Genomic DNA, 115,343 nt, shown 5'->3' with positions numbered 1-115,343 from the left:
CCCTGATAAACCTTTCATCATAAAATCTGGAGAGGTGGAGACCACAGTTTTGGGAACATCTTTCAATGTAAATACCTATTCCGAAAGCAATCAAGTGGCCGTAACCGTAGCCACGGGAAAAGTAAAGGTGGCTTCTAAGGAAAAGGAAATCTTCTTGATGCCAAACGAACAAGGTGTGTTCGATAAGCAATCAAAGTCCATTTCAAAGAAGAAAATTGATATCGCAGCCTTACTACATTGGAAAGATGGTATCATTCATTTTGAAGATGCTGAACTTTCCAAAGTACTCGAGACTTTGGAGCGATGGTATGGAGTGACCTTTGAAGTGGATAATGAAAACATAGGGGATTGCCATCTAACCGCATCCTATAATAACGAAAGGTTGAGTGCCGTCCTAGAAAGCATCGTTTATGCGAAAAAGGGAATCAGCTATGAGTTCCTGAGCAGCAAAAAAATTCAATTAATGGGAAAATGTACAGACTAAAACCAACTTAAATCAAACATCAACAAACTATGACATAAAAACAAACTCATTAAAAAAAGAGACAGCCCATTACACTTTGGCGAGCGGAAATAGGCTGTCGATAGTTCAATAATTACAAATAATCATAACCATTTAAACATTATGTGAAATTATGAATTCACTAACTATTAAACAATTAATCAAGTTGACATTCCATACATTTTGCTTTCTGATTGTTTTGTCCCTGCTGAATCCGGTGCTTGCTGCCGATGCCAGAGGTCAGAACTTGGAAAGTTTTAAGGTGGATCTGTCTGTGGACGACGCCACCGTAGTAGATGTGCTGAGACAAATTGAAGATCAAACCGATTTCAAATTTGTATATGACCGCAAAGTGGATAGGTTACAGAATACCTATAACATTGCATACCAAAACGTTTCATTGAAATCTGTTTTGGAATTGATGGCCAAAGACGCCGACCTTACTTTTAGAAGAATAAACAATACCATTTCCATAGATGTAAAGCCAAAAGCCCCTAAAAGAGTGGTTGAAGTGGTTTTTCTGACAGTTACCGGGCAGGTAACCGATGAAAACGGAGTTCCCTTGGCAGGTGCATCCGTAATGGAAAAAGGCAAGGGCAACGGTACCATTACCGATTTTGATGGAAACTATACCATTGAGGTCGAGGATGATGCCGTGCTTCAGGTTTCCTATTTGGGATACAAGTCACAAGAAGTTGCGGTAAACGGACAAAGCACCATTAACATACAATTGGAGCAAGATGCGACCATGTTGGAAGATGTTGTTGTGGTTGGTTACGGTACTCAAAGAAAGACAGATGTGACCGGTTCAATCTCTTCCGTGGATAGCGAGGATTTTAACAAAGGAATTGTAATGAACCCAGGTCAGCTTTTACAAGGTAAGGTTGCCGGTGTAAATATTTCCAACGTAAGCGGAGAACCGGGTGCACAGCAGGATGTAATCATAAGGGGTGTTGGTAGTCTTCGTTCCGGGACAACACCCTTATATGTAATTGACGGATTTGCCCTGGACAACACCAGCACCGGGGTGCCGACCAACCCATTGAACTTCATCAATCCACAGGATATTAAAAGCATAGATGTGCTAAAGGATGCCTCTGCTGCCGCCATTTATGGGGCAAGGGCCGCCAACGGGGTAATCGTGATTACCACAAAAAGAGGCAAGGCCGGAAGGACCCAAATGGATCTGAATGTTTCTACAGGCTTTTCAAGCTTGGCCAATCAGGTAGATGTTTTCTCCGCAAATCAGTTTAGACAAGAGGTTGTTGCCGCAGGTGGTACTTTGGATGATGGCGGGGCCAATACCAATTGGCAAGATGCCCTTAGCAGAACCGGTTTCACCAAAAATGTTAACTTGGCCATGAGCGGAGCATCCGAGCAATTCTCATACCGAGCTTCTTTGGGAGTTAACGACCAAGAAGGAATTCTTAGGGGCAACGACCTAAAGCGTTATTCAGGTCGATTGAACTTAACTCAAAAAGCATTCAATGATCGATTAAAAATCGAGTTCAATATGACCGCTACCAGAACGGAGAACCTTCGTGCCGATTCTGATGCCATAGTAAGGGATATGCTCCAATTGAACCCTACACTGCCATTGTATGTAGATGGAGAGCCAGCTTTGTTGGACAACATGCTAAACCCGTTGACACGAGAGCGAATCTATAGCGATGATGCCGTGAACCATCGTATTCTGGCCAATTTGGCACCATCGGTAGAAATCGTAAAAGGCCTTACCTATAAATTGAACTTGGGTGTGGACTACTCTTCTACCGCTAGGGACATACAGCTAAAACCATACTCGCTGTTGGAAGATTTTGTCAGGGGCGAACTGAACAGCATCTATACGACCAATAAGAACAGTCTTATTGAAAACACTTTGACTTACAATTTGATGACTGACAGGCACAACTTTACCTTCTTGGTCGGACACACCTATCAAGAAACCTTTGTGCACCAGAAAAGTTTTGAAATGGAGGATTTCTCCGATAACGGGATCGATCCAAAATATCAAGATCAGATCAGCTCCGAGGATATGCCCACCTATATGAACACCTATGCAACCGAGAACGAGCTGCAATCCTTTTTTGGAAGGGCCAATTATGTGTTTGACAATAGGTACATGTTAACAGCCACAATGAGAGCGGACGGGTCATCCAAATTTGGAGGCAACAATAAATATGGGTATTTCCCTTCTGTAGCTGCCGGTTGGAACATTATGAACGAGGAATTCTTGAGCTCCAATTCAACCATCAACAACTTGAAGTTAAGAGCGAGTTGGGGTAGAACAGGTAACCAGGAGATACCTTCAAAAATTACCAAAAGAAGTTTTACCGATAGCAGGGACAATAACGACTCTTATCCGATAAATGGTGACGAAAGCACTTTGGCAGACTATCCTTACGGCACCATATTTACGCGTTTGGCAAATCCAGATATTCAGTGGGAAGTGTCGGAACAATTGGATTTTGGTCTCGATTTTGGCCTGTTCAACAACCGTTTGTCCGGTACCTTGGATTACTTTAACAAAGTATCCGAAAACATTTTGTTGGAAGTGACCCCGGCAGACCCTGTTCAACCTACCGATAAATATTGGACCAATATTCCGGATATGGAAATCAAGAACAGCGGTATTGAATTCTCTCTGGATTACCATAGCGACTATAGCAAAGATTTTTCCTATAACATCGGTGGTAACCTGGCCTATACCAAGAACGAGGTGTCCAATTCGCCTTATGAAGTGTTGACCACGGGAGCGGCACAAGGGGCCGGACAGACAGATGCGACCATTAATGGAAACATCAATGGGGAGCCTATCGGTGCCTTCTACATGCAGGAATTCCTGGGAATCGGAGATGACGGACTTAGTATTTTATCAGATGACAGAAAAGTGGTTGGTAGTGCATTGCCAGATTTGATCTATGCCTTTTACCTAAACTTCAACTATAAGAATTTTGACCTAGGGTTGAATTTTAATGGAGTGTCCGGGAACAAGGTGTACAACCATACAGCAATGTCCTTGTTCAGCAAAGGACTCCTGACTTCCAACTTTAACACCACGTCCATTGCCACACAGTTTCCAGAGGAGGATATTACCAACTCCAATGCCGTATCCACAAGATACTTGGAGGACGGTGATTTCTTGAGGTTGAACAATGCCACATTGGGATACAACCTAAACCCGGCGTTGATAGGGCTGGATGGATTGGTGAATGCCATTCGCTTGTCCATAACCGGACAAAACCTATTCGTAATCACCGATTATAGTGGATTTGACCCAGAGATCAATTCAAACTTGACGATTGACGGGATACAGACCTTTGGTATAGATTACTTCAACTATCCCAAAACAAGAACCCTTGTTTTTGGCTTAAACGTATCATTCTAATCAAAAAAACACTTCAAAAAATGAAGAATAAAATAATAATAGCATTATTTGGAATAGGCTTGCTCACCAACATAAGCTGTACAGATCTTGAAGAAGAAGTTATTGATGAATCCCTTGAGGGTAGCGGTCAGGCAGAAGCAATCAGCGGTGCCATTGCCCCTGCCTATGGGCAAATAGCATGGACTTGGAGGCATACCAACTACTATGGATTGCAACTGATTCCCGCAGATGAGGCCATATTGCCGTACCGTGGCGGAACGGATTGGTATGACAACGGGAAGTTTTTGGATGCCCATTCACACGACATCGCGCCCAGCAATGATCTTGTGGGAAGCTCTTGGAACGAAGTGACCCGAAATATTTCCAGAACCATTACGGCAATAGAAGTGTTGCAACCTCTTGCCGAGGCCGGGGATACACAAGCAGAGGGAGCTCTGTACGAAATGATCGCATTGAGGGCCTATTTGAACATGCTGACCTTGGATAGTTGGGGATTGGCCTTTAGGAAAGAAATTTCAGGTGAACTATCGGAGATTTTAAGAGGGCAAGAAGCCATCGATTATATTGAAAGTGAATTACTGTCCGTTGTGGATGTAATCAATACAAGCAGGGGCCCAGGAAGGATTACCCAGGCTGCCGTTTGGGGCTTTTTGGCACGATTGAGCTTGAACGCCGCAGTGTATCGCGACCCATATGGAACTCCGGATTTTACTACCGAAGATATGAACAATGTAATCGAGTATACCGATAACATTATCAATTCAGGAATGTTTTCATTGTCCCCAGAGTATTTTGAACTCTTCAACGATGATAACCACGACAATCCAGAGTTGATTTTTGCACTGGACCAGCGTGGCGTAATGAACAACGAACATAGCCGTTGGGCCTATTGGTCCTTGGCAGGTTCTTGGTATCCTCGACCAGAGCATCCAAGTGCTGATGGAACCGATGGCCCGGCAATTACATCCGATTTTTATCAAACTTGGGTAGATGCCTACGGGAATGTAGATCCGGCAGAGGCAGATGCAAGATTCTATCAGGAAAATCAAATGATTCCAGCAGAGCTTCAGGACTTGACAGGAGTTTCTCCCGAGAATGATGAAGACCACTATTACTGTGTTTCCGCTGACGATTTTGAAATCAATAGAGGTATCATCCGAGGAGTAATTTGGGGACCTCGTAAGGACGAGAACGGTGCTTTTTATACTTGTGATGAAGGTTACCGTATTTATCCAGTGATTCAAAGAAAAGGAAATGGCCCTGACAGGGATGTGGATTATGTGAACCATAATTTGCAGGTGGATTTTACCAACGAGGGCAGATTGCACAAAAATGGTTACCGTGTTTCCAAGTATCAGTTTAGCCGTACATCTCCAAATGGAAACAACTATAGCAGTGTTGATTTGGTATTGATGCGTTTGGCGGAAATTTATTTGATGCGTGCAGAAGCAAAACTGAGATTGGGCGACAATGCAGGTGCCCTTGCCGATGTGAATACCGTAAGAACTTCAAGGACAGCACGTCCGGCTCAAACTCCGGCAGCATTACCAGCGATTGATTTGGAAATTTTGTTCCGTGAAAGGGGATTTGAACTCTACTGGGAAGGTTTCAGAAGAGGAGACCAGATTCGATTTGGGCACTACGAGGACACTTGGACAGAAAAAACGGATGACAACGTATATCACAGATTGTTCCCGATCCCACAAGATGCAATAGATGGAGCATCCAATGTTGCAGGATATTTGAAACAGAACGAAGGTTATTAAAATCAGGTGTATTTTTTAGCTGAGCGGCAAGTTGGTTTTTCCACTTGTCGCTTACATTTTTATAAACAACAAAAAAAGAGCATGAAGATTTTATATCGAATGGTTATTGCGGCAATGGCTGTTTTAGGCCCGGTGGGCTGTAGTACTAAAAAAGAGCAAGAACAGAAACAAGTAGCTTCCAAAGAACCCTTGAGCATCATTTTTATGATTGGTGACGGAATGGGTGTGCCACAAGTCTCATCCGCCTATTATTTTGGCGACAGCTTGCCGAATTTTTCACGGTTCAAACAAATTGGATTTCATCAAACATCGGCAACGGATTACACCATTACCGATTCGGCCGCAGGGGCCACGGCCTTCTCCACTGGTGAGAAAACCTATAAAAGAGCCATAGGAGTGTCTTCGGATTCCCTTCCAAGGGAAACTATTTTGGAGCAACTCCAGGAGCAAGGATACCAAACCGGGTTAATAAGTCTCACCACCATAACACATGCAACACCTGCCAGTTTTTATGCACACGTCACTGACCGTGATATGCACGAGGAAATTGCAGCTCAGTTGATAGATGTCGAAGTCGATTTTTTTGCAGGTGGAGGTAAAAAGTTCTTCAACCAAAGAGAAGATGGCAAAGATCTTTTCGCAGAATTACTATCCAAGAACTATCATTTGGATACCTTGGAGCTTTCAAAACCTGAAACCGGTAAAAAAAATGCCTATGTGCTGGCAGATGAAGGAATCCCTTCAAAAATTGAAGGCAGGGGCGATTATTTGTCCGAAGCCACCAAAATGGCCTTGGATTATTTCAACCGGAAAGAAGCACCATTTTTTATGATGGTGGAAGGATCATACATAGACTGGGGCGGCCATGCCAAAGATGCAGAAATGATGATATCCGAAGTGTTGGATTTTGATAAGACCCTCGGTGTTGTATTGGATTATGTGAAAGCAAATCCCAATACGCTGTTGGTGGTCACCGCAGATCATGAAACAGGCGGAGTGAGCATAGGCAAACACTACCAGATGGATGAAAGTACGGGAGAAAAAAAGGAGGTTCCCGAAAAAGTATCGGTATATTTCAATACCGATCAGCACAGTGGCGAGTTAATTCCGGTTTTTGCCAATGGCCAGGGAGCGGAAAACTTTCAGGGAATTTACGAGAACAACGAGATTTACCATAAAATGTTAAAAACCTTAAATCAAGCAAAATGAGAAAAAGAGCCTGTTTGTTGGTTATTGCCGGATTAGTGCTGTTCATTTCCGGAAAAGTTTTTGCCCAGAACAGTTACAAAATCCACTCGCATAACGACTACGCACAAGAATTGCCATTCTGGTATGCATACAGTAGCGGAGCATCATCCATCGAAGCTGATATTTTTTTGAGGAACAATGAGCTTTATGTTGCCCATGCGGAAGAAGAAATTGTGGAAGGGTATACTTTGGACAAACTATATTTGAATCAACTCAGTAATCTGGAAACATCCGGAAAACTTAGGGAACTTCAATTGCTTATCGATATTAAATCAGAAACATACGCCACCTTGAAAAAGTTGGAGGAAGTATTGAAGGAGTACCCGGCACTTATTGATGGCGACAACGTAAAGTTTGTGATTTCAGGAAATCGACCAAAACCAGAAGAGTACAAAAACTATCCTGATTTTATTTGGTTCGACCATCAAAATTTGGATGACCTTGCTACTATCGATTTGAGCAAGGTCGCATTGGTGAGCACGAGCTATAAAAACTATTCGGTATGGAACGGCTATGGAAGAATGACCGGCCCGGATTTGGCCAAAGTAAAAGATGTGATTTCCATGGCCAAGGCATCCGGAAAACCATTCAGGTTCTGGGCCACACCGGATACAAAGACTGCCTGGGCACGTTTGGCCAAATTGGGAGTAGATTTCATCAATACGGACAAACCGGCACTGGCAAAACAATATTTGGACGATGTGGACAAAAACACTTTTACATTGGAATCGCCAGTTGAGGTTTATACACCCAAATATGAATATGATGCCGATTCCAAACCTGCCAATATCATTTTAATGATAGGAGATGGAAACGGTCTTGCCCAGATTTCATCGGCCATGATTGCCAATAGGGGGCATCTTACCATGACTTCATTAAAAAACATCGGGTTGTCCAAGACGGCTTCTTATGACGACTTGGTTACCGATTCGGCGGCCGGGGCTACCGCTATGGCCACAGGGAAAAAGACCAATAACCGTGCAATTGGTGTGGGACCAAATGGTGAAAGTTTACCCAATTTAACCGATGAGCTGAGCAAGAAAGATTTTAACACCGCCATAGTTTCAACAGATGCTATTTATGGTGCCACGCCATCATCTTTCTATGCCCACAGGGTAGAACGGGATGACACCCCGGGTCTGGTAGACGATTTAAAACGCAGTCAGTTAAATCTTTTTGTTGCCGGTGGTGAAGGAGAGAAGAAAAGTATTGAAGAAAAATTTTCCACCACTGACCTTTCTTCTTTCAGTGGATTGGACGAACCAATAGCAATCTATCTAGGGGACAATAAGGCGCCATCCAAGGCAAATGGTAGAGGAAATGCACTTCCCAAAAGTGTTGCCAAAACGCTTCAGGTTTTGGGGGCAAAGAACAATCCTTTCTTTTTAATGGTGGAAGCGGCCCAAATTGATAACGGTGGACACTCCAACAGTACCAGCGATATTGTTCTTGAAATGTTGGACTTTGACCTTGCCATTGCTGAAGCTATAAAATTTGCGGACTCCAATAAGAATACCCTGATCATCATAACTGCGGACCATGAGACCTCTGGTTTTGGAATTGTGGGAGGTGATTTGGAAAAAGGTACGGTACAGGGGGATTTCTTAACAGTAGACCATACGGGAATCATGGTGCCCGTATTTGCCTATGGACCTGGAGCCATTAATTTTAACGGGGTTTATGAAAATACAGAGATCTTTAAAAAAATCTTGGATTCTTTGAAGTAGCATAAGATCAAGGACATCTTTGTTCAAAGATGTCCTTGATTTTTTCCAAGACACATTATCAAGTCAACACCCTGTGCTCTGAAATAAAATCATGAATCGTAACTATTGGGAGCAGGATTAGATTCCTTAATTTTGTACCATATTTCTTTCAAAGAAAAACTATGGACAAGGATTTAGGTCGTTTGCTTTATAACTATCTGATTGAGTTGGGAATGGCAGAAGGCATTGCAACTTACATCAATTTGATTGTGCTGATGTTGGTGGTCCTAATACTGGTGCTCTTACTCGATGTACTGATTTGGAAGATTCTAAGGGGGGTTTCCGTTCGCTTGGCCAGAAAGTCCAAGAATAATTTCGATAATTTTTTGGTTGCCCATAGGGTTCCGAGGTACGTGGCACATGTAGTTCCGCTCACCATTTTATTGGAGTTTGTGCCCGTAGCGTTCGAAGATTTTGATTACGCCGAAATGATAGCACTCAAGACCATTAAGATTCTTTTTGTTCTTCTGGTCTTGGTCATATTCCGTAAGTTTTTTAAAAGTGTAAATGACTATTTAAAAACCCGCCCCAAGTTTAAGGATAAGCCCATAAACAGTTACGTGCAGGTATTTATGATCTTCGCATGGATCGTGGGGATACTTACCATTTTTGCCATTGTTACCGGTACTACCGTTTGGAAATTTTTTACGGCATTGGGTGCGGCATCAGCAGTGGTACTGCTTATTTTCAAGGACTCCATTTTAGGCCTGGTGGCCAGTATCCAGGTGACCATAAACGATATGGTCCGTATCGGGGACTGGATTACTTTTGAAAAATATGGAGCCGATGGCGATGTGGTAGAGATTAGCTTGGCAACGGTCAAAGTCAGGAATTTTGACATGACCATTACTACCATTCCCACCTATGCATTGATTTCCGATTCTTTCAAGAACTGGAGGAGCATGCAGGTTTCAGGGGGAAGGCGAATCAAAAGGTCCTTGATCATAAGGCAAAAGAGCATTCGTTTCTTGACCGAAGAAGAAGTGGAGAAGCTTAAGAAAATACAATTGGTGGAAGCTTATATTGGTGCCAGAAACGAACAGATCAAAGCCTACAACCAAGATAACAAAATCAATAAAGAATTATTGGTGAACGGAAGGAATCTCACCAATTTCGGTGTTTTCCGGAAGTATGTGACGACTTATTTGGAGGGTCATTCTGCTATCAATAAGAGCATGACCTTGATGGTAAGGCAGTTACAGCCAACCCCACAGGGCATTCCTTTGGAAATTTATGCGTTCAGTTCTGACAAAAGATGGGAAAATTATGAATATGTAATGGCCGATATATTTGATCATCTGCTCGCTGCTCTACCATATTTTTCTTTGGAGCTTTTTGAGCTTCCTGTTACAAAAGATTTTGTTCCTGTCGAGGAAGACGAACCTAAATCCTGATTTTTAGGGCAAAGCGGCGGCCAAAGCAATTTCCACCATATCCTTAAAAGAACTTTCACGGGCCTGGGCCGATAATCTTTCCTTCGTCACCAATGAATCCGAAATGGTAAGAATGCTCAATGCTCTTATGTTGTATTTTGCAGCTATGGTATAAAGTCCAGCTGTTTCCATTTCCACACATAGAACACCGTATTGGGCCCACAGTTTGTATTCCTCGGGGTCATCTACATAAAATTCGTCGGAAGAAAGTACATTGCCCGCTTTTATAGGAATTTTATGCTCTTGCGCATAGTTTACAGCTTTTATAAAAAGCTCAAAATTGGCGGTAGGGGAATAGTCAGAGTTGATAAACTTGGAGTTGTTCATACCCGAGGTAGTTGAGGCGGCCATGGCCAATACCACATCGTTTATTTTTACTTCTTCTTGATAAGACCCTGCAGAACCCACGCGGATAATGTTCTTGACCCCATAATCTTGAATCAGTTCGTGAAAATAGATCATCGCCGAGGGCATACCCATACCACTGCCTTGTACTGATATTCTTTGGCCCTTGTACGTTCCCGTGTAACCGAGCATACCACGTATTTTATTATAGCAAAAGGCATCTTCAAGAAAAGTTTCCGCAATCCATTTGGCACGGAGGGGATCTCCCGGCATTAAGACCGTGTCGGCAATCTCTCCTTGTTTGGCTTCAATATGGGTGCTCATTATATGTTTTTATTGGATTAATGATGGCCCGGATGAGGTTCCAATTCGTGAAACACCGAGTTCTATAAATTTTAAGGCCTGTTCATGAGTTTTAATTCCTCCTGAAGCTTTGATTTTTGCGTTATCGCCCACAATTCTTTTCATGAGTGCGACATCTTCCAAAGTGGCGCCCCCAGTTCCAAATCCTGTAGAGGTTTTTAGAAAATCCGCCTTTGCTTCAACTGCTAAAGTACAGGCTATTTCTTTTTCCTCATTCGTAAGGAGGCATGTTTCGATAATTACTTTTAATACATGGTCGCCTATGGCTTTTTTTATCGCTTCGATTTCAGCTCTAACGGCATCATAATCTTTCGATTTCAACCATCCAATATTGATTACCATATCTATTTCATCCGCTCCATTTTCAATACAGTCGACCGCTTCTAGTACTTTTGCCTTGGAAGACATGGCGCCCAATGGAAAACCAACTACGGCAGCAATTTTTACATGTGTACCCCTCAGTACATTTTTAGCGGAGGATACATAACAGCCGTTAACGCAAACGGCATAAAAATTATACTCAATGGCCTCTTTGCACAATACTTCAATATCCGCAGTGGTGGCTGTGGGCTTTAAATTGGTATGGTCGATGTATTTTTCCAAGGGAATAATAGCGATTAAAAGTTTAAAGATAACCAACATATACCATTTAATGCTAGGAGGCTAATTGGAGATTTTTATACTCATATCCATATGGTCAGCTTCTTTTTTTTGCATATCAAAATAAACCATGGATTTGTTAGAAATTCTTGAATGAATAACAACGGTATTTGCCAAGAATATAGTAGTTTGCTAGGTGTACTAAACTATGTTTAACAAAACAAATAAAATGAAAAAAATAGTAACATTTGGAGAGATTATGCTCCGTTTGGCCCCTAAGGAAAACCTCAGGTTTTCTCAGGCTTCGGAGTTTAATGCCATTTATGGGGGAGGGGAATCCAATGTAGCGGTATCCTTGGCCAATTATGGCCTTCCCGTTGAATTCGTTACGCGTTTGCCCAAAAATGATATAGGTGAATGTGCACTTATGGAAATGAGAAAGCGAAACGTAGGTACCAATCACATTGTTTATGGTGGCGATAGACTTGGAATCTATTTCTTGGAAACGGGGGCCGTCAGTCGAGGAAGCAAAGTAGTTTACGATAGAGCCCATTCTGCCATGGCAGAGATTCAACCAGGAATGATAGATTGGAAAGAAGTTTTCAAAGATGCCCATTGGTTCCATTGGACCGGAATTACTCCGGCAATTTCACAAGGCGCCGCAGATGCGTGTTTAGAAGCAGTTAAAGTAGCCAGTGAAATGGGACTCACCATTTCAACGGATTTGAACTATCGAGCAAAATTATGGAAGTATGGCGTGGAACCAGAAACCATCATGACACCTTTGGTTTCGTATTGTGATGTGATACTCGGTAACGAAGAGGATGCCCACAAACATTTTGGTATTCATCCCAAAGGACTGGATGTCCATAAAGATGGTAAAGATGTTACGGCAGAAGCATTTTTATCTGTCTGTGAGCAAATGATGGAAAAATTTCCAAGGGCCAAAAAAGTCATAACCACTCTAAGAGGTTCCATTAGTGCGTCGCACAACACATGGGCTGGGGTAATGTACGATGGTAAAAAAATGTACAAGTCGCCAACCTACCAAATTACACATATTGTGGATAGAGTAGGAGGCGGCGATAGTTTTATGGGCGGTCTGATATATGGTTTGAACACGTACAACGATGATCAGAAAGCTTTGGAATTTGCTGTAGCGGCATCCTGTTTGAAGCATACCATTTACGGTGATGCGAATCTTGTTACCGTTGCAGAGGTAGAAAAGCTTATGGAAGGCGATGCTTCAGGAAGAGTGGCAAGATAATTTTTTATTTACCTATCTATACAATCGATTGTGTAAATCGATGAAGAAAAATTAACCGAACAGCATGAATAAGAAAAGCCCCGGAATTCCGGGGCTTTTCAACATATAATTTTTCTATTATTATCCAGTAAAGTAAGAAAGGATACCTATTACTATCACCACCAAGAGCACCGAAAGTACAATATCGATGGTACTATAACTACCTTTTGAATTTATACGGTCCTCGGGGGAAAGTGTCCCAAAGGACAGTCCTTTTATGGTTGCATAGTTTGGTGGAGCGGTTGCCAAAGTGACGGCAATGCACAACGCTACGGAAAAAAGAAACATAAAGATAGCCATGTGAGCAAAGTTTACCGTAGCAAACGCAAACAGAAATCCAGATACCTCTGTTCCTGCTGCAATCTCAGGTTGGTAATAAATCTCTGATCCCAAACGCAGGATCAATAAAACCAATCCCGCCAATAAGGTGGTAATCGCCGCTTTGGAGTTTACCCTTTTCCAGATGATTCCCAATAAAAATACCGTTGTCACCGGCGGTGCAATGTAGGATTGTACATTTTGAAGGTATTGGTACATAACCCCGCCTCCAATTTTGTCCATGATCGGAATCCATATGATGCCCAGCACAACAATAATACCAGTGGCAATCTTGCCAATGGTCAAAAGTTCCCGTTCAGATTTTTCCGGACGTAGTTTTTTGTATATATCAATGGTGAAGATTGTGGAGCATGAATTGAACACGGATGCCAAAGAGCTCATCAATGCGGCCATAAGACCACCTGCGACCAAACCTTTTAATCCAACAGGCAGCAGGGTTTTTACCAACATAGGGAAGGCTCTATCAGCTCTATCTACACTAAAAACCTCAGGATTTTGAATGGTGAGTGCAAAGGCAATGATACCGGGAATCAAGAAAATCAAAATAGGCATCAATTTTAGATATGCTCCAAAAATGGCCCCTCGTCTACCAATTTTAATATTATTGGCCGCCAACGTTCGTTGTACAATATATTGATCAGTACACCAATACCAAATTCCAACAATGGTTCCTCCAAATAACAATCCTGTCCATGGGAAATCCGGGTCGTTCATTGGTCTCCACATATTAAAATGGTCCGGGCTTACAGATGTTACCGTTTCATGTAATTGTCCCCAACCACCTACCTCTTTCAGTCCTAGGTAAGTAATCACCAAAGAGCCCAAAATCAGGATAACGGTCTGTAAGGTTTCGGTATAAATTACGGCTTTCATTCCTCCAACCACGGTATAAATACCAGTAAAGATTACCACACCAATGGCGCCGTACCAAAAAGGTATTCCCAAAAGTTCTGAAACAACGATTCCTCCGGCATAGATGGTTACCGAAACCTTGGTCAATACATAGGCGACCAAGGAAAAAATGGACAAAAACCACCGTGAACGGCTATCGAACCTTTTTTCCAAAAACTCCGGCATGGTAAAGGCTCCACTTCTTATGTAGAATGGTAAAAACAACCAGCCAAGCAAAAGTACGATCCAAGCATGCAGTTCATAGTGTGCCATCGGGGTTCCTGTTTCAAATCCGGTACCTGCCAGACCCACAACATGCTCCGACCCAATGTTGGAGGCAAAAATGGAGGCGCCTATCACAAACCAGCCTACATTTCTACCGGCCAAAAAATAGTCTTCGGTATTTTTGTTCTTCTGGGATACCACCCACACGGCCACACCGATCAAGGCCAAAAAATAAATGCCCAGAACTATCCAATCCGGCCTTTCTAAAACTGATTCCATAATTAAGTTTGATTAGTTAACGAAGTGTTTTTATTATATTGGTTTGATGTATATTCTTAATGTTACGACCTTTCTATATTGTCATTTTTCACAACTTGATCCCACTCTGTTTGTATATATTATAGGTGCTGGCAAATGATTATTTGAACACTTGGCAGGCACATATATTAAAAAGTACATGTTTTTTTTATATCTTTTTTCAAATATAGTTAACGGAATCGATTGCGTAAATTAATTTTTAAATTTCTTTGTGTTGACGCAAACATTTCTAGGGAGATAAAGTTTTTGCTCTTGATCGGAATGAGCCTAAATAGCGCGAAATTTAAAAATCGATTTCAAATAATTATACAAAACTGAAACTAAAAGTTAATTTAGCAACATGAAAACTCAGGTCTGTTACAATTCCGCGACTTGAATAACCTAACCGAAGTCTGAACAATGAAGATCAAAAAGGAGGTTACCATCTACGATCTTGCCAAAGAATTGAACTATTCCCCCTCGACGATTTCGAGAGCCCTGAATAATCATAAAAGTATCAGCAAAAAGACCATTAAGCTGATCAAAGAGGCGGCGGAAGAGATGGGGTATCGCCCCAATAACTTGGCAGCGGGACTCAGAAATAATAAGAGCAACACCATCGGTGTCCTCATTTCCAGAATCAACCGTCCATTCATGGCCTCGTTAATCAGTGGAATTGAAGAGACTGCCCGGAAGGCCGGATACAATGTACTTATCAGTCAATCCAATGATAAGTATGAGAATGAAATAAGCAATTGCAATACACTTTACGATAGCAGAATAACCGGGTTGATTGTTTCGCTTTCCATGGAAACTGTGGAAATGGAACATTTCCAAAAGTTTGTGGACAAGGGCATACCAATTGTCTTTGTGGATAGGGTACCGGATAATTTCAATTCCTACAAAGTCGTCATCGATAACTATACTGCAGGTTATTCCGCAACCAAGCATTTGATAGAGCAAGGTTGTAAACGAATTGCACATTTTGCAGGAGCGCAGCATAGAAATGTATACCGGGAACGTAAAAAGGGGTATCTGGATGCCCTTCGAGAGCATGGTCTGCCCATAGAGGATAACCTAATGGTTAATTTTAAGACCCTGAGTTTTGAGGAGGGCAACAAAGCCACCAAAAAACTCCTGAAGTCGGCCAATCCACCGGATGGCATTTTTTCCGCCAACGATACCGCTGCGGTGAGTGCCATTATGTGTGCCAAGAAAATGGGAGTTGAAGTGCCCGAACAATTGGCGGTAATCGGGTTTAATGATGACCCCATTGCATCCATTGTGCAACCATCGCTGTCTACCGTATCCCACCCTGCAAGCAAAATGGGAGCAATTTCGGCAAAAAGAATCTTAGATCATTCCATCAACACTTACGATACAGGAGTTTCTGAAGTCACTGTACTCGGGACAGAGATCATTGCCAGGGATTCCTCTTTAAAGAGAACCAAAGTTTTAGAGTCCGAATAAGCTAGGCAGCCAAAGGCTAAGTTCAGGAAAAATACTTACAAAAACCAAGGCCAGAATCATTGCTAAAAATAAGGGTAACAGTGGACGTACTACTTTTTGAATCGTTGTCTTGGCCACCCCGACCCCTATGAACAATACGGCCCCAACAGGCGGTGTACATAGGCCAATGCAAAGGTTCAGCACCATTATAATTCCAAAATGGACAGGGTCTATACCAAGTTCCATCACCACGGGCAAAAATATGGGAGTGAATATCAATACAGCAGGGGTCATGTCCATAAAAATTCCTACGATAAGAAGAATTATATTGATCAAGATGATGACCATAATCTTGTTGTCGCTCAAACTCAAGAGTGCTTGAGTGACCGCTTGTGGGATATTTTCATACGAAAGCACCCACGACATCGCAATGGAAACCGCAATCAGTAACATGACTATGGCAATGGTAGAGGAGGACTCCACTAAAATAGGGCGAATGTCCTTGATAGAAATTTCCTTGTAGATCATTGCCAGTACCAAACAATAGATTACTGCTACTGAAGATGCTTCGGTCGCGGTGAATATTCCTGCCACAATACCTCCTATAACCACTATCAATAGGAAGAGACTGGGCAATGCATCTAAAAAAGTGCTAAGTATCATTTTAAATGAACTACGGTCCGCGGTGGGATATCCTTTTTTTCTGGCCCAGATATAAGCAACTATCATTAGGAATATTCCTGTGATAATACCGGGAAGATATCCTGCTAAAAATAGGGCGCCAATACTCACCCCACCACTGGCTACGGAATAAATGATAAAAATATTACTGGGTGGAATTACCAGTCCGGTCGTGGCGGATGTTACGTTAACAGCCACTCCAAAACCTTTATCATACCCGGATTCTTCCATTTTTTCCGACATAAAACCTCCAATGGCCGCTGCGGCGGCTCCGGCAGACCCTGCAATGGCACCGAATAACATGGCCGCAACAATGTTCACGTGGGCCAACCCGCCGGGTAACGCACCCACCAAACTTTTGGCGAAAGCAATCAAACGTTCGGCAATGCCCCCCTTGTTCATAATATGACCGGCCAAAATAAAGAATGGTATCGCCAAGATAGAAAAACTGTCCAATCCGGTTACAAGTCTCTGTGCAATGGTAGTAACTGCAGGGAAAGTATCTACACTTACCATTAAAGTAAGTAAGGATGATATCCCTAAAGCCCAGGCCACAGGAACACGAATCGAAATCAAAATGAGAAAACTAAGGATAAGAATGCTAATTTCCATTTTTGATTTTTTTTATGATGGTGAAAAGCTCTGATAATTTGAAATAGAGGATAAAAGCTCCGGATATGGGCAGCACCATATAAACAAATCCAATGGGCAATTGCAGGGCAGGAGATGTTTGGCCCAGTGCAAACGAAATATAGACGTACCTAATACCACCGATCAAAAAAACGGCCACAGCAAATAACAATACAAGTAGATGGATAACAATATCCAAGTAGTTTTGTTGCTTTTGGTTAAGGTGTTGTGGCAGTAAGTCAATGGCAATATGCAACTTTTTGCCTGAAGCGTAGGCCGCGCCCAAAATACTGAGCCATACCAGTAAAAAACGGGCAAGTTCATCTGTCCAAGAGCTCTGACTTTCCAATAGATATCGTGTAATTACCCCCCAAAACACATCCAGCACCATAACTCCCAACAAAAATGCCATGGCCCATTCCAAAAAGCTGTTCACATGGTTTTTCATTATTCGGTGCTCTTAATTTCTTGAACGAGTTTGTACAAATGTCCATTTTTTTCTTTCAGGGATTGGAGCATGGGTTTTGCTTTTTCTTCGAAAAGTGATTTATCTGGGTATATAATCTGAACGCCCGCTTTTTTAATTTCCGTCAAGGCTTCACGTTCCGCGTCTTCCCATAATTTTCGCTGTAAAACAGTAGCTTCTTCCACAGCTTCCATTAACCATCCTTTTTCCTGTTCGCTCAGCTTGTTCCACGTCAATGTGCCAATGACTAAAATATCAGGGATTGAGGTATGTTCGTTTTTGGAAAAATACTTACAGACCTCATAATGTTTCGAGGTATAAAAACTGGGAAGGTTGTTTTCTGCACCATCCACCACGCCTTGTTGAAGTGAAGTGTATAGTTCCGCCCAAGAAATGGGAGTAGGGGACCCACCGAAATCCTTCACCATTTCTATGGCCGTGGGACTCTGCATTACCCGTAATTTAAGACCCTCCAAGTCTTTTGGACTATCAATGGGGGTATCCTTTGTGTAGAATGAACGATTTCCGGCGTCAAAGTAGGTCAAACCCTTTAGCCAAAACTGTTCCGAACCGGAAAGAAGCTTTTTCCCGATTTCACCATCATATATTTTGAAACGATGCGCATCATCTTTAAATATGTAGGGGTACCCCAATACCTTAAGGTCGGGCGAAAAATTTTCCATTACCGCTGCCGATACCTTGGTCATGCCCAAACTACCTATTTGGAGCAGTTCCAAGGACTGTTTCTCGGAACCCAATTGGCTACTGGGATAAATTTCAATTTTGAGTTTCCCCTTTGATTTTTCCGCAATTAGATCTGCCATGTATACCATGGCTTCGTGCACAGGATGGCTTACACCAAGACTATGTGCCAGTTTTATGGAATTTACATTTTCCTCATCTGGCTTACAGCTCAAGAGAAGTATGGCGAAAAGGATGAAAAACCAGGTTTTCATACTGATTTTATCTCTTGGATGATCTTTATAACGTCTTTTACCTTTTGGGTGATCAAATCAAAGTTTCCTTGAACCAGAGCTTGTTTGTCTATGAGTTTGGAGCCCATCCCCACACAGGTGGCGCCAGCTTCAAACCAAGCGGTCAGGTTTTCTTGGGTAGTGTCCACCCCGCCAGTAGGCATTATGTTGGTCCACGGTTGAGGTCCCTTAACGGCCTTGATAAATTGGGGACCGTACACTTCCGCAGGAAATAATTTTACCACTTCACAGCCAAGTTCCTCGGCCCTTGTAATTTCGGTAAGCGTACCGCATCCGGGAGACCAAAAAATCTTTTTACGGTTGCACACAATGGCAATGTCCTCCCGTAGCACAGGAGTAACCACGAAAGAAGCACCCATATTAATAAAGTTGGAAGCAGTAGCGGCATCAGTAACAGAGCCAACGCCCAATATCATATCGGGACATTCTTTATTGCAGAAATCAACTAGTTCAGAAAATACCTTTTCGGCGTTTTCCCCTCTATGGGTAAATTCAAAAAGTCTAGCGCCCCCATTATAGCAGGCTTTTACTACTTGCTGTACCATTTTGGGGTCGGAATTGTAGAACAAGGGAACAAACCCAGTGTCCCCCATAGCTTTAAAAACCTCGAGACGGGTGTATTTTTTCATGTGCGATATGTTTGTTTAGTTCAGGGGTTGTGAGTCCCTTTATGTTTTTACGCTTTCATTTTTCATTACGCTCGGGAATTGAAAAAATGCTTTGGCGTTGTTATATGTTATGTCTTTTACGATTTGTCCTATCCACTCCATGTCATTCGGAAGCAATCCAGCTTTAAGGTCGTTGCCGAGCATATTGCACAATACCCTCCTATAGTATTCGTGCCTTGGAAAAGATAGAAAACTTCTACTGTCCGTAAGCATGCCCACCGAGCAACTGAGCAAGCCCATATTGGAAAGGACATTCAATTGGTCCTCGATACCATCTTTTTGATCTAAAAACCACCAAGCAGCCCCGAATTGTACTTTACTTTTGATTCCCTCTCCCGTAAAATTACCGGCCATAGTGGCGAACACCTCATTGTCCGAAGGATTGGAATTGTATAAAATGGTTTTGGGCAGGCTTTCATTGCTGTTTAGATGGTTCAAAAAGCTGGCCAATTGTTCCGCTTGTTGATAATCGCCAATACTGTCCACTCCCGCATTGATTCCTATTTTGGAAAGAACGGCTTGGTTGGTGTCCCGGATGGGGCCTAAATGCAATTGCATCACCCAATTTTTGTTGGCATAAAACTCGCCCAGCGTATGCATTATCGCCGATTTGTACTTAGTGACTTCAATTTTGGAAATTGATTTCCCATCTAAGCGAAGCCTCAGTATTCCATTAATTTGGTCCGGAGTAAATGATTCTCCAAAAGCATGCGTCAATCCATGGTCTGAAAGTCTACATCCATGTGTATGGAAAAAATCAACCCTAACACCGATGGCTTCCTTTAGGGATTCGAAATCGGTGATTTCAATATCCGTGATTTCGGATAGGCGCTTTAGGTAATCCAGAAAATCATCTTTCTCAATATCAATGAGACCATCCGGTCTAAACGTTGGCAGAACTTCGGTGCTAAAACCTGAATCACCCAATTTGGCATGATCGGAGAGATTGTCCAACGGGTCATCCGTGGTGCACACCACCTTTACATGCATCCGTTCAAGGAGCTGTTGGGTCGAAAAATCTGAAGTGTTCAGTTTTTCATTACATATTCCATAAATTTCCGATGCAGTCTTTGGAGACAGAATTTTATCGACTCCAAAATATCGGCTCAGTTCCATATGCGTCCAATGGTATAAAGGATTCCTTAACGTGTAGGGTACGGTTTCTGCCCATTTAAGGAACTTTTCCTCATCTGTAGCGTCGCCTGTAATGTACTTTTCCTCTATGCCCAAGGCTCGCATAGCCCTCCACTTATAATGATCGCCTTCAATCCAAATCCGGGTCATATTGGCAAAGTTCTTATTATCCGCGATTTCGTTGACCGGAAGATGACAATGAAAATCGATGATAGGCTGACTCTCTGCATAATTGTGATATAGCTCCTTAGCGTAATCAGTTTCCAGCAAAAAGTCATCGTGTATAAATTTTTTCATGTGTTGGTTTCTAAGGAAGGGTTTAGTTTATGACGACAGTTTTATGGCTGGGCGGAAATACCGTGGTCAGTAGGGAACTATCCTCAAAACATACCTCAAACTTTACAGATCCTAAAACCTGTTTACCCTTGGGAATTACAAGTTGTAAAACGTTCGGCTCCAAAGTGAAGGTACTGTTTTTGGAAGTATTTGTGTTGAAATATTTTAAATCGGCTTCAAGGTCCAAGACCATGACTCTTTCTATTTTCTTCTTGTAAAAGGAGAAAAATGTAAAGGCCGGAAAACGAAACAGGGGAACCTTAAAAGATTTCATTACTTATTTATTTAGATTATTTTTTCTTTAAATAGATTCCAAATTTCGTAAAAATTTTCATTTTTGCAATCGATTGCGTTAAACATTTTGTTAATCTATGAATTTTTTACTTATTTTACTGGGCGCAATTGATTGATTAACTAATTAATCGATTTTTTTTGTGAATTTCCAAATGATGAAACATCCCTTTAGACTTAAAAAAACATTTTTTTTCAGCTTTTTTGTACTGCTGTGCAGTATGTCGTTCGCCTTGTCCAATGGATATGAGCTATGGTTAAATTACGATAAAATATCAGATGATACTGTCTTAAAAACGTATCAAAACCAGCTTCAAAGCGTCTTTGTGGAAGAAGGTGGCGCGACAATGCAAGCCATTAGGAAGGAGTTGGAAATGGGTTTGGGAGGCCTATTGGATTTGGAAATTCGGTTCGAATCCCTTCCATCTTCAGGGAATCAATTGGTTGTTTCCAAATATGGTAGTTTGCCGAAGGACTTTAAAGAAGACATCAATATTGATAACCTTAATAGTGAAGGCTATATTATAAAGCATATCGAAAAAAGTGGAAAGGACTATTTAATTATTACAGGTAAGGAAGAAATTGGATTGCTCTATGGAACTTTTCATTTTTTACGTGCTTTAAAAATGCATCAATCACTGGATGCAATGGACGCGGAAGAATCCCCAAAAGTTGATATCCGTATGTTGAATCACTGGGACAATTTGGACAGAACCATTGAAAGAGGATACTCCGGATTCTCCATCTGGAATTGGCAAACACTTCCCGATTATATAGATCAGCGCTATATAGACTACGCCAGGGCGAACGCATCAATCGGAATCAATGGTACAGCATTGACCAATGTGAACGCGAATGCGCTTATTTTAACACCTCAATATTTGGAAAAGGTGAAGGCTCTTGCCGATGTGTTCCGCCCATATGGCCTAAAAGTGTATCTCACCGCCCGGTTTTCCGCACCCTTGGAAATAGGAGGCTTGGAAACAGCAGACCCTTTGGACCCGAAGGTAATCCAATGGTGGAAGGAAAAGACGACGGAAATTTATAAGAGCATTCCTGATTTTGGAGGTTTTTTGGTGAAGGCAAACTCAGAAGGACAGCCCGGCCCGCAAAATTATGGACGAACCCACTTGGATGGCGCAAAGGTACTGGCCAACGCCCTTGCCCCACACAATGGAACCGTAATTTGGCGTGCATTTGTTTATTCCGAACACGATGCCGATGACAGGGCAAAACAAGCATACAGTGAATTTGTTCCCGATGATGGGAAGTATCCGGACAATGTTCTTATCCAGGTAAAGAATGGACCCATTGATTTTCAGCCAAGAGAACCGTTCCATCCTATGTTCGGTGCCATGCCAAATACCCCACTTATGATGGAGTTTCAGATAACCAAGGAATATTTGGGCTTTGCCACACATTTGGTCTATCTCCCCAAGTTATTTGAAGAGGTACTAAAGAGCGATACCTATCAAAAAGGGAAAGGGTCCACGGTGGCCAAAGTGGTGGATGGTTCCCTGTATAATAAAAAGTTGACGGGAATGGCAGGGGTTTCCAATATAGGAACAGATGCCAACTGGACCGGACACCCATTCGGCCAAGCAGATTGGTATGGCTTTGGTCGATTGGCATGGGACCCCTCCATGGAATCCGAAGCAATTGCTGACGAATGGTTGCGATGTACCTTTGGCAACAACGAAAAGTTTATAAAGCCCGTAAAGAAAATGATGCTGGAGTCAAGAGAGGCCGTTGTAAACTATATGAACCCACTCGGATTACATCATTTATTTGATACAAGCCATCATTATGGTCCCGGACCTTGGGTAGGCAATCTATCCCGTCCAGAATGGAACCCTGTATACTATCATAAAGCGGATGAAGACGGAATCGGTTTTGATAGGACCAAAACAGGGAGTAATGCACTATCACAATACGCACCAGAATTCGAGGAAAAATTTGGAAATCCGAAAACCTGTCCAGAGGAATACCTCCTATGGTTTCATCATTTACCGTGGGATTACCAGCTTAAGAGCGGAAGAACACTCTGGGACGGTTTGGGAATCAAATACCAGCAAGGGGTGGACCAAGTAAAGCAAATGATCAATACATGGGAAAACATGGAACCCTACGTGGATGAATATAGACACAATCAAGTGAGTATGTTATTGGGCATACAGCTCAAAGAGGCCAAATGGTGGCGAGATGCTTGTATGCTCTATTTTCAGACATTCTCAAAAATGGATTTTCCAAAGGAAATGGAATCCCCGGAAAATACATTGCAACATTATCAGTCTTTAAAGTTCCCTTATGCGCCAGGTATTCGGCCGCAATGGGATTAAAAATCACCAACACACATATTAATGGATAAAAAAATAGCCATAGTAACCGGGGGAAACTCTGGATTGGGATATGCAACAGCAAAGAAATTCTGCGATAACGGTATCAAAACCTATGTTATTGGGCGAACCAAGGAACGCACGGTCAATGCTTGTGCGGAAATAGGGGACAATGCCGTACCATTGATTTTTGATCTGACGAATTTGGACAAAATCCCCGGAATGATCCAAGATATTTTTGATAAGGAAGGGCAGATTGATATTCTGGTCAACAATGCAGGTATCAATATGAAGAAAGAGTTTATCGAAGTCACGGATGCCGAATTTGAAAACATCCTGCACACCAACCTTTTTAGCGTTTTTTCCATTAGTAGGGAGGTGGTCAAAAAAATGAAGGAAACAGGTGGCGGAAGCATTGTGAACATTAGTTCCATGGCAGCCCAGTACGGTATGCCCAAGGTAGTTGCCTATTCCGCCAGTAAAACCGCCATAGAAGGTATGACACGAGCAATGGCCGTAGACTTGGCCCAATATAATATTAGGACAAATTGCATCGCTCCGGGCTTTATCAAGACCAAAATGACCGCTAAAGCACTGGATTCAGACCCTCCAAGAAAGGAGAAAGTGTTCTCAAGAACACCGATGGGCAAAATGGGACTTCCAGAGGATATTGCCGATGCCGTGTTCTTTATGTGTTCCAAGGAGGCCAAATTTGTTACTGGAACGGTACTTCCCGTTGATGGAGGTAATAGTATAGGTTTTTAATTATAGAGGACAGAGTATGATCACAATGCAGCAGACCATGCGTTGGTATGGCCCTAACGATGGTGTTTCCCTTCGGGATATCAGGGAGTGTGGTGTAACCGGAATTGTTACCGCTTTGCACCAGATTCCGGTAGGGGAAGTATGGCAGGTACAGGATATTCAAGAACGCCAGCAAGTTATTCGTGAAGAAGGTATGGAATGGATGGTAGTAGAAAGTTTGCCGGTACACGAAGATATCAAGAGACGTGGTGGTAATTTCGAGCAATACATTCAAAACTATAAAGAGAGTTTGAAAAACTTGGCCGAGTGCGGCATCAAGGTGGTTGCCTACAATTTTATGCCCATTTTGGACTGGGTGCGTACAGATCATGCCCATATCAATGCTGATGGGACAAAAGCACTGTTGTTCGATGAGGTGGCCTTTATATTTTTTGACGTGTATTTACTGAAAAGACCGGGCGCAGAGAACGATTACTCCAAAGACCAATTGATTGAAGCAAAAAACTATGGAAACTCTTTAGACCAGTCGGAAAAAGAAAAACTCTTTAAAAACGTGCTGTTGGGATTGCCGGGAAGTGATGAAAGGTTTACGCCAGAAAAGATGTTGGAACTTTTGAACGCTTATCAGGGTATCGATGATGATGCTTTGCGCAAGAATCTGGTCCATTTTCTTTCAGAAGTTGCTCCAGTGGCGGAAGAACTGGGAGTAAAATTGGCCATTCACCCAGATGACCCTCCTTTTTCCGTCTTGGGACTTCCACGGGTCGTTTCAACGGAGAAGGATATCGAGTATATTTTGTCCGCAGTTCCGGAAAACGCCAATGGACTTTGTTATTGTACCGGTTCATTGGGTGCCCGGCCGAACAACGACTTGGTTCGGGTTATTGATCAACACGGAGATCGCATTCATTTTTTGCATTTGAGGAATGTAAAACGAGAAGACGGAAAACGGTTTAGAGAGTCTGAACACCTAAAAGGGGATAATCCTATGGAAGAGATTATTGAAAAACTTTTGTTACTCATGAACAAAAACAATATAGCCCTTCCGATGAGGCCCGACCATGGATTTCTACACTCTTTTGAGGGCAAGGAAAAGTATCCTGGGTATTCATTGATTGGAAGGCTAAAAGGACTGGCCGAGATCAGAGGGTTGGAACTTGGAATCTGTTATAAATTGGATCAACAGAAACAAGCTTAAAAAACAAGGATATTAAAGTGCTATAAACCTTTTTGATATAGTAGGAAAATTGTATTATTCTGTCCTGAATGGAGATGCAGGTAGCCCTTCTTTGTTATATAAATTGGGATTGTAGGGATTGTCTGCCCAAGCATAGCGAACATATTTTGGATTTGCGACTTTATCGCTCCAAACAATTACTTTATCTCCTTCAATTTTTGCCTTGGCCCATACAAAATTCTTATCCTCCCCTGCAATCTCAAAACTATCTAGGGTTTCGCCATCATTGGTAATCAACCCACCGCCAATATGTGAAAAGGATATAACAATTTTATCATCTTTTACCTGGGAGGATTCATAAATTGGCCCAGAGTAGACAAGATCTTCCCCGTAGACAATGTTTTGGGCGGCCAACGCCATACGTTCTCCTACGTCTTTTTTGTTATCTGGATGAATATCGTTCCATTCCCCTAAATCAATGTTTACGGTCATTGCAATATTCGCATCATCCCATGCCTTTAATTGCGCTTCCCTGAGTCTGGCCCAATTGCTTTCTGTCGGGGAATAGGTTACATCTCCAAAGTTTGGGAGTTGTGCGTAGATGAAGGGCAATTCCGGATTCTTGTAAACGCCTCTCCACCCGTTGATAAGGGCATGCATTAAATCCAAATATTCTTCAGGTCTACCGGCATTGCTCTCACCCTGATACCATAACACCCCTTTTATAGGGAGCTGTATGTATGGAGCCACCATACCATTGTATAATGCGGTGGGCTCGTTTTGAGGATTGATGGTTCTTTCTTGGGGCTTGTTGCCATTTTTGGAAAAAGAGGAAAAATCTACGGGTGGATAAACCTCTCCTACTTTATATTGCCAGTAGCCCTTTAAATCGACGGTATCCTTATCCGTGAAAACATAATAGGGCTTATCGGGAACAAAACCCCCCTTTCCGTAATTGTTGGTCACACGTATAACAAAGGTATTTTTCCCTGATTTAAGTATGTTGGAAGGCACATCGTACCTTCTTTGAGGATATTGGTAGGTGGTATTCCCCACTTTTTCACCGTTAATATATAATTCGTCTGCATCTACAATTCTTCCTAAAAACACAGTAGCTTCTTTACTATTCATTGATTGTGGCAAGTTGATTTCCTTTCTGTACCAGACCACTCCATTGAGGTCTCTGGCCCCTTGATCTTCCCAATAACCTGGAATATTGATTCTGCGCCAGTTTTTGGGTTCAAAGCTAATATCGTACCAAAGTGTTTCGCCAATAAGACCCTTATCTTTAGGTTTTTGAGATTGTTGGTTATTGGAAAACTTGTTTCTGGAATGGCTGTTTACAAAAGCGGTATCCTTATTTTCTTTAATAATCTTTAATTTATCTTCAAAGTCCTGATAGCCTTCTTCGTTTATCCATGCTTCAATGGGAGTGCCGCCCACACTGGCATTGATCAATCCAATGGGGACCCCATATTTCTTATATAATTTACGGGCGAAGAAGTAAGCAACCGCGGAGAACGGACGAATTTCATCGGATATGGCTACCTCCCACGAACCACCATTTAAATGTTTGCTGGGTCCCCGCAGGTCTGTTTTTTGGGGTACTTTAAAATGTCGTATTTCAGGATAGTTGGCATTGGCAATATCCTCTGCGTAGGTAACATCATGGATGTCCATTTGATGTACCATATTCGATTGGCCAGAGCACAACCAAACATCTCCGATGAGTATATCTTCCAAGATAATCTCATTTTTTCCTGAAATTTTTAAGGTATAAGGACCGCCTGCTTTCATTTTTGGAAATTCCACACGCCAATCTCCTTGGTTGTTGGCAGTGGCTTTTCTTTGCTTGCCATTGAACGTGGCGGTAATTCTTTCACTTGGTGATGCCCATCCCCAGATGGTAATCTTTGCGTTACGCTGTATTACCATGCTGTCCCTAATAATTTCGGGAAGTGTTACTTGGGATATACCAGTGGTGAAGGAGCACATTATTACAATGAGGGCCACCAATACTTTGCTACTTTTCACATTTATTATTTTAGTGTAGAATTCGTTTTAAAAATTACTTTATCAGTTTGCTTTGCGGAGGTCCCAAATAGCTCTCTGTATTGGCACCTTCTTTTTGCAACACCATTTTTTGCAATACCAAGCCTGGGTCGACTACCCAGTATTTTATGGTGTGTGCACCTGCTGAAAGTTCCTTTTCAAGTACGGTTTGGGTCATGATATTGTTCTTTACCGCTTCATTCCACCATGTAGGGTAGGTCCAATCGGGAGCTGAGGCATCTTTGTGCAAGTTCATCATTTTTGGTGTATCCCCATCAATGGACACGGCATAGATCAAACCTTCATCCTTCTGAAAATTAAGTGTAGGTGAAAAATATGTTGTTAGATTATAGGTGCCTGAATCAAGTAGATAGATTTCATATTCCAAATAAGGGCCATCATTGTTAGGGTTTTGCTTGGATGCTGTAACAGGCGAGGTGGTTATTGCCGAGCCCGTGCGGCCCAAGTTGGGTATGGTTTGCCAAGAAACCTCTGCTGATTCTATGGCGTTGTGATAGTTAACGGCATCAATACTAACTATGCCTTGATTCTCAACAAAACCTTTAATATCTTCTGAAAGGTCATTTCGAATAGGTACACTAACCGTGGTTCCTTCTTCTGAATTATCAGCTTTAATCACAATTTCTCCGACATCCTGACCATTGGGAGCTTTTTCCCAATCAATGCTCACAACTATTTTTTCATCATATTGAATGGTTCCACCACCAGAGGATAATTGTATCCAATCGTTTTCTGTGGTTATCGTATAAGTCAACTTTTCCGTGCCCATATTAAAGACTTCTACATAATAATTCTGATCGTTTACAGGGTCAAATGTTGAAAAGCTATGGCTATTCAATCCGCTGTGCATCCATTGAAACCTGCTTACTCCCTGTTCCACCACATATCCTAAATTGGCATTGTTTCCTGATTGTATATAGGATACGGCAGGCATTTTGTTGTAAGCAGGATCGCTCCAAGTGGTGTGCCCCATGTGGGTTTGGGACATCATATGGTTCCATTTGCCGTTGGAGACTGAATTGTGGTAGTATGTAGTGAATTCAGCATCTTTGAAGAACAATTCCTTTGTTTTGTCCGCATAATAGTTGGTAGATGTCCTGTTTTGAAATCTGTACAGTCCGTTTTTTCCGGCTGCCACGTACATCTCATTCAGATTGGCACATGCTTCAACGGGATATTGCACTAACTGATAAAAGGCGTCATGGGTTTCTTTGGGTAACTGTTCCTTCACATTTTTTGCACGCCCTACCAAAGCTTTGTAATCTTCCACCATTTTTTCGGCTTCATTAAAATTTTGAAGACTGTAGGTGGTGGGTTCTATCAATTCGGGTTTTCTTCGAGAGTTGTATTTGGTGTAGAGAGAGATGATATCACCGATTTCTTGGGCATGCTCGTTACCAAATTGCTCTTGTGCCCATGTAGTATAATATGCGGGCAACTGTTCGGCCGGAAAGTCCTCTGGGTTCCATGCATATTCCAAAAAGAAACTGATGGGAAATTCCATGGGCTTGATATCTCCCACGTTCACCAACCAAATCTCATCCACTCCGTAGGAATATGTGAGGTTCATTTGTTCCCAAACACGCTCAATTTGTGTTGTGTTCAACCATTTGTAGCTTCTTGGGCCTCCAACAAAATCAAAATGATAGTACATGCCATAGCCGCCTGAGCGAGGTTCGGTGTCCAAAGCGGGCAAAACGCGAACCTGTCCCCAGTTATCATCACAAAGCAATAAAGTTACATCGTCGGGTACACGCATGCCTTTATCGCAATACTCCTGAACTTCTTTATAAAGCGCCCATACTTGCGGAGTATCTTCAATGGGTTTTCCGGTAACTTCTTTGATGATTTCTCTTTGGTCTTTTACTATTTTTTCTAGGAGACCAATATTTGTTCCTTCGCTCATGGCCTCATCGCCATCACCGCGCATAGCAAGAGTGACCACCTTTTCCTGTCCTTTGGTACGCTCCATGCCTTCTCTCCAAAAATCCTTTAGTTTATTAGGGTTTTTATCATAATCCCAAGGACCTTCCCCATAGCGGTCCCATTCCACATGCGAACGCATCAACGGTTCGTGGTGCGATGTGGCCAAAACCACACCCATCTCATCGGCCAAAGGGGCAGTGGTGGGGTCGTCGTCCCAAAGGGAGCGCCCCCACATGGCGGGCCACAGGTAGTTTCCTTTCATTCGGAGAATCAATTCGAACACCTTTTCGTAAAACTGTTTGTTGAAATCACCGTATTTTTCTGTTACCCAACCCGATAGTGCCGGTGCTTCATCATTGATGAAAATACCCCTGTATTTTACCTTCGGCTCGCCAAGGGTGTAGGTTTCTGGTTTAGCGTAGATGTTTTCTCGGACCTTTATGGGAACATCGGCCCACCAATACCATGGAGAAACGCCCATTTGCTCGGAAAGGTCGAACATTCCAAAAATAGTCCCTCGTTTGTCACTCCCAACGATTACCAAGGCGTTGTCCACACCTTCCATGGGGTTTTTAACGGGAGTAATCAAAAATTGCTCCCACTTTCCTTCAAGTTCAGAAACATCTATTTTACCTTTTTGGGCCAAGCCATCGATTAGAGTACTTTTGCCCATGGTACCAACGATGATCAAGTTATTGGATCGATGAGTCTCCCCAACAATCAATTCAGGTGCTTTACCTGAAACATGTTCCAAGTCTTTTTGAAACATTCCGGCAATCCGTTGAACACCTTTATGGTCCGATTCACTGACCAGAATATCGCTAGCAATACTGTTTTCAACAATGGCGAATCCACTTTCTGCTTTCTGGGTGGTAAGCATTGAGTTTTGTGGAAAGGAGTCTTCAGTGTGTAAAGTGAGAACCCGTGCTAAATTATTCGTTTCAGTACTTGTTTCCGATGGTTCTTGCTTACAGGAGGTAAGGAGTAGAAGCAGGGCCAAGGCTGATAGGCAACCAGGGCTTATGTATTTAAGGTCCGAAGGTATTTTCATGAATGTTTACTAAAGTTAGTCGTTTACTGTATCGATGACAGCATTAAATGCTTTTTTGGGCTCCATTGCCCTATCGAAAAGCAAGGTGTAATCCGTTCTTCCTCGAATGGGGAAATTATTTTTCCAAGATAGGCCATCGTGCAATCCCCAAAAGGTGACCCTTCCGATTTTATCGGCATGTTTGTTGAAAAGCTCAAAAATTGCGGCATACCGTTTTGCTAATTGAGTTTGAACCGAGTCGGGCAAACCATTGGGATATGGATTCATGGTAGGATTATTTTCAAAACTTACGGAAACATCTGCAGTAGGGGAGTTCCATGGACTGGGTAAAACTGAAATGTCAAGTTCAGTGAACATCACTTTTACGCCAGTTTCCGAATACATTTTGATGGCAGTCTCAATCTCCTCAATAGTGGGCTCTTCTAAACTCCAATGGGCTTGGATTCCAACACCGTCTATTTTAATGTTTTTGCTTTTAAGATTATTGATAATTCGAATGGCCCCATCCCTCTTTTCTGCGTTGATGAGATTATAGTCGTTATAGTATAGCTCGGCTTCCGGGTCCGCCGTATGTGCAAACCTAAATGCATTTTCTATAAAGGATTCCCCACCAATGGTATAAAATGGTGACTTCCTATAAGAACCATCCTCAGCCAAGGCTTCATTGACCACATCCCAAGCATCTATTTTGCCCTTATATTTTTCTACAATGGTGGATATGTGTTTTTTTAAGCGGCTGGTCAACTCTGCATTATTAATGGTGTCCCCTTTATCGGTTTTAAACACCCAGGGCGCCAATTGGCTGTGCCATACTAGGGTGTGACCCACCACAAACATGTCGTTTGCTTTTGCCAGTTCCACCAATTTATCGGCCTGTTCAAAATTGAAAGTGTCTTCCTTTGGATGAATGTACATCCATTTCATGTCGTTTTCCGCGGTCAACGCGTTAAATTGAGAAGTGATCAGTTTCGTTTCTTCCTGATTGCTTTGGTTTATTTGCGACCGGTTAACTGCAACGCCAATCAAGAACTTATCCTTGAAAGCTTCCTTGAGCGTTATTTTTTTTTGGGCAAAGGATTGATTTCCTACAAGTATTACTGTAGATAGAATCAAAAAGACAAGTTTGTTCACGATTAATTATTTGTTGAAATAACCACCTTTATTTGGAGGTTATAACGATTTGAACCAAAAATAATTAATAAATTAGCAAAATGCAATCGATTGCGTTAAATTATAATAGCTGTTTTGAAAAGAGTCAACATTGTTGATAGTTATTTGTTTAAATTTTTTGATCTTGAATAAATAATATCCATTGAAATTGAAGAAGAACATACTTTTTAAAATCATAGCCGCAACGCTCCCATTGATTGTCATCTTAATCATGGAACTGGTTTTAAGGATATTTGGATATGGTGAAAATTATCAACTGTTCAATCGGGTAATAGGAGAAAATGGGAAAGAATATCTTGTAGTAAACTCCGATGTGTCCAAAAAGTATTTCAAGGATACCGAATTCCAATCTGATAGTCAATCCGATTTGTTTCTCAGAAAAAAAACCGACAGTACCTTTCGGGTTTTTGTTCAAGGAGCTTCCACAGCGGTGGGCTATCCTTTTTATAAAGGTGGCTCTTTTCCTAGATTGTTAAAGCACAGACTCTCCCGAACTTTTCCTGATAAAAATATAGAAGTGGTCAATACTGCGATTACAGCGGTGAATTCCTATACACTTTGGGATGTAACGGATAAAATAATTGATCAAAAACCCGATGTAGTTATCATTTATGCGGGCCATAACGAATACTACGGAGCTCTCGGATCTGGTTCCTCGGCATCTGTTGGTAGTCATCCTGCCTTGGTCAGGGCCTATCTTAAACTCAAAGACTTTCGCTTTTTTCAATTGATAGAGAATGGGTTCAGAGGGATAATGAAGCCAAGTTCTTCAACTAATTCTTCTATTTCAGAAACTACCTTGATGGAGGTAATGGCGAAGAACCAGGAGATACCCTTCAACTCCGAGGTCTATAAAGCCGGGATTACCCAGTTTGATGAGAATCTGAAAAGAATTCTGGACAAGTATAAAAAACACGATGTTCCTGTCATACTATCTACCTTGGTCTCAAATGAAAAGGATATAGAACCATTCATCAGTGATAGTTTGGATATGGCTGGGTATAAGGAATCCATGCAGCATAAAAGTCTTGATGTTTACCGTTTGGCCCAAAAAAATGCAGATGCAGCTTACACTTTGGGCCGATACTATCTAGACCATGAAGCCGATTCCGCAAAAAAATACCTTCATTTGGCCAAGGAACTTGATTTACTTCGTTTTAGGGCTCCCGATACCATAAATGATATTATTGTTGAGAAGGCCAGTGCTTATGGTCTGCCCCTGGTAGATATGAAGAAAATATTTGAATCCAGAAGCCCTCTTGGAATTCTAGGGAATGAATTGATAACGGAGCATGTACACCCCAACGTCGAGGGCTATTTTATGATGGCGGATGCGTTTTATGAGAAAATCAAAGAACTGAGACTGCTGGAAGGTTGGGGCAACTATGTTACTTATGAAGAGGCATTTGACGATATTCCGATGACCCAAATCGATTCCATAAGAGGAAAAGTAGCGGTGGAAATCCTTAAAAAGTCGTGGCCTTATGACCTGAGTATGTCTGGAACAACGCCCGTTGGATACAGTTATGTAACACAAAACCCAACCTTCGAGGAAAAAACGGCCATTAATCTATACAGGCATCAGGAGCAATGGCAGTATGTAATGGCACAGGCATACCACAAATACAATGAGGACAGAGATTATAAAAAAGCGCTAAAAGTAGCCCAGACCCTGATTTTTGAGTTCCCCGAACAGTATAAAGTATATGAAATGGCAGGGGAGATGTGCCGTATGTTAAAGGATGATGCGTATGCTGAATATTATTTTAAGAAGAGCAACTACCTTAAAAATCTGAAAGCTTCGCAAGAGTGAACATTATAGCTTTTACCAAGGATTGTCGATATCCTTGCCCGTGTACAGGTGCTTCCGTTGAAGAAAATAGGAATTCCCGGTAGTTTTACGTCGAATCTGATTATTTCCAAACAAACGTTGCAACCCTGCTAAGGGAATCAGTATGCAATGGAAAATAATGAACATCAACACAAAATTCATCACCACGCCCAAATAATTGGAAAACCCTAACCATACTTTGGCAATAACTTTCGAAGCCCTTTGGGAAACAATACCTATGACCAAAAAAGTCATGGCTGCATATACCAACCACTCCACATGTAGCCACACTGAAAAAATAAGCGAGGCCAGTGCCAGAACAATTATGGTCTCAAAAGCTTTTTCCCTTTCCATCAAAATAAGGTATAAATAAAAGGCGCCAGAGCCGAGCTACTGGTTAAAAAAATAAGTATGCCAAAAAGCACAAATATGATGATCAAGGGTACCAACCACCATTTTTTTCGCTCCTTTAGAAACCGAAAGAATTCTTTTAAAAACTCCATTTACTTAACAATTAGATAATTTTCCAAAACCAGAACATCCATGCCTGAGTTTATAAAACAATGGTAGGCATCTTCGGGTGTGTTTACAATGGGTTCATCCTTAACATTGAAACTGGTGTTGATGAGCACTCCGGTACCTGTCAATTTTTTAAAGGTCTGCAATAGACCCCAAAATGTGGGATTGACTCCTTGTTTTACTACTTGTACCCTTGCCGAATAGTCTACGTGGGTAATGGCTGGCAAATCGGATTTTGGTATTTTGCGTTTTCCCTCTAGACTAAGCTCGTGAAAATTTTTAGGCAATGCTTTTCTGATGGATGCCTTCACAGGATTTGTGAACAACATATAATTTGATTGTTTGCCGGGCTCAAAATAGGAGTCATAATCTTCTTCACAAACTGCTGGGGCAAAGGGTCTAAAACTTTCCCTGAACTTAATTTTCATATTAAGCTTGGATTGCATTTCTGGATCTGAAGGGTCGGCGAGGATGCTCCGATTTCCCAATGCCCTTGGACCAAATTCTGTCCGTCCCCTGAACCACCCGACTACTTTTTTTTCAGCCAAATGATCCGCTACTGCGCCTAAAAGTTCCTCAGTGGATTCAAAATAATGATATGGGCATTTGTGCCTTCGCAACAGTCTCTCAATTTTTTGATGGGATGTACAGGGGCCTAGATAAGGATTGAACGGTTTCTTGAGTCCCGTAAAGTTCAAATCCTGCTTTAAATACGCCGCGGCCAAGGCAGCCCCGATGGCTCCTCCAGCATCACCTGCTGCAGGCTGCACATAAATATCTTCAAAAATCCCCTCATTATATAAAACAGAATTGGCCACACAATTGAGGGCAACACCCCCGGCCAAACACAAATAGTCCGCATCGGTTTCCTTTTTAATATGATGGGCCAGCTTCACGATAATCTCTTCCAAAACCTTTTGGGCTGCGAAGGCCAAATCTGCATGTATTTGCGTCATGGGCTCATTGGCTCCCCGTTTCTTGAATCCGAAAAGTGATTCCCACTTTTTTGGATTCACCATCCGAAGCCCAACGGGATATTCAAAATACGCTTTGTTCAGTTTGATGGAACCATCTTCCTTGATGTCCACTAATTTTTCTTTGATGATGTCGATGAAACCCTGTACTTTTTTGGATTGATGACTCCTGTAAGGGGCAAGTCCCATCATTTTGTATTCCCCTGAATTCACCTTGAACCCTAAAAAATAAGTGAAGGATGAATACAGCAAGCCTATTGAATCGGGAAAATGTAGTTCCCCAAGTACTTCGATTCCTTTGTTGCCTAAAGCCAAACCATAGGAGGTTGTGGTCCATTCACCAACCCCATCAATGGTCAAAAATGCACTTTTGGCGAAAGGAGAGGTATAAAAGGTACTGGCCGCATGGGACAGATGATGCTCCGGAAATACAATGGGAATTTTTCGGGCATGTGACCCTCCTATTTTTTTTAGACTTTTCCGAATGATTTGTTTTGTAAAAAGTTTCTCCTTCAACCAAATGGCCATGGCCATGGCAAATGATCGGAATCCTTTGGGCGCAAAGGCATAATACGTTTCCAAAAGTCGCTCAAACTTTAGGAATGGTTTGTCGTAAAAGGCGATGTAATCTAAATCCTCGAGTGCAAATCCGGATTCAGATAGACAATAGGTTATGGCTTCTTCAGGAAAGGATGCATCATTTTTTATTCTTGAAAAACGTTCTTCTTGGGCAGCATACCTTACTTCGCCATCCACAATTAGAGCTGCGGCCGAGTCGTGATAATATGCGGATATCCCAAGTACTTTCATTTAAATAAAGGTATTCATTTCAATTGGAAGAGGTTGAACTCATGATCTACCCCTGTTTTTTGTTACCATTACCATTTAAAAGAGGCCGTCCAATGGGGACAGCCTCTTTATGAATGCAACTTAAAACTAACTAACTCAAACTATTTATGAAGATTATAGTTTAATTCTTAATATCCGGGGTTTTGATAGGTGGCTTTTTCAGCATCGGTCATATCCAAATTGTCTATTTGACCTTGCGGTATGGGCCTTAAGTAATGATAAGGCTGGATTTCCCGGGAAATTGTGGCAGTAGGACTATGAACTGTGGCAGTGATGTCATCTACTATTTTGAATGAACCAGCAACTTCAATCCATTTCTGGGTACGTACTAGATCATACCATCTCACACTTTCACCAAAATACTCACGAGAACGCTCATCCAAGATATAATCAATATCAATGGTCATTGGAGTAGCTGCCATCATGGCTGCACTATTGTCTTCAATGCGCTCTTCTTGTTCACCATTATCAAAACGCCATTTGCCTGCACGGGCACGGATCACATTTATCAAATCCCTGGCACTCATTGCTCCAGATGCACCTTTTACTCGAGCTTCGGCAGCAATAAAATAGAACTCTGAAAACTTAGCTATTGGATAAGGGCGCGTATTTGGCACATTGGGCTGGCCCAGGCCTCCAGCATTATCGTCACGGTAGGTTCCTGTCTTCCATAAACCGGGATAAAATCTTCTATTGAATTCGTTCAGATTGATTACGTAATCTGCTCTTCCTGGTAATACCCCGCCACCAATATTGGCACCGTTTATGGGCTCTCCACTCTCTTCATATACCACGGCCGGATTATACTCGTCCAAAAATGAGATGACGGCATCGCCTGGAAAAATTTCTAGACCATTGGCACCGGTCAATGATGGTGTATCATTGCCTCCTTGGTCCCAATTGCCTCGATAACTGGTCGTAAAAGTACCGTCGTAACGGGAATCTATATCCTTATCGGTAAAAGTCTCGGTTAAACTGCTAACTGTAGGCGCCATTCGTGTCCATGGTCTACCAAGGCTCTGAACCGATTGCCGTTGAACGGCAGGAACACCATCAACACTTATGGTGGTATAATTGGATGTTGCCATCCAAACTGCTGTGTTGGAACTGTTGGAAGTAGTCCCCCAGCCTGTTACCGGCGCACCATTGAATTGTTCGTTTTCCGGAGTACGGTCGGCATACAACATCATCTCCATATGTCGATCGTTAGAGCCTTCGTGAACATCATAAAAATACTCCAGCAAACCGTAGGGACCAGGATTTTGTATACCATCCATGGCCAAATCGTATGCCCCTTGAAAATAAAATGAAGGATCATTTCCATCGGGATCGTTTCTTTGAGCTTCAGGATATGTTGGAATCCCTTCTGGATTTTCCAACCACCAACCATAGGTCAAATACGCCTTGGCCAAAATGAGCCTGGCCACATTTTTGGTAACTGTACCTGTCAATCTTGGATTTTCAGGCAAATCGTTGACAGCTGTAACCAAATCAGGAAAAATTGCCTTTGTATATACTTCCGGAACTGTATTACGTGTTGAGGTTCTGACAGCAGATCTATTGAATGCCAATTCCCCAGATCCTAGATCCAATGGCACACCACCATAGGTCTGTACCAATAAAAAGTAATAAAATGCTCTAAAAAACCTTACTTCGGCAACAAGGGCAGGGTCTAATCCTACGGCCTCTGCATTTTCCAAAATACCATTGGCTGTATTGATAGCAGGGAAACTCGAAAACCATACCCCAGCAGTTGCACCTTCATCTGATATGATCTGTCCTTCTCCGGATAAGTCCACGTTCTTAAAATCACCGGTTGCAGACTCTGCAAAGGTATATTCATCCGTACCTGATTCCGTGGAGTTAAAGAATCCGGGGTTCCCATAAATATCCCTCATGGTTTCATATAAGAACACCACACCGCCCTGAACACCAGTCTCGGACTGGAAAAAATCAGGGGTAAATTGTCCTCTTGGGTTCTCTTCTATAATTTCTTTTGTACATGCACTCAGCAAAAAGACAATAGAAAGAACCGTAATCACTTTAGCTTTAAAATTAATTTTCACAGTCATTTTTTTAGAAAGTTATATTTAATCCAAATAAATAATTTCGCGTAGATGGTACGTTGGTACCAATGGTCGGGATATTACCGGAAACAGTTCCATTGGTATTTATGTCTGCATTTTGCCTAACTCCGTTGTTGTCCACACCCGAATTTGTGATTTCTGGATCTAATCCCGATTCATCGTGGAAATCGGAGAATAGTACAAATGGGTTTTGTACTGTACCGTATATGTATAAATTTTTGGCTCCCATTGCCTTGATCACATCTGGGTCAAATCTATAGCCCAAGGTCATGGCTCGTACCTTTAGGTAAGAACCATCAAAATATCCCAAGGTGCTACCATATTCTGGACGGTCCCCGCCTATGCCCCCTGGTGCCGGATATTTGGCATCGGTGTTGGTTGGGGTCCAGTAGTCTACATTAAGGTTGTTTCCCCGACCATTTAGCCTCATGGTGTTACCATTAGTATTGTGTAGGGTACTTACTAATATACCTCCACTTTGAAATGCTCCCACCATACTAAGATCAAAATTCTTATAGGCAAAGCGAGTATTGAACCCTCCTCGGAAATTAGGAGTTGGGTCTATAACTACCCTGTCATCAGCATTAATTTGACGAACAGGTGAACCATCTGGATTATACTCTCCAGTATATCGAACCCGTATCATTCCTAGATTACCCCCAGGTACAAATTGTTCAAGATATTCGGCACCTTCATCATCGGCATTCCACAATCCCAATCGTTCATAATCATAGATAACGCTAAGAGGTTGGCCTACAAACCAAAGGTTACCTACATCTTCTTGTTGACCGGATGCCAATTCGACAATCTCGGTCCTGTTGGTATAGAGGTTAACACCTACATCCCAAGTAAAATCCGAAGTTTGGATTGGAGTAGCATTCAGTGCTATCTCCACCCCATTGCTCTTTGTTTTACCTACATTACTGGTTACGTTGCTTACACCAGAAGTGCTTGGTAGACCGAGGTTAAGCAGAATATTGTTAGTCTCGGTTTCATAATACTCGACCGTTCCAGAAAGGCGATTATTGAAAAGGCCAAAATCAATACCGTAATTATAGGTTTTCGAAAACTCCCATTTTAAGTTTGAGTTGGGCAATTGGGTCACCACATAACCATTTGCAAAAACATCGCCAAAATTATACGCAGGGTTGGTACCCCCACCATTTAGTCGTCCTTGAACTGAAAAAGGATCAATGGCCTGGTTGGAGGTTTCTCCATAGCCCGCTCTTAATTTTAATTGATTAATGGCATCCAAATTGTCCATAAAAGCTTCATTGGCAATGTTCCACCCTACGGATACCGCAGGATAGGTATACCACTTGTTCCCTGGCGCCAATCGTGAGGAACCGTCTGATCGTATGGTAGCGGTAAGCAGGTAACGGTTGTCATATTCATACAACACCCTTCCCATTAAAGATAACAGCCCCCATTCTGTATAACTGGTATCATAATCCAATACATCTTCCAATAGAGCTGAATCCGTATTATACCATAAATCGTTTTCATCGGGTATATTTTGGACCCGTATAAAAGAACTATCAAAATCATTTCCTTGAGCCGAAAAAAGCCCGACGAAGTTCACTTTATGCTTATCGGCAAAGGTCCTGTCGAAAATCAATTGGTTCTCAACTACATAGTCCCGCGTAAGACTAGTTCCGTAACTGGCCGAATTAGGTTGGTCAGGATTAAAACTAAAGACACCCTGACCAGTAAAATCGCCATCTCTGCTCGATCTTAGGTTAAGACCAACGTTAAGGCGGTACTTAAGGCCTTCAGCAATAAAGGGCATTTTAAGTTCAGCGTAAACGTTGTTATAGGTACCGAAGTCCAATTGTTCGTTTGCTCTTCGTTTACCAATTCGGTTGATCTCATTTCGAGTAGGGATGAATACTTGGTCTTGTCCATCCGTAAGTCTAACAGATTCCAAAAAGTTTCCATTTTCATCATAAGGACTTAAAAGAGGAGATGCGGTATACACCCCGGCTGGACCGACTATACTTTTGGTAACACTATAGTTCATTACCGAGTTTACCCCGTAACGAAATAATTTACCCACTTGTTGGTCCAGTGAAAAACGTAGGGAATACCTTTGAAAAGAATCGCCGGGAACAGGAGAGGTCTCTTTAAAATAGCCCAAACCTACATTGTAGGTGCCATTTTCAGTACCTCCTTGTACAGTGATATCGTGGGAGGTTTGCATGGATGAACCAAACAATAAATCTTGCCAATCCGTATCATTATCAACACTTTCATCATTTCCTGTAGGCGTTCCGGTGCCATTGGCAGCGGCAATCTCACGTAATTCCAATAGTTGGGCCGTATTCATTACTGGTAACTTGGCAAACACTTCCTTGGTACCATAATAAGTATTGTAAGAGAATTGTGCTTTTTGTCCCTTTTTACCTGACTTTGTTGTAATAAGGATTACCCCGTTGGCTCCCCTAGATCCATAAATTGCGGTGGCCGAGGCATCCTTTAAGATATCCAAGCTCTCAATGTCGTTTTGGTTGATGTCGCTGAGTCCCCCAGAAAAAGGGATCCCATTTAAAACAATAAGTGGATCATTTGATGCTGTAAGTGAGCGTACGCCACGAATTTGAATCTGTGGTGCAGCTCCCGGCCGTGTACTGGTGGAAGAAATATTTACACCTGCGGCCCGTCCTACAAGGGCTTGAGTGAAGTTGGCGGATTGTACTTCGTTCAATTCCTCGGCTTTAATGGACACTACCGAACCAGTTACGGACTCTTTACTTTGGGTACCATACCCAATTACCACAACTTCTGATAGTTGCTGGGTGTCTTCAGCTAATTGAACGTTAATCGTTGACCTTCCATTAACCTCAATCGTTTGCGTAACAAATCCAAGATAGCGAAACTCAAGGGTGGCATTGGAAGCCGCCTCGAGCACATAGTTCCCGTCAAAGTCTGTCGATGTTCCATTTGTTGTGTTCTGTACAAGTACACTTACCCCGGGAATAGGTGCACCCGATTCATCGGTCACTGTTCCAGATACCGAGATAATGTCCTGTGCTAGTGCAGTAGTACAAAAAATAAATAACAAAAAGCTTGTTAGATACAAATGCAAAGGCGAGGACCATTTACTGTTTGTAAAAACAAATAATGATTTTTCAGTCATGTTACTAAGTTTTGATTTTGTTTAGTTAATTAATCCAGATACGGCAAAAAAACATACCTGTAATTTTGAATGTGTTAAATATACACAATATATCGTTTAACGCAATCGGTTGCGTTAAAATTTTTTAGATTTGACATTGAAATTATTCTGAATACTCAATTAAAACAATATAAAATGCTGATATACAATACAATATATTTTTTTGAAGATATAGGCAAACGATTGTTTATTAAAAAATATGTGTATTTTTAACAATTAAAACCATTTATCATATTATGAAAAACACATTTTTTAGCCGTAAAATTCGCTTAACAAGCATTCTTTCTTCTTATTTTTTACTGATTTCTCTATTTCTTTTCACCTTTGGTTGCAAACGTGAAAAAAAAGAATCCAAAAATGTTCAAGGGAATGTTGATGTTGTTGTAGACACCATTGGAATTGCCCCTGATACGGTATATACTTTAACATCTGAACTTTATACTGCGGACCCTTCTGCACATGTTTTTGAAGGCAAGCTATATGTTTACCCGTCACATGATTTTGAATCAGGAATTCCAGAGGATGATTTGGGAAGTCATTTTAACATGGAAGATTATCATGTGTTTTCGATGGATAGTGTGGGGGGAGAGGTTACAGACCATGGACTGGCGCTACATATTGACGATGTCCCTTGGGCAGGTAGGCAAATGTGGGCTCCGGATGCCGCTAAAAAGGGGGACGAATATTTCTTATACTTTCCAGTTAAGGACAAAGAAGATGTCTTTCATATAGGTGTGGCCAAGAGTAGTGTTCCCGAAGGCCCTTTTAAGGCTATGGAGGAGCCAATAGAAGGAAGTTTTAGTATGGATCCTGCCGTTTTTGAGGATATGGATGGTTCCTATTATATGTACTTCGGGGGTATTTGGGGCGGACAGCTTCAACAATGGGACGAAAACAAGTACCTTGGTGAGGATAAATATCCGGCTGATAATGAACCGGCTTTGACCCCTAAGATTGCTAAGATGTCCGATGATATGACAAGTTTTGCTGAAGAACCTAAAGATGTCTTGGTTTTGGATAAAGATGGAGAATCGATTCTTGCCGGAGACAATGACAGAAGATTTTTCGAAGCGGCTTGGGTACACCGATATAATGATAAGTATTACCTGTCATATTCCACAGGGGATACCCATAAAATTGTTTACGCTATGGGTGACAGTCCGTATGGACCATTTACCTACAAAGGAGTAGTTCTCGATCCTGTATTGGGATGGACGAACCACCATTCTATTGTGGAATACAAAGGAAAGTGGTGGCTATTTTTTCACGACAGTTCCATGTCTGGTGGGAAAACGCACTTAAGAAGCGTAAAAATGACAGAGCTTACTTATAACCCTGATGGCTCTATACAAAGAATTAATGCATTGGTCGCTAATGAAAATTAAAAGGAAAGAAAATCACGGTCCCGTATAATTTTTCAAAAAGAAAACCCCGTTATGCCTTTTGGCTTGCCGGGGTTTATTTTTCTTAAGATGAGGTTTTGATTCCCTGTTTCTTCCATTTGTAAATTTTAGCTTCTTTTACCGTGGGTATACTACAAAACTAACATGGTACATCAAATAATAAAAGATGATTGTGTCATGATGACAGGAATTTGGTCTTATGAATGGGCATTAGATAATTCATTGATTTTTCTGACCTCTATCCATATAACAAAGACCCATTATCAATGTACCGGTCCGGACAAACCCTATTTCCTCAAGTACAGATTGCTTCCCAAGGTTGATATAGGGAAACCAGCAAGCTGTTTATCCTTTCATTCTATCTCGATGAGCCCAAAACCTCCTGAGATATGCTATGCCTTCTTTTTTTCTGGTCAGATAGGGTTTGAGGTGAACGTACCGTTCACTTTTCTCATGATACCCAACGGATTGTCGTTTTGTAATTCGGCTGGTAGCATGGATTGTGGCCAATTTTGGAAACAGACGGGACGTACCCATCGAATTATGGCCGATGTCCCCACCGAAGTGAACCTACTATCTGTGGTCGCCGGGAAGGGGCCACCGTGAAACATGGACGGACATACCTCGACACCAGTGGGAACACTGTTGAAAATGATTCGCCCCACCTTACTTTTTAAGGCATCTACCACCTTTTCATATTTTTTTATCTCCGGTTCATCACCCAATATTGTTCCGGTAAGTTGACCTTCCAAACTATGAAGGATATTGGTGAGCTCCTCCTCATCGGCACATTGTACAACCAGGGACAACGGTCCAAAGACCTCCTGGTGCATTACGGGGTTCTCCAAAAAATCCTTTCCGCTCACCGTAAGTAATTGCTGCCTGCCATAATTTGGTGGCAATTCTTTATCAAATTCCGCCACAACGGATACTTTTTCATTACTGGAGATTTCCTTTCGTCCCTTTTCATAGTTTTCATGGATGTTCGGATGCAACATGCTCGATGGATCCAAAAGCGACAGTTGTTCGCCCAATGTGGAAACAAAATTGTCCAAAGCCTTTCCTTTAAGCCCAATCAACAGGCCGGGATTGGTGCAGAATTGGCCAGACCCCAACGTAATGGAGCCGGCATATTGGGAGGCCCAATGATCCTTTTTGTCTTCCAAGGCAGAGGGAAGCACAATAACAGGGTTCACACTCCCCATTTCTGCGAAAACGGGTATGGGTTCCTCCCGTTGTGTACCCAAATTATAAAGTGCCGTTCCTCCACGGATACTTCCCGTAAAACCTACGCCCTTTACTTTTGGGTGGGTGACCAATCTTTCTCCAACTTCGATCCCACTGCTGTTCAAGTTTGAAAAAACCCCGTCGGGCATTCCTGTTCTTTTTGCGGCCTTTATAATTGCCGACGCAACAAGTTCACCGGTTCCCGCATGCATGGGATGGCTCTTTACGATGACAGGACACCCCGCAGCCAGGGCACTTGCCGTATCACCGCCGGCAGTAGAAAATGCAAAAGGAAAATTACTGGACCCAAAAACCACTATAGGGCCTATCGGGACCAACATTTTTCGTATGTCTTCTTTAGGAATAGGTGTGCGTTCGGGAATTGCGGTATCTATGGTCGCATCGGTCCACGAACCTTCTTCCAGCAATGTGGCAAATGCATTGAGCTGTCCCATGGTACGGCCTCGTTCTCCCAAGGCACGGCCTTCGGGAAGCCCGGATTCCTGCGTATAGGTCTTGATCAACTCATCGCCCAAATTCTCAATTTCTTTGGCTATGGCCCTTAGAAAACCTGCTTTTTTAACACCGGAAAATTGTTTGTACTCCTGAAATGCCTGCTCCGCCAGATGAACTGCTTCGTCAATTTCTGTAGAGGAGGCTTCATAAAAGGTCCAAGCCGTATTTTGGTTGCTTTTTGGATCAAAGGTATGGAAGGTTCTTTCGCCATTCGCCGATACTTTTGAACCGATATAGTTTTTGCCTGATATCATTTTTTTATTTTTTTCTCTTATTGATTAGTAAAGGGTATTTCAACATACGTTGCATTAGTTCTTTTTTTGTAACCGTTTTAAGGAGTAGTCCACAAAAGCATTGATTCCGAAATTCCAATTGGGAATTTTATCTGCCGAGTTGACCCAATTCACCAGCATTCCCAGTTTAGGGGATTCAATAATCACCCTGTCCTGTGGTTTATGGGTGAATCCCATATCTTTTTCATTTCTATCCAACGTTGGAGCGAACATGGTTCCACAAAAAAGAATGAACCCATCGGGATATTGATGGTTTTCATTGATCACTTGTTTTACCAATTCTTCAGGTGACCTGCTTATTTCTCCCATGTCACTCGCATCCTTTAACTCAAAACCATCGGTACCGGTAATCGTTAAGGATACCTTGGCACTTTTTACATCGTCCAACGAAAAAGAATCATCGAACATTCTAAACAAGGGACCAACGGCACAAGATCCATTTTGATCCTTTGCTTCTCCCAATAATAAGGCACTTCTGCCCTCATAATCCCGTAAATTCACATCATTGCCCAAAGTGGCCCCCACGATTTTGCCGGAATTGGTGACCACCAACACTATTTCAGGTTCTGGGTTGTTCCATTTGGAATCGCTGAGTACCCCTACCTCCGCACCAAATCCCACCGATGAAAAAGGTTGGCTTTTAGTGAACACTTCTGCATTGGGCCCAATACCAACTTCCAAGTACTGGGACCAAATCCCCCTTTTCTTTAATTCCTCTTTTAAACTAACGGCCTGCGGCGATCCCGGTACTATGTTGTTCAGGCTTTCGCCGATGATGGAGGTAATCTCGTCCCTTAGTTGTATGGCCAATTGAGGTTCTCCTTTTGCCCGCTCCTCAATTACTCTTTCCAATAAGCTTTTTATAAAAGTTACCCCGCATGCCTTTACGGCTTGGGTGTCGTTAGGGGAGAGGAAAAATGGCTTGGCATCATTTTTTTGATGATAAAATGAATTTTCCAAAATTTCTTCAAGAGTTCCCACTTTTGTAATATTTGGATCTTTTACGTTCAATATTTCTTTGTAGTTGTCCGAATTGATGAGCTCTCCCGTAGATTTGAAATAATATGATAAATCATATACCCATTCTTTATGTACCCAAATTACATGGGGCCCTTCAATATTGTTATAGGCTCTTTCAGGTGGTATGTGGCATCTTCCTACCCAAATGCCTTCACTTGTAATGGTACGGTTCATCAACAGGTCTTTCATGGTAAAATTTTGATTTTAATTACATTCACTTATAAATTTTGCCTCTTCAGTTTGAGCAACTACGATAGTACTCGAGTGCGAAAATGGCAATACGATGTTTTTTATTTGTAATTATCACATTTTTTTTGCACAAATAGCAACAATTTGATAAATTGCTATTGTTTAAAGTGTAAAATATACAATTAATTATAATGTATTCAAATTTCTTTTTTCTACTATAATCAGTAAGCTTTATTAACCAAGTTCATAATAATTACAGAAATGATAAACACTAAAAATTTGGAAGAAATGTTTCTTGAGCATTACCAAGAATGGTGTTTGTTATCTTATAGTTATGTGCAAGATTTGGATGATGCAAAAGATGTGGTACAAACAGTTTTCACCAAGCTATTACAGAAAAATGAGTATACAACCATTGAGAATTTTAAGCCCTACATCAATACTGCTGTACGAAATGAAAGTTTAAAAAAAATTAAAAATTCTCAACGAACTTTCGATATGTCCCATTCCACTACTTATGTACCTTCCTATGAGAATGAGTGGATTCAGTCAGAGGTTTCTGAAACAATTTTTAAAGAGCTGGAATCCTTGCCAGCACAAAATAGAAAGGTATTTGAGCTCTGTGTTATGGAAGGAATCAAGTATGAAGGTGCAGCAGAAATCATGGGCATTACAGTCAATACAGTAAAGTACCACTTGAAAAAGTCTTTTAAGATACTTCGCTTAAATTTGAGAAATATCCATTTTTAGACAGCTTAAAATGGAATATTTATAAAAAATTATATAAAAATATAAGATTTTCACTACCCGTTTTTCAATTTTTTAGGTCTTATAAGTAGATGATATGTTATCATCGCTATAAACAAAGACCAAATTGATCGTAGAAATTATCCTTAAAAAATTAAAAGGGCCCATAAGCGAAGAAGAAGAAATTCTATTTGAAAAATGGTTGTCTGAAGATGATGAAAATTTTTTGACCTTTCAAAGGCTCAAAAAATTGCAGGATAATAAATTGAAAGAACTGCAAAATATACATCATCTTGATTCACAAGAAGCTTGGGGAACAATTCAACATGGACTTCATACAAATAAATCGAACAAGCGTTTAACAACTTCTTATTCAAGGTTTATGCGTTATGCAGCAGTTTTTGTTGGTGTTGTGGCGTTATCTCTTTTCTATAAGTCATTTTATATGGAGAAATTGGTAGAGGTGGAGCATGATCCAACAGCTATTACGTTGGAACTGGGGAATGGGGAAACCCGGATTCTGTCCCAGTCGGGTTCTACCGCGATTGTAACAAGGGATGGCAATGTGCTCGGCACTAAAGCTGAAAATATGGTGGACTATTCACAAAGTGATATTGACGCAGTTGACAACGATTTGGTTTACAATACGCTACATATCCCAAATGGAAAGACATTCAAAATTGTTTTGTCTGATGGAACCACTGTTAATCTTAATGCAGGTTCCACCTTAACATATCCTATAAAGTTTGTTCCGGGACAGCAGAGAAAAGTAACATTGATCGGAGAAGCATTCTTCCATGTGAAGAAAAATGAGAACAGTCCATTTATAGTCACTTCGCAATCATTGGATATACGTGTATTAGGAACCCAGTTCAATGTCACTTCCTACCCCGAGGATACCAACCAAAAGACGGTGCTGGTTGAAGGATCCGTTAGACTTTATGAATCGGGTACGAGCTATAGTGAGGACGATTCCACATTGCTTACACCTGGAGATATGGCTTCTTGGGAATCTGCCCATAAAGAAATGAGCGTGCAAAAGGTCGATACCGAACTGTATACCAGTTGGATGAAAGGGAAATTAGTTCTTAGGGGCATGAAATTTAAGGATATGATAAAAAAATTGGAAAGGCACTACGGGGTGTCCATACAGAACAAGAACATGGACTTGGAAGACAGGGTGTTCACTGCCACTTTTGATGTGGAAACCATTGAAGAAGTACTGAACACGTTCGTGTCCGAAACATACTTTGATTACCTAATTGAAGATGATCAAATAACCATTTTAAAATAAACAACCAAAAACCAGTTTTACGCCTATGAAATAAATGCAAAAAAAAAATCGGGAGATGCTGCAACACCTTCCCGATTGAGATTATTAACTCAAAAAATAAGTTAACTAAAAACATTACAAAGGTATGAAAAATTACATCAAGAGCACTCTGCCTTGTTTAACAAACAACTTGTCGCTGACGGTGAAACTAACTGCACTTTTCTTGATAGTTTCCTTTTTTTCGACACATGCAAATTCCTACTCCCAAAATACCAAACTCAGTTTGGACATGAAAAATGTAGAAATTATGCAAGTGTTCGAACAGATTGAATCTGTTTCAGAATTCAAGTTCTTTTATGACAACAAAAAAGTAAATGCTCACAGAAAGGTCTCTATCAATGTAGACCAAAAATTGATCACTGAAATACTGGACCAACTTTTCCAGGGAACTAACGTTTCTTATCTTTTTAACAAACAACAAATTATTTTAAAGACTAGAAACGAAATCGATGTAGCCCCGACCGAATTAAATCTTTCCCCATCTCCTGATGATGACTTCCAAACCACACTTTCAGGTGTAATTACGGACTCCAATGGTGTACCCATACCCGGGGCATCCGTGATAGAAAAGGGCACGACCAATGGTGTTGCCGCGAACTTTGACGGGGTTTATCAGATAACTGTTCAGAATACCAATGCCGTTTTGATAGTCAGTTCCATCGGGTTTACAAGAAAAGAAGTCCCGGTTGGTGGATCCACTACCCTTGATATAGTATTGCAAGAAGATACCCAGAACTTGAACGAGGTTGTGGTAACTGCTTTGGGGATTAAACAAGAAACCAAGAAATTGGGATATTCCATTGCCCAGGTAGATGCTGAAGAGGTCAATGTGAACAGGTCTTCCAACTTTATGAACACCCTTCAGGGCAAGGTAGCAGGCGTCAATATATCCTCATTGAGTTCAGGGCCAGGTGGATCATCAAAGGTTAGGATCAGGGGTCAATCCTCAATTTCGGGCACCAATAATCCCCTAATAGTGGTAAATGGTGTGCCAATAGACAATACTTCCTTCGGTACAAGTCCGGGAAGTACCAGTACAGAAGTGGGCACCAATAGTGATGGGGTCTATTCTGATGGAGGCGATGGTTTTTCCAGTATCAATCCAGACGACATAGAAAGCATGACCATCTTAAAGGGGGCCACTGGTGCAGCACTGTATGGATCTAGGGCAAAGGATGGTGTTATCATGATCACCACGAAGTCACGTGGTCGTCAACAAGGAATAGGAGTAACCTATAATCTTAACATAACTGACCATACTCCTTTGGATTTTACAGACTATCAGTATGAGTATGGGCAAGGAGAGAACGGAGTGAGGCCTACATCGGCCAACCCAACCTCCGGACAATGGTCTTTCGGGGAACGTTTTCAACCGGGAATGACACAGGTTCTTTTTGATGGTGTTGAGGTTCCTTATGTTCCGGTTTACGACAGAATCAAGAAGTTTTATAGAAGTGGTCTCGACATCACCAATTCCGTATCCATTTCGAGCGGATCCGAAAAAGGAGGGTTCAACCTTTCACTTTCCAATCTAGGCAGTAAAGGCATCACTCCCAATAACGAGTTCAACAGGAAAACGGTAAACTTTGGGGCAAATTATGATCTATCCGACAGGCTTAGCGTTGAGGCACACGTCAACTATTCCTATGAGAAAAACATAAACCCACCCAACGTTGGCCAACAGGACAATACTATTCCCGTGGCCCTTTATAACATGGCCAATTCCATGCCTTTTGATTTATTGGAGGAGAAAAAGCTTGATGAGAATGGGAACGAATTTGTATACAGCAGGTTCAGAAACCGTACCAATCCATATTTTACGCTTTCCGAACAGTTCAACGAAATACGGAGAGATAGAATATTCGGTAATGTTGTAGCCCGCTATAAAATTCTTTCTTGGCTTACAGGACAGATAAGGGTAGGTCAGGACTATTGGTCGCGTTCCCAACAGTTCAATGGGTTTCCGACCGGACAAGCCTCAAGGCCTGCAGCACCGGAACCCTTCTTCAATGGAACCTTTACCCAAACCGCAAGAAGCTACCGGGAAACCAACGTCGACTTCCTGCTTTCAGGAAATGTTGATGTAAGTGAAGATTTTGGGGTCTCATACAATTTGGGAGGCAACCAGATGAGAAGAAGACAAGATTTAAATAGGGCTGATGTGACCGATTTTGTGATCCGTGATCTGTACACTGTACAAAACGGTAGGGTGAAGGATCCAACCTATTCCATGTCCGAGCGAGGCATCAACTCCTTGTATGGAGCAGTTGACCTATCTTATCAAGATACCTATTTTTTAAGTGGTACTGCCCGTAACGATTGGTTTTCAACACTTTCTGAAGCAAATAGAAGTATCCTTTATCCATCTGTTTCCGGTAGTGTCCTCTTTTCAAACTGGGTCGGTGATGACGCAGAATGGTTGACGCTTGGTAAGTTCAGGGCCGCCTATGCCGAAGTGGGCAGCGATACGGACGTAAATCCTTATTCTGACGCACTATTTTATGATATCAACGCCAACTTCTTCCCAGGACCGGATGGATCACCCAAGCCAGTTGCTGGCGCCAATACATCCATATTGCCCAATCCCAATCTTCGTCCAATGAGGGTGAAGGAAACAGAACTAGGTGTCGATCTAAGAATGTTCGATAACCGGGTCGGATTGGATTTGGCCGTATACCGTAAGACCACAATAGATCAGATCATACCCGCTCAGATTTCCAATTCTTCAGGATTTATAAGTCAGTTGATCAACAGTGGTGAAAGTAGAAGTGACGGTATTGAAATGTTATTGAATTTGACACCCATTCGTAATGATGATCTAAGATGGGATTTTAATTTCAATGCGTCCTACAATAAAACCAAAGTAATCAGCCTGCTTAGCGATGAGGAGGGAGAGAGTATTTTGGTAGGTAACCATGTATTCAACGGTTATCTCTACCAAGTGGTAGGTAAGGAAATCGGTCAATTGGCCGGATTCGGATACAAGTTCGACGAGCAAGGAAGGCAAGTATTTGCCGATGACGGGAGACCTTTAAGGTCAGATGACATCAAATTTTTTGGCAGTGCATTGCCCAGATGGGTTGGAGGTATTACAAATACCGTACGTTACAAGGATTTCAATTTCTCCTTTTTGATTGATTTCAAATTGGGCGGTAAGATGATTTCCGGTACCAACTTCAATGCCGTTAGACATGGTCTCCATAAAATGACCCTTCCTGGTAGGGATACAGGGGTTATTGGTGATGGTGTAAACCAAGCGGGACAACCGAATACTGTTGCAACAGAGTCACAAACCTATTGGGAAGTTGTGCGATCACAGCAATTGATAGAGCCCATTGTGTACAATTCTGGATTCTGGAAATTGAGGCAGATTACCGTAGGGTATGATTTCCAAAAGCTCATTCCAGAGGACTCCTTTGTACAAGGGGTTACCCTGAGCTTGGTCGCAAACAATGTGGCGATACTTAAAAAATGGGTCCCAAATATTGATCCCGACTCCTTTGCGTATAGTTCGGACAACGTTTCTGGACTGGAATCTACAGGTGTACCGACCACGAGAAGTATCGGATTTAACCTAAACGTCAAATTCTAAATAAGACATCATGAAAAATATAGGGAATAGAATCATAATCTTTGTAATCCTCATAGGTCTATTGGGATGCGAAGAGAATTTTGATGAACTCAATACCAACACTGTAGACCCAACAAGTGAAAGTATAGACCCAGTGTTCTTATTGAACAATGCAATAGTCGGGCTTTCCTTCCCAAGTGGTACCAATATCTACTACGATGAAGCGATTGTACAGCAAATTGTTACACCCAATTCGGGATTTGTGGCCGGAGCCAACTATAATCAGGATAACCGTAACAATACCGGTAACCAGTGGGATGCATATTATCAAAATGTCATAAAACATACCAGTGACGTTATTCTTCAGCTTAACACTGAAGAATCGGACCGTTCCAATTTATTACAGATGGCCCGTATCTTGGAAGCCTATGCTTTCATGGTATTGACTGATGAATACGGGGAAATCCCCTATTTTGAAGCAGGTAAGGGCTTGTCCGAGCAGGTGGTACTGCCAAGCTATGATCCCCAGGAACAGATTTATCCGGATTTGATCAATGAATTGATAGAGGCAAGGGACGCGTTGAGCGATTCAGCTCCTGCCGAGAGTGGAGAAGCCATGTATGCAGGAGATTTGGACCAGTGGAGAAAATTGGCCAATTCCCTCTTGGTCAGGATGGGTATGCGACTTTCAAATGTAGATCCCACTTTGGCTGAACAGACCGTTCAAAGTGGTTTTAACGGAGGGGTTATGGAGTCCAATGAAGACAACTTTGTGGTCAGGCACGATAACAATTTCACCAACCCATACAGTTTTACCTTTAATGGAACGGAAGCCAACAACTTCTATTTGACAGATGTATTCGTGGATTACTTATATAATAACGATGATCCAAGGTTGGCTTCGTTGGCAATCAGATATGTGGGCGCTGCATCGGGACCGGACCAAGTAGAGGCAATTGCCTCAAAGGATCCTGATGATCAAATAGGTATGCCCATGGGGTATGACAACAGTACCATTGGCACTGTTGCGACCAATGAAGGACTTGCCAGTTTCTATGACTTTTCACAAGTAGATAGGTTTACTTACGGTGCCCAGTCGTCGCCAATGTTTCTCTGTACTTATGGACAGACTCAATTATTGTTGGCAGAAGCGGCCATAAATGGTTGGGTAACGGGCGACCCGTCCGAGTATTACGAAAATGGAATACGCGGGCATATGGAGCAGGTAGCGGCCTATGGTGAAAGTGTGGCCATTGCTGGAACTGATATTGATTCTTATATAGCTGCCAACCCCTTGAATCTGACCAATGCCGTTGAGGAGATCAATACACAATACTGGGTGGCTTCCTTTTTGAACGGACCGGAGTTGTTCGCCAATTTTAGAAGGTCCGGGTATCCAGATTTGACACCCAACCCATATCCTGCCCAGGACATCACTGGTGATTTCATTAATAGGTTGACTTATCCTCCTGCCGAGATAGCCGTAAATCAGGCTAACCTTCAAGAAGCGGTTTCCAGAATGGGACCCGATAACTTGGATACGAAGGTTTGGTGGGATGTGGATTAATTAGAAACCGATATTATCAAAAAGACATAAAAGAATGAGATCAGTATTAAAACAAATCATAGCCAAGAACAAGCAAGAAGAAAGAGACCTTCGGTTGGCGAGGCAGGCAGAAATTGAGAACCCAAAAACCGCGGATGACAGAAGAAGCTTTCTGAAAAAAACCGCATTGGGGGGCATTGCAATGACCGGTATGATGGGACTGGGCATCGAAGATACCATAGCACAGACCACCTCCAAGGTCAGCCGTATGTCCGCCCCTTCGGAACTCAAGATTACCGATATGCGGTATGCCCTCACAAATGTGATGGGCGGTACGGCCATAATCAAGATAGAGACCAATCAAGGAATCTATGGTCTTGGTGAGGTAAGGGACGCCGCAGACGTACGTTATGCACTATTCCTTAAAAGTAGGATTTTGGGTAAAAACCCCTGTAATGTCGAAAAGATATTCAAGAGTATAAAACAATTTGGGGGGCCTGCGAGGCAAGCTGGCGGGGTCTGTGCGGTGGAAATGGCACTCTGGGATATTTGTGGCAAGGCCTACAATGTACCCGCTTGGCAGTTGCTGGGGGGAAGATACAGGGACAAGGTAAGGCTCTATGCCGATACCCCCGAAGCTTCATCTCCTGAAGAGCAAAAGCGATTGATAGATTTCAGGGTAAATGAACAGGGATACACTTGGCTCAAAATGGATGTTTCCATTGGGGAACTCAGGGGCAAGCCTGGAACAGTGGTAAACGGAAAGTTCTGGGAAAACGATAAAGGCGTCTTGGCCCAATGGGGCGATCGTCGCAATATGATGTCCTATGGAAATACCATGCATCCTTTTACCCAAATACAGATTACGGAAAAAGGACTTGAAGTATTGCAGCAAGTAGTGGAAGATGTTCGGAACATGGTAGGTTATGAAATTCCCATTTCCACGGATCACTATGGACACTTTGACCTCAACAACGGAATACGTCTGGCAAAGGCCCTTGATAAATACAGGTTGGCCTGGTTCGAGGATATGGTGCCATGGCAGTACAATGAGCAATGGAAAATCATTACCGAGGCCATTGAGACACCCACGACCACGGGCGAGGATATTTATCTGCTAAAGGACTTTATGCCCCTTATTCAGAATAGGGCGGTAGATATTGTACATCCGGATTTGGCCTCTTCGGGAGGTCTGTTGGAGACAAAGAGGATCGGAGATTATGCCGAGGAATTTGGTATTGCCATGGCCATGCACCAAGCAGGCACCCCTGTTTCCTTCATGGCCAATGTGCATTGTGCGGCTGCGACCCAAAACTTTTTGGCCCTTGAACATCACTCGGTGGATGTGCCATGGTGGGAAAGTCTGGTAAAAACGGTTGGAGGTTTTAAGATGATCGATAAAGGTTTTGCCACCGTTCCACTTACCGCACCAGGTTTGGGGATAGAGTTGGATGAAGAAGTGGTGAAGGCGCATTTGCATCAATCGGATAAAACATTCTTTAAATCTACCGAGGAATGGAACGAGCTTCGTTCCCACGATAGAACTTATAGTTAAAAGGTGGTAACATTCTGCTGAATAAGGATGTACCAATAGATTATCATTGACCCTGTACGTAGGGACAAGTTTTGAGTTAGTTTGATTTAGTTTGAGTTTGATGGGAGAACTCCCGTATTAACGGGGGTTTCCTGTCCAACTTAACACAGTGGGGACTTAGTGAAGAACAGTCCCTTTTTAAAGGAAAATTAAAGAATATAGAAAATGAGAAATTTAAGGATGGTATTGGGGCTAAGTTGCTTTCTTACTTTTTTTTATGCCAAACCGCAAGGAGTTACAGCTTCACCAGAATACATTATAGAACTGACCTCCAACTGGACCGGAGAGCGTTTTGAGGACGGGAGGCCAAAAGTTTCCGATGCCTTATTGCAAAGAATGAAAAATATTCAAATAGAAGAGGCCTGGGGCTTTTTAAGAAGAAAGGGATATAACAACCAATATGAAGGTGAATGGGAAATAATCCATCCAGAGAGAGCCATGACCGGTAGGGTGGTAACGGCACAATATATGCCACTTAGGCCAGACTATCAGCAATTGGTGAAACTTAAAGGTGCACAGGAGAAACGGGATACCATTGGAGGAAGCAATTCATGGCCCATTCAACAATTAGTGCCTGGAGATGTCTACGTGGCAGATGGCTATGGAAGAATTATCGATGGCACCCTGATCGGGTCCAATTTAGGAAATGCCATTTATACCAATTCCAAAAACGGGGTAATTTTTGACGGTGGCGTAAGGGATGTCGCAGGCCTTTTGGATATTGAGGGATTCAATGGCTGGCACAAAGGCGCGGACCCTTCTTATCTGCAGGAGGAAATGTTGACCAGTATTAACATGCCCATCCGAATTGGTAGGGCAACCGTATTACCCGGCGATGTGGTTTTGGCGAACCAACATGGCACCGTTTTTATTCCTTCCCATTTAGCTTCGGAATTGGTACTGTCTTCTGAAATCGTAGGTCTGCGCGATCTTTTTGGATTCCAAAGATTACGGGAAAAAAAATACACCGCAGGACAGATAGACACAAGATGGACGGAAGAGATCAATGCAGATTTCGAAAACTGGCTAAAGGAATATCCAGATAGCAAATTGCCCATGACCAGAAAAGAACTTAATGATTATATGGCATCTAAAAAACAATAGATACCTGCCCGCATAAAACCAATAGAATGAAAAAACACCTTATTGAATTTTCAACCATAACAAAACACTGTTTTTTAGGAATACTTCTTTGTTTCTCCACCACTTTAATGGCCCAAAAGAATACTGCTGAAGTCAAAAAAATCGATGATGCCGTAAGTCAACTTTACGAAGCCATGGTGGATAGAAACAAAGATAAACTGGAAGAATTGGCCATGGAAAGTCTAACCTACGGACACTCAAGCGGTAAGATAGAGAACAAAAAGGAATACGTGGACGGCGTTTTAAATGGAGGATTCCAATTTTCTTCGATAACGCCAGAAAATCAAACCATAACAACTTCCGGTAAAACAGGTATAGTGCGTCATATTTTTAAGGGTGAAGGAACCAATAATGGTGCGCCGGCAACAGTCAACATAGGTTGCCTGCTGGTGTTTCAAAAAGAAGGCAAGCAATGGAGATTGCTGGCAAGACAGGCATATAAACTTTAAAACCTTCTATTTTGAAAAATATAAACATATATTCTATAGCACTAGGATTGGCAGCTTTGCTGTTCCTGATCATAATTGGGATGGCCATAACAGGCCATATTGATCAAGCCGGACTCTTTATTCTTGGATTTTTTGCATTGTTGGCCTTCGGGTTTAACGGATACGAAAGAATGAAGGGTTTGATATTCACCACAATGATTTTTTCAGGTGTTGCGGCGGCACTATATTACCCGGGTTACTTTACCAATATTGGTGATTTTAAGTTCACTGTGCTAATTATTCCCTTGATACAGATTATCATGTTCGGTATGGGAACAACGATGAGCCTCAAAGATTTTGCTGCTGTATTTCAATCACCAAAAGGGGTAATGATCGGAGTTTCGGCACAATTGATGGTAATGCCCCTAATAGGCTATTTTTTGGCACAGATCAGTAATTTTCCACCAGAAATTGCCGCAGGAATAGTGCTCATAGGCTGTTCTCCCAGCGGCGTGGCCTCTAACGTAATGGCTTTTTTGGCCAATGCAAATGTCGCACTTTCGATAACCATTACTTCCATTGCTACACTTTTGGCACCATTCCTTACGCCTTTAATGATGAAATTGTTCGCCGGGGAGTTCATTGAAATTGATGTGTTCGCCATGATGTGGAGCATCGTAAAGATGATTATCATTCCTATCGGGGCGGGATTGCTCTTTAATAAAATGTTTGGGAATCGTGTTCAATGGTTAAGCAGGGCGTTGCCTTTAATATCCATGTTGGCCATAGGGCTGATAATTACCATCATTACCGCAGCAGGTAGGGACAGCCTTTTGGAAATTGGCGGAATGCTGATGTTGTTGGTGTTGGCACACAATGTTTTCGGGTATTTTCTAGGGTATTGGTACGCTAGGCTCCTTAAGATGTCCGAAAAGGATGCTAGAACCATTGCCATTGAAGTGGGAATGCAAAATGGTGGATTGGCCTCAGGGATCGCCAACAGTCTGGGAAAAATTGCAACCATGGGATTGGCACCGGCCGTATTTGGTCCATTGATGAATGTAACGGGATCAATTTTAGCTTCTTACTGGCACGGAAACCCTACCGATGAAAAGCCAGAAACTGTAATGACCGATTAAAAATTATAATAATTATCTCTTAAGTCAAAAGTAACCAAGTATGAAAAATTCAAGAAGATCTTTTATATCCAAATCAATCATGGCCAGTGCAGGATTGGGAATGGTGTCATCAGCAACATATGGTTCAGAATATCAAAAAGCAATAGATAAAAATCCAAAATTATCCGCACCATCGGATTTAAAAATCACGGATGTTAAATGCGGATACATTAGACGAGGAAGCGGATTGTTTGTTAAAATACACACCAATCAGGGAATTTATGGTTGCGGAGAGGGCGTGGATGCCGTACCCGGCACCTACCATCTGGTCAAAAGGATGGGATTTTTTCTAAGAGACCAAAGTCCGTTCAATGTCCATAAAATATTTGAAGACATTCGTCGTGCAGGTCATTTCGGTGGCGGTCAGTCCGGTGCATATGTAGCCGTTCTTTCTGCCATAGAGACCGCTTTATGGGATTTGGCCGGTAAGGCACTTGATCTGCCCGTTTATCAATTGTTGGGAGGTAAGTTCCGTGATAAAGTAAGGGTGTATTGTGATACCGCTTTGTATCGTGTTCGGTTCCCTTCTCCTGATGATTTTGCTACTGCTGCCAAGGACGCTATAAAAAATTGGGGGTTCAATGCATTAAAATTCGACTTGGATTATGCCAGTGACCCTGATAAATACGATCGCTATAACTGGACCGCCAGTCCAGGTGAAATCATAAGAATGTATGATCAACTTGCTGCGGTTAGGGAAGCGGTAGGACCAAAAATAGATTTATGCGTGGATATGCATGGACGATATGATCATGTGACCGCTCAAACGATTGCCAAGAAAGTGGAGGACCTTAACCTGACATGGTTGGAAGAGCCAATTCCAGCAGAAAATTTTGACGCTTTCAAAACGCTGGCAGAGGAAACCAGTACGCCCATTTCAGCAGGTGAAAATGTGTATCTGGGTCACGGATTTAAACAATTGTTGGATAACGGCGTGGACATTATTATGCCAGACCTGCAAAAGTGTGGAGGACTGGGAGAAGGACAAAGAATCGCCAATCTTGCGAATCTCTATTATGTGCCTTTTTCACCGCATATGGTAGCCTCTTTCCTAGGGGCCATGGCGTGTGCACATGTTTGCGCCTCTGTACCTAACTTCCATTTAATGGAGTGGCAATCCTATTTCCATACGGATCCCATGTTCAAGGAAATTGTAACCTATGATGAAGCAGACTGGGTCAAGGATAGTTTCGTTACCGTTTCCAATAAACCCGGTATCGGAGTGGACATAAATGAAGAGGCAATGAAGAAATATGCTCCTGAAGGCGTTCCATTTTTTGAATGATCAATAACAAATAAAATAAGTGCAATTATGTTAAGAAAAAGCTACTTGCTATTAATGGTCCTTGTCAGTATGGCGACCCAACTAGCAGCTCAACAGATCAGTAAGGAAGAGCTGATATTTTTAACTCCTGAATGGAAAGGAGAACGCTTTGATGATGGAAGGCCAAAAGTTTCGGATGCTTTATTGGAAAGGATAAAATCCGTTAGTGTGGAAGAGGCTTGGGCCGTAATGAAGAATGAGGGCTATCGCTATCAAATCGCAGAGGATTGGAAAATGATAAATCCAGATAGCGTTTTAGTGGGTCGTGCGGTTACGGCAACCTTTATGCCTGGTCGCCCCGATGTTTGGAAAGCCATCGATGATAGGGGGAAAGCACAAGGTAAAAGAGGACAGAACACGTGGCCCGTGGATATATTGGTAAAGGGGGACGTGTATGTGGCCGACCAATTTGGTGCAGATAAGGATGGCCCAACAATTGGTGACAACGTGGGTAACGCCATATTTGCAAAAACAGGTAACGGGATTGTTTATGATGGTGCCCTAAGGGATGTTGAGGGACTCATGGAAATTGGCGGTTTCACTTCCTATTATACCAGTTACGACGCTTCCCACCATAACCCACCGGGGGATTTGAACACAATGCTCATCGGAATCAATCAACCTACTAGGATCAGGACCGTAACCGTAATGCCTGGGGATGTTGTTTTGGGCAAAATGGGCGTGGTCACCTTTATACCCGCACATTTGGCAGAAAAAGTGGCTACCGTTTCCGAAGTTGTCCGTTTACGGGACATGTTCGGGCATCAACGCATCAAAGAAGGAACCTATACTGCCGGACAAATTGATACGCGTTGGTCCGATGAAATCGAAAAGGATTTTAGCAAGTGGCTCAACGAACATATTGATGAGCTTCCGGTTTCCAGAGAGCAGATTCAAGAAATTTTGAAAAAAAGAACTTGGTAAACCCATAAAAATATTGACAGCTACCATTGTCCGGCCAAAACTATTGAATACGTTTCGGCATGGCATAATGGGCTTTTCATCTATAACAATGTCAAATAATAAATTCACGCCAACATCTTGGGTTACCTTGGTTATACTGATAATTTTGGTCACTATATCGGGATGTCAAACCCATACAAATGAAGTTGCCGAGCACACAACGTGGTCACACTACGCAGGTAGTCCAGACCAATCCAAGTTTTTCGAGTCGCCCAGTATCACCAAGTCCAATGTTGAGCAAATGGAATTGTTGTGGAGCTACCCATCAGGAGATGACCGATTTTATTTTTTCAGCCCCATTATTGCCGACAGCACCATGTACGTTCTCGGGAAAAATAGTTCCCTAATAGCCATAAATGCCAAAACGGGTAAAGAACTTTGGATTCATACAGATTTGCCGGGAATTACCAGAAGAGGTATCAATTATTGGGAAAGTGAAGACAAAAAAAACAAGAGATTACTGTTCACGCTGAACAATTCCATTCAGGCCATAGATGCGGATACGGGTAAATCGATTCTGGATTTTGGGAACGACGGTTATGTAGACCTTAGGGATGGTTTAGATCGGGACCCAACTTCCATAACGAGGATACAGCCGATGATGCCGGGTGTTATCTATGATGATCTTTTGATACTCGGCTCTGCACCAGGGGAGGCCTATTTTTCCCCACCTGGTCACGTAAGGGCTTATAATGTGGTTACTGGTAAACTGGAATGGACCTTTCATACGATACCCTATCCTGGGGAATATGGTTATGAAACTTGGCCCAAGGATGCTTATAAATATGTAGGAGGTGCTAACGTATGGAGCGAAATATCGGTAGATACGGAACGTGGAATTGCCTATTTGCCCATCGGTTCGCCAACCTATGATTATTATGGAGCTGATCGGTTGGGCAGTAACCTTTTCGCCAACTCCCTGGTGGCCCTTGATGCCAAAACGGGCGAAAGACTCTGGCATTATCAGACAGTGCACCATGATCTCTGGGACTATGACCTGTCACCGGCCCCTCAACTGCTCACGGTTGAAAAGGACGGTAAAAAGATAGATGCAGTGGCCATTGCCACTAAGCACGGTTTTGTTTTTGTATTTGATAGGGTAACTGGGAAATCACTATTTCCCATTGAGGAAAAACCATTTCCCAAAAGCGAAATGCCAGGGGAGGAATCTTGGCCGACACAACCCATCACTTCGCTTCCGAGTTTTACGAGACATGAGGTGACAAAAGAAAATTTGAACCCCTACTTTTCGGATAGTCTTCGACAAGATTGGCTCAAAAGATTGGATTCTGCAAAAACTGGATTATACGTACCACCTTCCGATAAATATGAAACCATTATGATGCCCGGAGCTTTGGGCGGTTCCAATTATGGAAACACAGCCGCCGATCCCCGTAATGGAATGATGTACATAATGACCCAGGAATATGCATCCACTTACAGATTGAACAAGGTGGAACCACCAAAAAAAGAACTCACAAAAAACGATATTGATAGGGTACAATCACTTTATGGCTCTTCATGTATTGCCTGTCATGGCCCAAATATGGAGGGTGGGGCAGGACCTTCCTTGAAGAATCTTGGGCATCATATGTTCTATGAAGAGTTTAGAAATACAGTGATCAATGGAAAAGGTGTAATGCCCGGTCTGGTGCATGTGGATGAAGCTTCCTTGAAAGCCTTGTTCCAATATATTGGGGGTGATCCTGATCGCAGAAGTTTTAGACGGGGCAATCAACAGGCAGAACCAGTAGATGGCCCTGTGGTGGCTTCTGGTGGGATAACCATACCTTCAGACGCACAGCGAGGAGCCCCGATGCAGGATTACCCTGAAGGCGTGGAACATCCAGAAGACAGATATACCACCGATTACGGTCTGGATTGGCCCGGTTTGATAGACCCACCTTGGTCCTCTATTGTGGCCTATGACCTAAATGAAGGAACCATTAAGTGGCGCCGACCCATAGGTGTGGACTCGCTTTATGTGCAAGGAGACGAAACCAAAGGAGCTCCCAATGGCACCCAGCGAAAAGGCATGGTCATTACCTCTACGGGTATTGTGTTTGCCACGGCAAAAGGGGGCAAGGTTTATGCGCTTGATGCCGAAAATGGCGATGTGCTCTGGGAAACTACGCTAAGCCATGAAACCAATGCGCAACCCAGTATGTTTACTTTGGATGGCAAGCAATATTTGGTGATCAATGCCACTTCTGATTTTAGAAATGACAGTTACGACCACTCGAAGAAACCGGGAGCAATCGCAAAAGGCTATGTGGTGTATGGGATACCGGACAAAAAGTAGCCTATTGCATAGAGGCAGCTAACTCTATAAACCTAAAATTGAAACAATACAAATACAATGTTATGAAACCAATACTCAGTTTTTTGTTCTGTTTGATGGGCAGTATCTGCATCGCCCAAAACCTTAATGAAAGAGTGGTTCACAATGATCCTTCGACGTATAGGGAATTATCCAGTGTACATGCTGGTGCCGGTAAAATGGGTTTTACCCAATTGATTGGCCGAAATGATCTGGCCACCAATTTCCTGTACCTACATTCTGGGGTCATTCAACCTAAATCCGGTATTGGACACCACTTTCACCATTCCATTGAAGAAATGTATGTCATTTTGGATGGAGAAGCTGAATTCACCATCAATGGTAGAACGTCCAAAATAAAAGGGCCAGCTTTGGTTCCTTGTAAGCTTGGGGATTCCCATGGAATTTATAATGCTTCAAGCAAACCTTTAAAATGGCTCAATTTTGCGGTCAGCGAGGTAAAGGCACAGGGAGGTGCGTTTGATTTGGGGGATAATCTTGCCGAAACAAAAAAAGATGATGTCCCTGTATTTGTGTCCTCCCGATTGGACACGGGTCAATTGAAACAAGACAATGAGGTTTATAAGGGAAAAGGAGTTTTATATAGACGGATTTTTAATCCAGAAATATTCCGAACAGATTGGAACCATGTGGACCATGTAGTGGTTCCCTCAGGGAGTACAACGGAAAAACGCCAATTGGAAGGGGTTGAGGAAGTATACTATATAATGAATGGGAGTGGATCGGTATCGGTCGGTTCCGCAACGGCCAAAATTCAAAAGGATGATTCGTTTCATGCTGGTTTGGGAGAAGAAATAGCTTGGTCAAGCAGTGGTAATGATGATCTTGAAATACTTGTAATTGGTATCGCTGCTTCAAAAGATAGTGGACTGGCGATTGCCAAACCTTTGGAAACACCCAAGGCCATGGTCTTACAAATGGATTTTGTGGTGGATAAGGAAAATGCCGAAGCCTTTGAAAAAATGTACTATTCCATCTACGTTCCTGCCATGGTCGTTCAAGACGGGTATCTCAGCTCGAAATTACTTCGACTTTTTCCAGATGATTTGGCCAAGGAAATACAGGCGGAGCCTACAACGTATAACTATCAGATCCAAATATCTTTTGATACGGAGGAAAACAGGAAAAAGTGGGTAGCAAGTGACCAACACCAAATCGCTTGGCCGGCAGCCTCAGGACTTGCCAAGGAATTCAAATGGCGCGGATATGATGTTATGGGCGACGATGTACAGAATTAGATATTCTCATCATTGACACTTTTTTTAGAGGTAATTGACATATCCTTTTCTATTGGTTCGAATCTTATACACTTTGTCATAACTGACAATATAGAGTGTTTTCATATCCTCATCCCCAAAACCTAAACTTACTGGAAATGAAGGTAGATTGATCATACCTATAAAGGAGCCTTTGGAATCAAAAATCTGGACTCCAAAATAGGTGGCCACATAAATATTTCCCATGGTATCAATGGCCATCCCGTCCGCGCTGGAGGATTTTCCTTTACGGTCTAGCACATTTCCGGTCAAACGCAGTTCTGCAAATTTCCGACCGTTTGAAATGGTGCCATCTTCGTTCACATCATAGGCCCAAACAAAATTTTCCTTTGAACTGTCTACGGGATACCAAGATTCGTCATCATAACAATTATTGATGTAGAGCGTTTTTCCGTCAGGAGTCAATAAAATCCCATTGGGCATGGCAAATTCATTGGGTTCCACCAAACGGGTCACTTCTTTATCAGGGGAAACATAGTAAACAGCTCTTCCGGGCTGAAATTTTTCAGCGTCCATGGTAAATTGGGGATCCGTAAAATAGATACCGCCTTTGGCATCGGTGATAATATCGTTGGGGCCGTCTATGGGCTTGCCATTATAGGTTTCGGCAATGACTTGGACCACTTTCCCGGATGTGGTCATTTCCACCACCCGGTGCCCAATCATATCACAGACCAATAAATTGCCATTTTTATAGGGATACAATCCGTTCGCCTGCATTTTGCCTTCAGTGATGTTTTGGTATGTCCCATCAGGGTCAAGTGCCACAATGGAACTCTTTTTTGGGTCGGCGTTCCAGTTTTGGTCGAAGTACATATTGGAAAAATAGAGTTTTCCGTTCATCCATTTGGGACCTTCGCTAAAGGTAAGTGTAGGTTCTGTTTTTGAACCATCGATTACCAATTCGGGCTTGGCGTCCTTTGGGATAATTTCGTGATATCGCTCAAGTGCCGCTTGTTGCTTGTTCAGATAATCTTCCCTAACGGGCCAAAAAATATCAAGCGCATCAAAGCCCAATTCGCCTGCGACACCGGAATGCACCACATTTCCTGGAACAAGGACTATATCCCGAGGTTCCAATTCCATCTCTTGGTCCAAGACAGTTTCTTTGAGGGTTCCCCTTAATAGGATAGTAATCTGCTCCTCTGGATGAATATGTGCCGGTGACTTGGAATTTGGGTCCGCCGAAACAAAACTTAGCTGCATGTCCCCTCCAGAAACCAATCTTGCAAAGACCCCTTCGGTAAGCTGGGTAAACTGAATATCGAAAAGGTCATAAACTTTATTCGGTACAACGGTCGGTTCATTCTTGGATGTCTGTTCCTTGGTTTCCGAAGGAAGTTCATCAACCCCCATTTTTTCTAGATAATCAAACCTTATAGGGCTATAAACCTCCATCACTTTGGCCCCAGTATCTCCAGCGACAATTTCGCTTTGGCTTCCTTTGTCTTGATAAATAAAATCAATTCTCGGTGTACCGCTATGAGTGCCGTCCGGTTCTTCCCGTTTCCTTGCCATCATTTTATAAGTATTCCCATCTCCAATGAAATCGATGGAACCCTCGGTTAGGATCAAAAATCTATCGGCAGGCACGTTTTCTTTTGGTATGGTTGAATTGGGTTCCAGTTCCAATACACTGACCAAATTTCCATTTCCCCAGAAAATTTTGGCCATGACCCCGGGATACAATTGCAAACTGTCCAAATCTTGGAAATTTATGGATGTTCCCACTTCCAAATTGGTAGCCACGGAACTTGAAGGAAGATCAGGCAGTTCCCTGACAGTAAGCCCGTATTCCTCAATCAATTCTTTATTTCGCTTTTCCCATTCCGGTTTGGAAGAGGAATTGCAACCACCAATTAAGATAAATAGAAATAACGTGGAAGCAACTTTAAGACGATAAGAAATACCATTCATAACATTTTAATTTTTAGTGGTTTTTTCAACAATAGCCGTTTTAATGAATTCTTGTTTGGACTTATTACTTAAATAAAAGCTGCGCAAATTTATAAAGGTCGTGCCGCCAAACGGGCCATGTATGCCCTCCCGGATATTCGCTATATTGATATGCAACACCCATATCGTCAAATTTCTTCATCATCACTTGACAGTTTTGATAGGCAATATCCTCTGGGCCTCCCATTGAAATAAAGAAATTGGTAAGGTTGGTGTTTATTTTGTCCACATTGTCTTGCATAAACCTGTATTGTGGACTCGATAACTCATCATTATTGGCAAACCAGCCCGAACTAAAAACGCCCAAATGGGAAAACATATCGGTGTTATGGACGCCCGCGTGCAAGGTCTGCAGACCGCCCATGGAGAGACCGGCCAAAGCCCTGTTCTGTGCACCCATCTTCACGCGATACGTTTCCTCCACAAAGGGAATTGCTCCTTGTTTGAGTTCATTCTCAAAGGCCATCAATGAATTTTGATTGAAACCGGCCAACCCTCCTGTGCCAGAAACATTACCATCCAACATGGCAATAATCATGGGCACGGCCTTATTTTTCGCAATAAGGTTATCCATTATGAAATTGGTCTTTCCTTGGGTGGCCCAGCCCCGTTGGTCCTCGCCTCCGCCGTGTAAAAGGTACAGTACAGGATAGTTTTGTGTGGACTCATCATAACCAGGTGGCGTGTACACATACATTTCCCGCCATGATTGTGATGCTTTTGAATAATACTTTTTTATACGGATATCGCCGTGGGGCACATCCTTTAAGCTATAATAGCCATCTCCTTTAAACGGAATCTCAATACCGCTGGCCATCCTCCCCATACCATAAAAGGTTTCACTGGCTGGGTCTGCCACGGCCACCCCATCCAAAATCAATGAATAATAATGGAACCCTTCGGTGATGGAATCCGTGGTCACGGTCCAGAATCCCTCATCATCGATTTCCATATCATATTTTTTGCCCAAATCGATTTGTACCTCTTTTGCTTGCGGAGCCTTTGTCTTGAAAATCACCCTGCTATCGGGTAAAATTTGTGGGTACTGTGCCCGTCTTACATTGGTGCTGGCCGGTAATCCCAAAACACTGTACTTTGTGAGAACATCCTTGTTCACTGGCTTAAAAAGCATTTGCGAAAACATATAGAGATCATTCTTCCAAACCTCAAAATCGTGTCCTCCCGGTTCCACATAAAAAATATGGGGCACATCATGGTCCCGCAAATATTCGCTGGTTCGACTGCTGAAGGGCATGAGACCGTCTGCATCCCCACAAGAAATCCAAAGTAGCTCCAACGATTTGGCTTTTTCAGGGTTGGGAAGCAATTCTTGGGGCGCTTTGGTGTTAGGTGCCGATGAAAATGCACCTACCCAGCCAAATGTGTCCAAATTGCCAAGACCAAAGTTCAAGGTTTGTCCACCGCCCATGGAAAGACCTGATATCGCCCGATGCTCCCTATCCTTGTACACTTTAAAGTTCTTTTCCACGTAGGGAATCAAATCATTCAAAAGGTCTTGTTCGAAGGTGGCAAAGGCCTCAACCTTGTCCCTGCTGAAAATATTTCCCTCGGCACGGTCATTTTTCATGGCCCGCCCATTGGGCATCACCACAATCATGGGTTGCAATTTTCCGTCCGCATAAAGGTTGTCGAAAATTACCTGAGGAGTGCCATGTGTCAACCATTCTTTTTCATCCCCTCCAATGCCGTGCAAGAGATACAAAACAGGGTGTCTTTTTGATTTGGCATAGCCGGGAGGCAGATAAATCATGGCCTTTCGTTCCGTGCCCACCGTTTTTGAGCGATACGTAATGCTGTCTATCCTACCTTTTGGGATGCTACTTCTGGCTTGGTCAAACCCTTCTGGCGCATGCTTCTCCGCTATGGGATCATTAGCTTGGTTACGCAGCATATTCAACAGCTTAATAGCATACCTTCTGCCCAACATACGATACCCTTCCGCATTAAAATGAAGGTTGTCCTTGGCATCGGGAACTCCTTTTGAGGAAACAATATGTGCATTGGGAATGGTTTCTGGGAGCGTCGCCACAATTTCGTTCATACTGGCACATATGCCTCCTTGATCAGCATGAACCAGTTCACCCGCAAGCAAAGGGGTTTTTGATGCTTCCAGATTTAAGTCTCTAAGAAGGTTGTCATAAACGGTCTTTACTTTTTTTTGCCAAAGGGTGTCCCCAGTATTTGATTCCCCTTGGTGCAGAAGGATTCCCTTGATAACCCCATCCTTTTGGGCAATTTTCGCCATTTCCACAAGACGGTCATAGGGATTTCCATCATATTCCGCAACCATGTTCTTCAACCAATCCGGAGCGGTGGACACATATTCCTTATAGTTATCCTTATCAAACAATTCAATTTTGCAGCCTCCTACGGCAACATTGATAACCCCGACTTTTATACTGTCCGGTAATTTTTCCACCAACGTCCTACCAAAGTAATCAGTAGGCGTCAGGCCTGTTTTGCATCGGCACAAAGGTGGAACCGCAGTGTACCATTTACCTTTTTCTCGCCCGAGGTCAGGACAATCCACTGCCGCCAAAACCTTAAAACGATCATTAACGTCAACCGTGTCCTGTGCTTCTATACGGGCATTCCCTTCCATATTGGACTGGCCCAAACTCAAATAAATATGGAAATTGGGATCCTGTGCGGTAATTTTTCCCGAGCACAATAAAATCACTGTCAGGAGACAAAATTGCATTACTGATTTTTTCATGGCTTGCATTTTTTCTGATGGATTATGTTATTCCGGTACTATGTCATTTGCCTTGGTGGCATAAAGTCCCAAAAGAGCACCGGTAAAACCTCCTGCCACATCGGTGGAGAGGATGTCCCCAGAAACTGTGCCGCCCACATTCTCAAAATTGGTTCCATTGGTGGAATAACTGAAGGTGTACTTGTCGCCTTCAGCAGCTATCTTTAATTCAATGGGTCCTGACAAATCAATTTTAGTACTTGCCAAAACCTCTGAGATGATTTCACCCTGTCTTCTGGGCCATTTGTTTTTTTCCAGTACGAGATAATAGTCATTGTCCTTTTTGGTCAATCCAAAGACATAATTGGATCCTTCATTCTGTAAGGCGACCACTCCCGCCAAATCCTTTTCAGATTTTGGCTTGTAGTTTAGGGTTGTTGAGAATGAAAATGTTCTGTGCTGTTGCCTGTAGAACAATGTGGATGTAGGCTTTACTTCCTTGATATTGGTTTCAAAGGGCGTAATTTCCAAACCATTCTTGGTTTGTTCCATAAAGGCTTCCCGTGGACCCCTGAGCCCTATCCAACGGTAATCTAATTTTTCTGATGAGAAATCCTCGGTATAGGTGAAGTTTCCGTTGGGAAAGAATCCTTCTTGCCCCATTTTGTTCTCTACGCCTTCGGGCATTTTTAGTTTTGGTTCCATTGGGATCAATCCATTTTCGAAAACAGGATAAGTGCCCGACCAATCCACAGGTAAAATAAAGGTTTCCCTCCCTGTGTTCACGCGGTTTTCCTCATTGGGCCGAACCGCCAGAAAAACACCGTAATATTTGTCATCAGGTCCCAAAACCAAGTCGGCATGGCCCGCCCAATCCACTTTGTTCTCCCTTTCCTTGGGAAAATAGCGCTGGGTAAGGATGGGATTGCTCGGAGCGGGCACAAAAGGGCCTTTGGGACTGTCACTCATAAAAATCACTTCGCTGTGCCATCCCCCGGTACCACCTTCGGCGCACATCAGATAATATTTACCATCTTTTTTGTACAAATGTGGTGCTTCAATCCAGATGGGTTTTTCAGAAATGTCCACCCCACCATCGACAATTATTTTATCGGTTCCTTCAATGACTTGGTCCTTTTCCACATCGTATTCCCAAACCTTGATGACCCTATGGCCATTGTAGAGTTCCTTTCCTTTGTCCGGAGCATCATTGTGCACCACATAGGCTTTGCCATCATCATCAAAAAACAGCGATGGGTCAATCCCATTAAATTTTAGGTGGTAAGGATCACTCCAACCCTGCATCGGATCCTTGGTCTTCACTACGATGTTCCCCGAACCACCCGCAAAAGCAGTGGTAATCATATAAAATGTATCATTATTGGGGTTATAGGTGATACCAGGGGCATATACCCCTTGGCTTATCCCCGTATCGTGGACATCCAACTGGGAAACCCGGTCCAAAACATGGCCTATTTGCGTCCAGTTGACCAAATCCTTGGAATGAAAAATGGGCACACCAGGAAACATGGCAAATGAGGAACACACCAAATAATAATCGTCTCCCTTTCGGGTTATGGCTGGGTCTGGGTAACAACCCTGAAGGATTGGATTGTAAAACTCATCTGCTTCCAAGGGATTATTATTGTATACCTGATCATTGCCCTCATACACTACTTTGGTAAATATTGGTGTATTGGTTGCTTTCTTGGGTTTAGGACCTGTAATTTCATCGCCTCCCGAAAAGGAGTACAATCCCGCCACTGCGACCAATAGCAAAACGGCCGTGATTCTTCTAAGGTTTTGTTTGTTTGTTTTCATGCTGATTTAGTATTGCTGTTGTTGTGAGTTCCTTATCAATTTATGTTTTTGTCTTTATTCTGATGACACTCAATGACATTGCAGGTGCGGAATACATGAATTTTTTGTCCACACCGTATTCCTCAGTGACCGGAACAATATTGTCTGGATTGTCGAAAGTATTTTCAGCTTCAGGGTCTCCCGTGAGCACCGTCAATTTTGCATTGGAAACCCTATTTTTAAATTTTGAAAGATTTACTTCCATGCTTTTTGGCACTTTCCCCGCATTGACCATCTTTATGATCACATCTCCTGTCTTGCTATCCATTACGGTAGAAGCGGCCAATGTGGTGTCCTTCTTTGAAAAGTTGATGACATTATCATAGTAGTGATCGCCACTATTTTTCATGAAAAGCTTTTGTACATAAAAATTGGGGGTCGGGCACAACGTGGTATTATCAAAAAACACCATATCGGTTGACCATTGGGTATGTCCTTTTTTGGCCAACAAGGGTGCATAGGAGGCCATTTTGACCACATCCCCATTTCTTTCAATGGCAGTTAGATGGACCGCTTCCGCTATGGCATTATAGAGTTTGTTGCCCCATGAGGCATATTCCCCCAAATACACCTGGGCTTTCTTCCTATCATACGTGTCATAGCGTTCCTGATTGCCCAAATACCAATCCGGCTCAATATAATAGTGTTCATCCACCATGGGAAGCTGCAATTTGTTGCTTATTTCCCATCCTTTTTCAAAATCCTCACCTTCCAAAAATGGACCTACGGTTCCAATGACTGTTATTTCCGGATGTTTTTGCTTTACAGCTTGGTAGAGCATGGTAAATCGTTCCTCAAATTCCGGGGTCATCTTGTCTTCATTGCCAATGCCCACATATTCCAGATTGAAGGGTTCAGGGTGACCTGCGGCTGCCCGTTTGCTGCCCCATTCGGATGTGGCGGGCCCGTTTGCCCATTCGATCAAATCCAATACTTCCTGAATATATTCATCCATCTCATCCATGGGAAGTGCCCGTTGCCCTTTTCCTCCTATTCTCCATGTGCCTCCCGAATTCTGGCAACTCACCCCTGCGGGAACTACAGGTAAAGGTTTTGCCCCGATATCCTCACAGAACTGGAAATATTCAAAATATCCCAAACCCGCCGTTTGATGGTATCCCCAAATATTGCGCTGTTCCACCCGCTGTTCAATGGGCCCAATGGTATTTTTCCACCGGTACATGTTATGCAGCCCATCGCCATGTACCAGACACCCGCCCGGAAAACGGACGAACTTGGGTTCCATATCCGCTAAAAGCTGGGCCATATCTGCCCGTAATCCGTTGGGACGATTTTTAAAGGTCTTTTCAGGGAAAAGTGAAACAACATCCATGGCAAATTTTCCTTTAGTTGTAGCCAATATGACCAAGTGGGTGGTGTCCCTACTTTGGGAAGGAACCAAAGTTGTGGTATATTTTTTCCAATCCTTGGAAGTACTCTGAATTTTGTTTTCGGCCAAAACGGTACCATCGGTGCCTTGCAAACTAATATCCAAGGTTACGGGGGCATTGCTCAATTGTTTCAGAAACACAGAGAAATTATAGGTATCACCAGCATTGACCACCATTCCATCGAAGCCTAAATTTTTGATTCCCACTCCTGATTTTCCTTCGTGTTCTTCATAATTACCAATAAATTCCGCATCGACCACCATATAATGTGGGTTGTTTCCATGGACGGGGTCTGAGGTCTCCACACTGATTCTCCCGTAGGAATACCCCGGTTCCATATATTCCCAAAATGAAAACGGATTCCATCCTTGTTGTTCGGTGGGATCATATTCAAAGGACCTATTTTGAACCATTTCGGCGTATATTCCGCCATCTGCGGCATAGTTGATATCCTCAAAAAAGAGACCCAACAATTCATCACTTATTTTTTTACCACCACTGGGCACTTGAGCTTCCAGAGCGGTACCCCATAAGCAAATGAGAATGAATAACAGTATAAAACCGGTTCTGTGGTTTCGAAGATGTTCATTTAATTTCATATTGTTTCTACTTAATTTGGCCTTACCAAGCGTACGTCATACACTGCGCTGGACGAACTGTTCGGGTGAGCCACAAATTTTACAATGACAAAATCTTTTCCTTTTAAAAGTGATTCAGGAATGGGATACGTCTCTTGTTTGAATTGACTGATATTGTATTTTTTGGTATTGTCCACCGTGACCAACTTTTCATCCTCTACATAGATATCAAATTTGCGTTGGCCCCATTCAAATCCCCAGTATCGTACCAACAGATTCAGGTTGGACTGTGAACCCGTGGCCATTTTATAACTAAAGTATCCTTCGTCCCTTGCCTCGCGCCAAAAATCATCATGGGAATTCCCTGAATTCGATTTGGCCTCTTCCATGTAATGGTCAGATTCGGGCTGCTGTTCACCTGTGGCCACATGATCTAGCGTCCTTCGTTCCAATTCAAGTTTTTTCTTCTCTATATTGGACAATGAATCCAAATAAGATTTGTATCCTTTCTCTGAAAGTGTCAACCAGTACATCATATATCGGGAATCATGGATTTTATAGAAGGGCTCCAGTTCCAATTTTGCAGGGTTGATCATTTTCACATTCAATTTAAATTGCAGGGGCTTGCCCGAAATGGGCTCAAGTTTTTTTCCTACGGATTCAACATCTTCGGCGATCAATATGGGAGCTTGGTCCAAAGGCAGGCGTTTTCCTCCCGCATACTGTCCAAAACGGCTATCATCTGCAATAAGACCCTTTAAATCTTCGGTTCCTGTTTTGGCACCCAATAAAATGGGTCCATGAAAAAATGCCACATATTGCGGAATATTGGGCAAGCGTTCGATATGGTTTTTCATCGGAAGCGAAATTTCGACCACATCGCCCTTTTTCCATTCTCTTTCTATTGGAATATAGGAAGATGGTATGGCGGCATGCTCATAAACCTCTCCATTGATTTTTATTTTGAAAGCTTGCTTCTCCACCCAGCCTGGATAGCGAATCAACAGTTCGAAGTTTCCATCCCCTTCGATAAAAGTCAATCTCGTAGTCTCACTGTTTGGAAAATCCGTTTCCTGCTTTAGCTTGATTCCTTTTTCCTTCCAATCCAATTCAGATGCAATAAACAAATTGACGTATAGCGCATCTTGATTGCGGGAATAAATAAACTGGTTGTATTTGCCGTGGTTTTCCATACCTGTGCCCACACAGCACCACATGGCTTCGTTAGGAGCCGAATATACTCGGTAATGTCTTGGTCGGGCGGAGGTAAAGTACACGTAACCCCCATGCTCTGGATGTTGCGTTGATAAAATATGGTTGTACAGCGTTTTTTCGTAATAATCCGCATATTTTGCGTTGGGAAACTTACGGAACAATCCTTCGGTCAACTTGAGCATGTTGTAAGAGTTGCAGGATTCAGGTCCATCATCCTCAGTCACATAGTCTATGCTGGATGCCACGCTCGGGAAGTGTTCCTTTCTGCTGTTGCCCCCAAAGGCCAAACTCCTATGGTTCACCACGGTTTCCCAAAAATAGGAGCTGGCGGAACTGTACTTATCGGCATCGTCCAATTCTGCGATTCGGTCAAAACCAATGAATTTGGGAATTTGGGTATTTGCATGCTTATTGTTGAGGTTATCTATCCCTTTCGAAAGAGGATTCAACACCTGCCTGTGGGAAAACCGTTTGGCCGCCGATAAATATTTCTCATCTCCCGATATTTGATAGGCATCGGCATAATTCTCATTAATGCCGCCATGCTCCATATCCAACATGCGTTGCATCTGTGCGTCCGTGAGTCCAGCGGTCAGTTCTATTCCCCAATCACAAAATTTCAGGAAAATATCCCTGGCCATTTCATTGTCCCCATAAATATAGGCGTCCCGTAAGCCCGCATACATTTTATGTAGGTTATACCAAGGTGCCCAAGAAGAAAAATATACTTTGAAATCCCCATTTTTAAAGGATGGCCAAAGCTTTACACTGTTCGAGAATCCTCCCGCATAGCCCTTTCCCCATTCTGGATTGTTCTTGGCATTGGCATCTTGACATTCTTTCAATTGGGACACCATATAATCCATGCGCTGTTTACACTCCATGTTCCCTGTTGCCGCATAGTTCATGGCCATTGCAGACAGATAATGCCCCCCAACGTGACCATCCAATCCTTCCCAATTGGGATAAGCAGGAGCCTTCGGTTCCAATCCAGCCTCTTTACGATAAGGGGCCAACAATCGGTCCATATCATATTGCAAAAGCACCTCAATATTTAAATCCCTAGCTGTTTTAAATGGTCCTTCGAGTAGAGTTACTTGATTTAAGTCAAATGTATTGGGATATAGTTTTTCTTGTGCATGCCCATTACAAAAAAATAAAAGGCTCAAAAAAAGAGTTGAAATCGAAGGTAACTTATTCTTAATCATATACATTTTTTACTGGGCCCACTCCTTTCCTTCAGGGGTACGCCGCCATTCAAAATAGTGGTCAAGCACTTCCAATGCAGCCTCGCTCGGCACTTCGCCAACCTTTGGTTCTTGTTGAAAATACATGACTTTTTTAGTCTGGTTGTCAAAGGCTGGCCAATTGGGCATTCCTTCACCATTGGGGTCTCCGTATTTGGCAAAATTGGTCCAATACGTACCCATGGCTTCTGAAATTTGCGTATCCGTTTCACTTAAATCAGGATTGTCAAGATTAAGGAAGACGTAAGCGACTTCTTGGGCGTGGGGCGATCCAGATCCATACTTGGGTGAATCTTCGGGGTAGTCTGGGTGCTGGTCAAAATAATAATAGAATACCTTGGAATCCCCGGTTTTGGCCTGAAGCCTTGCCCAGCTCCATGTCTGCCATCCAAAAGCGGCATCACGGTCCAAATCACGGGCCGTTTTGGTCACTTCATTATCTTCCAAGGGATATGCCGCCAACAACGAATCGGCATACGGACCGTAACGCAGGTGCACACTTTCTTTATGTTTTTCCGGGTCTTTTTCACGAGAGAAACTGGCCCCTTCATCAGAATTGTAGCCAATCAATACGGGAACATCATTGTACTGACCCGATTCGTATAACGTAAACTGGTCATCAGGAATCACATAACCATCGATAATGGGCCATCCGCCGCCCATACCCATGCCCATAGGCAATTTTTCCGCCGGAATGTCCCGCAATTCTTCCAACGTTGAGGCACCCGCGTTTTCGGCATAACTGACCCCATCTTGTTCGGCAACCTTCAAGGTCTTCATATTTTCACCGGGGAATGTAGTTGGCCTTGATGGTCCAAAAGAACCTCCACTTTGGGAAATAGCACCCTGAAACAGCCCTTTGGCCAAGGGAGAGGCACAGAGCATGCTTACGGCAATACCTCCGGCCGATTCACCAAAAATGGTCACTTTATTTGGGTCGCCTCCAAAAGCAGCAATGTTTTTCTGTATCCACTCTAAACCGGCAATCATGTCCAACAATCCGTAGTTTCCTGAAACATTATTGGGATTTTCTGCACTGAGTTCTGGATGGGCCAAAAAGCCCAATTGACCCACACGATAGGGTATGCTGACCAAAATGACTCCTTTTTTGGCGAGGTTTGTGCCATCATAAACTGGTTCTGAGGTGGAACCGAAGCTAAATCCACCCCCATAAATCCAAACCAAAACCGGGATTTTTTCATCAGGAGATTTTGCCGGACTCCAAATATTTAAGTAAAGACAGTCCTCGCTTTTTCCTGAAGGCGGATTTCCGCCCTGCATGGGGGCAGGTCCAAATTCGGTGGTCTTTTTTACCCCTTCCCAAGGCTCAATGGGCTGTGGGGCCTTCCAACGGAGGTCTCCCACCGGAGGTGCAGCAAATGGAATTCCTTTAAAAACGGTCAAATCACCTTCAGCCGAACCTTGTACCATTCCGTTGGTAGTCTTTACCAGACCCGGTTCCTGCTTTTGTTCTGCACAGGAACCTAAAGAAATCAGTAGGATTGAAGCCAGTAGTAAGCTTATATTTTTCATTCAAAATGGTTTTTGTTCGTTGTCAATTGTTCTGCCAAAGGTTTGGCAAGAATCTATAATACAAGAGATGACGCCAAGTGGACCAGTCATGCCCACCGTTACCACCTACATAGTATTCGTGTTCTATATCATGCTTATTTAATGCACCGACAAGACCCTGGACCCTTGTGTTGAAAAAACCTTCCGCTTCCTTGGTGCCCTGCCCCACAAAAAGATAATCTATCTTATTGTTTACTTCGGAATCGTTCAAAAAGTGGGACAACGAGGTCTCAGCATCCGTATCCCCGGCACTGAGAATACCAAAATTTGCAAATAAATCGAGCGACCGGAAACCTATAAACATGCTATGTCGACCTCCCATAGACAATCCTGATATTGCCCTTCCCTCAGGGTTTTGGATGGTGCTGTAATTTTCATCAACCACGGGTATGACATGGTTTCTGAGTTCTTTTTCAAAAATGTCGAAAGTGAGCTCGGAATGCTGCGGGTGATTCCGATGAATCACTTGGTTGTTGGGAATAGCAATAATCATAGGCTTGGCTTTGTTTTCCGCCAAAAGATTGTCCATGATGAAATTCACCCTGCCATCGTACACCCAATTCGAAGGCAGTTCACCACTTCCCCCTAATAAATAAAGTACCGGATATTTTTTTTCAGGGTCATAGCCCGGCGGTGTGTACACATACAGTTCGCGTTCGCCCTTAGTGACATCCGAATGATAAACGTGACGGGTTACATTTCCATGAGGGACGTTTTTTGCATCATAGTACGCTGGCCCATCACCATGCACAATCAATTCACTGTAGGGAGGCATGGCCGTGAATGCAGCCTGTGTATTGCTGGGGTCCGCCATTTGCACGCCATCCACCCGAAGATGGTAAGCATACATATCAGGAGGAAGTGGTCCAATGGTCAATGTCCAAACCCCATCCTCTCCTTTTGTAAAATGGATAGGTTCCCTACCCTTGCCCAGGGCGGTATTGATGGCTCCGGGATTCAATTCCACTTTTTGGGCGTCCGGTGCTTTCACCCGAAACGTAATGGTTTGGTCATCATGCACTTCAGGAGAATTTATCGGTGCACTAAAGGGTATAAGTCCTTCGGTATCCTCCTGTGGATTATAGTCCAGGTTTACATTGGCCTGTTGACCAAAACAGAGAGTTGATACAAATAGAAATGCTAAGGTGACATTAAGCGAACTTGCAATTTTCATGGTATTTTCTTTAGCCTGATTTAGTTGAAAAGAAGTGACGCAAGTTCATGTAGACTGCGCCTCCAAGTCTGAAATTCGTGTGCTGTTCCTTCGGAAACATAGGAAACGGCATTTATCCCGGCCTCTTTCAAAGCAGCGGCTGCGCTTTTGACAGCATCAGGTCTTTCTTTGCTTCCGCAGCTCAAGAATATGAGGTTCACGTTGGCTTCATCCTTAATGTCCTCTGGGCTATAGGTGCCTCCGCTAAGCAAGCCGTAATAGGAAAAAACCTCTGGTTTGTTGAGTGTTATCATCTTAGTCTCCATACCCCCCATGGAAAGACCCGCCATGGCTCTGTGGGACTGGTCAGCGATGGTATGGAAATTGGCATCAACATAAGGAATGAGTTCATCTACCAAAACAGTTTGAAAGGGAGTGATGTCAAAATTACGCAGCCCTCCAAATTTGATCTCGTTGGTCATCCCATAGGTCATCACAATAAGAAAAGGCTCAATTTTACCTTCGGCAATAAGATTGTCCATAATAAGGTTGGCGTGGCCTTGATTGCTCCAAGCCGTTTCGTCCTCTCCCCAGCCATGTTGCAAATACAGAACAGGATATTTTTTAGACTGATCCTTGTTGTACCCCGGAGGTGTGTAGACAAATGCCCTTCGGGATGTGTTGGTACTTTTTGAAGGAAAAAGAATCTGTTCCACCTTTCCATGGGGAACGTCCTTTAATGCATAAAATTCTTGGTCATGGGCCGGTATCTCGATACCACTTTCCCAACGTGTGGAACCGTAAAAATTAAGAGCGCCTGGATCATTAAAAGTACCACCGTCCACATTTACATGGTAGTAATGGAACCCTTCATCCATGGGCCCTTCTGTGGTACCCATCCATGAACCATCCTCTACTTTTTGTAGTTTGGTTCCGCCTCTACCGCCAAGGCCAAGACTTACCCGTACACTGTCAGCGGCGGGTGCTTCTATTTTAAATCGCGCATATCCCTGTGAGTTGACCTGGGGGTATTCTTTCCCAGGTTGGTTCAGGGTTGAGGGTTTGAAATCTTCGGTTACAGTGTGTGCATTAGTTTGGGCCATACCTGTGGCATAGCAAAACAATACAAATGTTAATGTTGCAGCATTAAACTTCATGATGTTTGTTTTTAGTTAATTCTTTTTAGATTCTAATTGATCATTTATTTGTCGTTATGAAATAGTTGTATACGGTTCAATTCTCTCCGTTTTGCATAATGAAGTCATTAAGACAATCTGAGCGTTGGGGCAAATCGCATATCGTGTTTTCTGGCACCAATATAAGTGTTTATTTAACACATTGGAAATGAATCTGAGAGAAATTCTTGAAAACCCGCGTGAATCAGTACAATAGAGTTGGTTTGAGAGGAACAACCTCATACAAAACCAGAAGTGTTGGTATACATAAACACAACTATTCATTTTACAGAATGAATAACATGTGTATATTGAATACCTTAATCATGAACCCGTAGCCAATTTTAAAATTAATTGTTAGTATATGAAATGGTCATTTTATTTAATTTTCTTCTGCATTCCAATTTCATTTTTTGGACAGCATTCAGATGACTTAAAACTTTGGTATGACGAGCCCTCAGGGGATACGTGGGAAAATGCGCTGCCTTTGGGCAATGGTCGTTTGGGGGCAATGGTATATGGTAATGTGGACACGGAAATATTCCAGCTCAACGAACATACGGTTTGGAGCGGAAGCCCCAATAGAAATGACAATACAAATGCACTTGAGGCCCTTCCCAAAGTCCGGGAACTCATTTTTAATGGGAAATATAAAGCAGCAGAAAAATTGGCGAACGATAAGATCATTACCAAAAAATCGCATGGCCAAATGTTCCAGCCCGTAGGAAATCTGGAACTATCCTTTCCCAACCATACAGACTATCAAGACTATTGCAGGGAGTTGGATATCAGCAATGCGATTAGTAAAACCTCTTATAAAATCAATGGTGTTACCTTTACGAGAGAATCTTTTGTATCGTTGACCGACAGACTTTTGGTCATTCGACTTACTGCCAGCAAGCCAGGTAAGATTGACTTTACCGCCAATTTCACCACTCCCCACGCCAATTCAAGAATAGAGACCAAGCCAGGTAACCAAATCTCTCTTTGGGGCAGAACCAGCGATCACGAAGGTATTGAGGGCAAAGTGGAATTCAATGCCCTAATGGGACTAAAGGCCCAAAATGGAAGGATAACCCAAGCAGATACCTCAATTACGGTGGAACATGCGGACGAAGCCATTTTGATGGTTTCGATTGCCAGCAATTTCAACTCCTACCAAGATTTGAGCGGTGATGAAGTGCTACGTGCAAGAGGATTTTTGGATGCGGGTATTGATAAAGATTATGAAGTCTTAATATCCGACCACATAAAAAGATACCAAGAATTGTTCAACAGAGTCGTTTTGGACTTTGGGGAAACGGAAGCTTCAAAGCGGCCCACGGATGAACGTCTGGCCAATTTCAGGAATACGCAAGACCCATCATTTGTGGCATTATACTTTCAATATGGGAGATATTTGCTCATATCCTCATCCCAACCGGGTGGGCAACCTGCAAACCTTCAAGGTATATGGAACCAAAGTATGAATCCCGCATGGGACAGTAAATACACCATCAACATCAATGCGGAAATGAACTATTGGCCTGCAGAGCGGACCAATCTCTCCGAACTTCACGAGCCCTTTCTAAAAATGGTCAAAGAACTCTCTGAAACTGGTCAGGAAACAGCCAAGACCATGTACGGTACACGGGGCTGGATGGCACACCACAACACTGATATTTGGAGGATTACCGGACCCATTGATGGTGCCTTTTGGGGCATCTGGAACGGTGGGGGAGCCTGGACGAGTCAGCATCTTTGGGAGCACTATTTATACACTGGGGATACCACTTTCTTAAAAACATCTCTCCCCATCTTTAAAGGAGCTGCTGAGTTTTATACAGATTTTCTGGTGCAGCACCCCAAGTACCCATATTTGGTCATAGCTCCTGGAAATTCTCCCGAAAATGCCCCAGAAGCACATCAAGGTTCGTCCATAACTGCCGGATCTACCATGGACAACCAATTGGTTTTCGATGTATTCAACACCTATATTCAAGCTACGGAAGTTTTGGGAAAGGAAAGCGCTTTCGTGGACTCGCTAAAAGTGTTGAGAAGCAAATTGCCCCCAATGCAGATTGGCAAGCACAACCAATTGCAGGAATGGTTGGACGACGTGGACTCACCAGAGGACAATCATCGCCATATTTCCCATTTGTACGGTCTTTTTCCGTCCAATCAGATTTCTCCATATCGCACACCGAAACTTTTTGCCGCTGCAAGGAACACCTTGCTTCAGAGAGGAGATATTTCTACGGGATGGAGTATGGGCTGGAAGGTAAATTGGTGGGCCAAAATGCAGGATGGCAATCACGCCTATAAATTGATTATAGACCAATTGACCCCCGTAGGAATCAATCGAGGAGGGGGAGGAACCTATAACAACTTGTTCGATGCGCATCCTCCATTCCAAATCGATGGGAACTTTGGATGTACCGCTGGAATTGCTGAAATGCTATTGCAAAGTTCGGACGGTAGTGTCCATCTGCTTCCAGCAGTTCCCGATGCACTTGATGCCGGATACGTAGGTGGATTAAGGGCCAGAGGAGGGTTTGAAGTGGTAGCTATGGAATGGGAAAACAAGAAACTTGTGGCCACTTCAATAAAATCAAATTTAGGAGGCAATTTGCGACTCAGGGTCCCCAATGAAATTGAGTATATCGGAACGGGAAAGTTAAAAATAGCAGAAGGGGAAAATCCGAATAAGTTCTTCACTTTTAGTAAAGTGGCAGACCCAATAATATCTGAGAACTCTTCTATTGAAGAATTAATATTACCTAAAACATCGTTATACGATATAGAAACGGAAAAGGGGAAGATTTATACCTTTAGCTTAAAGAAATAAAAAGGGTCTGCCTTTGTGGACAAGCGAACTTTTAACCAATACTCAAATAAAGTATTCATGTTTAAGCAATCTTATTAAGTTTAGAGCTGAAAGTCTCCCAAATTCCGTATGGTCGATACCACCAAAAACAGAAAATTTGAGCCACCGAATAATTGGCTTTAGTTGTTTGAAAATCAGATTTTTTTGGTTCCAACGGTGCTCAATTTTATCCTGCGTATGTGGTATACCATCTTCGGCGCATCCACTTTAACCGTTTACGGTAATCCTAAAATAGACACCAGCTTTTCCATTTTTGTCCAATCTGGAATTTCTTAAATAGAAGATTGAAGAGAAAGTGTTTGTTTCCATTTGTCATTGATTTACTGATTCAATTTTGTTCCAAAACATTTGAAAAAACATGTTCGAAGCGTTTTTAACATGGATCAGGTGTCATTTTCACGGATTCAACAAAGTGAGCACCGTGATATATGGTACAAATTGAATTCAAATGAAATCAATAAAAACAAAAAAGTCTGTAAATCGGAGATTTACAGACTTTTGGAATTTTTTAATAGCTAAAAAGTGACCTGACTGGGGCCTAAACCCAAGATATAATCAATTGATGTTCAAAAAGTTAAAATCATTTTTCTTAGCCTGTGCACCGAATCGTTCACCAGTACACAAATACCATATAAAATGAACCTAAATGCCGTTATTTGGCACCTAATCTTATTTAAGTTTTAAAGATACAGATTCTATGGTTTTAGTTGAACAAGAATTGTTAAAAATATTCTTTCTACCCAGGACGATAGGGGGACATTGGGATTAGTAGGGCAGTCATCCCGACTTACCTTATTTAAGTAAAATCAAAACACTGTTAATCTTATGATTTTCAGTGTTTTGTGTTTTTAGACATATCATCTAAAATCATTTAAAACCATCTAAAATCATATAAAGGGTGTTCTTATCGGGAACAGACTATTACACTTTATGTTGTAATTTTAGATGACTTCTTGAAGCATTTTGTTTGTGTTTTGACTTTCGCAGTATTAACAGTTTAAAACGTTGCAACATGCAGAAAAACAATCGCTTAACAATCAATTTCTTTACTAGGAAACATAGGGTTCATTCTGAGAATCTTATTGTTTATTGTAGGATCACCATCGATGGTGAACGCACCGATTTTAGCATAAATCGGGAAATAAAAGCCAATTTATGGGACAATAACCGTAAAAGGGGCAAGGGTTTTTCCAGTTATGTAATTTCACTTAACAAGTATCTTGACCAAATTTATACGGGATTACATGAGGCCCATAGATTGATGATGGCAGAGGAAAAAGTAATCACTCCACTATCTATCAGAGCAAGATTTTTTGGGGAAGACGAGGACGGAAAAACATTGAAGCAATTAATTGCTTATCACAATGGAACTATGCACACTTCTTTACGTCCGGGGACCAGAAAGAACTACCATATCACAGAGCGTTGTGTAGGCCTATTTTTAAAAGAAGAATATGGAATGGAGGATATAAATCTCAAAAAATTAAACTATCGTTTTATATCCGACTTTGAACAATATCTTAGAAAGTACAGACCATCTACCCGTGCCAAGTGCACCAATAACGGAGCCATGAAACACATGGAACGGCTTAAGAAAATGTCAAGGTTGGCCGTTAGGTTGGATTGGATAACAAAAGACCCTTTTGAAAACTATAAACTGCGTTTTGAGAAAACCGAACGGGAATATTTGACAAAACGGGAATTGAGGTTGATAGAAGAAACCACGTTCACAAAGGAGGGGGTTGAAAAATGTAGGGATGTATTTCTCTTCTCGTGCTATACTGGACTATCCTATATCGATGTCAAGGCATTGACTCCAGGCCACCTACTTAAAGGAATTGATGGAAATGATTGGTTGTTCACCAAAAGAATAAAGACGAACGAAAAACTCAAGATCCCCTTACTTCCACAGGCAAAGGAAATAATTAAAAAATATGAAGTTTCGCCTGAAAGAAAAGTGATGAAAGTCCTACTACCTGTTTACAGCAATCAGAAGGTCAATTATTACCTAAAGGAAATCTGCAAAGCTTGTGGGATAAACAAGAAGGTGACATTCCACACGGCGAGGCACACTTTTGCAACAACGGTAACCCTATCAAATGGAGTCCCCATAGAAACAGTCTCCAAAATGCTCGGTCATACAAAACTAACCACCACCCAAATTTATGGAAGGGTATTGGAAAAGAAAGTAGGGGAAGATATGAGGATACTGGTTGAAAAAATGGTTGGTAAGTAAAGCCTTCCAATAAGAATTGATCAAATTCATCAATTTTATTCCATTTTAGCAGTATATAGATGTATTTTACATCCATATTATCTAGTTGGCAAACATATAAAAATGAGAATACTGAACATAATTTTGATTATAATTATATGCATTCTACTCTTGATGTCGACTATCGCATTAATAGCAATTCATTGGAGTTTATCGGAACATCATATTGATTTTTCACCAAAAGGACTTGAAACCTATTTGTCAGCATTCGGGAATTACAAAGCTTTGTTTACAGGAACTATTGCAGTTTGTTCAGTATATTTTGGTCTTCAAAGAGTGAAAGTCTCTGAAGAAGCTAATCGAGAAAAAATAAAACAAGATTACTTTAATGAATGGAAAACAATAATTCAAGTAAGAGCAGCTGAAGTAGATAAAAATGACAAGTTTATGCTTAGAGAAATTGTCAAAATAAGACACTCTTTATACAATGATTTATATGCATTAAAATTTCAAATAATTAATAAAACCAAATTGACAGAGATTTTTGATAAACATTTAAAATCTAGAGTTAGATTTTTTGAAGAGCAAAATGACAAACATATCGGAATGGGAGGTGCTTATCCAGATGAAAATTATAGCTATTCTTTTAATGCATTCCTTTTTATTTTTTGGGGTATGATTGACAAAGGTTATGACAATCTTGGACAAGACTTAAAAGAAATCTATTTAGAAAATATGGATAGTAATAGATTTATTGACAAGGCTAATTACAAAATAGCTTTACAGAATTATAGACCATAAAAATACGTTTGCCAACAATGGCTCCTAAGTAATTACTTGTTCTCGTATACTTTGAAGAAAAGGTTCCCCGTAGAAGTGTATAACCTTGAAATGGATAAAATTGGTTATCTTTAAAATGTGTCTTTGAACACAATAGTACGGCATTAATTATATGATTTGACTTTCCTTAAGTCCGTACAAACCAAAAATTATTTATGTGACAGCTGATTTACAATCATACTGTATTTATTCGGTCCCGCTTGCGGGACGAAGGAATAGCAAGAGGATAGCGCGCTAAAGCGACGCTATTGATTCATTTTCCTTCGGAAAAGCCCTGTTTATAAGGGTTTTTGGAAATGTTTGGTTTTAGGAACTGCAAAGTTTATTGTTACAATAATGCTGGGGTTTCCTGTAATTACTGAAAAGAATTGTAACAATTGTGCCGTTAAAACAAGTAAATATGGACGATTTTAAAGCAGTTAGGATAAAGAAAAAGACACTTGCCAGATTTAAGGTCTTTTCTAGAAAAGTGGGCAATAGTTATTCCCATACCTTGGATATGGTCATGGATTTTTTTGAGTGGCATGGGTTTTTACCATCTGAAAGATTTGAAAAGAGCATAGGTCAAGAGATCATCAAGAATAGGAAACGGACGGATGCAGTCATCGCCATAATCAGGGATATTGAAAAGAACCAGACACTTCCTACCATCGGAATGATGCAGGCTTTGTTCAATCAAGAATTGGACAATGAAGAGGAAGGGGATGATTTCCTTGAGGACATGATCGAGAAGAATCCTCCAAAGCCATATCCAAAGTTCGAAGGTGAGGTAATGGTCCCTAGAATCAAGTATGAGCATTTAGAGGAAAAAGCTGCCTCACTTCAAACAGATTTAAAGGATATCCTTGGAAAGGTAAAAGTGGTCAAGGGCAGTTTTGGGAAGAGTTATCTGAAGCTTGAAATAACGGAAGGGAGGTTGGAAAGATATAAACTGGAAGTCAATAGATCTTTGGATTCCCTTTATTGATATGAAGTATGTGTCCGGTCAATAGAAAAAGATGCCTCGCTCAGTAGTATTAGTTTGGTAAGTTTTGGGACGCTTGCAGCACTTCACTGCGTTCCGCTCGCTTTTTTTAATAATTATATTTAAAAAGAAGGCGTGATTCTAAGACTGGATTATTTCCTATCCAGCAACTTTTCCAAGTAAGTGACCTTGTCTTTTTCAGCTTGAACAAGACGCTCATATAGCTCAACAACTTTTTCTATAGTATTAAAAGTTGGTTGATAGTTGAGAGAACTAGCAATTATTGTTGAATTGTCGCTACTTGTGTTATTATATGTATTGTTTATAATATTGAAAACTGCTTCCTCTGAAAAATTCTCGATTCCCTCTTTGGTAACTCCCAATGCCTTGGCAATCTCTTCCAGTTTCAAGTCATCCACCTTTTCACTGTTCTCAATGTTGGAAACGGCTTGTTGGCTGATACCTAGTTCTTCGGCCAAGGTCTCCTGTTTCATTCCACGGAGTTCCCTGATCCTGCTGATCTTTCTACCTATATGGTTGTTCTTGGTCTTTGTCTGCATATCTCAAATATAGGGTGTTTCGTACAATAATCCGATTGTAAAATACAAAACAGGTTCAATAAAATACAAGTGTCCATAGTGGGGTACTTAGGAATGTGGGCTTAATATAGTCCATGATTCTCGAACCCTTTAAACCATATTCTCATGACACATGGCACAAACATACCAAAACACTTTGAAAAAGCGGAAGAGCTGTCCGAATTGCTCGACAGCATCCTGAACATCATAACCATTGACAGGGCATTTCTATCTAAAAAACAAAATGAAGGAGATACAGAATATTATTTCCTTACCCTTTTTGTGGATGTCAACAATGACCCTCTACCCAATGAGATCCGTTCACTGGTTGCAAAGAAGGGAAAGAAGCATCCCGATTTCAGGATAAGGGTCTATACGGAAAACCAATCCGAAATTGGACTTGAAAGGGGTTCCCTCTATTTCTTGGAACATTGTTGTCTCGGGAAGACCGTCTTTGCCCATCCCGAGGGGGAGAACATCATGGATTATTCAACAATGGCATACCAGACCCTCATGAAAAGGGCCACTCGGTATCATAAAGCGGAATTGGCAAAAGTGAATGCCTTTGCCAATACTGCGGACATCTTGATCAAGGAAGGGGATTATGCCATTGCAACTTTCAACATGCACCAGGCCTTTGAACTTTCATTCAGGTTCATCGAACAGATGTGCATAGGAAGGAGCATGGTGACCCATAGTATCATAAGCCACATCAACTATTGCAAACATTTCTTTCCCACCCTACAACCCTTTTTGGAATCTTCTGAGACAAGCAGCAATGAACTGCTGCTCCTTTTGGAACATGCCTATAGCGTTGCCCGATATGGAAATGAATTTGAGATCACTAAGATACAGACCAAGACCATCCAAACACAAATGAAGGATTTCATCCAAGAAGTGGAATCCATTTTCCAAAGGCATCTTGATCAGTGCAAAGACCGAATCGAAGGAATTGGAAAGGATTTTGAGCATGCATTCCCGAAAGTAGCCGAGAACCTAGAGAACAATAATGAGGCATCGTTAATTGGTCAACTGAAGGAGCTGGAAAAAATGTATTTCCATGCCTTGAAGCCCTATATTCCTGAAAAGGGGTTATATAGCACCGAACTCATTACCGAGGGATATTGCGAAACCTCTTTTATGATCTCCAACTTGATAAAGGTCTGCATCGTTGCATTGGAAAATGAATATATCCCTACTCGCATTGTTCCCCAACCCCACCACAATGTAAGTGAGGTTTTGGGATACATACTGGATTTGATACCCCATGATGAAATGGAATTCTTGGACAAGGTCAGAAAATTGCTATCGGAACAACGGACAACCACAACCCAATAAATCCATTCACATGAAATTAAAGAAGCAAAGGTTAAAGACCTTGGAAGAGATTCAACAGCTCAGAAGCAATCTTTCGGGACTGTTGGGAAACAAAAAGTCCATCGACCCCAAGGGAAACCATGTGTCCTTCGAGGTCAGGGACAACAACCATCTTTTGACACAGATTATCAGTCTTTTGGAGGTTTGCGTGTATGCCCTTGACGGAGATGGGATGATGTTGTTTCCTGCCAACCAAAATGCATCAAAAGAGGATAGTGTGGTCCAAGTATTGGAACTCGTTTTGGCCATCCTACCCGATAGCCAATTGTACTTCATGGACAAGCTGGATGAAAAGCTATCGGAACTGGAAAAGAAGGAGTTTATTGACAGAGATGTGTGACAAAGATTTTAAGGACTTAATGTTTCGAAGATTATATTTTTCAGTCAAATATGAGAATTTATTGCGTATAATATTTTGAAAGGTATATGGCCTTATGTGTCAATGTTTTTTTTATGTGAACTGTATTTAGTTCAATATCATCTAGTTGTAAGTTGATTTGAAAATGTGATTTAACAGCTAATTGATTGATTTACAGTTTTTTGTTTGATAAAATTTCGGTTAATTAAATTTTTGATATAAATTAGACGTGAAAAAATCACGTGATTTTTTCACGGACAACCTCAGTGTAACCCAATTTAAATCGAATCGTAATGTTAATAAAGTTTGAGCTTGAAAACTTTAGGTCTTTTAATAGCCCAAAAGTTTTTCATGCAATCCAAAGAAATTACAAACGCTTTCCTGAGCATATTTATAAAATAAATGATGATTTAGGATTGTTGAAGGTTTCTGGAATTTACGGTGGAAATGCTTCGGGCAAAACAAATCTATTTAAAGGTCTATTTTTTGTAAAAAAATTGGTTGAAGATCCAAGTTTCCTAACGAAAATGGAGTGTTCAAAACTGTTTTATCCTTTTAGATTAAATGCTGAATCTCAAAAAAGGCCAAGTAGATTTCAAATTGATTTTTATATAAATCATACAATTTATGTTTATCAAATTGAGGTAGACTACACTACTCAGAACATTATATTTGAAAGCCTAAAAAAAGTAGATGAAAACAAAGGGGAGATTGAGATTTTCTTACGCAATCAATATCCAGGAGAAGAAACAAAAATTACTTATTTGGGGCGGGATACGCAACTTCAAACACTGAATTTGCTTAATGATTACTACACGAAAAATAGTAACTCAACAGTCTTAAGTTCAGATTTTTTAAATGATCCAGATTTTGAAAATGCAAAATCATGGTTTATCCATAAAACTCAATTTTTATTTCCGGTTTATAAATTTATGGATATTGCTTATATCTTATCGCTAGACCCGAATTATCTAAAGCTTGCAAATAGGATAATTAAATTTTCTAAAACAGGGATCGATAAGTTGAAAATTGATAAAATCCCAATAAATATTTATTTGGGAAGTGAAAACATTGATATCATAAATTTTATCAAAAGAAGTCTCGAAAAGAAACTGTTTCATTCATTTAAAGATTCAAATGAAAACGAATGTACTGCTGTGAAGGACCAAACAGATGGTGCCATCTATATATTAAAATTGAATGCTATACACTTGGATCAGGATGGGAATGAAGTTGAGTTTGATTTAGATCAAGAATCTCGAGGAACGGTTGTTCTATTGAATTTGTTGCCTGCTCTCATTCTTAGTTATGGAGAAGGAGTCAATTACTTTATTGACGAAATTAATAGAAGTCTTCATCCAATATTGATAAGGGAGATTTTGGCACAATATCTTCACAATGACATAGAGAAAGCCAAAGGACAATTATTTTTTAACAGTCATGAGGATTTTATGATTGACGAAACAATTATTCGGCAGGATGAGATTTGGTTAATGGAGAAAGGTAAAAATGGTGAATCAGATTTGTTTCCACTTTCTGATTATAAGAATGTCCGTTATGATTTAAACCTAAGAAAGAATTATTTAGATGGTAAATTTGGTGGTGTGCCTTTTACCAAAGAACCAGGGAAATTAAGCTTAAATGAGTGAGTTGTCTGATAAATATGATTCTTTAAAGTCTACAGGGAGTCGAAAGGTTAGAGAAGATACTTATAAAGTTTCTAATTTACATAAATCCTATCTCAAACTTAGACGAGCTATAGGGTACCTTGGAATTTTACTGCCGATTAGTTTGGTGCTTTTATCATTGCTTAATAGAAATGGTTGTGAATGGATACTTCCATCGATTAGTGATTATTACCATACGTCTGTTGGAGGGATATTTACAGGAATACTTGTGTCAATAGCAATTTTCCTTTGGTATAACGGAGAAAGCAAACAGGAGAAAATTATTTGCCGAATAGCATCGGGTCTCGCAATTATAATTGCATTTGCACCAACTCCAATTAATGAAAACTATATAATTACAGAGTCTTCAATTTTAGATTTAGACTTTGTTTCGGGTTGCTATATTCCTAAACCTAAAGGAATACCATTAGTAGGGGGATTACATTTTTTTTGTGCAGCAGTATTTTTCCTGTTGCTTTCATATTTATCAGGAATAGTTTTTAGAAAAGACGAGTCACCTGAAGTTGATGAAGGTAAGAAAAGAAGATTGATATATTTAATTTGCTCTTTAGGCATGCTTCTTTCTCTAATTTTAATTGCGGTTTTTGAGTTTTTTTTAGTGGAGAAATTCCCAAATTCAGATAATTGGATGTTACCTCCAACATTTACTTTGGAGACAATTATGCTATTTTGTTTTGGAATTGCTTGGTTGGTTAGGGGAGAAGTGACTTTTCAAAATATTCAATCTTTTTTTGAAGAAGGAAATTAGATAGAAATTAAAGATTTTTATATGGGTCAGTATGAGGAATTATTAAGATTTGTATTGAAGAATGGCAAGGATAAGAATGATAGAACCGGAGTTGGAACCCGCAGTGTTTTTGGGTACCAAATGAGGTTTGATCTTGACGAAGGCTTTCCATTAATTACTACCAAGAAAATTCATTTAAAGTCAGTTATTTATGAACTACTTTGGTTTTTGAAAGGGGACACAAATATTGGATATTTAAATGACAATGGAGTTAATATATGGAATCCTTGGGCAGATGAGAATGGAGATTTGGGTCCTATTTATGGATTTCAATGGAGGTCATGGCCAAATTGCGATGGTGAATCAATTGACCAAATTTCGGACATAGTTGAGACTATTAAATCAAACCCAGATTCACGCAGAATGATTGTCAGTGCTTGGAACGTTGCGGATGTTGATAAAATGGCGTTACATCCGTGCCATGCACTATTTCAATTTTACGTTGTTGATGGAAAACTAAGTTGTCAGTTGTATCAGAGGAGTGCTGATTTATTTTTGGGGGTACCTTTTAATATTGCTTCGTATTCTCTATTGACTATGATGATAGCGAATGTATGTAATTTGGGTTATGGGGATTTTGTTCATTCTTTTGGCGATGCTCACATTTACAAAAATCATTTCGAACAAGTTAACCTCCAATTGAGTAGAAAACCAAAAGACCAGCCAAAAATGCAAATAAATAAGAATGTTAAATCCATATTTGACTTTAATTATGAGGACTTCACTTTAGTTGGGTATAATCCTCATCCAGTGATTAAAGCTCCAATTGCCATATGATAGGTATTGAATTATTTTCTGGACCCGGTGGAATGGGACTAGGCGCAAGGCAAGCAGGAGTGAAAGTTGCAATAGCAGTTGAGAAAGATCCTTTTGCTGCCCAAACATATATTTTAAATCATAGAGAAGCAACAGTTGTTGTAGATGATATAGTAAACATCATCGAATATGATTTTGAAAGGAAAAACGAGCAGGTAATCTTATTTGGCGGCCCCCCTTGTCAAGGTTATTCAAATTCAAATAGGATGACAAGATCCAAGGAAAATCCGGGTAACTGGCTTTTTAAAGAATTCATCAAATCCGCGAGAATAATAAATCCAGATTGGATAGTGATTGAAAATGTGCCAGGTTTGAAAAATATGGATAATGGTTTTTTTTTGGAGCAAATATGCAATGATCTTCATGGGGCTGGATATACACCAAATTTTAAAATTTTAAATTCTGCTGATTTTGGGGTACCTCAAAAAAGAGAAAGAATTTTCATAGTAGCATCTCGCCATGGAGTAGCATTTGAATTTCCTAAAGGAATGTTTAAAAATCATGTTTCAGTTGCCGATGCAATATCAGACCTCCCCGTTCTAAATAATGGTAACAAAGAAAGTAAACTACCTTATAAGTCAAAAGCAAAATCTGATTTTGCAAAATTGATGAGAGGACAAAAAAGGATTGTAACGCAAAACTATGTTTCTAAAAATTCTGAATTAGTAATTGAAAGATATAAGCATATCAGTCAAGGGGGGAATTGGCAGGAAATCCCTTTAGAATTAATGAAAAACTATAAAGATCCAACAAGGTGCCATCATGGAATTTATCGTAGACTGAAGCAAGATGAACCAGCCTTTGTAATAGCGAATTATCGAAAGAGCATGTTAATTCATCCTACAGAGGATAGGGGGTTGTCGTTGAGAGAGGCAGCAAGATTACAGTCCTTTCCAGACTCCTACGTGTTTTGTGGCCCTTTAGTTCATATGCAACAACAAGTAGGGGATGCAGTTCCACCTTTGCTGGCCAAAGCAGTATTTGAAAGAATAAAAAGAATAAGTGCTTAATTTTTAAACGGTATGGAATGAAGAAAATGAAAAGCCCATTTGAATACTCATCTCCAGAGGCAATGACAGCGAGTGATGTTATTGAACTATTTGTTCCAGTCTTCGGGGAATATCACAACATCCCCAATATTGGGCATACTTTTATTAATGGCCCAAGAGGTTCTGGAAAAAGCATGATTTTTAGGTATATGAGCCCTGATTGCCAATTACTATTAAATAAAAGTTCAATTGAAAATCTAGAATATTTTGGTATTCATATCCCGATAAAAGAGGGACAACTAGATAAGACCGATTTAAAATTGTTAAAAGGCAATAAAGGGGAATTATTGCTTAACGAACATTTCATGATAGTAAATTTTGCAATAAAAATATTTGAGGTTCTTGCAAAAGTAGATTTTAAGAATAGCGAGAAAAATTTAAATTCTCTAAGAAATTTTTACAATAATGAGTTCAAGGAATTATTATATACAAAAGAAGACCTATTAGACGATAAAAGTGAAAATGATATAAAAGCCTGCAAGGAATATTTTTTAAAAATGAAAAAGGCTTGTTCAAAAGTAAATAGCTTGTTTAGTAATGAATTCATCCCCAAATTATACCTATCTGATTCTGAATCTATTAAGTATGAAGGGCCTATTTATAGTTTTCATAGTTTTTTATTGGAGTTACTTAGATCAATAAAACAGTTGCCTTTCATGCCAAATGGGCCAATCTACCTTTTGATAGATGATGCTGATAATTTGTCAGAAGTTCAAACAAAAATATTGAATACTTGGGTGTCAAGTAGAACTTCAAAAACTTTGAGCTTTAAAATTTCTACACAGTTAAGGTATAAAACTTATAGAACGATAAATGGCTCGCGTATAGATACTCCTCATGATTACGCAGAAATAAATCTTTCTGATATATATACAACAAGTAAGGGTCAGTATAAAGATAGAGTTCGCGAAGCTGTTGAAAGAAGGCTGAAAAAGTTTGGGTTAAAAGAAGTATCTGCGGATGATTTTTTTCCTGATGACGTTGATCAGGAAAAAAACATAGAAAAACTATTTGCCAAATATAAGGAGCAGTACGGATATGATTATGCTTATAGATATGCCCGACCTGATTTTATGAAAAGGTTGAAAGGAAATCTTAATACATATAGTTATGCCGGATTTAACAGTCTTGTGCATATTTCATCAGGTGTTATGCGACACTTCATTGATTTTGCGCATAAAATGTTCACCCATCAATATTCTAAATATGAAAGTGAAGTTTTATTCATTGACCCCGAAATCCAAAATACAGAAATTAAGAATTACTCGATTTGGTATTTTCAAGAAAATTTTACCAAGCTTTTAGATGATAGAGAAAATACGGACGATGAGTTAAATGAAATTATTAAACTTAGAAATCTTTTAGAGGCGCTTGGGCAAACTTTCAATTTAATTTTATTTTCGGATGCCACTGAAAGACGTGTTTTTTCTTTTGCTCTACAAGATGAACCGAATGACGAGTTAAGAAGAGTTTTAAAATTGGGGGTTGAAACAGGTTATTTACATAAGTCCTTTATAGGAAACAAGATGGGTACTGGCAAGGCACAACTTTTTGTGTTAAATAGATTGTTGGCCCCTTATTTCAAATTAGATCCTACAAGTTTTGCAGGTTATAAATTCGTGACTAGTCAGGTTTTAATGGAAGCAATTTACAAGCCAACAACTGTAATTGGACGAATTAAAACTAAAGGTGTTGATTCTGTAATGGGAAATCCCCAACAAAGTCTATTCAAGGACGAGGATTATGGATATAATTGATAAGAACGATATAGATGATTTCCTTGTCCGGAAAGGTAAATGTATTAATCTGCTCTTCAAGTTTCGAAAGAAGATGTTTTGCAGTGGTTGACCAAATTAATACTGCAAAATTTGATGAGTTGTTGGTTTTTCGCGTGGCTGACCTGAATCATAGGATAATCATAAATTCAGAGTTGTTTGGGTCTAAGTTATCAGTTAATACTTCAAGTTACGTTAATGTCAATATTAACGATATTACTTCTTCATTTTTCGAAATTAGAGCTAGTTTAAAAAGGATATTTAGTGGCCCTAAAAGTGTTGTTACTGTTGACATAACGACATTTACCCATGAAGGATTATTAATTGTATTTCGTCTAATTAAAGATTTTAAGAGGGATATAGATCAAGTTTTCTTTATTTATAACGGAGCATCTGCTTATTCATGCAAAGAAGAAGATGAAGAAGAAAAATGGTTGACAAAAGGAGTACGTGAATCTAGGAACATAATTGGTTATCCAGGGGATTCAGATATTTCTAAAGTTAATCATTTAGTAATTTTGTTTGGTTTTGAAACTGATCGAACCCGAAGACTTATACACGAAATGGATTATGAGTATATTTCTTTTGCTTATGGTTCAAAAAAAGAGTCTGTTACCAACGCACATCAAAAAATAAACGAGGAGAGACATGAAAAATTAATGAATCAATATCCCGATAAGGTAATGGGAGATTTTGAAATTTCATTAACTAATCCAATTGTGGCTCGAGATCAGATTTTAGGATATATATCTAGATTTTCTGACCATCGCATTGTAATTGCTCCGATGAATAATAAAATTTCTACTTTAGGTGCAGGTTTAGTTGCCATAGAAAACAAAAAGGTTCAACTTCAATATTTACAGCCGAACTTATATAATTTTGATGGCTATTCAGAAGCTGGGGATGATTTCTATGTTTGGGAACTTAATTGACATTTATTTGGAACATAATAACTAGATTGAACAAGATTTTAAATAGTATTTGAAGTTCTTGTTGCTAAATAAATTTTATTAATTTTATAGTTAAATAAACACATAAAACTTGTGTTCAAAAGTTGTTTTTTGCTTTCCGTGTTCTTAATGGGAATACCTTCAAGATTGCAGGGTTAAAACAATGATTTTCAATACGATAAGATTTCGTCGATGATTCAGTCATCCCGACGAACCACTAAATAGGTGGTATCACCTTAAAACCGAACTGTTTAAAAGTAGAATAATAATCTTAATTTTAAACAGCATTATGAGGAAGAGCAAATTTTCGCCAACACAGATCGCAAAGATTTTAAAGGAGTTCGACAACGGCAAGTCCGTTGCAGAGATAACCCGTGACCATGGGGTCAGCTCCGCCGCATTTTACAAGTGGCGTTCGAAGTACGCCGGTATGAGCGGGAAGGAGCTCAAGCGCATCAAGGAGCTCGAGGAGGAGAACCGCAAGCTCAAGCAGATGTACGCCACTCTGGCCCTTGACCACCAAATGGCAAGGGAGATCATCGAAAAAAAGCTCTGAGGCCCTGCCGCAAGCGTAGCATTGGCAAAGATCTTGCCCATTACTGCATCAGCAGGGCGTCCCGTGTCCTTAACAAGAACGGCAAACACCAGTAAAACTAATTTTTTCATGGTACTCGTATTTAAATAAATCATCAGGGCTAAAAGTAAAATCATTAAAAAATCGGTGCAATAACAAAAATTATGAAAAGCCTTTAAAATCAATGGTTTTGGTGTTTTTTTTGGCAACAAATGTTACATTGGGACAAGATGCAATTAGCCTAAAAAAAGACCCTTAACGTAAAGTTTGGGGTAAGCCCCAACGAACGCCTGTGGATGACCTGTTCCAAAATAAGTTCACCATTTTGTTGAGAGGTTCGGTGAATCATGGAAAGCGGAACAATACGATTGTAAATGTTGAGTACTGAAAAGCCCAATTGCATTCTGGAGTTACGTTCTCCCAATCCAAACTGATAGACCACCGAGGCATCCAAGCGATGAAAATCGGGCAAACGACCCGCATTTAAGGGTCCAAAATTGACTTGCTGGGTCTCCTCATCATAATTTTCAATGAGGGTAACAGGAAGACCAGTGCGGTATTGCCATCCCAACGATAATTGTAAACCATTGAATTGTATACTGTTGGATATTCGAAAACTATGGGTGATGTCATTGTTTCCAGAAAAACTGTCTTCTTGAACCGCATCAAAGGTAAAATTGACATCATTGAAAGAATAGCCCATCCAAAATCGATAGTTTTGGATACGTTTTTTAACGAGCAAGTCCATTCCTAAAATGCGACTTTTGCCTTCACTGAGTTCTGGCCGGGGCAAATTGAACCCTTGGCTATAGGTGGTTAGCCCAGTGAGCCGCTTGTGGAAGACTTCCGCATCCAAGGTCCATCCCTTTTTATCAAAAAGAAGCCCTGCTGAAATCTGGTTACTTTGTAAAAGTGGAAAATTGACATCGTCCGAAAGCCGCCAAATGTTGTTGTCCAATCGAAGTTCAGTTTGATTGAATTCAATCAGCTGTGAAATGGGTTGGTTCCGTCTTTCCAATCCAGCTCGAATCCGCGAAGATTTGGAAATGGGAAGTTCCAGATTCAAACGAGGTTCCAGATAGATATTTCCTAAACTTCCATAATGTACCGCCCGAAGTCCCAATTTATAGATGCCGGAATTGGCTTTGGTAATGGTGTATTCGCCAAACAGCACATTTTTAAAATTACTCTCGTGTACCGGGAGACTGATATTGTTTTCCGGCTCAACATGGTTTGTGGCACTCAGGTCTATTTCCAAATTGGTATTGGAGAGTTGGTATCCAAAGCTCAATTGGTCATCATTCTTGAAGATTCTATCTGATTTCAGTTCCAAGCCAAAATCGCTGATCCTATTACCCCGAATATTGGTTTCTTCCAATTCATTGGCAAACAGTTCTTCGTTTTTATAATAAGAGTCATATGACGAAAAGTAGGCAGTGATTTCTTCCGTTTGGGTTGGGGAGGTATGATGCGTCCAGTTGGCACTCACCCCACCATTGCCAGTGGTAAGCGAGTCCTTTTTGGTTTCTCCATCATTCATAAAGGAAAATTGGGTGCGGTTTCGGGTCATGAGGGCACTGATGGCAATCTTGTCTTTCGGCGAATGTTGATACACATACTTGGCATTCAGGTCATAGAACCGAAAGTCATTGTCACTGTCCTCGTAGGTGTAATCATCATCCGTATTCACATTCAACTGATTGCCGCGGCTATCGGTTATGATGCCGGAATTGTTGAAAATTTTTCGTTCATAGGCTTCATAGGTGGGTCCTTCAAATACATCCAGATAGGCATTTCGCGCAAAAAGCGACAGAGAGGATTTTTGGGACAAGGGTATTTTTAGATAGCCATCCGCACTCAAGCCATCAATCCCAATCCCTCCAGAAACCTTTTGGGCTACGGTATCGTCGGTAGTGATGTCAATGACCCCGGAAACGCGGTCTCCATAAACAGCACTGGTCCCGGTTTTGTAGATTATCGCCTTTTCGGTGGCGTACGGATTGAATCTCGAGAACATGCCGTATAAATACCCTGAATTGAACACCCGAATATGGTCAAATAGCACCAGATTCTGGTCTGAAGTTCCCCCGTGGATTTGAATCTCCGAAGATGATTCATCCAAACTGGAAACCCCGGGAATCATTTGAATGCTTTGCAAAATATCTGGCGTTGTCTGCCCAGGAATGGGCCCCAAAGGTTTTTGGGCGAGGGTGATGGAGCCATCCCTATTCCGGTCTATTCCGGTGGTGATGTAGGAAGTGACCACTACTTCCTTGAGTTGCTTGTAGACGGGAGAAAGATAAATCGGGACGCAATTCTCCGAAGATTGAACACTCACAGAACCGTAACCCGAAACGTGAAGCAAATAACTGGATTGCCCTGTATTTTCAAATTGAAGCAACCCTTTTTGATTGGTTTCAAGCACTAAGGTTGAGTCGACCACAACCTGGTTTTCCGTAATGGGAAATCGGGTTTTTTGGTCTAGCAGAGCAATACAGATTTGATTTGGGTTGGAAATCGGCGTAACGATGACTTGAGGCTGTCCCTCAATTTTCTCGAAATGAAGACCGGTTTGTGCTTCGAGTACGGCAAGGAGTTCAAACAAGGTGAGTCCATCCACTTGAACAGTAACCTTTTTTTTGTCCACCACATCCTCTGCGAAAGAAAAACTGAGTTGGGTGTCCGCTTCTAATTGCTGAATTACTTCTTTGAGTGAGGTGTTCTCAAATTGATAAAATAGATTTTCTTGGGCATAGGTCATGGAAATGCCCAAAAAGAGTAATGACAATAGGATTTTAAAGTGCCTCATCTATTCAATAGACAAGGTAACAATTCTTTTGTCTGCCGAAATATGATATTTGATGCCCATGGGTTCCATGGTGGTCTTAAGGGCACTTTCAAGATTCTTATGCGTAAATCTTCCAGTGAAAAGACGGTCAGTTTGAACCGAATTCAGCTCAAAACTTACGGGAAATTGAACCGATAACTCCTCCAGAACTTTGGAAAAGGGCTGTTCTACAAAAGATGAATACCCTTTTTTCCAATCGGGAGCATCACCAGAAAATTCCGTTTGCTGAATTTGACCTTCTTTTATTTCAAGCCCCATTCCTTGCGAGAGTTCGGTGGGGTTGGACTTGGTCAATGGCGTGAAGACAATGCTACCTTCATAGCATTGCACTTTGAAATCCTTCCGATCCCGTATGTTAAATTGGGTGCCCAATACGGAAACGGTTCCTTTGCTGGTCCTCACCTTGAAATCCCCACCAGGTTGCACATCAAAAAAAGCTTCCCCTTCAAAATCCACGATGCGGTCTTCCTCCCAGCCAAATCGCTTGTAGGATAATTTGGAATTGGCATTTAGCTCAATTAGAGAACCATCCGCAAGAAGTACGGTCTCTTTTTCGCCAATACCAGTGGAATAGGTTTTATATCCGAAGAAATAGGTGTACCCGGCAAATAACAATGCAATGGATGCAGCCGCTGCTGCCATCCACCATACGCGTCTTACCGTAGGTTCTTTTTGGACGTTTTGATTTTTTTCTGTCACCAAAGCCAATGCCTTTTCCACATCTATGTCTGGGCCATTTAGCGAGCTGGCAGCATTATCAATGGCCATAAGTTGCCTATGGACATCAGATGCCTCGAACCCTGCCTGTTCCTCTGGAGTCAACGCTCCGGCAATCCATCGGGCCAAAAAATCTTCGTTGGCGTAATTTTCATCCATAGGCATAATCGCTCTTATTTATAAGACAGTTGATTCCACTTGCACCCTATTAAAATTTTAATTCTTTTCCCAAAACTTCACGGAGTTGAAGCAAAGCTTTGCTCATTCTTCGTTCTATGGCCTTTACGCCGACCCCTGTCATTTCGGCAATTTCGGGATAGGTTTTCTTTTCTATTCGGCTCAATAAATACACTTCCCGTTCTTTTGGAGGCAAAGAGGCAATGGCCTGCTTCAATTTTTCATGGAACTCGTCCATCTGCATCAAATATTCCGGACTTTCATGGTCCACAGAAGCATTGGTGCTTTTTAAATGCTTTAATACGATTTTTTCATGCTCTTTTTCATTGAGAAATGAGTTGCTGGCCGCGCGGTAGAGGTACGCCTTCACTTTAGAAAAGGAAACGGTGGCGCACAATTTCCAAAGTTTCACAAAAACATTTTGCACAATGTCCTCCGCCTGTTGCAGGTCGCCACATTTATAATAAATGTATCGGGTCACCGCCGCATAATGGGTACGAAAAATTCGATTGTAGATTTTTTGCTCACAAATGGATGGTTCTTCCTCTGTCATGTGTTGATTAGGGCGAAACTATTTTATACGGCACAAAAATAATTAGAAAAAATAGGGTGTATGGTTTTTTGCCTGTCTTAGTAATGAAAAAGAATTTTAACATCTGAACTATGCATTGCAAAAAATGGTTGACAGCCTTGATGATAGGCTGTTTTTTACTGATACAAAATCTTTCGGCCCAAGAGTGGCAAACCAATTTTGAAAAGGCCAAAGACTTGGCCCAAAAGAACGATAATAATATTGTTCTGGTCTTTCAAGGTTCTGACTGGTGCGCGCCTTGCATTAAGTTAGATCGCGAGGTTTGGAGTACCGATGAATTCCAAAATTTGGCCAAGGACCGATTTGTGATGCTCAAGGCCGATTTCCCCAGAAAACAGAAAAACAGATTGCCCGAAGCGCAAGAGGAGCACAACAAAATGTTGGCCTCCAAATACAATCCCAACGGATACTTCCCTTTTGTGGTGGTGTTGGATGCTTCGGGGAAGGTGTTGGGCGAAACTGCTTATGAAAAGACTACACCAAAAGCCTATTTCAGCAAGTTGAACGCATTCTAATAATCTGAAGATGCCCAAGATAAATCGATTTTTATTAAATGTGACCCTTTTCCTTTTTCTGATTTCTGGGTATTCCCAAGGGATTGATGATGGAACTCAGCTCCACGTCTTTCAACGGACCCTAAAATTGATGGGTAGCCGGTTTGACCTTACCGTGGTAGCCGAAAATCAAACCAAGGGCGATGCCTATCTGGATATGGCGATTGCTGAGATTTCACGCATTGAACGCTTGATCTCGTCTTGGGACCCCAATTCGCAGACGTCGAAAATCAATCAAAATGCAGGAGTGGCTCCGGTGAAAGTGGATCAGGAACTTTTCAATCTGATTGCAAGGGCCATCAAAATATCAAAATTGACCCAAGGGGCATTCGATATCAGCTATGCTTCCATGGACCGCATCTGGAAATTTGACGGTTCCGTCATGGAAATGCCTTCCGAGGAAGCCATAAAGCAATCCGTTGCCAAAGTGGGGTATCAAAATATTGTCTTGAATCAAGAAAATGGGACCGTATTCCTGAAGAATGAAGGCATGAAGATTGGATTCGGAGCCATTGGAAAGGGGTATGCAGCGGATATGGCCAAGGCATTACTCATGAAAAATGGGGTAGATTCTGGAATCATCAATGCCTCTGGCGATCTAAATGCCTGGGGCACACAACCCGATGGCAAGGATTGGATGGTGGCCATCGTAAACCCGCTCAATAAAGAGAAGGTCTTCTCTTGGTTGCCGGTAAAGGACCAAGCGGTGGTGACATCTGGTAATTATGAGAAGTTCGTCATCCTAAACGGGGAACGCTATACCCATATCATCGACCCAAGAACTGGGTATCCCAGCAAAGGGGTGCGGAGCGCCACGATTTTTACGGCAAATGCTGAATTGGCCGATGCCCTTGCCACCTCAATTTTTGTGATGGGTGTGGATACCGGCTTGGATTTCGTGAATCAATTAAAAGGCGTGGAATGTATCCTAGTCGACGACAATAATAAAATCATCACTTCCAAAAATATTGCCTTGAAAGGCGTGGAAACCCAAAGTAGATAAACCCAACTATGAAGAAAATAGCAATTGCCCTATACAGTTTGTTAAGCCTGTCATCTTGTGCGGTCCTGCACGAGTATGAAAAGGTCAACATCAATGATCCAGATATGGTTTTGGCGGATAAAAAACTGGCAAAATTCGAAACGAGTTATCAAGTGTACCGCGAGGGTGCTTCTGGCGGAAATGGAGGAAAAATAGGGGGCGGTTGTGGTTGCAATTAACAGAAAGATGAACAGATTTTGGCTGATACTTTTATGTATCCCAATACTTGGGGTGGCCCAACAGGAAAATGTCAACTCCTATAAAAAGCGCGTCTTGGAAACCACCGAAGTGGATATCCTCTCCAGTTACTATGAACAAACTGGAAACAATGCATCCGTTACCGGTGGTATCGGAAATGAGCGGCTTACGGATGTGGCACCATCCATTGTGGTGAACGTTCCCTTAAATGACGACGATGTGCTGAGCGTGGATGTGGGCATTTCGACCTACACTTCTGCCTCTTCCAGCAATTTAAACCCATTTGATGTGACGGGCTCCGGCGGTTTAAGTGGAGCTTCCAGTGGTGGCGGTGGCGGTGGTGGCGGAGATGACGACGACGAAGGGGATGATGACAACAATGGTGGAGGCTATTCCGGTGCCATTGGAAGTCCATGGGTGGCCTCTTCCGGCGCATCCCGACAAGACACTTGGGGCAGTGTTAATATTGGGTATTCCCATAGTTCGGACGACCGCGATCAAATAGTGAGTGGCAATGCGTCTTTTGCCACGGAGTATGATTATACCTCCATTGGTTTTGGTGGAGGGTATACGCGACTTTTCAACGAAAAAAATACGGAGCTAAGCCTCAAGGGCAGTGTGTTTTTGGACCAATGGAACCCTAGATACCCTACCGAATTGGACAGCTATGTGGAAGTGGATGGCAATTTGAACGCCGGATTCTTTTCAGGGGTCAATATTTTGAACAGAAACGGATTGGTCACCAATAAGAATGGTTCATTGACCTGGCGGCCTGTGGAGGGTTTCAGTTTGATTTCGGACAAAAAGCGGAACAGTTTTGCATTGTCGGTCTCGTTGTCCCAGATATTGGGCAAGAACACCCAAATTTCAATTTTCGCCGATGTGGTCCAACAACAGGGATGGCTTTCCAACCCCATGCAGCGGGTCTATTTTGCCGATGTCCCCAACTATTTTATTGGAAATCCCGCCAGTATTCCGTTCTACACCTCTACACAGAACAGGGATGTGTTTATGTTGGCCGATGATATGGAACGACTGCCCGATACCCGGTTCAAAATACCCGTGGGCATCCGTTTGAATCATTATATCAATGAGATTTTGACGGTTCGCACCTATTATCGCTACTATTTTGATGACTGGGGATTGCGCTCACATACGGCGAGTGTGGAAATCCCGGTGAAAATAGGCCAAAATTTCACCTTCTATCCATCCTATCGCTATTACACCCAGAACCAGATAGATTATTTCGCTCCTTTTGATGCGCATTTGTCCACAAGCCAATATTATACCTCAGACTATGATCTTTCGGCTTACGACGCCCATCAGATTGGTTTCGGAATTACGTATACGGACATTTTTACCCAATTCAAGACCTTGGGATTTGGATTGAAGAGTATCGATGTGAAGTACAACAACTACAACCGGACCACTGGCCTAAAGGCCAACTATTTTGGTCTCGGATTCAAATTTCAAATGAATTAGAGAGTAAGCTTTAAAACAAAGCTCATTTACATATTGAATTAATTGGAATACCCATGAAGTTAAAATTATTTCCTTCGCGTTACGCCTTGATCAATGCCTTTGCCCTTCTTTTTTTGGCACTGTCATTTTTGATCCGACTATCTTTTCTGATCCTGGATTTTACGGAAGTGGAACACTCCCTATTTAGTTTGCTGAAGATATTTTTTACAGGAGTGTTTTTTGATTTGGGAACCGTGTCCTTTTTCTATGTTGCGGCCTCCCTGTACTTTTTGTTTTTTCCCAAACGGTTTTATGGTTCTTTGTTGGATAGAATCTTGGTCTACTTTGGGTTCTCCCTGGCATTGCTCGTTGTTTACTTTTCCTTTTTTGCGGAAATCACCTTTTGGGATGAATTCCAAAGACGCTTCAATTTTATTGCGGTGGATTACCTCATCTACACCTACGAAGTGGTCAAAAACATTAACGAATCCTATCCCTTACCATTTTTAATCGGTGGTATGGTCATTTTAGTTACAACTACAGTTTGGCTTTTCGCACGTAAAGGGTTTTTCAAAAAGGTGTTTTCGGCACATGATGGGTTTCAAGTGAAGTTGGTTCCTTTTTTGGCGGCTATTTTGGTTGTATCATTTTATACCACTTCCATTGAGAACGATTCTGCTGAGTATTCAGAGAATCGATACAACAATGAGCTTTCGAAAGCAGGGATATATTCCTTCTTTGCAGCGTTTCGGAACAATGAGCTCAGCTACACCGATTTTTACAAAACCATTTCTGAAAAAGAAGCCCTTAACAAGGTGCAAAAGCAGGTAACAGGTCCTTTGGACAGTCTGCTGGAACCCGAAGACAATATTCTTCGCGCCATAAAAGGTGGCGTTGAAAAAAAGCCGAATGTCATCTTGATTTGTGTGGAGAGTTTGAGTGCCAACTATCTGGGCATTTTCGGTAATAAAAAACAACTGACCCCAAATTTAGATTCCATTGCACAGGCAGAGACCCATTTCTCTAACCTGTATGCCACCGGCACCCGTACCGTGAGGGGCATGGAGGCCATTACCTTGAGTATTCCCCCAACTCCGGGCAGGAGCATTGTAAAACGTAAGCATAACCAAAACCTGTTCACCATCGGTGAGGTTTTCAAAGAAAAGGGGTACTGTAGAACCTTTTTTTATGGCGGCGATGGGTATTTTGACAATATGGACAAGTTCTTCAGTGGTAATGGGTTTGACATTGTGGACCGGGGACGTGGATTTTTACCCTCTCGGGATATTGTCACTTCACGTAAGAACATTGAAGACGATGAAGTCACTTTTGAAAATGCGTGGGGCGTTTGTGATGAGGATATTTTCAATAAGGTTTTGAAGGAAGCGGACAAATCCGCAGAGCAGGGCACTCCTTTTTTTGATTTTGTCATGACCACGTCCAACCATAAACCCTATACCTACCCAGAAGGTAAAATCGATATCCCTTCGGGCACATCGCGAAGTGGGGCCGTAAAATATACCGATTTCGCCATTGGTCAATTCTTGAAACAGGCCAAGGCCAAATCGTGGTATAACAACACGGTGATTGTGATTATGGCAGACCATTGTGCAAGCAGTGCAGGAAAGTGGGAATTGGATGTGGACAACTATCACATCCCTGCCATTATTGTAAATCTGGAAGGGAGTAAAGGATATAAGATAACCCAGCAATGTTCCCAGATAGATGTGATGCCAACGCTCTTCTCCTTGTTGGGCTGGAACTATACCAACAATTTTTTTGGTCGCGATGTGTTCAGTATGAAACCAGAAGACCAACGTGCATTTGTGGGCAATTACAGAAAATTGGGCCTATTAAAGAAGGATGAATTGATGGTGTTGGGCGATGGAAAGACCGCCAATCAATATAACTGGGACCAAAAAAATAACAGCCTATCGAAAGAACCAATGGACACTGCGTTTTTAAACGAGACCATTTCCTATTACCAACTTGCCGATTACCTCTACAACCATAATGGGCTGGATTTAAAAGTAAACCTATGAAGAATGTCCATTTTATTGTAAATCCCATTGCAGGCAAAGGGGACTCCACGATCAACGAAGTATTGTTGTCGCAGTATTTTGAGGCGAAACACTTTGATTTATGTCTTAAAATTTCCAATTATCCAGGGCATGCCACGGAATTGACCAAGGCTTCCTTGCACGAAGGAGCCCATATTATTGTGGCCTGCGGTGGGGATGGGACCATAAACGAGGTGGCTTCCTGTCTTGTGGGAACCGACATCCCCTTGGGCATCATACCTTTTGGTTCCGGAAATGGTTTGGCTTCCAATCTCGATATCCCTAAAAACTTGTGTGAGGCACTGGGACTTTTGCGGAATGCCCATATGACCAAAATTGATGTGGGGCGGATGAACGGTCGCTTTTTTTTCAGTAATACGGGGGTCGGTTTTGATGCCAGTGTCATCAAGAATTACGAATCGTCCAATAGGCGTGCCTTATCTGGGTATCTGGCTGCGTGCATGACCTCCTTAAAGCAAATGACGAAACCCCAGGAGATCGAAATAAAGGCCAATGGCAGGAAATGGAAGACGAACCCCTTTTTGGTGTTTGTTTCCAATACCAATGTGATGGGGTACCATCTGAGCCTTACACCCCAAGCATCCTTGCAGGACGGACTTTTAGATGTGTTGGTCGTTACCAAGGTCAACAGGGTCAAAATGTTGGTGTTGGGCGTCTTGCTCTTAATGAACCGGCCGCACTTGCTCAAGGAGGCAAGGCATTTTCAAACTACGACCCTAGCTCTGTCAAGTCTCCCAGGTACCCATTTTGATTCCCAGATTGATGGGGAATTCCATGCCGTGGAGGACAATACCATTTTCATCGGTATTGAAAGGAAAGCCTTGACCGTCATAGTGCCTTAACAATTGTAGCTTTTCCCATTTTAGGATTGTAGATACCCCGATCTTTAGGACAGGTTTTCTACAAAAATGCAGCTTTACAAAAGTAATGGGGGGAATTAATGCTTGTTGGAGAGCTTCACCATTTTTTTGAGAGAAGCCTTTATTACTGGATGCTTTTGCAAGTTTTTTATTTATTTATCTCCGTAAACAAACATGGTCTCAAAAAAACGATTCATGGTTGACGCTGACCTTCTAATGTTAAAGAAATTCTTAACTTTTAACTAAATTTAAAGAAAATGTTAGGAGCAATAAAGCTAAATGCAGGTAAGCTGGAACAATTCCAGATGGACAAGACAGATGGGTTCATTTTTGGCGTGACAAAATTCAATGTCTTTGCTGGGGTTAATAATTCTGGAAAGAGCAGGTTACTGAGGGAGATAGCTTGCAAAAGTGATGGTCTGGAATTTTTTAGATCGGACTTAAATGAAGATGAGTTCAAACGATTGCAAAAATCAGTGCTTAACGGCTATGACTCAACTTTGAGGATAGCGAGGAACAAAGGTATAAAATTGAAAGATGAATTCAATTTCGCAAATTCATTGGGAAAAATTACCATTGAGGAAGCAATTAAATTTCTGGAGCTCACAGAGAAACTACTTTTATTGAATGAAGAGTGGTTTGATAAGATTTTACCTAATCAAAAATCACAGTTAAAGGATGTAATGGCTCAATTTAAGAATGTTCGAGACATTTGTCTCAGCCAGTACAGGCAATTTTTGATGAGTAAGAACACCAAAACCCTGTATATACCGATTTTACGTGGCTTGAGGCCGATTCAATATGTAGATAACAATAGGTTTGCCAATAACGATAGTTTTTTAGAAAGGACTAAGTATGATTACTTTCAGGATCCTAATCGAGATTTGTCAATCTATACGGGGCTCACCATATATGAGGACGTCAGAAAGTTGCTTTTGGGTGATGAAAACCAACGAGATGAGATTAGACAGTTCGAAGGTTTCTTACAAGAATATATTTTCAGATCAAAGGTGACATTAATTCCGAAATATGATGAAGATGTTCTGCATATAAAACTGGGAAGGGACAAGCAATATGAAATCTATAATCTTGGGGATGGCCTACAAACCATCATTTCAATTCTCTTCCCAGTCTTCCTAAGGAGGAAAGATCAGACCATTATCTGTATTGAAGAACCCGAAAACCATTTGCATCCCGCATGGCAGGTAAGGTTGCTCAATGCCCTGCAATTTTTTGATAAGCATATCTTCTTCTTTTCATCCCATTCCGCAACCTTTATCAATAACCCTAATGTATCCATTTTTGCGGTCAAGAAGACTGGTGTCAAATCTTTGATAAGTCGTTTAAAACTTGAAAATGAGAAAATCAAGACTATTCATGATTTGGGCTATAGGCCAAGTGATTTGCTTCAGACCAATTACATTCTATGGGTGGAAGGCCCTAGTGATAAGGTATATATTAATTATTGGGTTTCTTGTATTTCTCCTGAGTTAAAGGAAGGTGTGCATTATTCCATAATGTTCTATGGTGGGGACAATTACCAATCGTTTCTGATGAACGAAGGTGAATTAGAACTAACTTTTATCAAAAGGCTAAACCAAAATTTCGGAATCATTCTAGACAGTGACAGGAAAAATAAGAATGAGAACCATAACCCCAAAAAGAAAGAGATACAAGAATTGTTCTCTGAAACTGGCAATTTCTGTTGGTTGTTAAAGTATCGGGAGATAGAAAACTACGTGCCAATGCAAACTTTTAAAGTTGCTGTTGAAGGGTTTTATGGCAGGGAAGTCGAAATTGAGGACGGGGGATTTGCGGATAGATGTACGGTCAAGGACGTTAATGCTGAAACACAGTATAGATCCACCATCAAATTGCCACAAGATTTATTTACAAAAATCCAAAAAAACAAAGACGGGACGACAAAGGGGATTAAGGCAATTGACCTAAGGAATCAAGTAGAAATGGCTATCAAGGAAACAGGAAAAAAAACCTTTAAGATTAAAAAGGTGAAAATAGCTGAAAAGGTTACTCTGCTAAAACCGGATATTGGAGAGCCCGAATTGAACAGGGAATTGAACAGATTGGTGGTCAAAATAAGAAAGGCCAATCATTTCATTGATGTATCGTGACAGTCCCACATTACATTTATAGTGTGATATTTATTTACAAATAGGAGCAACCCTTAGAATTGTAGTCTATTAATCAAGGGATGGGACTGATTGATGGAACCACTAATAAGGCAAATCTCAGCCACCAAATATTTTGTTTTACTATGTTGTAGGTCAGTGTTTTTCTATGCCATTTTTTTCGTTGAAGACGGTATGCTATACTTGGTTTTGGAGTTCTACCATTCAATAAAGTGTCACCAAACTGTAAGTCAATAATTTAAAAAGTTTTGAAGAAAACCTGACCTAAATATAGGGGTATCTACACTAGAGACTTAGCTGTTTTAGCCGATAACGTCATTGATGTTTATGAGACTGAATTAAAAAATGATTGTTCAGCTTAATTGGGTCACATAAATATATCATTGCCAAAGTTTTTTAGGAGATTTTCTATTTATTTTATTTATGATCATAGTTTAAAATTACACACAACTAGTTTATATGCCCAACTTTTCTCTGCATATACAACCAAATTGGTTGGCTATGATTTAGATTTTAAAGCATAGTTTCTTTATCGTTCAATAAAGTTTGGGGAAGTAAGGGCTAAATGTAAGAAATTTCCATTAAAAATGGCTTGCAAGAAAGTGAAGTGGACTAATTTTTTGACCTAATCATTTTTAAAAATTGGGTCATCAAAAAAATCTGAGAGAGATATTCCGATAATATTACAGAACTTCTGTATGGTGTATATTGTGATTCCTCTTCCTTTAGGCTCCCCTGTTTTTTTATTAATTTTTATATGACTTTCCCAACGACTAATATTTTGCTTTTCAACATTAAATCTAATTACAAAGTCCATTTGTTTTGCACCTGTAATTTGAATGCGAAGATTTTTGATACGATCTGCAATCTTATTAGCTAAAATTATATCCTGCTCAGAAAGAGAAGCCATAATGCAATTTTGTAATTCCCTTAAAAAGATTGGTAAGCCATTTGGTAGACAGTAAAATGTTTTCTATATTCGTTTTTGAATACTTATATTGCGATTCTTCTTAAAAACATAGAAGCAATTGCTTTGAATCTCGGCTTGAAAACTGGTAATTTTATGGAAACGAGATGATAAGCTAACTTGCTCACGACCCGGGCGTGGGCTCGCTTATCGTTTCCAAGGCATATACCAGTGCCCCAAGCCGGTAAGTTGAGTTCCGCGCCTTTTTTTGGGTGATTGGTTTTTTCTTCAACTTTTTCTTAGCGTTTGATTTCTTTTGCTTTTCGATGTATCGCTAACCATTAAGGTTATGGGAAACATTTGGCAACTTTTTAGTTTAGGGTTCACACCGTGTTTTTGTCCCGTTTTCGGGACATCGCACTCGGTGTTCGATATCCTGTTCCGAAAAAAGCCAAAAAACCCCGTATAACCTTGGGCTATTGTTATGGGGTGCACGCTACTCTTTTTCGGTTTCATCTATACTTCTTATCCCATAACCAATTACTACATATTTAGGGCAGCCGGCCCTATCACGAAATCATAGCCTCGTTCCTTTAGGAATGCCATTTCCAAGTGCTTTTGAAACTTGGACAGGGAGTCCTATGCACGAACCTTAACATCCCTAGGTAAGTTACGATTTTGTGGCGAGACCTTCGGAAGTATGCATAAAAAACCCCGGACAGGGTAGTAGGTGTCCAGGGGGGAATTCAATTAAAACTAACGCTTTAATCAATCGAACTCAAAATTATGACAATATTTTCAATGAATACGAACAGGATATCCCTGTTCTTGATTTTCTATGTGCTGTTCAACTTGTTCCAATCAGAAACCATATATGCGGCATACCATGACCGTTTGACCCAATCCATGGTCCAAGGAACCGTGACCGATACAGAAGGCATCCCCTTGGCAGGTGTAAGTATCCAAGTAGAGTCAACCAATAGAGGGACCATCACGGATATTGATGGTACTTTTAATATACAGGCAGGCCCTAATGATGCATTGGTCTTTTCCTATGTCGGTTTTACACCACAGAACATTCCCATAGATGGGAGGGAAGTACTTATGGTCCAAATGGAGGAGAACATCGCCCAATTGGGAGAAGTGGTCCTCAATGCAGGTTATTATACGGTTTCCCAAAAGGAACGTACCGGAAACATTGCCACCATCAAGGCCGAGACCATGGAAAAGCAGCCGGTGGGCAATCCATTGGCGGCTATGCAGGGTCACCTTTCTGGTGTGGACATTGTACAGAATACGGGACTTCCCGGTGGCGGTTTCAGCATAGAGGTCAGAGGAAGGAATTCCTTAAGTGGTGCTGTAGATCCATTGTTTATTGTGGACGGGGTTCCTTATGGTTCCCAATCATTGAACGCTGCTCGGGTTTCCAGTGAAATCATAGGGGAGGGTATCAGTCCACTCAATGCAATCAACCCCAATGATATTGAGAGCATCGAAGTACTAAAGGATGCAGATGCCACGGCCATTTACGGGTCAAGGGGAGCCAATGGGGTCGTATTGATCACGACCAAAAAGGGCAAATCAGGCAAAACCAGGTTCGATGCACGAGTAAGTACATCAATGAGCAAGGTGTCACACTTTTTAGATCTGATGAATACCCAGCAGTATCTGGAGATTAGGAGGGAAGGGGTACAGAATGATGGCCTGGGCGATCTGTTGGAGACTTCCGACCTTGACCTATTTTGGCCGGATATCAAGTCCTGGGACAATAATCGTTATACGGACTGGCAGGAGAAACTGATAGGAGGCACGGCATATCGGAACAATGCCCAGCTCTCCGTTTCGGGAGGCGGTGAGGCCACCCAGTTTTTGGTCAGTGGTGGGTATCTGAAGGAGACCACCGTGTTTCCCGGAGACGCCAATTACCGTAAGGCGACCCTCCATACCAATGTAAACCATCGATCTGACAATGGAAAATTCAAGATCAATCTTTCCACTGATTATGCCAGGGAGGACAATCGTTTGCCCGGGGCAGACTTCACCCTTCAGGCCTATTCTTTGGAACCCAATGCCCCGGCACTTTATGATGATGAGGGCAATGTGAACTGGGAGAACAATACCTGGGACAATCCCATGGCTGCCCTGGAGGAAAAGTTTAGGGCCAAGACCCATACCTTTATTTCCAATGCGTTGGTTTCCTATGAAGTCTTGCCAGAACTTGAACTAAGGACAAGTATGGGGTTCACGAGCTATCGTTTGGATACCTATCTGACGAATCCAAGTTCGGCCAGGAACCCCAGTTTTGGACTCACACCCCAAAGCTATTCGAATTTGACCTCCAATGCCTCCCAACGGGAGTCTTGGATCGTGGAACCCCAGCTGAACTGGAAAAAAAGCTGGGAGGACTTTTCCATGAATGTATTGCTGGGGGGAAGCCTACAACAGGAGAATTCACAACAATTAGTGGTTCGTGGCAGGGGATTTCCCAATAATGGACTTATCGAGAACATGGCCGCAGCGGAAACTTTGGAAATTGTATCGGATATGGATTCCGAGTATCGGTACAGTGCGGTCTTCGGCCGGGTTAACCTGAACTATGTCAACCGTTACATTTTGAACCTCACCGGAAGAAGGGACGGGTCCTCCCGATTCGGGCCAGGAAAACAATTCGGGAACTTTGGCGCCGTTGGATTGGCCTGGATTTTTTCTGAAGAAGCGTTGTTCGGAGAAAAGTCCCTATTGAGCTATGGAAAGTTTAGGGCCAGTTATGGTACAACGGGAAGTGATAATATTGGGGACTACCGTTATTTGGATACCTATAATGTTTCGGGAGAGTCCTATGGGGGCACGACCATTTTAGAGCCTACCGGAATCTTCAATCCCGAGTTTGGTTGGGAGACCAACCGAAAACTGGAGGCCTCACTGGAACTCGGGTTCTTCAATGACCGTTTGATGGTCAATACCTCATGGTTCAGGAACCGTTCCTCCAATCAGTTGATAGGAATACCCTTGGCGGCCACCACGGGGTTTTCGGAACTTGCCGGGAACTTTGATGCCGTGGTCGAGAATTCGGGCATCGAGCTTGACTTGACATCGGTCAATATCAGGACAGAGGGATTCCGGTGGTCCACGAACTTTAACCTAACCGTTCCGAGGAACAAATTGGTGGAATTCGAGGGGCTGGAGTCCTCGGCCCTCTCCAATACTTACATTGTAGGGGAACCACTGACCATCGTAAAGCTGTATAATGCCTTGGGTGTAAATCCAGAGACCGGACTCTACGAGTTCGAGGATTATGATGGGGATGGCAATATTAGTAACCCAGGGGACCTACAATGGGTGGAAGACCTGGCACCGGCACTCTATGGAGGTTTGGGCAACACTTTGACCATGGGGAACATTACCATGAACGTATTCTTCCAGTTCAAAAAACAGCAGTCCTATAATACGTTTCGTTTTGATGCCACACCGGGATTTAGGGGCAACATCCCTGTGGAACTATTCGACAGGTGGCAACAACCTGGGGATATCGGTCCTTTTCAAAGGGCCTCCAGTGGATTTACCTCGGTACAGGATAGGGGCTATTACCAAGAGCGTAGCAATGCTGCGATTTCAGATGCATCCTTTCTAAGGCTACGGAATATTTCCATTGACTATAAGTTGCCTACCATTGAAAATGGCCTGGACATCAACATTTACCTCCAAGGCCAAAACCTATGGACCCTCACCGATTTTAAGGGGCCAGATCCGGAACAGCCCTCGAGTACCAGATTACCCCCATTACGACAGTTGACACTAGGTCTAAACTTCAGTTTCTAATTAAAACATATACCCATGAAAATATCAGATATAAACATGTATAGTTTAAAGCGGTCCAAAGCATTTGCCATTGGACAAAGTTTTACCATTTTGATCTTTGGCAGTCTATTGTTCGCCTGTTCCGATTTTGTGGAGGTGGACCCTCCAAAAAACACATTGATAGCCGAAACTGTTTTTGAGGACCCAGCAACCGTTGAGTCCACATTGGCCAACCTGTATTTTGATATCAGGGAGCGGGGCATGGTATCCGGTACGTATGGGATCATGCCCGCATTGGCCATCTATAGTGATGAAATGGATTACTATGGGCTAAATGCGGATCTCTCCCAGTTTAATCAGCACAGCCTGAGCGCTGCCAATAACAGGATCCAGGAATGGTGGCAACAGGCGTATCACTTGATTTATGGAGCCAACGACATCATCAGTGGGGTAGAGGCATCCAATTCGTTGACCGAGATAGAAAAGGCCAACTTCCAGGGACAGGCCCTGATCTTAAGAGCCTACCTGTACAGTTTGTTAGTGCCGCTCTTTGGGGATGTTCCCTATGTGGATACTACGGATTATTTAGTGAACAATACCATATCCCGAAGTTCCCGTGATGAGATATACGACCATATTATAACCGACTTGGAGCATGCCATTACATTATTGGATGGTTTGGATATTTCGGGAACGGAACGGATAATTCCGGATGCCCATGTGGCCCAAGCCCTATTGGCAAGGACCTATGTATATAGGGAGGAATGGGGGCTGGCCAGGTCCATGGCCACCGAATTGATTGAAGCGTTCCAACTGGAACCGGACTTGGACCAGGTGTTCTTAAAGGAGTCACGGGAAACCATTTGGCAATTGCAAGCGGACCCTAACAATTTCCCTATGAATACGCGGGAGGCCGGAGAGTTGATCATAGAAGCGATTCCGGGCCAATCCTATGCATTGTCCGAATCCCTGTTGGCCGCTTTTGAAGACGATGATCTACGGTATGGGCATTGGGTGGACAGTATGTCGAATTCCGATAATACGGTTACGCTCTATTACGCCCATAAGTATAAGGCGGGCCTGGATGAAACGCAATCTTTGGAGTATTCCATCGTGCTACGTTTGGCCGAACAATATCTGATCCGCGCTGAGGCGAGGGCCCGCTCCGGTGAATTGGCCGGGGCTAGGGCAGACCTTAATATGATCAGAAGTCGTGCCGGCAGGCCGAATACCTCGGCTACCACTGAGCCTGCTCTTTTGGAGGAGATACTGGAGGAAAGAAGATTGGAACTCTTCACCGAACAGGGACACCGTTGGTTTGACCTGAAACGGACCGAAAATGCTGGAACCGTACTAAGTGATATCAAACCCGGTTGGCGGGAAACGGATCTACTATTGCCCATACCTGAAACAGAATTGTCGGCCAATCCGAACTTACTGCACCAAAATCCGGGCTATTGAAAACCCCAAATGTTGCTAAAGAAAATAGATCCCTGTTGTGGGACATATAATGTATAAACCTATGATAAAAACAGTTGTACGCTATTTACTGCCTATCCTGATATTGGGTAATGGAGTAGTAATGGGCAACCATAGCGTTATTGAGCCTACCATCAAATCGATGGAAAAGGAACATTTTTTGACCGCTAGCATAGAAGGGGACCAACTCTATCTCAATGTTCCGGAGCAGGTATTGGACAAACCGATGTTGTTTACGTGCTTTTACGATAAAAGACGAAGCCATATGCAAGTGATCTGGTCGCTGCACAGGAATAATATTGTTCTGAAGTCCCAAAGCATAGTATCCACTTCAGGGATCATTTTACCTGTGGTCAAGGGACTTACCGTAAGGGATAATGTTCTGGCAAAACTTCCAATTGAAACTAAAAATGACGGCCAGGGGGGCTATAGGATCAATATCACAAAGCTCATTTTGCACCAGGATATTTCATGGCCCCAGCGGTTTGGGGTCTCCTTTGGAAACCCGATACCTGAAATCTCCATACTCGAGGGCGTTAAGACACTGAGGGACGAACTGATCATAAAGACCCGCCGGGGCATGGTCAAACATGGATCCCGGGTCTCTGCTCCCGTATATTATGGTTTTTATGCTTTGGGGAGGTCTATGAAAGGTAGGGAATACGACTATCGGATGGGTTTTATCAATGAGGATTTTATGGGAATTAAGCATGGTATTCAATTGGACGGACCTCAAAACAGTAAAGCCAATATCGCCAAAAGGCGTCTTGAAAAGAAGTATGGTAATCGAACTTTAAGTGTTCCGGTAAAACCGATCGTGTTCACCTTATCGCCGGAGATTCCGAAAAAGTGGAGGCCTTATATAAAAGCGGGCATAGAGGAGTGGTTGCCCGCTTTTGAGGCGGCAGGTTTCAAGGATGCCATAGTGGTCAGGGAAACGGATAGTCTTAACGATTGGGAACGGAACAGCTTACGGAACAATATGGTCTATTGGGGAGAAGAGCGGTATTTTAGGGACCCTGATGCTACCGAATATGGGGGTACCATAGGTTTGGTCATTGATTACCGCAGCGGTGAGATCTTGAGAGGGGATATTTTCTTGAACGCATCTCGTCAGACCTTGGAGGACCAATATTTTATAAGAGCAGCTGCTTTGGACAAGAGGGCACAAAGTTTTCCCTTTCCCGATGACCTGACCGGACAATTGTTCCAGAGTTTGACCGCTCATGAAACGGGTCATGCCCTGGGACTTAACGACGGTAATTTTGGGGAGCATAGTTATCCGGTCGAAAAAATGAACGATATCGACTGGTTGGAGTCCATGGGATTTACCCCGAGCATTATGAACTATACAAGGCCGAACAATATCCCACAACCGGAGGATAGCATTCCGCCCTCATTACTTGTCCAGAAGGTTGGTCCTACGGATCTATATTCCATTCGTTGGGCTTACAAGGAGTTTCCTTCCGGAACATCAGCTATGGATGAATCTACTGCATTGGAGGAAATGGTACGGTTGCAGGATTCCATTTCTTGGTTCCGGTACAATGACAATCAACTGGAAATTATTGGTCCCGGTAGGACCAATGAGGTGGTCGAGACCAATGACCCGGTGAAGAGTACGTCCATGGCCC

At 41.9% G+C, this 115,343-nt stretch carries 80 protein-coding genes and 1 pseudogene (2 of these 81 cut by a window edge); 48 read left to right on the top strand and 33 right to left on the bottom strand.

The window, feature by feature from the left end:
- The 6 genes from J0656_RS12230 to J0656_RS12205 form a co-directional block, all read left to right on the top strand.
- Positions 1–484: the 3' portion of a FecR family protein gene (locus J0656_RS12230; RefSeq protein ID WP_207034213.1), read on the top strand. Its footprint begins 446 nt before the window's first position; 484 of the gene's 930 nt are visible here — the last part of the coding sequence; its start codon lies beyond the left edge, outside the window; its stop codon occupies positions 482–484.
- A 151-nt stretch (positions 485–635) separates the two neighbouring features.
- Positions 636–3,890: a SusC/RagA family TonB-linked outer membrane protein gene (locus J0656_RS12225; protein ID WP_207034210.1), complete on the top strand. Its 3,255-nt coding sequence runs from the start codon at positions 636–638 to the stop codon at positions 3,888–3,890.
- Between the two features lie 20 nt (positions 3,891–3,910).
- A complete protein-coding gene (locus J0656_RS12220) occupies positions 3,911–5,656 on the top strand; it encodes a RagB/SusD family nutrient uptake outer membrane protein (RefSeq protein ID WP_207034207.1) in 1,746 nt (581 codons plus the stop codon).
- Positions 5,657–5,737: 81 nt separating this feature from the next.
- Positions 5,738–6,865 (top strand): alkaline phosphatase, encoded by a 1,128-nt coding sequence (locus J0656_RS12215; RefSeq protein WP_237688934.1) that lies wholly within the window; start codon positions 5,738–5,740, stop codon positions 6,863–6,865.
- On the top strand, positions 6,862–8,631 hold the full coding sequence (locus J0656_RS12210; protein ID WP_207034205.1) for an alkaline phosphatase: 1,770 nt from the start codon (positions 6,862–6,864) through the stop codon (positions 8,629–8,631). Before J0656_RS12215 ends, J0656_RS12210 begins: the two co-directional genes overlap by 4 nt.
- A gap of 161 nt (positions 8,632–8,792) precedes the next feature.
- Positions 8,793–10,064 carry a mechanosensitive ion channel family protein gene (locus J0656_RS12205; protein WP_207034201.1) on the top strand — a complete coding sequence of 424 codons (1,272 nt, stop codon included), beginning with the start codon at positions 8,793–8,795 and terminating at the stop codon, positions 10,062–10,064.
- Between the two features lie 3 nt (positions 10,065–10,067).
- Here the strand turns inward: J0656_RS12205 and deoD are convergent, their stop codons facing one another.
- Positions 10,068–10,772 (bottom strand): purine-nucleoside phosphorylase, encoded by a 705-nt coding sequence (deoD, locus tag J0656_RS12200; protein WP_207034197.1) that lies wholly within the window; start codon positions 10,770–10,772, stop codon positions 10,068–10,070.
- A gap of 9 nt (positions 10,773–10,781) precedes the next feature.
- Positions 10,782–11,420 (bottom strand): deoxyribose-phosphate aldolase, encoded by a 639-nt coding sequence (gene deoC / locus J0656_RS12195; RefSeq protein WP_207034390.1) that lies wholly within the window; start codon positions 11,418–11,420, stop codon positions 10,782–10,784.
- 220 nt (positions 11,421–11,640) lie between these two features.
- Between deoC and J0656_RS12190 the strand changes: the two genes are divergently transcribed.
- A complete protein-coding gene (locus J0656_RS12190) occupies positions 11,641–12,678 on the top strand; it encodes a sugar kinase (RefSeq protein WP_207034194.1) in 1,038 nt (345 codons plus the stop codon).
- Positions 12,679–12,798: 120 nt separating this feature from the next.
- Here J0656_RS12190 and J0656_RS12185 read toward each other — a convergent pair whose 3' ends face one another.
- On the bottom strand, positions 12,799–14,451 hold the full coding sequence (locus J0656_RS12185; protein ID WP_207034191.1) for a sodium:solute symporter: 1,653 nt from the start codon (positions 14,449–14,451) through the stop codon (positions 12,799–12,801).
- A 438-nt stretch (positions 14,452–14,889) separates the two neighbouring features.
- Between J0656_RS12185 and J0656_RS12180 the strand changes: the two genes are divergently transcribed.
- A complete protein-coding gene (locus tag J0656_RS12180) occupies positions 14,890–15,939 on the top strand; it encodes a LacI family DNA-binding transcriptional regulator (RefSeq protein ID WP_207034188.1) in 1,050 nt (349 codons plus the stop codon).
- Here the strand turns inward: J0656_RS12180 and J0656_RS12175 are convergent.
- Genes J0656_RS12175 through J0656_RS12150 form a run of 6 tightly spaced genes read right to left on the bottom strand, consistent with a single transcriptional unit; the run spans position 15,925 to position 21,102 of the window.
- Positions 15,925–17,211, bottom strand: a complete 1,287-nt coding sequence (locus tag J0656_RS12175; protein ID WP_207034186.1) for a TRAP transporter large permease — start codon at positions 17,209–17,211, stop codon at positions 15,925–15,927. The genes J0656_RS12180 and J0656_RS12175 overlap by 15 nt on opposite strands.
- Positions 17,201–17,677, bottom strand: coding sequence for a TRAP transporter small permease (locus J0656_RS12170; RefSeq protein WP_207034183.1), 477 nt, complete (start codon positions 17,675–17,677; stop codon positions 17,201–17,203). Before J0656_RS12170 ends, J0656_RS12175 begins: the two co-directional genes overlap by 11 nt.
- Positions 17,677–18,651: a TRAP transporter substrate-binding protein gene (locus J0656_RS12165; protein ID WP_207034180.1), complete on the bottom strand. Its 975-nt coding sequence runs from the start codon at positions 18,649–18,651 to the stop codon at positions 17,677–17,679. The genes J0656_RS12170 and J0656_RS12165 overlap by 1 nt, the downstream gene beginning before the upstream one ends.
- Entirely contained in the window at positions 18,648–19,319 is a 672-nt protein-coding gene (locus J0656_RS12160; RefSeq protein ID WP_207034177.1) for a bifunctional 4-hydroxy-2-oxoglutarate aldolase/2-dehydro-3-deoxy-phosphogluconate aldolase, read from the bottom strand. The genes J0656_RS12165 and J0656_RS12160 overlap by 4 nt, the downstream gene beginning before the upstream one ends.
- 39 nt (positions 19,320–19,358) lie before the next feature.
- On the bottom strand, positions 19,359–20,789 hold the full coding sequence (gene uxaC, locus J0656_RS12155) for a glucuronate isomerase (protein WP_207034174.1): 1,431 nt from the start codon (positions 20,787–20,789) through the stop codon (positions 19,359–19,361).
- Positions 20,790–20,811: 22 nt separating this feature from the next.
- A complete protein-coding gene (locus J0656_RS12150) occupies positions 20,812–21,102 on the bottom strand; it encodes a hypothetical protein (protein WP_207034171.1) in 291 nt (96 codons plus the stop codon).
- Positions 21,103–21,277: 175 nt separating this feature from the next.
- Here J0656_RS12150 and J0656_RS12145 point away from each other — a divergent pair, with 175 nt between their 5' ends.
- The 3 genes from J0656_RS12145 to uxuA are packed head-to-tail and all read left to right on the top strand — an operon-like array spanning position 21,278 to position 25,418.
- On the top strand, positions 21,278–23,458 hold the full coding sequence (locus tag J0656_RS12145; protein ID WP_237688932.1) for an alpha-glucuronidase family glycosyl hydrolase: 2,181 nt from the start codon (positions 21,278–21,280) through the stop codon (positions 23,456–23,458).
- 21 nt (positions 23,459–23,479) lie between these two features.
- Positions 23,480–24,220 carry an SDR family NAD(P)-dependent oxidoreductase gene (locus J0656_RS12140; protein WP_207034168.1) on the top strand — a complete coding sequence of 247 codons (741 nt, stop codon included), beginning with the start codon at positions 23,480–23,482 and terminating at the stop codon, positions 24,218–24,220.
- 25 nt (positions 24,221–24,245) lie between these two features.
- Entirely contained in the window at positions 24,246–25,418 is a 1,173-nt protein-coding gene (gene uxuA, locus J0656_RS12135) for a mannonate dehydratase (protein WP_207034384.1), read from the top strand.
- Positions 25,419–25,472: 54 nt separating this feature from the next.
- Here the strand turns inward: uxuA and J0656_RS12130 are convergent, their stop codons facing one another.
- Genes J0656_RS12130 through J0656_RS12120 form a run of 3 tightly spaced genes read right to left on the bottom strand, consistent with a single transcriptional unit; the run spans position 25,473 to position 31,578 of the window.
- Positions 25,473–27,431, bottom strand: coding sequence for a sialate O-acetylesterase (locus J0656_RS12130; RefSeq protein ID WP_207034165.1), 1,959 nt, complete (start codon positions 27,429–27,431; stop codon positions 25,473–25,475).
- 34 nt (positions 27,432–27,465) lie between these two features.
- Positions 27,466–30,447, bottom strand: a complete 2,982-nt coding sequence (locus J0656_RS12125) for a glycosyl hydrolase 115 family protein (protein WP_237688931.1) — start codon at positions 30,445–30,447, stop codon at positions 27,466–27,468.
- A gap of 15 nt (positions 30,448–30,462) precedes the next feature.
- Positions 30,463–31,578, bottom strand: coding sequence for an endo-1,4-beta-xylanase (locus J0656_RS12120; RefSeq protein WP_288981517.1), 1,116 nt, complete (start codon positions 31,576–31,578; stop codon positions 30,463–30,465).
- A 187-nt stretch (positions 31,579–31,765) separates the two neighbouring features.
- Here J0656_RS12120 and J0656_RS12115 point away from each other — a divergent pair, with 187 nt between their 5' ends.
- On the top strand, positions 31,766–33,430 hold the full coding sequence (locus J0656_RS12115) for an SGNH/GDSL hydrolase family protein (RefSeq protein ID WP_207034163.1): 1,665 nt from the start codon (positions 31,766–31,768) through the stop codon (positions 33,428–33,430).
- Positions 33,431–33,442: 12 nt separating this feature from the next.
- Here J0656_RS12115 and J0656_RS12110 read toward each other — a convergent pair whose 3' ends face one another.
- From J0656_RS12110 to J0656_RS12095, 5 genes are all read right to left on the bottom strand, one after another.
- Positions 33,443–33,802 carry a hypothetical protein gene (locus J0656_RS12110; RefSeq protein ID WP_207034160.1) on the bottom strand — a complete coding sequence of 120 codons (360 nt, stop codon included), beginning with the start codon at positions 33,800–33,802 and terminating at the stop codon, positions 33,443–33,445.
- Positions 33,802–33,951, bottom strand: coding sequence for a DUF5989 family protein (locus tag J0656_RS20175; protein WP_225603766.1), 150 nt, complete (start codon positions 33,949–33,951; stop codon positions 33,802–33,804). Before J0656_RS20175 ends, J0656_RS12110 begins: the two co-directional genes overlap by 1 nt.
- Positions 33,952–35,751, bottom strand: a complete 1,800-nt coding sequence (locus J0656_RS12105) for a carbamoyltransferase family protein (protein WP_207034158.1) — start codon at positions 35,749–35,751, stop codon at positions 33,952–33,954.
- 167 nt (positions 35,752–35,918) lie between these two features.
- The gene (locus tag J0656_RS12100; RefSeq protein WP_207034155.1) at positions 35,919–37,862 is read right to left on the bottom strand and encodes a RagB/SusD family nutrient uptake outer membrane protein; all 1,944 of its coding nucleotides are present in this window, start codon (positions 37,860–37,862) and stop codon (positions 35,919–35,921) included.
- 4 nt (positions 37,863–37,866) lie between these two features.
- Positions 37,867–40,938: a SusC/RagA family TonB-linked outer membrane protein gene (locus J0656_RS12095; RefSeq protein ID WP_237688930.1), complete on the bottom strand. Its 3,072-nt coding sequence runs from the start codon at positions 40,936–40,938 to the stop codon at positions 37,867–37,869.
- Positions 40,939–41,288: 350 nt separating this feature from the next.
- Between J0656_RS12095 and J0656_RS12090 the strand changes: the two genes are divergently transcribed.
- Positions 41,289–42,437 carry a glycoside hydrolase family 43 protein gene (locus J0656_RS12090; protein WP_207034150.1) on the top strand — a complete coding sequence of 383 codons (1,149 nt, stop codon included), beginning with the start codon at positions 41,289–41,291 and terminating at the stop codon, positions 42,435–42,437.
- A 431-nt stretch (positions 42,438–42,868) separates the two neighbouring features.
- Here J0656_RS12090 and J0656_RS12085 read toward each other — a convergent pair whose 3' ends face one another.
- Complete coding sequence (locus J0656_RS12085) at positions 42,869–44,452, bottom strand: aldehyde dehydrogenase (NADP(+)) (RefSeq protein ID WP_207034147.1); 1,584 nt, start codon at positions 44,450–44,452, stop codon at positions 42,869–42,871.
- A gap of 54 nt (positions 44,453–44,506) precedes the next feature.
- Positions 44,507–45,700, bottom strand: a complete 1,194-nt coding sequence (locus J0656_RS12080; RefSeq protein WP_207034144.1) for a fumarylacetoacetate hydrolase family protein — start codon at positions 45,698–45,700, stop codon at positions 44,507–44,509.
- 261 nt (positions 45,701–45,961) lie between these two features.
- Here J0656_RS12080 and J0656_RS12075 point away from each other — a divergent pair, with 261 nt between their 5' ends.
- From J0656_RS12075 to J0656_RS12020, 12 genes are all read left to right on the top strand, one after another.
- A complete protein-coding gene (locus J0656_RS12075) occupies positions 45,962–46,450 on the top strand; it encodes an RNA polymerase sigma factor (RefSeq protein WP_207034141.1) in 489 nt (162 codons plus the stop codon).
- Positions 46,451–46,574: 124 nt separating this feature from the next.
- A complete protein-coding gene (locus J0656_RS12070) occupies positions 46,575–47,741 on the top strand; it encodes a FecR family protein (RefSeq protein ID WP_207034138.1) in 1,167 nt (388 codons plus the stop codon).
- Positions 47,742–48,009: 268 nt separating this feature from the next.
- Positions 48,010–51,372 (top strand): SusC/RagA family TonB-linked outer membrane protein, encoded by a 3,363-nt coding sequence (locus J0656_RS12065; protein ID WP_207034135.1) that lies wholly within the window; start codon positions 48,010–48,012, stop codon positions 51,370–51,372.
- Positions 51,373–51,382: 10 nt separating this feature from the next.
- Positions 51,383–52,918: a SusD/RagB family nutrient-binding outer membrane lipoprotein gene (locus J0656_RS12060; protein WP_207034132.1), complete on the top strand. Its 1,536-nt coding sequence runs from the start codon at positions 51,383–51,385 to the stop codon at positions 52,916–52,918.
- Positions 52,919–52,952: 34 nt separating this feature from the next.
- On the top strand, positions 52,953–54,452 hold the full coding sequence (locus tag J0656_RS12055; protein ID WP_207034130.1) for a mandelate racemase/muconate lactonizing enzyme family protein: 1,500 nt from the start codon (positions 52,953–52,955) through the stop codon (positions 54,450–54,452).
- Positions 54,453–54,656: 204 nt separating this feature from the next.
- Positions 54,657–55,595 (top strand): RraA family protein, encoded by a 939-nt coding sequence (locus J0656_RS12050; RefSeq protein WP_237688929.1) that lies wholly within the window; start codon positions 54,657–54,659, stop codon positions 55,593–55,595.
- A gap of 26 nt (positions 55,596–55,621) precedes the next feature.
- The gene (locus J0656_RS12045; RefSeq protein WP_207034127.1) at positions 55,622–56,083 is read left to right on the top strand and encodes a nuclear transport factor 2 family protein; all 462 of its coding nucleotides are present in this window, start codon (positions 55,622–55,624) and stop codon (positions 56,081–56,083) included.
- Positions 56,084–56,094: 11 nt separating this feature from the next.
- Positions 56,095–57,201 (top strand): bile acid:sodium symporter family protein, encoded by a 1,107-nt coding sequence (locus J0656_RS12040; RefSeq protein ID WP_237688928.1) that lies wholly within the window; start codon positions 56,095–56,097, stop codon positions 57,199–57,201.
- A gap of 40 nt (positions 57,202–57,241) precedes the next feature.
- Complete coding sequence (locus tag J0656_RS12035; protein ID WP_207034124.1) at positions 57,242–58,525, top strand: mandelate racemase/muconate lactonizing enzyme family protein; 1,284 nt, start codon at positions 57,242–57,244, stop codon at positions 58,523–58,525.
- A 27-nt stretch (positions 58,526–58,552) separates the two neighbouring features.
- Positions 58,553–59,488, top strand: a complete 936-nt coding sequence (locus tag J0656_RS12030) for an RraA family protein (protein WP_207034122.1) — start codon at positions 58,553–58,555, stop codon at positions 59,486–59,488.
- 88 nt (positions 59,489–59,576) lie between these two features.
- The gene (locus J0656_RS12025; protein ID WP_207034118.1) at positions 59,577–61,829 is read left to right on the top strand and encodes an outer membrane protein assembly factor BamB family protein; all 2,253 of its coding nucleotides are present in this window, start codon (positions 59,577–59,579) and stop codon (positions 61,827–61,829) included.
- Between the two features lie 62 nt (positions 61,830–61,891).
- Positions 61,892–63,106, top strand: coding sequence for a cupin domain-containing protein (locus tag J0656_RS12020; protein ID WP_207034115.1), 1,215 nt, complete (start codon positions 61,892–61,894; stop codon positions 63,104–63,106).
- Positions 63,107–63,130: 24 nt separating this feature from the next.
- Here J0656_RS12020 and J0656_RS12015 read toward each other — a convergent pair whose 3' ends face one another.
- The 8 genes from J0656_RS12015 to J0656_RS11980 form a co-directional block, all read right to left on the bottom strand.
- A complete protein-coding gene (locus J0656_RS12015; protein WP_207034111.1) occupies positions 63,131–65,062 on the bottom strand; it encodes an SMP-30/gluconolactonase/LRE family protein in 1,932 nt (643 codons plus the stop codon).
- 64 nt (positions 65,063–65,126) lie between these two features.
- The gene (locus J0656_RS12010; RefSeq protein WP_207034108.1) at positions 65,127–67,838 is read right to left on the bottom strand and encodes an alpha/beta hydrolase-fold protein; all 2,712 of its coding nucleotides are present in this window, start codon (positions 67,836–67,838) and stop codon (positions 65,127–65,129) included.
- A gap of 27 nt (positions 67,839–67,865) precedes the next feature.
- The gene (locus J0656_RS12005) at positions 67,866–69,638 is read right to left on the bottom strand and encodes a glycoside hydrolase family 43 protein (RefSeq protein WP_207034106.1); all 1,773 of its coding nucleotides are present in this window, start codon (positions 69,636–69,638) and stop codon (positions 67,866–67,868) included.
- Between the two features lie 40 nt (positions 69,639–69,678).
- Positions 69,679–71,667 (bottom strand): alpha-L-arabinofuranosidase family protein, encoded by a 1,989-nt coding sequence (locus J0656_RS12000; protein ID WP_207034104.1) that lies wholly within the window; start codon positions 71,665–71,667, stop codon positions 69,679–69,681.
- Between the two features lie 11 nt (positions 71,668–71,678).
- The gene (locus J0656_RS11995; protein WP_237688927.1) at positions 71,679–74,069 is read right to left on the bottom strand and encodes a glycoside hydrolase family 127 protein; all 2,391 of its coding nucleotides are present in this window, start codon (positions 74,067–74,069) and stop codon (positions 71,679–71,681) included.
- A gap of 9 nt (positions 74,070–74,078) precedes the next feature.
- A complete protein-coding gene (locus J0656_RS11990; RefSeq protein WP_207034099.1) occupies positions 74,079–75,641 on the bottom strand; it encodes a carboxylesterase/lipase family protein in 1,563 nt (520 codons plus the stop codon).
- A gap of 22 nt (positions 75,642–75,663) precedes the next feature.
- Complete coding sequence (locus tag J0656_RS11985; protein ID WP_207034098.1) at positions 75,664–76,854, bottom strand: esterase; 1,191 nt, start codon at positions 76,852–76,854, stop codon at positions 75,664–75,666.
- 20 nt (positions 76,855–76,874) lie between these two features.
- Positions 76,875–77,990: an alpha/beta hydrolase-fold protein gene (locus tag J0656_RS11980; RefSeq protein ID WP_207034096.1), complete on the bottom strand. Its 1,116-nt coding sequence runs from the start codon at positions 77,988–77,990 to the stop codon at positions 76,875–76,877.
- 382 nt (positions 77,991–78,372) lie between these two features.
- Between J0656_RS11980 and J0656_RS11975 the strand changes: the two genes are divergently transcribed.
- Positions 78,373–80,835, top strand: coding sequence for a glycoside hydrolase family 95 protein (locus J0656_RS11975; RefSeq protein ID WP_207034093.1), 2,463 nt, complete (start codon positions 78,373–78,375; stop codon positions 80,833–80,835).
- A gap of 246 nt (positions 80,836–81,081) precedes the next feature.
- Here the strand turns inward: J0656_RS11975 and J0656_RS20170 are convergent, their stop codons facing one another.
- Positions 81,082–81,183, bottom strand: coding sequence for an Arm DNA-binding domain-containing protein (locus J0656_RS20170; RefSeq protein ID WP_237688926.1), 102 nt, complete (start codon positions 81,181–81,183; stop codon positions 81,082–81,084).
- A 703-nt stretch (positions 81,184–81,886) separates the two neighbouring features.
- On the opposite strand from J0656_RS20170, the gene J0656_RS11970 reads away from it, so the two are divergent.
- The 3 genes from J0656_RS11970 to J0656_RS11960 all read left to right on the top strand — a co-directional run bounded on the left by J0656_RS11970 (position 81,887) and on the right by J0656_RS11960 (position 84,896).
- Positions 81,887–83,110: a site-specific integrase gene (locus J0656_RS11970; RefSeq protein WP_207034091.1), complete on the top strand. Its 1,224-nt coding sequence runs from the start codon at positions 81,887–81,889 to the stop codon at positions 83,108–83,110.
- Between the two features lie 153 nt (positions 83,111–83,263).
- Complete coding sequence (locus J0656_RS11965) at positions 83,264–83,890, top strand: hypothetical protein (protein ID WP_207034088.1); 627 nt, start codon at positions 83,264–83,266, stop codon at positions 83,888–83,890.
- Between the two features lie 439 nt (positions 83,891–84,329).
- Positions 84,330–84,896, top strand: coding sequence for a BfmA/BtgA family mobilization protein (locus tag J0656_RS11960; protein WP_207034086.1), 567 nt, complete (start codon positions 84,330–84,332; stop codon positions 84,894–84,896).
- Positions 84,897–85,045: 149 nt separating this feature from the next.
- Here the strand turns inward: J0656_RS11960 and J0656_RS11955 are convergent, their stop codons facing one another.
- Positions 85,046–85,453, bottom strand: coding sequence for a helix-turn-helix domain-containing protein (locus J0656_RS11955; protein WP_207034083.1), 408 nt, complete (start codon positions 85,451–85,453; stop codon positions 85,046–85,048).
- A gap of 144 nt (positions 85,454–85,597) precedes the next feature.
- Between J0656_RS11955 and J0656_RS11950 the strand changes: the two genes are divergently transcribed.
- The 9 genes and pseudogenes from J0656_RS11950 to J0656_RS11910 all read left to right on the top strand — a co-directional run.
- The gene (locus J0656_RS11950) at positions 85,598–86,809 is read left to right on the top strand and encodes a HEPN domain-containing protein (RefSeq protein WP_207034081.1); all 1,212 of its coding nucleotides are present in this window, start codon (positions 85,598–85,600) and stop codon (positions 86,807–86,809) included.
- A gap of 10 nt (positions 86,810–86,819) precedes the next feature.
- On the top strand, positions 86,820–87,188 hold the full coding sequence (locus J0656_RS11945) for a hypothetical protein (RefSeq protein ID WP_207034077.1): 369 nt from the start codon (positions 86,820–86,822) through the stop codon (positions 87,186–87,188).
- A 311-nt stretch (positions 87,189–87,499) separates the two neighbouring features.
- Entirely contained in the window at positions 87,500–88,855 is a 1,356-nt protein-coding gene (locus J0656_RS11940; protein WP_207034075.1) for an AAA family ATPase, read from the top strand.
- Positions 88,848–89,642, top strand: a complete 795-nt coding sequence (locus J0656_RS11935; protein WP_207034072.1) for a hypothetical protein — start codon at positions 88,848–88,850, stop codon at positions 89,640–89,642. Before J0656_RS11940 ends, J0656_RS11935 begins: the two co-directional genes overlap by 8 nt.
- A 21-nt stretch (positions 89,643–89,663) precedes the next feature.
- On the top strand, positions 89,664–90,458 hold the full coding sequence (locus tag J0656_RS11930) for a thymidylate synthase (RefSeq protein WP_207034069.1): 795 nt from the start codon (positions 89,664–89,666) through the stop codon (positions 90,456–90,458).
- Positions 90,455–91,507 (top strand): DNA cytosine methyltransferase, encoded by a 1,053-nt coding sequence (locus J0656_RS11925; RefSeq protein WP_207034065.1) that lies wholly within the window; start codon positions 90,455–90,457, stop codon positions 91,505–91,507. Before J0656_RS11930 ends, J0656_RS11925 begins: the two co-directional genes overlap by 4 nt.
- 17 nt (positions 91,508–91,524) lie before the next feature.
- The gene (locus tag J0656_RS11920; RefSeq protein ID WP_207034062.1) at positions 91,525–93,303 is read left to right on the top strand and encodes an ORC-CDC6 family AAA ATPase; all 1,779 of its coding nucleotides are present in this window, start codon (positions 91,525–91,527) and stop codon (positions 93,301–93,303) included.
- Between the two features lie 14 nt (positions 93,304–93,317).
- Positions 93,318–94,253, top strand: a complete 936-nt coding sequence (locus J0656_RS11915) for a hypothetical protein (RefSeq protein WP_207034059.1) — start codon at positions 93,318–93,320, stop codon at positions 94,251–94,253.
- 307 nt (positions 94,254–94,560) lie between these two features.
- Positions 94,561–94,901, top strand: a pseudogene (locus J0656_RS11910) (transposase); the annotation flags it as partial.
- A 185-nt stretch (positions 94,902–95,086) separates the two neighbouring features.
- Here the strand turns inward: J0656_RS11910 and J0656_RS11905 are convergent.
- Genes J0656_RS11905 through J0656_RS11895 form a run of 3 tightly spaced genes read right to left on the bottom strand, consistent with a single transcriptional unit; the run spans position 95,087 to position 99,140 of the window.
- On the bottom strand, positions 95,087–97,654 hold the full coding sequence (locus J0656_RS11905; RefSeq protein WP_207034056.1) for a TonB-dependent receptor plug domain-containing protein: 2,568 nt from the start codon (positions 97,652–97,654) through the stop codon (positions 95,087–95,089).
- Complete coding sequence (locus J0656_RS11900) at positions 97,655–98,575, bottom strand: FecR family protein (protein ID WP_207034054.1); 921 nt, start codon at positions 98,573–98,575, stop codon at positions 97,655–97,657.
- A gap of 43 nt (positions 98,576–98,618) precedes the next feature.
- Positions 98,619–99,140, bottom strand: a complete 522-nt coding sequence (locus J0656_RS11895) for an RNA polymerase sigma factor (RefSeq protein ID WP_207034051.1) — start codon at positions 99,138–99,140, stop codon at positions 98,619–98,621.
- Positions 99,141–99,250: 110 nt separating this feature from the next.
- Here J0656_RS11895 and J0656_RS11890 point away from each other — a divergent pair, with 110 nt between their 5' ends.
- From J0656_RS11890 to J0656_RS11860, 7 genes are all read left to right on the top strand, one after another.
- A complete protein-coding gene (locus J0656_RS11890; protein ID WP_237688925.1) occupies positions 99,251–99,694 on the top strand; it encodes a thioredoxin family protein in 444 nt (147 codons plus the stop codon).
- Between the two features lie 10 nt (positions 99,695–99,704).
- Positions 99,705–100,736 carry an FAD:protein FMN transferase gene (locus tag J0656_RS11885; RefSeq protein WP_207034049.1) on the top strand — a complete coding sequence of 344 codons (1,032 nt, stop codon included), beginning with the start codon at positions 99,705–99,707 and terminating at the stop codon, positions 100,734–100,736.
- Positions 100,737–100,744: 8 nt separating this feature from the next.
- Positions 100,745–100,954 (top strand): DUF4266 domain-containing protein, encoded by a 210-nt coding sequence (locus J0656_RS11880; protein ID WP_207034046.1) that lies wholly within the window; start codon positions 100,745–100,747, stop codon positions 100,952–100,954.
- A 7-nt stretch (positions 100,955–100,961) separates the two neighbouring features.
- The gene (locus J0656_RS11875) at positions 100,962–102,455 is read left to right on the top strand and encodes a DUF3570 domain-containing protein (protein ID WP_207034042.1); all 1,494 of its coding nucleotides are present in this window, start codon (positions 100,962–100,964) and stop codon (positions 102,453–102,455) included.
- 53 nt (positions 102,456–102,508) lie between these two features.
- A complete protein-coding gene (locus J0656_RS11870) occupies positions 102,509–104,476 on the top strand; it encodes an LTA synthase family protein (protein WP_207034040.1) in 1,968 nt (655 codons plus the stop codon).
- Positions 104,473–105,357, top strand: coding sequence for a diacylglycerol/lipid kinase family protein (locus J0656_RS11865; protein WP_207034037.1), 885 nt, complete (start codon positions 104,473–104,475; stop codon positions 105,355–105,357). Before J0656_RS11870 ends, J0656_RS11865 begins: the two co-directional genes overlap by 4 nt.
- Positions 105,358–105,632: 275 nt before the next feature.
- Entirely contained in the window at positions 105,633–107,507 is a 1,875-nt protein-coding gene (locus J0656_RS11860; protein WP_207034034.1) for an AAA family ATPase, read from the top strand.
- A 643-nt stretch (positions 107,508–108,150) separates the two neighbouring features.
- Here the strand turns inward: J0656_RS11860 and J0656_RS11855 are convergent.
- Positions 108,151–108,435 (bottom strand): helix-turn-helix domain-containing protein, encoded by a 285-nt coding sequence (locus J0656_RS11855; RefSeq protein ID WP_207034031.1) that lies wholly within the window; start codon positions 108,433–108,435, stop codon positions 108,151–108,153.
- Positions 108,436–109,218: 783 nt separating this feature from the next.
- Here J0656_RS11855 and J0656_RS11850 point away from each other — a divergent pair.
- The 3 genes from J0656_RS11850 to J0656_RS11840 all read left to right on the top strand — a co-directional run.
- Positions 109,219–112,251 carry a SusC/RagA family TonB-linked outer membrane protein gene (locus J0656_RS11850; protein ID WP_237688924.1) on the top strand — a complete coding sequence of 1,011 codons (3,033 nt, stop codon included), beginning with the start codon at positions 109,219–109,221 and terminating at the stop codon, positions 112,249–112,251.
- A 15-nt stretch (positions 112,252–112,266) separates the two neighbouring features.
- Positions 112,267–113,691 carry a RagB/SusD family nutrient uptake outer membrane protein gene (locus tag J0656_RS11845; protein WP_207034028.1) on the top strand — a complete coding sequence of 475 codons (1,425 nt, stop codon included), beginning with the start codon at positions 112,267–112,269 and terminating at the stop codon, positions 113,689–113,691.
- Between the two features lie 61 nt (positions 113,692–113,752).
- A protein-coding gene (locus J0656_RS11840; protein ID WP_207034025.1) for a zinc-dependent metalloprotease crosses the window boundary here: on the top strand, positions 113,753–115,343 show its 5' portion. 746 nt of this gene lie beyond the right edge of the window; the window shows 1,591 of its 2,337 coding nt (coding positions 1–1,591); its start codon is at positions 113,753–113,755; its stop codon lies beyond the right edge, outside the window.

Source organism: Flagellimonas aurea (genome assembly GCF_017313785.1).
Classification (GTDB): Bacteria; Bacteroidota; Bacteroidia; order Flavobacteriales; family Flavobacteriaceae; genus Flagellimonas; species Flagellimonas aurea.
The sequence above is the reverse complement of the archived record's forward strand: the minus strand, read 5'-3'. Positions and strand labels throughout refer to the sequence as shown.

Bases quoted from the DNA above. Each gene is read 5' to 3' on its own strand.
- J0656_RS11965 (WP_207034088.1), top strand. From the start codon at position 83,264: ATGTCGACTATCGCATTAATAGCAATTCATTGGAGTTTATCGGAACAT.
- J0656_RS20170 (WP_237688926.1), bottom strand. From the start codon at position 81,183: ATGGAAACAAACACTTTCTCTTCAATCTTCTATTTAAGAAATTCCAGA.
- J0656_RS12170 (WP_207034183.1), bottom strand. From the start codon at position 17,677: ATGAAAAACCATGTGAACAGCTTTTTGGAATGGGCCATGGCATTTTTG.
- J0656_RS12100 (WP_207034155.1), bottom strand. From the start codon at position 37,862: ATGACTGTGAAAATTAATTTTAAAGCTAAAGTGATTACGGTTCTTTCT.
- J0656_RS12055 (WP_207034130.1), top strand. From the start codon at position 52,953: ATGAGATCAGTATTAAAACAAATCATAGCCAAGAACAAGCAAGAAGAA.
- J0656_RS11875 (WP_207034042.1), top strand. From the start codon at position 100,962: ATGAACAGATTTTGGCTGATACTTTTATGTATCCCAATACTTGGGGTG.
- J0656_RS12005 (WP_207034106.1), bottom strand. From the start codon at position 69,638: ATGAAAACAAACAAACAAAACCTTAGAAGAATCACGGCCGTTTTGCTA.
- J0656_RS12215 (WP_237688934.1), top strand. From the start codon at position 5,738: ATGAAGATTTTATATCGAATGGTTATTGCGGCAATGGCTGTTTTAGGC.
- J0656_RS11880 (WP_207034046.1), top strand. From the start codon at position 100,745: ATGAAGAAAATAGCAATTGCCCTATACAGTTTGTTAAGCCTGTCATCT.
- J0656_RS12145 (WP_237688932.1), top strand. From the start codon at position 21,278: ATGAAACATCCCTTTAGACTTAAAAAAACATTTTTTTTCAGCTTTTTT.
- J0656_RS12000 (WP_207034104.1), bottom strand. From the start codon at position 71,667: ATGAAATTAAATGAACATCTTCGAAACCACAGAACCGGTTTTATACTG.
- J0656_RS12030 (WP_207034122.1), top strand. From the start codon at position 58,553: ATGTTAAGAAAAAGCTACTTGCTATTAATGGTCCTTGTCAGTATGGCG.
- J0656_RS11955 (WP_207034083.1), bottom strand. From the start codon at position 85,453: ATGCAGACAAAGACCAAGAACAACCATATAGGTAGAAAGATCAGCAGG.
- J0656_RS12185 (WP_207034191.1), bottom strand. From the start codon at position 14,451: ATGGAATCAGTTTTAGAAAGGCCGGATTGGATAGTTCTGGGCATTTAT.
- J0656_RS12045 (WP_207034127.1), top strand. From the start codon at position 55,622: ATGAAAAAACACCTTATTGAATTTTCAACCATAACAAAACACTGTTTT.
- J0656_RS11980 (WP_207034096.1), bottom strand. From the start codon at position 77,990: ATGAAGTTTAATGCTGCAACATTAACATTTGTATTGTTTTGCTATGCC.
- J0656_RS11915 (WP_207034059.1), top strand. From the start codon at position 93,318: ATGATTTCCTTGTCCGGAAAGGTAAATGTATTAATCTGCTCTTCAAGT.
- J0656_RS12010 (WP_207034108.1), bottom strand. From the start codon at position 67,838: ATGAAAAAATCAGTAATGCAATTTTGTCTCCTGACAGTGATTTTATTG.
- J0656_RS11995 (WP_237688927.1), bottom strand. From the start codon at position 74,069: ATGATTAAGAATAAGTTACCTTCGATTTCAACTCTTTTTTTGAGCCTT.
- J0656_RS12220 (WP_207034207.1), top strand. From the start codon at position 3,911: ATGAAGAATAAAATAATAATAGCATTATTTGGAATAGGCTTGCTCACC.
- J0656_RS11945 (WP_207034077.1), top strand. From the start codon at position 86,820: ATGAAATTAAAGAAGCAAAGGTTAAAGACCTTGGAAGAGATTCAACAG.
- J0656_RS11905 (WP_207034056.1), bottom strand. From the start codon at position 97,654: ATGAGGCACTTTAAAATCCTATTGTCATTACTCTTTTTGGGCATTTCC.
- J0656_RS12165 (WP_207034180.1), bottom strand. From the start codon at position 18,651: ATGAAAACCTGGTTTTTCATCCTTTTCGCCATACTTCTCTTGAGCTGT.
- J0656_RS12060 (WP_207034132.1), top strand. From the start codon at position 51,383: ATGAAAAATATAGGGAATAGAATCATAATCTTTGTAATCCTCATAGGT.
- J0656_RS12075 (WP_207034141.1), top strand. From the start codon at position 45,962: ATGATAAACACTAAAAATTTGGAAGAAATGTTTCTTGAGCATTACCAA.
- J0656_RS11850 (WP_237688924.1), top strand. From the start codon at position 109,219: ATGACAATATTTTCAATGAATACGAACAGGATATCCCTGTTCTTGATT.
- J0656_RS11860 (WP_207034034.1), top strand. From the start codon at position 105,633: ATGTTAGGAGCAATAAAGCTAAATGCAGGTAAGCTGGAACAATTCCAG.
- J0656_RS12015 (WP_207034111.1), bottom strand. From the start codon at position 65,062: ATGAATGGTATTTCTTATCGTCTTAAAGTTGCTTCCACGTTATTTCTA.
- J0656_RS11890 (WP_237688925.1), top strand. From the start codon at position 99,251: ATGCATTGCAAAAAATGGTTGACAGCCTTGATGATAGGCTGTTTTTTA.
- J0656_RS11960 (WP_207034086.1), top strand. From the start codon at position 84,330: ATGGACGATTTTAAAGCAGTTAGGATAAAGAAAAAGACACTTGCCAGA.
- J0656_RS12225 (WP_207034210.1), top strand. From the start codon at position 636: ATGAATTCACTAACTATTAAACAATTAATCAAGTTGACATTCCATACA.
- deoD (WP_207034197.1), bottom strand. From the start codon at position 10,772: ATGAGCACCCATATTGAAGCCAAACAAGGAGAGATTGCCGACACGGTC.
- J0656_RS12090 (WP_207034150.1), top strand. From the start codon at position 41,289: ATGAAAAACACATTTTTTAGCCGTAAAATTCGCTTAACAAGCATTCTT.
- J0656_RS11950 (WP_207034081.1), top strand. From the start codon at position 85,598: ATGACACATGGCACAAACATACCAAAACACTTTGAAAAAGCGGAAGAG.
- J0656_RS11935 (WP_207034072.1), top strand. From the start codon at position 88,848: ATGAGTGAGTTGTCTGATAAATATGATTCTTTAAAGTCTACAGGGAGT.
- J0656_RS12085 (WP_207034147.1), bottom strand. From the start codon at position 44,452: ATGATATCAGGCAAAAACTATATCGGTTCAAAAGTATCGGCGAATGGC.
- J0656_RS12025 (WP_207034118.1), top strand. From the start codon at position 59,577: ATGTCAAATAATAAATTCACGCCAACATCTTGGGTTACCTTGGTTATA.
- uxaC (WP_207034174.1), bottom strand. From the start codon at position 20,789: ATGAAAAAATTTATACACGATGACTTTTTGCTGGAAACTGATTACGCT.
- J0656_RS11985 (WP_207034098.1), bottom strand. From the start codon at position 76,854: ATGAAAATTGCAAGTTCGCTTAATGTCACCTTAGCATTTCTATTTGTA.
- J0656_RS12160 (WP_207034177.1), bottom strand. From the start codon at position 19,319: ATGAAAAAATACACCCGTCTCGAGGTTTTTAAAGCTATGGGGGACACT.
- J0656_RS11925 (WP_207034065.1), top strand. From the start codon at position 90,455: ATGATAGGTATTGAATTATTTTCTGGACCCGGTGGAATGGGACTAGGC.
- J0656_RS11990 (WP_207034099.1), bottom strand. From the start codon at position 75,641: ATGAAAAATATAAGCTTACTACTGGCTTCAATCCTACTGATTTCTTTA.
- J0656_RS11885 (WP_207034049.1), top strand. From the start codon at position 99,705: ATGCCCAAGATAAATCGATTTTTATTAAATGTGACCCTTTTCCTTTTT.
- J0656_RS11930 (WP_207034069.1), top strand. From the start codon at position 89,664: ATGGGTCAGTATGAGGAATTATTAAGATTTGTATTGAAGAATGGCAAG.
- J0656_RS20175 (WP_225603766.1), bottom strand. From the start codon at position 33,951: ATGGAGTTTTTAAAAGAATTCTTTCGGTTTCTAAAGGAGCGAAAAAAA.
- J0656_RS11870 (WP_207034040.1), top strand. From the start codon at position 102,509: ATGAAGTTAAAATTATTTCCTTCGCGTTACGCCTTGATCAATGCCTTT.
- J0656_RS12180 (WP_207034188.1), top strand. From the start codon at position 14,890: ATGAAGATCAAAAAGGAGGTTACCATCTACGATCTTGCCAAAGAATTG.
- J0656_RS11975 (WP_207034093.1), top strand. From the start codon at position 78,373: ATGAAATGGTCATTTTATTTAATTTTCTTCTGCATTCCAATTTCATTT.
- J0656_RS11845 (WP_207034028.1), top strand. From the start codon at position 112,267: ATGAAAATATCAGATATAAACATGTATAGTTTAAAGCGGTCCAAAGCA.
- J0656_RS11855 (WP_207034031.1), bottom strand. From the start codon at position 108,435: ATGGCTTCTCTTTCTGAGCAGGATATAATTTTAGCTAATAAGATTGCA.
- J0656_RS12065 (WP_207034135.1), top strand. From the start codon at position 48,010: ATGAAAAATGTAGAAATTATGCAAGTGTTCGAACAGATTGAATCTGTT.
- J0656_RS12105 (WP_207034158.1), bottom strand. From the start codon at position 35,751: ATGAAAGTACTTGGGATATCCGCATATTATCACGACTCGGCCGCAGCT.
- J0656_RS12125 (WP_237688931.1), bottom strand. From the start codon at position 30,447: ATGAAAATACCTTCGGACCTTAAATACATAAGCCCTGGTTGCCTATCA.
- J0656_RS12175 (WP_207034186.1), bottom strand. From the start codon at position 17,211: ATGGAAATTAGCATTCTTATCCTTAGTTTTCTCATTTTGATTTCGATT.
- J0656_RS12080 (WP_207034144.1), bottom strand. From the start codon at position 45,700: ATGAAAGACCTGTTGATGAACCGTACCATTACAAGTGAAGGCATTTGG.
- J0656_RS11900 (WP_207034054.1), bottom strand. From the start codon at position 98,575: ATGCCTATGGATGAAAATTACGCCAACGAAGATTTTTTGGCCCGATGG.
- J0656_RS12140 (WP_207034168.1), top strand. From the start codon at position 23,480: ATGGATAAAAAAATAGCCATAGTAACCGGGGGAAACTCTGGATTGGGA.
- J0656_RS12210 (WP_207034205.1), top strand. From the start codon at position 6,862: ATGAGAAAAAGAGCCTGTTTGTTGGTTATTGCCGGATTAGTGCTGTTC.
- J0656_RS12150 (WP_207034171.1), bottom strand. From the start codon at position 21,102: ATGAAATCTTTTAAGGTTCCCCTGTTTCGTTTTCCGGCCTTTACATTT.
- uxuA (WP_207034384.1), top strand. From the start codon at position 24,246: ATGCAGCAGACCATGCGTTGGTATGGCCCTAACGATGGTGTTTCCCTT.
- J0656_RS11865 (WP_207034037.1), top strand. From the start codon at position 104,473: ATGAAGAATGTCCATTTTATTGTAAATCCCATTGCAGGCAAAGGGGAC.
- J0656_RS11940 (WP_207034075.1), top strand. From the start codon at position 87,500: ATGTTAATAAAGTTTGAGCTTGAAAACTTTAGGTCTTTTAATAGCCCA.
- J0656_RS12190 (WP_207034194.1), top strand. From the start codon at position 11,641: ATGAAAAAAATAGTAACATTTGGAGAGATTATGCTCCGTTTGGCCCCT.
- J0656_RS12020 (WP_207034115.1), top strand. From the start codon at position 61,892: ATGAAACCAATACTCAGTTTTTTGTTCTGTTTGATGGGCAGTATCTGC.
- J0656_RS11895 (WP_207034051.1), bottom strand. From the start codon at position 99,140: ATGACAGAGGAAGAACCATCCATTTGTGAGCAAAAAATCTACAATCGA.
- J0656_RS11920 (WP_207034062.1), top strand. From the start codon at position 91,525: ATGAAGAAAATGAAAAGCCCATTTGAATACTCATCTCCAGAGGCAATG.
- J0656_RS11970 (WP_207034091.1), top strand. From the start codon at position 81,887: ATGCAGAAAAACAATCGCTTAACAATCAATTTCTTTACTAGGAAACAT.
- J0656_RS12110 (WP_207034160.1), bottom strand. From the start codon at position 33,802: ATGGAAAGGGAAAAAGCTTTTGAGACCATAATTGTTCTGGCACTGGCC.
- J0656_RS12035 (WP_207034124.1), top strand. From the start codon at position 57,242: ATGAAAAATTCAAGAAGATCTTTTATATCCAAATCAATCATGGCCAGT.
- J0656_RS12205 (WP_207034201.1), top strand. From the start codon at position 8,793: ATGGACAAGGATTTAGGTCGTTTGCTTTATAACTATCTGATTGAGTTG.
- J0656_RS12050 (WP_237688929.1), top strand. From the start codon at position 54,657: ATGAGAAATTTAAGGATGGTATTGGGGCTAAGTTGCTTTCTTACTTTT.